Origin of the sequence: Shinella agrisoli (assembly GCF_046557955.1) — a bacterium.
GTDB lineage: Bacteria > Pseudomonadota > Alphaproteobacteria > Rhizobiales > Rhizobiaceae > Shinella.
Map to the genome: position 1 here is coordinate 1 of NZ_JBJIEP010000026.1, position 80,980 is coordinate 80,980.

General features: G+C 64.8%; 80 protein-coding genes and 2 pseudogenes. 33 read left to right on the top strand and 49 right to left on the bottom strand.

The annotated features are described in order from the left end of the window. A partial coding sequence (locus ACIIOY_RS22230; RefSeq protein ID WP_411036854.1) for a beta strand repeat-containing protein occupies positions 1-3,565 on the bottom strand: 3,565 nt, incomplete at its 3' end. Positions 3,566-4,096: 531 nt separating this feature from the next. Between ACIIOY_RS22230 and ACIIOY_RS22235 the strand changes: the two genes are divergently transcribed. Further along, complete coding sequence (locus ACIIOY_RS22235) at positions 4,097-5,491, top strand: tetratricopeptide repeat protein (protein WP_411036855.1); 1,395 nt, start codon at positions 4,097-4,099, stop codon at positions 5,489-5,491. Positions 5,492-5,498: 7 nt separating this feature from the next. Beyond that, positions 5,499-6,938, top strand: coding sequence for a tetratricopeptide repeat protein (locus ACIIOY_RS22240; RefSeq protein ID WP_411036856.1), 1,440 nt, complete (start codon positions 5,499-5,501; stop codon positions 6,936-6,938). A gap of 85 nt (positions 6,939-7,023) precedes the next feature. Here ACIIOY_RS22240 and ACIIOY_RS22245 read toward each other — a convergent pair whose 3' ends face one another. The 7 genes from ACIIOY_RS22245 to ACIIOY_RS22275 form a co-directional block, all read right to left on the bottom strand. Then, the gene (locus tag ACIIOY_RS22245) at positions 7,024-7,161 is read right to left on the bottom strand and encodes a hypothetical protein (RefSeq protein ID WP_411036857.1); all 138 of its coding nucleotides are present in this window, start codon (positions 7,159-7,161) and stop codon (positions 7,024-7,026) included. 93 nt (positions 7,162-7,254) lie between these two features. Beyond that, positions 7,255-7,929 carry a 4-carboxy-4-hydroxy-2-oxoadipate aldolase/oxaloacetate decarboxylase gene (locus tag ACIIOY_RS22250; protein ID WP_411036858.1) on the bottom strand — a complete coding sequence of 225 codons (675 nt, stop codon included), beginning with the start codon at positions 7,927-7,929 and terminating at the stop codon, positions 7,255-7,257. 92 nt (positions 7,930-8,021) lie between these two features. Then, on the bottom strand, positions 8,022-8,858 hold the full coding sequence (locus tag ACIIOY_RS22255) for an ABC transporter substrate-binding protein (RefSeq protein ID WP_411036859.1): 837 nt from the start codon (positions 8,856-8,858) through the stop codon (positions 8,022-8,024). A 22-nt stretch (positions 8,859-8,880) separates the two neighbouring features. Next, positions 8,881-9,648 (bottom strand): amino acid ABC transporter ATP-binding protein, encoded by a 768-nt coding sequence (locus ACIIOY_RS22260; RefSeq protein ID WP_411036860.1) that lies wholly within the window; start codon positions 9,646-9,648, stop codon positions 8,881-8,883. Then, on the bottom strand, positions 9,645-10,406 hold the full coding sequence (locus ACIIOY_RS22265; RefSeq protein ID WP_411036861.1) for an amino acid ABC transporter permease: 762 nt from the start codon (positions 10,404-10,406) through the stop codon (positions 9,645-9,647). Before ACIIOY_RS22265 ends, ACIIOY_RS22260 begins: the two co-directional genes overlap by 4 nt. Further along, complete coding sequence (locus ACIIOY_RS22270; protein WP_411036862.1) at positions 10,403-11,110, bottom strand: amino acid ABC transporter permease; 708 nt, start codon at positions 11,108-11,110, stop codon at positions 10,403-10,405. Before ACIIOY_RS22270 ends, ACIIOY_RS22265 begins: the two co-directional genes overlap by 4 nt. After that, positions 11,107-11,859, bottom strand: coding sequence for an SDR family oxidoreductase (locus ACIIOY_RS22275; protein ID WP_411036863.1), 753 nt, complete (start codon positions 11,857-11,859; stop codon positions 11,107-11,109). Before ACIIOY_RS22275 ends, ACIIOY_RS22270 begins: the two co-directional genes overlap by 4 nt. Positions 11,860-12,009: 150 nt before the next feature. On the opposite strand from ACIIOY_RS22275, the gene nac reads away from it, so the two are divergent. Beyond that, entirely contained in the window at positions 12,010-12,915 is a 906-nt protein-coding gene (gene nac, locus ACIIOY_RS22280; protein ID WP_411036864.1) for a nitrogen assimilation transcriptional regulator NAC, read from the top strand. Here nac and ACIIOY_RS22285 read toward each other — a convergent pair. The 17 genes from ACIIOY_RS22285 to ACIIOY_RS22365 form a co-directional block, all read right to left on the bottom strand. After that, positions 12,912-14,114: a pyridoxal phosphate-dependent aminotransferase gene (locus ACIIOY_RS22285; protein ID WP_411036865.1), complete on the bottom strand. Its 1,203-nt coding sequence runs from the start codon at positions 14,112-14,114 to the stop codon at positions 12,912-12,914. The two genes, nac and ACIIOY_RS22285, sit on opposite strands and share 4 nt — an antisense overlap. Before the next feature lie 32 nt (positions 14,115-14,146). After that, positions 14,147-14,914, bottom strand: a complete 768-nt coding sequence (locus ACIIOY_RS22290) for a LamB/YcsF family protein (RefSeq protein WP_411036866.1) — start codon at positions 14,912-14,914, stop codon at positions 14,147-14,149. Between the two features lie 9 nt (positions 14,915-14,923). Continuing rightward, the gene (locus tag ACIIOY_RS22295) at positions 14,924-15,916 is read right to left on the bottom strand and encodes a 5-oxoprolinase subunit C family protein (RefSeq protein WP_411036867.1); all 993 of its coding nucleotides are present in this window, start codon (positions 15,914-15,916) and stop codon (positions 14,924-14,926) included. Beyond that, complete coding sequence (gene pxpB, locus ACIIOY_RS22300) at positions 15,913-16,611, bottom strand: 5-oxoprolinase subunit PxpB (RefSeq protein WP_411036868.1); 699 nt, start codon at positions 16,609-16,611, stop codon at positions 15,913-15,915. The genes ACIIOY_RS22295 and pxpB overlap by 4 nt, the downstream gene beginning before the upstream one ends. After that, complete coding sequence (locus tag ACIIOY_RS22305; protein WP_411036869.1) at positions 16,608-17,063, bottom strand: hypothetical protein; 456 nt, start codon at positions 17,061-17,063, stop codon at positions 16,608-16,610. Before ACIIOY_RS22305 ends, pxpB begins: the two co-directional genes overlap by 4 nt. Further along, complete coding sequence (locus ACIIOY_RS22310; RefSeq protein WP_411036870.1) at positions 17,050-18,417, bottom strand: acetyl-CoA carboxylase biotin carboxylase subunit; 1,368 nt, start codon at positions 18,415-18,417, stop codon at positions 17,050-17,052. Before ACIIOY_RS22310 ends, ACIIOY_RS22305 begins: the two co-directional genes overlap by 14 nt. Beyond that, positions 18,417-18,848 carry an acetyl-CoA carboxylase biotin carboxyl carrier protein gene (locus tag ACIIOY_RS22315; RefSeq protein ID WP_411036871.1) on the bottom strand — a complete coding sequence of 144 codons (432 nt, stop codon included), beginning with the start codon at positions 18,846-18,848 and terminating at the stop codon, positions 18,417-18,419. Before ACIIOY_RS22315 ends, ACIIOY_RS22310 begins: the two co-directional genes overlap by 1 nt. Positions 18,849-19,281: 433 nt before the next feature. Further along, complete coding sequence (locus ACIIOY_RS22320) at positions 19,282-19,920, bottom strand: TetR/AcrR family transcriptional regulator (protein WP_411036872.1); 639 nt, start codon at positions 19,918-19,920, stop codon at positions 19,282-19,284. Between the two features lie 67 nt (positions 19,921-19,987). After that, positions 19,988-20,554: an isochorismatase family protein gene (locus ACIIOY_RS22325; protein WP_411036873.1), complete on the bottom strand. Its 567-nt coding sequence runs from the start codon at positions 20,552-20,554 to the stop codon at positions 19,988-19,990. Positions 20,555-20,613: 59 nt separating this feature from the next. Further along, positions 20,614-21,657 carry a 2,5-dihydroxypyridine 5,6-dioxygenase NicX family protein gene (locus ACIIOY_RS22330; RefSeq protein WP_411036874.1) on the bottom strand — a complete coding sequence of 348 codons (1,044 nt, stop codon included), beginning with the start codon at positions 21,655-21,657 and terminating at the stop codon, positions 20,614-20,616. 28 nt (positions 21,658-21,685) lie between these two features. Further along, a complete protein-coding gene (locus ACIIOY_RS22335) occupies positions 21,686-22,489 on the bottom strand; it encodes an alpha/beta fold hydrolase (RefSeq protein WP_411036875.1) in 804 nt (267 codons plus the stop codon). Between the two features lie 11 nt (positions 22,490-22,500). Beyond that, positions 22,501-23,253, bottom strand: coding sequence for a maleate cis-trans isomerase family protein (locus tag ACIIOY_RS22340; RefSeq protein WP_411036876.1), 753 nt, complete (start codon positions 23,251-23,253; stop codon positions 22,501-22,503). 12 nt (positions 23,254-23,265) lie between these two features. Further along, positions 23,266-24,465 (bottom strand): FAD-dependent monooxygenase, encoded by a 1,200-nt coding sequence (locus ACIIOY_RS22345; protein ID WP_411036877.1) that lies wholly within the window; start codon positions 24,463-24,465, stop codon positions 23,266-23,268. 68 nt (positions 24,466-24,533) lie between these two features. Next, complete coding sequence (locus ACIIOY_RS22350) at positions 24,534-25,349, bottom strand: ABC transporter permease (protein ID WP_411036878.1); 816 nt, start codon at positions 25,347-25,349, stop codon at positions 24,534-24,536. Further along, complete coding sequence (locus ACIIOY_RS22355; protein WP_411036879.1) at positions 25,349-26,167, bottom strand: ABC transporter ATP-binding protein; 819 nt, start codon at positions 26,165-26,167, stop codon at positions 25,349-25,351. The genes ACIIOY_RS22350 and ACIIOY_RS22355 overlap by 1 nt, the downstream gene beginning before the upstream one ends. An 11-nt stretch (positions 26,168-26,178) precedes the next feature. After that, complete coding sequence (locus ACIIOY_RS22360; RefSeq protein ID WP_411036880.1) at positions 26,179-26,931, bottom strand: ABC transporter permease; 753 nt, start codon at positions 26,929-26,931, stop codon at positions 26,179-26,181. A 75-nt stretch (positions 26,932-27,006) separates the two neighbouring features. Continuing rightward, positions 27,007-28,011, bottom strand: a complete 1,005-nt coding sequence (locus tag ACIIOY_RS22365) for an ABC transporter substrate-binding protein (RefSeq protein WP_411036881.1) — start codon at positions 28,009-28,011, stop codon at positions 27,007-27,009. Positions 28,012-28,295: 284 nt separating this feature from the next. Here ACIIOY_RS22365 and ACIIOY_RS22370 point away from each other — a divergent pair, with 284 nt between their 5' ends. The 6 genes from ACIIOY_RS22370 (at position 28,296) to dhaL (ending at position 35,705) form a co-directional block, all read left to right on the top strand. Further along, entirely contained in the window at positions 28,296-28,865 is a 570-nt protein-coding gene (locus tag ACIIOY_RS22370; protein WP_411036882.1) for a TetR/AcrR family transcriptional regulator, read from the top strand. 191 nt (positions 28,866-29,056) lie between these two features. Beyond that, on the top strand, positions 29,057-30,016 hold the full coding sequence (gene rlmN, locus ACIIOY_RS22375) for a 23S rRNA (adenine(2503)-C(2))-methyltransferase RlmN (protein ID WP_411036883.1): 960 nt from the start codon (positions 29,057-29,059) through the stop codon (positions 30,014-30,016). A gap of 416 nt (positions 30,017-30,432) precedes the next feature. After that, the gene (locus ACIIOY_RS22380; RefSeq protein ID WP_411036884.1) at positions 30,433-31,377 is read left to right on the top strand and encodes a substrate-binding domain-containing protein; all 945 of its coding nucleotides are present in this window, start codon (positions 30,433-30,435) and stop codon (positions 31,375-31,377) included. Between the two features lie 77 nt (positions 31,378-31,454). Then, on the top strand, positions 31,455-32,954 hold the full coding sequence (locus tag ACIIOY_RS22385) for a sugar ABC transporter ATP-binding protein (protein ID WP_411036885.1): 1,500 nt from the start codon (positions 31,455-31,457) through the stop codon (positions 32,952-32,954). Continuing rightward, positions 32,944-33,906, top strand: a complete 963-nt coding sequence (locus ACIIOY_RS22390) for an ABC transporter permease (protein ID WP_411036886.1) — start codon at positions 32,944-32,946, stop codon at positions 33,904-33,906. Before ACIIOY_RS22385 ends, ACIIOY_RS22390 begins: the two co-directional genes overlap by 11 nt. 35 nt (positions 33,907-33,941) lie before the next feature. Then, on the top strand, positions 33,942-35,705 hold the full coding sequence (gene dhaL, locus ACIIOY_RS22395) for a dihydroxyacetone kinase subunit DhaL (RefSeq protein ID WP_411036887.1): 1,764 nt from the start codon (positions 33,942-33,944) through the stop codon (positions 35,703-35,705). An 8-nt stretch (positions 35,706-35,713) separates the two neighbouring features. On the opposite strand, the gene ACIIOY_RS22400 is transcribed toward dhaL, so the two are convergent. The 5 genes from ACIIOY_RS22400 to ACIIOY_RS22420 all read right to left on the bottom strand — a co-directional run bounded on the left by ACIIOY_RS22400 (position 35,714) and on the right by ACIIOY_RS22420 (position 38,706). Further along, positions 35,714-36,670, bottom strand: coding sequence for a sugar-binding transcriptional regulator (locus ACIIOY_RS22400; protein WP_411036888.1), 957 nt, complete (start codon positions 36,668-36,670; stop codon positions 35,714-35,716). Between the two features lie 286 nt (positions 36,671-36,956). Continuing rightward, the gene (locus ACIIOY_RS22405) at positions 36,957-37,106 is read right to left on the bottom strand and encodes a hypothetical protein (RefSeq protein ID WP_411036889.1); all 150 of its coding nucleotides are present in this window, start codon (positions 37,104-37,106) and stop codon (positions 36,957-36,959) included. Positions 37,107-37,195: 89 nt separating this feature from the next. Next, on the bottom strand, positions 37,196-38,032 hold the full coding sequence (locus tag ACIIOY_RS22410; RefSeq protein ID WP_411036890.1) for a helix-turn-helix transcriptional regulator: 837 nt from the start codon (positions 38,030-38,032) through the stop codon (positions 37,196-37,198). Between the two features lie 39 nt (positions 38,033-38,071). Then, complete coding sequence (locus ACIIOY_RS22415) at positions 38,072-38,299, bottom strand: YjiS-like domain-containing protein (protein ID WP_411036891.1); 228 nt, start codon at positions 38,297-38,299, stop codon at positions 38,072-38,074. 191 nt (positions 38,300-38,490) lie between these two features. Then, a complete protein-coding gene (locus tag ACIIOY_RS22420) occupies positions 38,491-38,706 on the bottom strand; it encodes a LysR substrate-binding domain-containing protein (RefSeq protein WP_411036892.1) in 216 nt (71 codons plus the stop codon). On the opposite strand from ACIIOY_RS22420, the gene ACIIOY_RS22425 reads away from it, so the two are divergent. Continuing rightward, positions 38,675-39,163 (top strand): SDR family NAD(P)-dependent oxidoreductase, encoded by a 489-nt coding sequence (locus ACIIOY_RS22425; RefSeq protein ID WP_411036893.1) that lies wholly within the window; start codon positions 38,675-38,677, stop codon positions 39,161-39,163. The two genes, ACIIOY_RS22420 and ACIIOY_RS22425, sit on opposite strands and share 32 nt — an antisense overlap. 300 nt (positions 39,164-39,463) lie before the next feature. On the opposite strand, the gene ACIIOY_RS22430 is transcribed toward ACIIOY_RS22425, so the two are convergent. Next, on the bottom strand, positions 39,464-39,904 hold the full coding sequence (locus ACIIOY_RS22430; protein WP_411036894.1) for a MarR family winged helix-turn-helix transcriptional regulator: 441 nt from the start codon (positions 39,902-39,904) through the stop codon (positions 39,464-39,466). Between the two features lie 200 nt (positions 39,905-40,104). On the opposite strand from ACIIOY_RS22430, the gene ACIIOY_RS22435 reads away from it, so the two are divergent. The 7 genes from ACIIOY_RS22435 (at position 40,105) to ACIIOY_RS22465 (ending at position 45,786) form a co-directional block, all read left to right on the top strand. Beyond that, entirely contained in the window at positions 40,105-41,193 is a 1,089-nt protein-coding gene (locus ACIIOY_RS22435) for an alkene reductase (RefSeq protein WP_411036895.1), read from the top strand. Then, positions 41,190-42,056, top strand: coding sequence for an NAD(P)H-binding protein (locus ACIIOY_RS22440; RefSeq protein ID WP_411036896.1), 867 nt, complete (start codon positions 41,190-41,192; stop codon positions 42,054-42,056). The genes ACIIOY_RS22435 and ACIIOY_RS22440 overlap by 4 nt, the downstream gene beginning before the upstream one ends. A gap of 327 nt (positions 42,057-42,383) precedes the next feature. Then, complete coding sequence (locus ACIIOY_RS22445; RefSeq protein ID WP_411036897.1) at positions 42,384-42,821, top strand: PPC domain-containing DNA-binding protein; 438 nt, start codon at positions 42,384-42,386, stop codon at positions 42,819-42,821. Between the two features lie 64 nt (positions 42,822-42,885). After that, complete coding sequence (locus ACIIOY_RS22450) at positions 42,886-43,482, top strand: hypothetical protein (RefSeq protein ID WP_411036898.1); 597 nt, start codon at positions 42,886-42,888, stop codon at positions 43,480-43,482. After that, on the top strand, positions 43,482-44,246 hold the full coding sequence (locus ACIIOY_RS22455; protein ID WP_411036899.1) for an energy-coupling factor transporter transmembrane component T family protein: 765 nt from the start codon (positions 43,482-43,484) through the stop codon (positions 44,244-44,246). The genes ACIIOY_RS22450 and ACIIOY_RS22455 overlap by 1 nt, the downstream gene beginning before the upstream one ends. Before the next feature lie 41 nt (positions 44,247-44,287). Then, on the top strand, positions 44,288-45,052 hold the full coding sequence (locus ACIIOY_RS22460; protein ID WP_411036900.1) for an energy-coupling factor ABC transporter ATP-binding protein: 765 nt from the start codon (positions 44,288-44,290) through the stop codon (positions 45,050-45,052). After that, complete coding sequence (locus ACIIOY_RS22465) at positions 45,046-45,786, top strand: energy-coupling factor ABC transporter ATP-binding protein (RefSeq protein ID WP_411036901.1); 741 nt, start codon at positions 45,046-45,048, stop codon at positions 45,784-45,786. The genes ACIIOY_RS22460 and ACIIOY_RS22465 overlap by 7 nt, the downstream gene beginning before the upstream one ends. 230 nt (positions 45,787-46,016) lie before the next feature. On the opposite strand, the gene ACIIOY_RS22470 is transcribed toward ACIIOY_RS22465, so the two are convergent. From ACIIOY_RS22470 to ACIIOY_RS22495, 6 genes are read right to left on the bottom strand one after another with little or no spacing between them, the layout of a single operon-like run. Continuing rightward, on the bottom strand, positions 46,017-47,018 hold the full coding sequence (locus ACIIOY_RS22470; RefSeq protein ID WP_411036902.1) for an aldo/keto reductase: 1,002 nt from the start codon (positions 47,016-47,018) through the stop codon (positions 46,017-46,019). After that, positions 47,015-48,004: an NAD(P)-dependent oxidoreductase gene (locus ACIIOY_RS22475; RefSeq protein ID WP_411036903.1), complete on the bottom strand. Its 990-nt coding sequence runs from the start codon at positions 48,002-48,004 to the stop codon at positions 47,015-47,017. The genes ACIIOY_RS22470 and ACIIOY_RS22475 overlap by 4 nt, the downstream gene beginning before the upstream one ends. Before the next feature lie 24 nt (positions 48,005-48,028). Continuing rightward, entirely contained in the window at positions 48,029-49,255 is a 1,227-nt protein-coding gene (locus tag ACIIOY_RS22480; RefSeq protein WP_411036904.1) for an ABC transporter substrate-binding protein, read from the bottom strand. A 31-nt stretch (positions 49,256-49,286) separates the two neighbouring features. Then, positions 49,287-50,141 carry an ABC transporter ATP-binding protein gene (locus tag ACIIOY_RS22485; RefSeq protein WP_411036905.1) on the bottom strand — a complete coding sequence of 285 codons (855 nt, stop codon included), beginning with the start codon at positions 50,139-50,141 and terminating at the stop codon, positions 49,287-49,289. Further along, positions 50,126-50,899 carry an ABC transporter permease gene (locus ACIIOY_RS22490; protein ID WP_411036906.1) on the bottom strand — a complete coding sequence of 258 codons (774 nt, stop codon included), beginning with the start codon at positions 50,897-50,899 and terminating at the stop codon, positions 50,126-50,128. Before ACIIOY_RS22490 ends, ACIIOY_RS22485 begins: the two co-directional genes overlap by 16 nt. Next, positions 50,896-51,666 (bottom strand): ABC transporter permease, encoded by a 771-nt coding sequence (locus tag ACIIOY_RS22495; RefSeq protein WP_411036932.1) that lies wholly within the window; start codon positions 51,664-51,666, stop codon positions 50,896-50,898. The genes ACIIOY_RS22490 and ACIIOY_RS22495 overlap by 4 nt, the downstream gene beginning before the upstream one ends. A 283-nt stretch (positions 51,667-51,949) precedes the next feature. Between ACIIOY_RS22495 and ACIIOY_RS22500 the strand changes: the two genes are divergently transcribed. From ACIIOY_RS22500 to ACIIOY_RS22520, 5 genes are read left to right on the top strand one after another with little or no spacing between them, the layout of a single operon-like run. Beyond that, positions 51,950-52,993 (top strand): LacI family DNA-binding transcriptional regulator, encoded by a 1,044-nt coding sequence (locus ACIIOY_RS22500; protein ID WP_411036907.1) that lies wholly within the window; start codon positions 51,950-51,952, stop codon positions 52,991-52,993. Then, the gene (locus ACIIOY_RS22505) at positions 52,990-54,129 is read left to right on the top strand and encodes a mandelate racemase/muconate lactonizing enzyme family protein (RefSeq protein ID WP_411036908.1); all 1,140 of its coding nucleotides are present in this window, start codon (positions 52,990-52,992) and stop codon (positions 54,127-54,129) included. Before ACIIOY_RS22500 ends, ACIIOY_RS22505 begins: the two co-directional genes overlap by 4 nt. Next, the gene (locus ACIIOY_RS22510; RefSeq protein ID WP_411036909.1) at positions 54,122-55,033 is read left to right on the top strand and encodes an SMP-30/gluconolactonase/LRE family protein; all 912 of its coding nucleotides are present in this window, start codon (positions 54,122-54,124) and stop codon (positions 55,031-55,033) included. The genes ACIIOY_RS22505 and ACIIOY_RS22510 overlap by 8 nt, the downstream gene beginning before the upstream one ends. Beyond that, on the top strand, positions 55,030-56,199 hold the full coding sequence (locus ACIIOY_RS22515) for a UxaA family hydrolase (protein WP_411036910.1): 1,170 nt from the start codon (positions 55,030-55,032) through the stop codon (positions 56,197-56,199). Before ACIIOY_RS22510 ends, ACIIOY_RS22515 begins: the two co-directional genes overlap by 4 nt. Continuing rightward, positions 56,199-56,486 carry a UxaA family hydrolase gene (locus tag ACIIOY_RS22520; RefSeq protein ID WP_411036911.1) on the top strand — a complete coding sequence of 96 codons (288 nt, stop codon included), beginning with the start codon at positions 56,199-56,201 and terminating at the stop codon, positions 56,484-56,486. Before ACIIOY_RS22515 ends, ACIIOY_RS22520 begins: the two co-directional genes overlap by 1 nt. Before the next feature lie 41 nt (positions 56,487-56,527). On the opposite strand, the gene ACIIOY_RS22525 is transcribed toward ACIIOY_RS22520, so the two are convergent. Further along, positions 56,528-57,577: a LysR family transcriptional regulator gene (locus ACIIOY_RS22525; RefSeq protein WP_411036912.1), complete on the bottom strand. Its 1,050-nt coding sequence runs from the start codon at positions 57,575-57,577 to the stop codon at positions 56,528-56,530. 409 nt (positions 57,578-57,986) lie between these two features. Here ACIIOY_RS22525 and ACIIOY_RS22530 point away from each other — a divergent pair, with 409 nt between their 5' ends. The 10 genes and pseudogenes from ACIIOY_RS22530 to ACIIOY_RS22575 all read left to right on the top strand — a co-directional run bounded on the left by ACIIOY_RS22530 (position 57,987) and on the right by ACIIOY_RS22575 (position 67,891). Next, the gene (locus ACIIOY_RS22530; protein WP_411036913.1) at positions 57,987-59,039 is read left to right on the top strand and encodes a sugar ABC transporter substrate-binding protein; all 1,053 of its coding nucleotides are present in this window, start codon (positions 57,987-57,989) and stop codon (positions 59,037-59,039) included. Positions 59,040-59,101: 62 nt separating this feature from the next. Further along, positions 59,102-60,664: a sugar ABC transporter ATP-binding protein gene (locus tag ACIIOY_RS22535; RefSeq protein WP_411036914.1), complete on the top strand. Its 1,563-nt coding sequence runs from the start codon at positions 59,102-59,104 to the stop codon at positions 60,662-60,664. Next, positions 60,661-61,629: an ABC transporter permease gene (locus ACIIOY_RS22540; RefSeq protein WP_411036915.1), complete on the top strand. Its 969-nt coding sequence runs from the start codon at positions 60,661-60,663 to the stop codon at positions 61,627-61,629. The genes ACIIOY_RS22535 and ACIIOY_RS22540 overlap by 4 nt, the downstream gene beginning before the upstream one ends. 27 nt (positions 61,630-61,656) lie before the next feature. After that, positions 61,657-63,015: an LLM class flavin-dependent oxidoreductase gene (locus tag ACIIOY_RS22545; RefSeq protein ID WP_411036916.1), complete on the top strand. Its 1,359-nt coding sequence runs from the start codon at positions 61,657-61,659 to the stop codon at positions 63,013-63,015. Between the two features lie 5 nt (positions 63,016-63,020). Beyond that, positions 63,021-63,899, top strand: a complete 879-nt coding sequence (locus ACIIOY_RS22550; protein ID WP_411036917.1) for a sulfurtransferase — start codon at positions 63,021-63,023, stop codon at positions 63,897-63,899. Positions 63,900-63,995: 96 nt separating this feature from the next. Further along, positions 63,996-64,739 carry an HAD family hydrolase gene (locus ACIIOY_RS22555; protein ID WP_411036933.1) on the top strand — a complete coding sequence of 248 codons (744 nt, stop codon included), beginning with the start codon at positions 63,996-63,998 and terminating at the stop codon, positions 64,737-64,739. Between the two features lie 13 nt (positions 64,740-64,752). Next, complete coding sequence (thiM, locus tag ACIIOY_RS22560) at positions 64,753-65,529, top strand: hydroxyethylthiazole kinase (RefSeq protein ID WP_411036918.1); 777 nt, start codon at positions 64,753-64,755, stop codon at positions 65,527-65,529. A 75-nt stretch (positions 65,530-65,604) separates the two neighbouring features. Next, a pseudogene (locus ACIIOY_RS22565) lies at positions 65,605-66,065 on the top strand (integrase core domain-containing protein); the annotation flags it as partial. Between the two features lie 222 nt (positions 66,066-66,287). Next, the gene (locus tag ACIIOY_RS22570; RefSeq protein ID WP_411036919.1) at positions 66,288-66,728 is read left to right on the top strand and encodes a PACE efflux transporter; all 441 of its coding nucleotides are present in this window, start codon (positions 66,288-66,290) and stop codon (positions 66,726-66,728) included. Further along, positions 66,725-67,891, top strand: a complete 1,167-nt coding sequence (locus ACIIOY_RS22575; protein ID WP_411036920.1) for an MFS transporter — start codon at positions 66,725-66,727, stop codon at positions 67,889-67,891. The genes ACIIOY_RS22570 and ACIIOY_RS22575 overlap by 4 nt, the downstream gene beginning before the upstream one ends. 20 nt (positions 67,892-67,911) lie before the next feature. Here ACIIOY_RS22575 and ACIIOY_RS22580 read toward each other — a convergent pair whose 3' ends face one another. The 9 genes from ACIIOY_RS22580 to ACIIOY_RS22620 all read right to left on the bottom strand — a co-directional run bounded on the left by ACIIOY_RS22580 (position 67,912) and on the right by ACIIOY_RS22620 (position 77,124). After that, positions 67,912-68,733 (bottom strand): SDR family NAD(P)-dependent oxidoreductase, encoded by an 822-nt coding sequence (locus ACIIOY_RS22580; RefSeq protein ID WP_411036921.1) that lies wholly within the window; start codon positions 68,731-68,733, stop codon positions 67,912-67,914. 108 nt (positions 68,734-68,841) lie between these two features. After that, the gene (locus ACIIOY_RS22585; protein WP_411036922.1) at positions 68,842-70,332 is read right to left on the bottom strand and encodes an aldehyde dehydrogenase family protein; all 1,491 of its coding nucleotides are present in this window, start codon (positions 70,330-70,332) and stop codon (positions 68,842-68,844) included. A gap of 24 nt (positions 70,333-70,356) precedes the next feature. Then, entirely contained in the window at positions 70,357-71,073 is a 717-nt protein-coding gene (locus ACIIOY_RS22590) for an SDR family oxidoreductase (protein WP_411036923.1), read from the bottom strand. Positions 71,074-71,080: 7 nt separating this feature from the next. Further along, positions 71,081-71,923 (bottom strand): ABC transporter permease, encoded by an 843-nt coding sequence (locus ACIIOY_RS22595; RefSeq protein ID WP_411036924.1) that lies wholly within the window; start codon positions 71,921-71,923, stop codon positions 71,081-71,083. Beyond that, positions 71,916-72,761: an ABC transporter permease gene (locus ACIIOY_RS22600; protein WP_411036925.1), complete on the bottom strand. Its 846-nt coding sequence runs from the start codon at positions 72,759-72,761 to the stop codon at positions 71,916-71,918. Before ACIIOY_RS22600 ends, ACIIOY_RS22595 begins: the two co-directional genes overlap by 8 nt. Positions 72,762-72,794: 33 nt before the next feature. Beyond that, positions 72,795-73,874: a quaternary amine ABC transporter ATP-binding protein gene (locus ACIIOY_RS22605; RefSeq protein WP_411036926.1), complete on the bottom strand. Its 1,080-nt coding sequence runs from the start codon at positions 73,872-73,874 to the stop codon at positions 72,795-72,797. A gap of 78 nt (positions 73,875-73,952) precedes the next feature. Then, positions 73,953-74,804: a glycine betaine ABC transporter substrate-binding protein gene (locus ACIIOY_RS22610; protein WP_411036927.1), complete on the bottom strand. Its 852-nt coding sequence runs from the start codon at positions 74,802-74,804 to the stop codon at positions 73,953-73,955. A 73-nt stretch (positions 74,805-74,877) separates the two neighbouring features. Then, positions 74,878-75,750 carry a dihydrodipicolinate synthase family protein gene (locus ACIIOY_RS22615; RefSeq protein ID WP_411036928.1) on the bottom strand — a complete coding sequence of 291 codons (873 nt, stop codon included), beginning with the start codon at positions 75,748-75,750 and terminating at the stop codon, positions 74,878-74,880. A gap of 21 nt (positions 75,751-75,771) precedes the next feature. Beyond that, entirely contained in the window at positions 75,772-77,124 is a 1,353-nt protein-coding gene (locus tag ACIIOY_RS22620) for an NAD(P)/FAD-dependent oxidoreductase (protein WP_411036929.1), read from the bottom strand. A gap of 130 nt (positions 77,125-77,254) precedes the next feature. Here ACIIOY_RS22620 and ACIIOY_RS22625 point away from each other — a divergent pair, with 130 nt between their 5' ends. Next, positions 77,255-78,157, top strand: coding sequence for a LysR substrate-binding domain-containing protein (locus tag ACIIOY_RS22625; RefSeq protein WP_411036930.1), 903 nt, complete (start codon positions 77,255-77,257; stop codon positions 78,155-78,157). A 210-nt stretch (positions 78,158-78,367) separates the two neighbouring features. On the opposite strand, the gene ACIIOY_RS22630 is transcribed toward ACIIOY_RS22625, so the two are convergent. Further along, complete coding sequence (locus ACIIOY_RS22630; RefSeq protein ID WP_411036931.1) at positions 78,368-80,815, bottom strand: GcvT family protein; 2,448 nt, start codon at positions 80,813-80,815, stop codon at positions 78,368-78,370. A 60-nt stretch (positions 80,816-80,875) separates the two neighbouring features. Beyond that, a pseudogene (locus ACIIOY_RS22635) lies at positions 80,876-80,980 on the bottom strand (electron transfer flavoprotein subunit alpha/FixB family protein); the annotation flags it as partial.

An 80,980-nucleotide genomic window follows, 5' to 3' on the forward strand; every position in this document is an offset into this window, starting at 1 on the left:
CGCCGGCCGCATTGCCGGAGCCGACGTCGATCACGCCCTCGTAGCCGCCGGCAAGGCCGGCGCTCCACCAGTCGAGCCGGGCGGCGTTGGCGTCCCCGTCGACCTGGCCGAAGCCGCCGAGCGGGGCTAACCATGCGCCGCGAACGCGGGCATCGGCATAGCCGGACGCATCGTCGATGGCGGCGAGGCCTGCATTGCCGGCCGACATCGCCGGGCCATAGCCGAGCGGCGCGGTGAAGACCTGCGCGCCGGCATTGCCCGAGCCGACGCCTGCCACGCCCTGGTGGCGCAGCGTCCGGTTGAACAGGGCGAACGTCTCGTCGATCACATGCCGGCCGGACGCCTGGACCTCGCCGGAAACCTGGTCGAACGCCCGGCGGGCATCGTCCGCGTTCAATCCCGCAACGGCGTTGAACACGGTCAGCGCGTCGCCGGTCTGTTCGAAGTCATTGAGCGCTCGCGCGGCCTGGGCCTGGTTGTATGTCTCCGCGACCGCGGCAAAGTCGGTCGTCATCGCGATGGTGAGCTCCACATTGTCGGCGTTGTGCGTCAGCGTCGGCGTCAGGAAGGCCGAATGGGTGAGCATCGTCGCCCCGTCGAATGTGCCGGATAGGCCGTTGGGGGTCGTCGTGAGGATCGTATAGGTCTGGCGATCCACATAAGAGGTGTGCGGATCGATGGCCGCCACCGTGACATTGCCGTTCAGGCTCGCCGTTGTCGCGGCCAGCGCGTCATTGGTGCCGTCCGCCGCGATCCGCACCGCGAAGGCGGAATCCGCGTCGAAGGCGACATTGCCCTGTACGGCGAGTGTCCCAAGGGCATCGGCGCCTGGCGCCAGCGTGCCGCCGGTGAGCGACACGTCGCCGGTGACGGTGCCGAGGCCGGACAGGACGCCTTCGGCATCGACGCTCAACAGGGAGGTGCCGAACGATCCGCCGGCGCCGATGCGCAGGTTGCCGGCCGTCACGATGGCGCGCCCGGTCAGGCTGCTGCTGTCACCGGTCAGCGTCGTCATGCCCGTCCCGACGAAGGCGGTCGAACCCGTGCCCGAGAGGACCCCGGCATAGGTGAAATCGTCGGAGCGGTTGAAGACGAGAAAAGCGTTGTCGTTGTGGATATTGCCGGCCACCGATCCGCCCGCGCCCCCATCGCCCAGATACAGATTGCCCTGGTCGATGGTGGTGAGGCCGGTATATGTGTTCTCGCCGGTCAGGGTCAGGATGCCGGCGCCGGTCTTGGTCAGCCCGCCGCTTCCTTCCATCACACCGCTGAAGGTGGTGCTGGTATTGTCTCCGCCTGCGGTCAGTGCCGCCGAGCCGAGCAGTACGCTGCCTTCGCCCGCCAGCGAGCCGACCGTCTGGTCGTAGCCGGCGAGGTCCAGTACCGCCCCGGCCGCGACGACATGCGCGCTGCCGGCGGAGAAAGTGTTCGCCGCCCCGGCGCGCAGGACGCCGCCGTCGATTGCAGTCGCTCCGGCATAGGTATTCGCCCCGGAGAGGATCAGCGTGCCGCCTTCCGTCTTGCTTATGCCGCCAGCGCCGGTGATCGCCGCTGCGATAGTGGCCGTTTCACCGGCGAGAACGCGCAACTCGCTTCCGCCCGCGACCGTTTGCAAAGCCCCGGGGCCAGCAAGAACATAGCCGTCGCTCACGAACTGAAGCCCGCGGAAGCTCTGCGTGCCCTCGATCGCGACCGTTCCGCCGGGGCCCTGGAAGACGCCGTGGTTGCCGGCCCAGGCGACGTCGACGGAGCCGCCGCTGTTGCGCCAGTCGGTGCCAGCCGCGTCCCAGGTCGGGCTGCTGTCCTGCCAGTATTGCAAGCTGGGATCGCCGATCACCGGGTCGGTGCCGCCGCCGGCGATCACCAGATCGACATTGCCGGCGCCCGCCATCACCGTGTAGGTGCCGGCCACGGGCCCGGGCGCCACCACGTCGAGCGTGTTGTCGGCCAGGCTTCCGGCATAGGTCATCAGCCGGTAGTGGCCGATCCCCGCGCCGCCGGCGTCGGTTAGGTGCAGCTGCCCGTCCAGCGTCAGGTTGCCGCCGACGGCGACACGGTCGCTGGAGCCGCCGGCGGGATCGACGGCGCCGCCCGGCGTACCGATCTCGTAGCGCAGCTGCGAGGCCTGGTTGAGCGTCAGATCGCCCGCCACCGTCAGCGTGCCGATGGAGCTCCCCGGCGCGAGGATGCCGTCATCGGCGACAACCACGCTCCCGACCTCGCCGCTGCCGCCGAGCGTGCCGCCGGCGTTCACCGTGACGGCCGAGCCGGCGATCGCACCGTCGACCAGCAGCGTGCCGCCATCGATCGTGACGGGGCCGGCAAAGCCGGTGCCGGCGCCGGTCAGCGTCCAGGTCGATCCGTCGCGCTTGTCCAGCGCCGCAAAGCCGGTAAATTGCCCTCCCAGCGCCGCAAGGTCGAAGCTGGCGTTTCCGACCCCGCCAAGGGTGAGCATGGCGGCACCGTTGCCCTCGACGCCGCCCGTGATCGCATAGCCCGGCCTCAATTCGAGGCGGCCGCCGGAGCCGGTCAGCCGCACGGCCCGCCCCTGCCCCGCCCGGAGCGCGCCGGCCACTATGGCCGTGGCATCGTCTCCCGAAAGATATATCGCCGACGCGGTCGTGTGATCGTGCGTGACGATCTCGCCGGTTCCCAGGACCGTTACCACAGCCCTGTCCCCGCCGATCGAGATGCCGGTGTGGGAGGGAGAGGCCAAACCGCTATATTGCAGGTCGATGCGGCCGGAAACGTCGACGACCGCGTCGCTGGCATCGACATCTCCCGCGATCCCGCGCGCCGCCTGGCCGGTGGTGACAAGGTCTCCCGCAATATCGATGTGCGTTCCGGCACCAGAGAAGCTGATCCCCGTGCCATAAAGGGATTGCGCCGTTATCCCTGCGTCCTGTTCCACGACGATGCGCGCGTCGGCGCCCTGGCTCAGGATCCCGAAAGTATAGGAGCCCGTCGAGCTAATGGCCCCGCCGGACCGAAGACGGATGGTGTTGCCGTCACCAAGGCTGATCATGGCCGGGCGGCGCCCTCCGGAGCTCTGGACCCGGCCGGAAATATCCAGCACGTTCCCGCCGTCGCCAATCACGATGCCGCCGACGGGATTGGCTACGAGATCGGCAAAGTCGTAGTTGAAGCTCGTGCTGATCGTGGCAGGGGCGGTGATGGTCAGCCTGTTTCCGCCGGAAAGATGAAGCGCTGCCCGGTTGGGAATATCGGGCACATTGGCGATCGTGAGCGGAGCCTCCGCGTCGAGCGTGATCGAGGAACCGACAGCCACCGGGCCGGAACTGAGCGTGATCGTCGCGCCTGCCGGCAGGATGCTGCGCACCGTGTCGATCGCCGGATTGCCGTTGGCCGTTTCCACGGCGCTGCGCAGGGTGCCCGGCCCGGAGTCCGACGCGCTCGTGACATCCACCGATTGAGCCCAGGCGGGCGCCACGCCCACGCCGGCCAGCAGCGCCAGCCCGGAAACGCCGGCCGCAAGCCGCGAGCGCCGATGCACCGCGCTGGCCGACGATTGCCTGCAGCCTCCATCATTCTTGATAGATGCCATCGTGTTCATCCCCCTATCTGCTGCCCGCCCCGCCATCCTTGCCGGTGCTGAATGACAATGTTCCAACTCTTAGAATTTCTCCGCTCACCAAAAGGAAATCTACTGAGATACACTCAATTATTTCTTAAAATAGTGATTGATTTCATACTTTACTCCATACACTACATGAAGTTATATTTATTATTCTAGAAATAAGCACTCATCCTCCTGTAAATAGACTCGCATAAGGACAAGTATCTATGTCTCGTGATTTTACCGATCGTCGCCCAATGCGGGAATATGGATAAGTTTAGGCATATGCGCGCAAGTTCGCTCATCCTGCAGAAAACCATACGGCACCCGCCATTCGCGGCGATTTCATCACGCTGCGCGAATCGCGGAAACGATTCGGCAGGCGCATGCCGGGCGAATGGCTCTGGAAATCGCCGCGAGATTGCTTTTAAGTATAGTCAAGGTTTTCCATGGGTTTCGGGATGGTGAGGCCGAAGGGACGGGAAGCCATTTCGTTCGGGATAGGGATACGGGCGGGCGGTGGGCGACAGACCGGCCAATAGGGGATCGGGGACGTTGCTGAGAGGCTGGCGTGAGATCGCCGGTTATTTCGGGCGCGACGTGTCCACCGTGCGCCGCTGGGCTGCCGACCGGTCGCTGCCCGTCTATCGCGTGGGTCGGCGAGACGGGCGAGGCGGTTCGGTGCATGCCTTCGCCGACGAGTTGGAGGCATGGCTGCGCTCCGACAAGGGCCGGACGGTACTGGCGGAGCAGGAGGCACCGGCCGCCGCGCCGCGCGAGGCAACCGGGCATCCCGCCCCGAGAACCCCATCGCGGCGCGGCGTCCTGCTCGGCGCTCTGTCCCTCGCTGGCGCGGCGGCCCTGGGCGGCGTCTTTTGGTGGACCAATGGCCGGGGCGCCGCTCCGAACGGCCTTGCCGCCGGCCGCGACATACCCGCCGAGGCGCGCGACCTCTATCTGCGCGGCACCTACCTGTGGAACGGGCGGACGCCCGAAGGCATCACCGGCGCGATCGAGGCGCTGACGCGGGCGCTCGACATCTATTCCGACTATGCCGAGGCTCATGCCAGCCTCGCCATGACCTACAACCTGGCGCGGCAATATAGCGGAATGTCGGGGTGGGACGCCTATCCGCTTGCCGAGAAGCACGCGCGCCGTGCGGTCGAACTTGCGCCCGACTATGCCTTCGGCCACAGCGTGCTGGCGTTCGTGGAGTTCTTCTGGCTCTGGCAGGTGCGCGCCGGCCTCGAGCGTTTCGAGACGGCCCGGCGGCTCGATCCGAAGGACGCCAACAATCTGATGTGGCATGCCAGCGCGTTGATCCATATCCTGCGCTATGAGGACGCCCTGACGGTCCTCGCGCGGGCGCGGGAACTGGACCCCGGCAACGCCACGGTTCACAATTTCCGGGCCTTGTCGCTCCATGCGCTCGGACGGCGCGAGGAAGGGCTCGCCTTGCTGGACGAACTGATCCGCAACGATCCCGGCCATCCTTGGCACTACAACACGCTGGCGCTCTGCCGGCTGGCGGAAATGGACTATGCCGGCTTCCTCGAAAACTTCGCCAAGGTGGGCGACAGGATCAGCGTGTCCCGCCACCGGGCGATAGCCGAAGCCGGTCTCGCCGCCCTGCGCCGGAATGGCACGCGGGCCATGTCCGAGGCCATGGCGGCGATCGACCGGGACTATTTCGAGCGAGGCGAGGCGCTGGCCTGGGACGTGGCCATGGACTACGCTATGGTCGGCAACTGGCAGGATGCCATTCCGCTGCTGCGCACCAGCCTGGAGCGCCATGAGGAGCGTTTGATCGGCGTCAAGATGAATCCGGCCTTCTGGCCGATCCGCGAGCGGCCAGAGTATCGGCAGTTGCTGGCCGATATCGGCCTGCCGACAGAATGGCCGGCGGGCCTGTGAGGCGGCGATGAGCGGGGCGAAGCACCGGGCAGACGGGATCGGACGCATCGGCGGCGGCGTCGAGGCACCATTGAAGGGCTGGCGCGAGATCGCAGAATTTCTCGGCCGCGACCAGAGCACGGTGCGCCGCTGGGCGGAATCGCGGCGGCTTCCGGTGTTCCGTGCCAGCGAGGGCGGACGCGGCGTGCCGGTGCATGCCTATGGCAGCGAGCTTCAGGCATGGCTGCGCGACGAAGCCCGCCGCGGCGGCATGGACGGGCATCTGCCGGCAACGGACAAAGCCAGGGAAGCAGGCGAAGAGACCGCCCCGGCCGTGGAATTGCCGCGCAACGAAACCGTGACCCCGCGCCGTCTCGCGCTTGTCGTCGGGGTCTGTCTCGGCGTCGGCTTCTGTCTCGGCACGATCGCGTCCCTGGGGGGCGTGCTTCTGGCCTCGTACGGTCGTCCCGCAGCCCGCCTTGCCGTCGCCGGAGCCGCCGTCCCCGAAGCTGCCCGCGAGCTCTACCTGCGCGGATCGTTCCTGTGGCACCGCCGCACGGCGGGCAGCATCGCGGAGGCGATCGGCGTGCTCGACCGGGCCGTGACGATCCATCCGGACTATGCCGAAGCCCACGCCGCGTTGGCGACGAGCTATATTCTGGCCGAGCGCTACCAGGTCCGGTCGGGGTGGGAGGCGTTTCCGAAGGCAGAGCGCGCCGCGCGCCGGGCGATCGCGCTGAACCCTGACCTCGACCTTGCGCAGAGTGCCCTCGCCTATCTCGAGTTCCGCTGGCACTGGGACGCCGATGCCGGCTTTGCACGCTTCGAGCGAACGCTGAGCCGGCATCCTAAATCCGCCGATACCCTGTTCTGGTATGCCAACGTGCTGATGTTGGCTGGCCGGGCGGAGGAGGCGCTGCCGCTTGTCATCGAGGCGGAGGAGATCGACCCCGACAGCAGCGCCATTCGCACTCTTCACGCGCACATCCTGTTCCTGTTGGGCCGCACGGAGGAAAGCAGGGGACTTCTGGAGGAGATCGTGGCGCGCGATCCCGGCTACCCATGGCCGCGCTACACCCTCTGTTTCATCCGCCTCGCGGCCGAGGACTATTCGGCCTATCTCGATACCTACATCGCTTTCGGCGATGCCCTCGGCGTTGCGCGTTACCGCGAGGCGGCAGATGCGGGCCGGACCGCACTTGCCGGGGGTGGGGCGCGCGCGATGGCGGAGGCCATGGCCGCCGTCGAGACCCTGTACTACGAACGCGGTGAAGCGCTTGCATGGGACGTGGCTCGGCACTTCGCCATCGCCGGCCGCGCCGACGAGGCGCTGTCCTGGCTGCGCATCGCCGCCAATCGCCGTGAAGCCCGGCTGATGGACATTCAGGCCGATCCTGCGTTCAGACCAATGCGCGACGACGCGCGCTTCCGCGACTTTCTCGCCAACCTCGGCTTCCCGGAAAGTTAGAGCATTTGCTGCCTGGCGGCGAGCAAGGCGAAGCCGATGCCGGCGTCCAGCAGCGAGGCCGGCCCATGAATTTTACGGCTTCTGTTTACTGAATGCTGCCCAGAGTGACGATCTGGTCGACAACCACCTCCAGCGACGCATTGATGTCGTTTGTGATTGAACGTTCGTCTGCCGTTGGCGGTTCGAGGGCGTCGAACTGGCTGTCGATGAGGCTAGCGGGCATGAAGTGGCCGCGCGTCCAGACGCTCCTCGTCCCACGCTGGGCAAGAGCCGACCTGCAATAGCTCGATCCTGCTCATGATATTACCTTTGCCGCTCACGTCTCGACGATCAGACCTTTGGCCTTGAGCACCGCTTCCAGCTTGCTGACCTCGACGACGGACTTGCCGGCCTTGTAGGCGGCGATATATCCGGCCTCGGCGTCTTCACGGGCCTGCGACAGCCTTGCAACCTCGAGCGCCTCCTCGCGCCGCACGACGACAAGGCCATCGGCGTCACCGACGACGATGTCGCCGGGATGGACGAGCTCGCCGCCGATGACGATCGGATCGTTGGTGGAGGTCAGGGTTTCCTTGACGGTGCCCTTGATGCAGACGCTGAGCGAGAAGACCGGGAAGCCGAGTTCGCGCAGCTGCAGCGAGTCGCGCACGCCGCTGTCCGTCACCAGGCCGCCGATGCCCTTGGCAAGGCAGGCATTGGCGAGCACGTCGCCGAAGGAACCCGCCTCCTCGTATTCGCCGCCCGAGACGACGATGATGTCACCGGGCTCGGCGTAATTGATCGCGAGCTGCAACATGATGTTGTCGCGCGGAGCGCAGCGCACGGTGAAGGCGGGGCCGCACAGCTTCATACGGTAGTCGACCGGCTTGATGCGCGAGGAGAGCGCGCCTCTGCGACCCTGTGCCTCGTGAATGGTCGCCGGCGAGAATTTGGCCAGGGCCTCCACTTCGGCGAAACTCGGGCGAACAGGCATTTTCTTTATGTGCGTCATGATTTTTCCCACGGGTAATCATCGCGGCGGGCGCAACGCCCGCCGCCGACTGTCCAAGTCATGTTGGCAAGGGGTCGCTCGCGCGCGATCCCTTACGGGATCTGGTCGAACTTCAGCTCGGAGAGCGGCACGACCTTGTCGGTGCGGGTCATCTTGTATTCGGTGTCCGGGCCGAGCCACTTGTCCCAGATCTGGTTGAGCTCGCCGCTTTCATCCAGCTTGCGCAGCACCTCGTTGATCTTGGCCGTCAGCGCCGGCTGGTCCTTCTGCATGCCGATACCGATCGGCTGGAACAGCATGGGCTCCTCGATCATGCGCATCTCGCGGCCCTTGGTCTTGGATTCGTTGACCAGCTTGGTCGTCGTCATGGTGTTGGCGACCATGCCGCGCGCCTTGCCCTGCTGGGCGGCGAGATAGGCGGAAGCCGTGTCCTGGAAGGTCAGAGGCTCGGACTTGTTGAGCTTGATCGACATTTCCGAGGTCGAGCCCTTGGTGGAGGCGATGCGCTGGCCGACATAATCGGCCTTCGACTTGCCGGGATCGTCGGCCGGCACGATCAGCATTTCCTTGGCGAGATAGTAGGGATCGCTGAACTGGATCTGCTCGGCGCGGCTCTTTGTATAGGCGAGGTTGGCGACGGTGATGTCGACGCGTCCGAGCTTGACCTCCGGCACGCGGGCTTCCACCGAGACCGGCTTGATCTCGGCCTTCACGCCGAGTTCACGGGCGATGGCGCCGCAAAGATCGACGTCGAAGCCGACCATTTCGCGGGTCTGCGTGTCCGGCGCGGCGAAGGGCGGTACATCGGCGAAGGTCGCGCAGCGCAGCGTCTTGTTGGCGATGATGTCGTCGAGCTGGTCGGCCTTGGCGGGGCCGGCGAGCGCGGCGGCCGCGACGGTCGCCGTAAGGATAAGATGATGGCACTTCATGCTGTTCTCCTCTTGCTTGGTATTAGTGGCGCAGGTCCGCAAGGAACCGTTGCGCGCGCGGATGCTTCGGGTTCTTGAAGAATTCGTCGGGGGTCGCGGTCTCGATGATCTCGCCGCCGTCGATGAACCAGATGCGATCGGCCACATCGCGGGCGAAGCCCATTTCATGCGTCACGCACATCATGGTCATGCCCTCGGCCGCCAGCGACTTCATGACGCTCAGAACTTCGCCGACCATTTCCGGGTCCAGCGCGCTGGTCGGCTCATCGAAGAGCATGACGGGCGGCTCCATGGCGAGCGCCCGGGCGATGGCGACGCGCTGCTGCTGGCCGCCGGAAAGCTGCGCCGGATAGGAATTGGCCTTTTCGCGCAGGCCCACCCGGTCGAGCAGCTTCAGCGCCTTCTCGTGCGCCTCGGCCGCCGGCACGCCCTTCACGCGCATGGGGGACATGGCGACATTGTCGACCGCGGAGAGATGCGGGAAAAGATTGAAGCTCTGGAAGACGAAGCCGATGCGGCTGCGCAGGCGGTTGAGGTCGCGGCCGCTCATCGGGGCGTGGATGTCCTGCCCTTCGAAGAAGATCGAGCCGCTGTTGATCTCCTCGAGCCGATTCACGGTGCGGATCAGCGTCGACTTGCCGGAGCCGGAGGGTCCGCAGATGACGACCACCTCGCCACGGGCGACGGTCGCATCGATCCCTTTCAGCACGTCGAAGTCGCCATAGCTCTTCCGAACCTCGGCAAGCCGGATCGTCTGGTCGTTCCCGGTATTGGATACTGAAGCGATCATGGCTGCTCCGTCACTTTGGGGGTCAGGGGAAGAGCGATCCCGCCGCGGGGCACGGGGCCGAGCCCCGCCCGCCGGCGGGTGATGCGCCGCTCGACGACATTGGTGAGCCAGGTGAGCGACCAGCAGATCATGTAGTAGGTGAGCGCCAGGATCAGGAACACCTGGAAGGGCTGCGTGAGGAGCTGGTTGTTGACCTGGCTGGCGGCGAAGGTGAGATCCGGCACGTTGATGACATAACCGAGCGTCGTGTCCTTGATGGTTGCCACGAAGGTCGACAGCATGCTCGGGATCATGTTGTAGAGCGCCTGCGGCAGGATGACGTAACGCATGGCGCTGAACCAGCCGTGGCCGAGGGCGCGCGCCGCATCCATCTGCCCCTGCCCGAGCGCCACGATGCCGGCGCGGATGATCTCGCTGAGGAACGCCCCCTGGTAGACGACGAGGGTGGCGAGCATGGTGAGGAAGCTCGGCACGTCCGCACCGGTGAGCAGCGGCACGAGGAAATAGCTCCAGAGCACCAGCATCAGGAGCGGCACGCCGCGTGTCACATAGACCAGCACCGTCACCGGCCAGCGCAGCACCCGGTATTTCGAAAGGCGCGCGAAGGCGAGCAGGATGGCGAAGGGAAAGGCGATGACGATGCTGAGCGCCGAGAGGATCAGCGTATTGGCAAGGCCGCCGAGGGGTCCGTTCGGATACTGGCCGATGAGCAGCAGCAGCCAGTATTCGTCGATGATGGCAATGATGTCGTGGATCATCGGCTCGCTCCGTTCACCGGATCCGCGCGCCAGGTGAGATATGCCCCGGCTCCCATGATGATGAGCGAGAAGAAGAGGTAGAGGACCGTTCCGATCAGGTAGATCTCGAAGGTGCGGAAGGAGAGGTTCTCGATCTCCTTGACGGCGTGGCTGAGCTCCGGCGCACCGATGACGATGGCAAGACTCGAATTCTTGAAGAGCGAGACGCTGTGGTTGACGAGGGCCGGCAGCGCATTGCGCACGCCCTGCGGGATCAGAACGTAGCGCATGGCCGAGATGTAGCCGTGGCCGAGCGCCCGCGCCGCCTCCATCTGGCCCGCATTGATCGAGCGCAGCCCCGAGCGCAGGTCCTCGCTGAAATAGGCCGCCTGGCAAAGCCCGAGGCCGACGATGGCGAAGATCATTTCCGCCGAATGGGCCGAAAGCCAATCGGAAAGGGCCGTGGGCAGGATCGTGTAGATGCCGAAATACCAGAGCATCAGCTGCACGAGGGTCGGCACGTTGCGGTGATAGGACACGTAGCCCGCCACCACCGCATTGCCGATGCGGCCCGGCGAAAAGCGGGTGGCGAGCAGCGCCACCGCAAGGCTCATCGCGAGCAGCCACGAGCAGATCGCGATGATGAAGGTCATCTCGATGCCGTGGGCCAGCATGGCCATGTATTCGGGATCGCCGAGGATGGCGGTGAGGTCGAAGCCTTTCACGGCTGCCGCTCCTGCGGACGGGCCGTCTGCAGGCCACCCATCACCTGGAGCGTCGGCGTGATTTCCATATGGCCGATATTGACCGCGACGGGCGCAGCGATGGCGAAGGCGACGGCGTCGGCGATGTCGGAAGCCTGCGGCAGCTCGAAGCCGTCGATGAAGCGCTCGCGGATCGACGGGTCGTCGCCGTGCACATGGTTAAAGATGTCGGTCGCCACGCGGCCGGGGCAGATTTCCGTCACCCGCACGCGCTTGCCGAAGGTGTCGATGCGCAGCTGGTTGGACAGCATGGCGACGCCGGCCTTGGTGGCGTGATAGGTGGAGTTGCCGCCGAAATTGTAGTTGCCGGCGATCGAGGTGATGTTGACGACATGGCCGCGGTCGCGCGCCGCCATGCCGGGAACGATCAGCCGGCAGAGATGGAGGACCGCGCGCAGGTTGACGTCGACGAGCAGGTCGATGTCGCCATCCTCCGCCTCCAGGAATTTCTTCGGCCGGTCGACGCCGGCATTGTTGACGAGGATGTCGAATTCGACCTCGCCGGCGAGCCTCGCAAGCGCGGCACGGTCCTTGACGTCGATGGCGTGGGGAACGCAGCCCGTGCGCGCGGCAAGCGCCTGGAGGGCATCCGCGCTGCGCGCGACGGCGTGCACCTCCAGCCCCTCGCGGCGAAGCCGTTCGACGACCGCAGCACCGATCCCGGAGGAGGCGCCGGTTACCAGCGCGGTTCTGTAATCGGAAAAGGACATTGTTGTTCCCCTGTTGTTGAAAGAGAGAGTAGCGAAGCTTTTCCGCTCTGAATAAGACCGTTTGAATCTGGATGGATAAGGAAGCCTTATGGGCTTGCCGCCGCCCCTTGGGCCTGTAACATTCCACACCGTTCAGGACAGGTTCGGCATATGGATATCAGGCGCCTCAAATCCTTCATCGTCATCGTCGATACGGGCAGCATCACCCGCGCCGCCGACGTGCTGCACATCGCCCAGCCGGCGCTCAGCCAGCAGCTCGCCGCGCTGGAGGACCATTTTCGGCAAAAACTCCTGATCCGCAGCCAGCAGGGCGTCTCCATGACGGAGGCGGGCAAGGCGGTCTACCGCCACGCCCAGATCATCCTGCGCCAGATGGACCAGGCGCAGGCCGACGTGAAGGCGGCAGGCTCCACGCTGGTCGGGCGCGTCTCGGTCGGCCTCGTACCTTTTTCGAGTGCGGCGACGCTTTCCGTCGACCTCCTCACCGAAACGCGCAAGCGCCACCCCGGCATCCTCCTGCATCTCACCGAAAGCGTCGGCCAGACCTATAGCCAGATGATCATGAACGGCCGGCTGGAAATGGCGCTCATCCACGGCACCGGCCCCATCAAGGGCGTGCGCTTCGAGCCGGTTTTCGTGGAGGAGTTCCACCTCGTCGCCCACCGGGACCTCGGCATCGAGCCGGGCGAGGCGCCTCTGCCGGTCAGCACGCTGAACGACCTGCCGCTCCTCCTGCCGCCGCCCTACAATTTCGTGCGCCGCGCCATCGACCTCGCCTTCACCCGCGGCCGCCTGTCGCTGAACGTGGTGGCGGAGGTGGAGATCGTGCGCACGCTGGGCCGCGCCGTCAGCCGCGGCGTCGGCGCGACGATCATGCCGCGCGCCATCGCCGAGCGCATCGTCGCCGAAAGCTCCGAGCCGATCGTCTCGCGCGTGGTGACGCCGCGGATCGAGGAGACGCTGTCGCTGTGCGTCTCCGACCAGAGCGAGCTGTCGGAGCCGGCATTGGCGGTGCGGTCGATCCTGATGGAGCTGACCGCACGGCTCAAAGGTTAGCGCAACCCCACGCAGAATTCGGCGATGCGCCCGCACGCCTCGTCCAGTTGCTCCATGCTCGTGGCATAGGAGATGCGGAAGAAAGGGCTCATGCCATAGGCCGCGCCCTGCACGGTCGTGACGTGGTGCTCGTCGAGCAGCGCGAGTACGAAATCCGTGTCGGTCTCGATCTTCCGCCCGCCCGTGCTGGTCCGGCCGATGAGGCTGGCGATGTTCGGGAAGACATAGAAGGCACCTTCCGGCTTGTGGCAGCGGATGCCCTCGATCTCGCCGAGCCTTTCCAGGACGAAATCGCGCCGCCTCTTGTAGATCGCCGCACGCTCCTTCAGGAGATCCTGCGGCCCGTCCAGCACGGCGGCGACGGCGGCCTGGGTGATGGTCGAGGTGCCGCCGCTGTTCTGGCCGTTGACATTGCTGATCGCCTTGATGAGGTCCTTCGGCCCGCCGCAGAAGCCGAGGCGCCAGCCGGTCATCGCATAGGCCTTGGAGGCGCCGTTGACCGTCAGCACGCGATCCTTCAGACGCGGCTCCACCTCGGCAATGGTGCAGAACTCGAAACCGTCATAGATCAGGTGCTCGTACATGTCGTCGGTCATGATCCAGACATGCGGATGCTTCAGCATCACCTCGGCGATGGCTTTCATTTCTGCGCGCGAGCAGGCGGCGCCTGTCGGATTGTTCGGGAAGTTCAGGAACAGCCATTTCGTCCGCGGAGTGATCGCAGCATCGAGGTCCTCGGCACTGAGCTTGAAGCCGTTCTGCTGCGGGCAATCGACCGGCACCGGCACGCCGCCGGAAAATTTCACGATATCCGCATAGCTGATCCAAGATGGTGACGGGATGACCACCTCGTCGCCCGGATTGCAGGTGGCCATGACGGCGTTGAAGATGATCTGCTTGCCGCCGCCGGCAACGACGATCTCCGAGGGATCGTAGTCGAGATTGTTGTCGCGTTTGAATTTCCGGGAGATCGCCTGGCGCAGCGCCGGCGTGCCGTCGAGCGGGGGATATTTCGTGTCGCCGGCAAGGGCGGCTGCATGGGCGGCCTCGATCGCATTGGCGGGCGTCGCGAAATCCGGTTCGCCGGAGGAGAGGCTGATGACCTTGACGCCCTTGGCCGAAAGGTCGCGGGCACGCTGGGTCATGGCAGCGGAAGCGGAGACGGAAACGTTCTTCAGGCGGTCGGCGATGGCGGGCATGGCGGTTGCTTTCGATGGAGCGGAGAGGAAGTTCATCGCAGGAGTTTCGAGACAGGCGTGACAGTGCCGCCGGCCGCCTCGATCTCGCTGCGCACGGTGCGGGCAAGATCGAGCGAGCCGGGCGTATCGCTGTGGACGAGAATGGAGCGCGCCCGCATGGGAATGACGGTCCCGTCGATGGCCGTGACGGTCGCGTCGAGAAGGAATTGCCGCACGCGGGCGCGGACCGAAGCCTCGTCCTTGACCAGCGCGCCGGGCTTTCCGCGCGGCACGAGCGCGCCTCTGGCGTCATAGGCGCGGTCGGCGAGGAAGAGCGTCAGCGTCTTCAGCCCGGCCTCATTGGCCGCGCGCTCGATGACGCTGTCCGCCGTACCGAAGACGACGAGGCGGGGATCTACCGTGCGGATCGCCTGCATCATGGCGGCGGCGAGCGCCGGATCCCGGTTGACCATGTTGCCCATGGCCGCATGGAAGCTGACATGGGAGACCGCGACACCCTCGGCCTTGGCGATCGCCGTCAGCGCGCCGAGCTGGTAGAGCATCTGCTGGCGCAGTTCATCCGGCCCGAAGGGCAGTTCGCGGCGTCCGAAACCCTGCCGGTCCGGTAGGCCGGGATGCGCACCGACATCGACGCCTCTCTCCCGCGCCAGGCGCACCATGCGCGCCATCGTGTCGGGATCGCCGGCATGGAAGCCGCAGGCGATGTTGGCGGAGGTGACGAGATCCATCATCGCTTCGTCGTCGCAGAGCCTGTAGGGGCCGAAACCCTCGCCCATGTCGGAATTGAGATCCACCTGCATGCAATCCTCCTATGCCATGGCGGCAAGCGCCTGGCTCACCAGCCGCGCGGTCCTGTGGACATCCGCGATATAGGCGGCGAGCGCCGCCTCCACGGCCTTGGCCTGCGCATGCGTCGCCGGCACGAAACGCAGCAGCGAGCCGATGCGCGCCTGCCCGAGCCGCCAGAGATCGGCCTCGATGACGCCGGCGATCTTGGGATAGCCGCCCGCCGTATTGGCATCGCTCATCTGGACGATGGGCTCGCCGGCCGGCGGTACCTGGACGACTCCCGGCACGACGCCGTGCGAGCGCATCTCCACGACCTCGGTCGGATGGATCGGGTCGCCGCTCAGCCGGTAGCCGGTTCGGTCGCTGCGCGCGGAGATCTTCCATGGCTGGTTCCAGAAGCGTTCCGCATCCGCACCGAAGAGATCGTGTTCGCCAGCCGGCAGTGCGCGGATAACCAACGCACCGCCCTCGGCGACGGGGAAGGCATCCTTCATCGCCATTGCCGGCGGCACCACGCCGAAACCACCCTTCGGCAGGAAACCGCCACCAGCCATGCCCGTCGCGATGCGGTCGCCCACCGCGAGCATCCGACCCTGAACCCCGCCGAAGCCGCCGCGCAGCGACGTGCTGCGCGAGCCCATGACCGGAGCCACATCCGCCCCGCCGGCAAGGCAGAGATAGGCTCGCGCATCCTTCAGCGGCGGGGAAAGTTCCAGCACCTGTCCCGGCCCCGCCTCGGCCGTCCACCAGGGCGGCACCGGCATGCCGTCAAGCGTTGCCCGGCAATCCGCACCCGTTACGGCAAAGGCGCCGCTCTGCGAAAAGCGCACCCGGAAGGGAAAGGTCTGTACCTCGATGCCGGCCGCATCAGGCGCATTGCCGAGGAGCACGTTGCCGGTCCTGAGCGCCAGCGGATCCATTGCACCGCAGGCCGTGACACCGATGTTGCGGTAGCCGGGCCGGCCGAGGTCCTGGACCGTGTTCAACGGTCCCGTTGCGACGATCTCGATCACAGTTCGATCCTTTCGGGACGGAAGCGCACGGTATCGCCGGGGGCCATGACGGCAGGGACGGCAGCCATGGGGTCGAACATCTGGAGTTCGGCAAAGCCGATGGAGTTCCAGCCATTCGGCCCGGTCAGCACGGCGACCCCCGTCTGCATGCCGCCGATGGTCACGCAGCCGCGCGCCATGTGGAGCGAGGGCACGGTCTTGCGCGGCATGTGGATGCGCGGATCGAGCCCGTGCAGGTAGCCAAAGCCCGGCGCGCTGCCGAGCGCGAAGACCCGGTAGGTGCCCTCGTGGTGGATGCGCACCACCTCCCGGTCGGAGAGGCCGGAGAGGTCACAGAGCGCCGGCAGGTCGGTCGCGTGCTCTCCGCCATAGGTGACGGCGATCTCGATCTCGCGGCCCGCGAGATCGACGCCCCGCGCGCGCCGCCACTCCTCCTGCAACAGACGAACGACCGTCTCCGGCGCGTCCGGGATCTCCCTTAGGATGACCAGCAGGTTCGTCATGCCCGGCACGATCTCGGCGATTTCCGGACGGGCTTCGAGCGCATGGGACAACGCCCAGATACGCCGCTGGTTCGGCAGGTCGAAGGCGCCGGGCGCCTCGACCAGGAAGGCGCGCACCCCTATGAAGGAGATTTTTGCGTATTCGTCCGTGTCCGGCACGATGGAGACAGGCGCCGCGTGCAGAAACGTCATCGGGCAGGCTCCATCGTCAGGACGGCATCGCCGTAGCCGATCAGTTCGCCGGCACGAGCATGGATTTTGGCAACGATCCCCGCCTCGGGCGCGATCACCGGCAGCAGCATCGGCCCGATCTCGACGAAGCCGGCGAGAGAGCCGGCTTCGAGCATTCCGCCCTCACCGGCAAGCGGCACCGCCTCGGGCGCGCAAGGATGCCTATCGCGAAAGAGGCCCGCCATCGGCGCCTTGACGGCGCGGCCTCCGGGCGCCTCGGACACGGCTTCGGCAGCCCGCACGGAGCGCATGCCGGCAGAAAGAGCGATCTTCAGCGCGCCGCCATCCGGCGTGGTGATCTCCAGCGCGCTTGCGCCGGAACTTTCGAGCCAGCCGGTCAGGGTGGAGACGAGGGCGGGATCGGAAAGATCGCCGATCGTGTTCCTGCCCGTCGAGCGGTCACGCCTCGCCACGGGGTTCCTCCCTCAGCCGCTTTTCAAGATGATGGATATCGACGCAGCCGCGCACGAAATCGGGATCGGAGAAGATCCGCCCGTGCAGCGGAAGATTGGTGGCGATTCCCTCGATGCGGGTCTCGGACAGGGCGACCTGCATGCGGCGGATCGCAGCCGCGCGGGTCGGCGCATGGACGATCAACTTGGCGATCAGGGAATCGTAGTAGGGAGAGACACGGTATCCTGCCGAGACATGCGTATCGACGCGAATGCCAGGGCCATTCGGGAAGCGCAGCGCGGTTATGCGCCCCGGCGAGGCGACGAAGGTGGCGGGATCCTCGGCATTGATGCGGCACTCGAAAGCATGGCCCCGCGCTTCGCCGGTAAAATGCGCGGCGTCCATCATCTCGCCCTGCGCGACGCGCAACTGTTCATGCACGAGATCCACGCCAGCCGTCACTTCGGTGACGGGATGTTCGACCTGCAGGCGGGTGTTCATCTCGATGAAATAGAATTCGCCGTTCTCGTAGAGGAATTCAAAAGTGCCGACGCCGCGATAGCCGATCTGGCGGCAGGCCTCTGCGCAACGCGCACCGATCCGCTCAGCCAGTTCCGGCGCGATGCCCGGTGCGGGCGCCTCCTCCACAACCTTCTGATGCCGGCGCTGGACGGAGCAGTCGCGATGCCCGACCCAGACGGCATTGCCGTGGTTGTCGCACAGGACCTGGAATTCGACGTGGCGCGGATGCTCCAGGAATTTCTCCATGTAGAGCTCCGGCTTGCCAAAGGCGCGGCGCGCCTCCTCGCGGGTGATGGCGATGGCATCGGCCACCTCGCCGCCTTCGCGCACGACGCGCATGCCGCGCCCGCCTCCGCCGCCGGCCGCCTTGACGATGACCGGATAGCCGATCTCCTCGGCAATCACCCGCACCGCCTCGGCATCCTCCGGCAGCGGCTCGCCCGGCCCCGGCACGCACGGCACGCCCGCCGCCATCATCGCCCGCTTGGCGGCGATCTTGTCGCCCATCGTGCGGATCGCAGAAGCCGGCGGGCCAACGAAGGTAAGCCCCGCCTTTTCCACCGCCTCCGCGAAATCGGCATTTTCCGACAGGAATCCGTAGCCGGGATGGACCGCCTCGGCACCTGTCACCCGGGCGGCAAGCAGAATGGCTGCCTGGTTGAGATAGCTGCGTCCCGGCGCCGATGGCCCGATGGCAAGCGGCCCGCCCTCCCCGGGCGCAGGCCGGCCCACCGTGTCCGCCTCCGAGGCGATGAGGACCGGCCGCAGCCCGAGCTCCAGGCAGGCGCGCTCGATGCGCACGGCGATCTCGCCGCGATTGGCGATGAGGACGGAGGTGAAAGGCATGCCCATCAGACGATCTCCACGAGCGGATCGCCGAAGCCGACATCCTGCCCGTCCTCGAAGAAGATGCGCTTGACGGTCCCGCCGAACGGCGCGCTGACCGTGGTGAAGACCTTCATAGCCTCGACAATGCAGAGCGCCTGGCCGATCTCGACCGGATCGCCGACGGCGATCAGCGGCGCGGCGCCGGGGCTTGCGGACCGGTGAAGGACGCCGGCGATGGCCGAACGCACGAGCCGGTCATCCGCCTGCTCGTTTTTTTCACCCGGAGCCACCGTGGCAGAGGCTTGCGGCCCGCCCGATGCTGGCTCGTCTCCGGAAGCGGCCGGCTGCAAGGGATTGCGAATGACGACGGTCGTGCCCGCCTCACTGACCGTCAGTTCCGAGACACGCGAGCGACCGACGAAATCGAGAAGCGACTTGATCTTTTCCAGATCCATAGTTTTCCCCAAGGGCACGGCAGAACCGGCATGTGGCGCAGCGGCCAACCCTCCGGTCCGATTGGGAAAACCTTACACAGCATTGCGATTGATGGGGGCAGACAAACTTTCAATACCGATGCCGCCGATCATGTCGCATCACGCCCGACATGACTCCAGGTCCAAATGCAGCCAGCGACATTGGCAGAGGATCAATCTGACCCATCTCAACCTGCCGCATAGCCGATACGCCAGCCGGTCATCGCATAGGCCTGGCGGACGGCGCATCAAGCTTCGAGATCAACAGGCAGCTATTGGACCGAACAAGCGCCCGAGCAACAGGCTTCGTTCAACTCACCATCGGCAAGAAACGACACATATTGTTTTTGCGCCTTGGCGTTTCAGCCTGAGGAGCGGCGAATCGCTTCCAAACGGAGAACAATACTCATCGCTCCTACAGGAAATACTTATAGGCATTTTCCTCAAGTTCCTTCAAAATCTGGAGCGTTCCGTCTTTTTGACCGAGTCCCGGAAGGAGGATATCAAGCCTGTGGCGGGCTGAGATTGCATAGTTGGTCGCCCCCACGACGCAGGCGATCCGGGCAAAGCAGGCTTCTTCCGTCAGCTCCGGCCTCGCCATTCGAATGGCCTTCGCGTAGGCGCGCGTGGATTCATCATAAGCCTTGTGACGCAGGCGGTAGGAGAGCTCTGTCGGTTCGCTCTCGACCCGCCATTGGAAGCGCAGGAACGCCTCCCCCTCCTCGGTAACGACGAGCTCCTGCAATGGCGCGACGAAGCTCGCCAGAAGCTCCGGCAGCCCGCCGCCTGCGGCCGTCACAGCGGCAAGCCGCTCAAGGCGCATCGCACCAATCTTGCCGGCCGTTTGGAGATATATCTCCTCGTGCAGTCTCTCTTTGCTACCGAAATAGTAAGTGAGCAGAGCATTCGATACGCCCACCTTTTCGCTGATCATCTTGAAACTGGTGCCCGCATAGCCGTGCTCGGCAAAGAGATCGCGGGCCACCCTCAGGATCGTTTCGCGCGCGTCGCTCTGCCCTTCCGGCCGTCCCGGAAGCTTTCTCGGTTTTCGCACGCAGTTCCTCTCCAGGTCTGGACTGAACGAAGGCGCGCGGCCGCGCCCCAATCAGATCAATCCTGTACTAAATATTATCGAGGCGGTCCAACATACCTTCGATGTCTGCCGAATGAACCACATTGCCATATTTCTGGCCGATGTCGAAAAGGTTTGCTTCATGCGGCCCGAGCGCCCGGTCGCCCACGCAATCCCTCGGCACGACCGGCAGGATGCCGCCCTGCATGGCATCGAGAACGCTCGCCCGGATGCAGCCGGACGTCACGCAGCCGCAGACGACGAGGCTGCGGATACCGCGCATGGCAAGCCAGCCCATCAGCCCTGTGGAGGCAAAGCCTGAAGGTTGCTGCTTGCGCACGACCAATTCGCCGGCAAGCGGCGCGAGTTCCGGGACGATGGCGCTTGCCGGATTGGTTTCGGTCAGCGCCAGAAGGCTCGGCACCTTCTGCGAAAAGAGGGTCGCGTCCGACCCGTCTTCCGCAAAGACGATGCGAGTATGGGCGATCGGCAAGCCTCGCGCCCTGAAGAGCGCGAGAACCGGAACGGTAGCCTTGATCGCCTCCGCAATGTTGCCGCCGCCGAAAGCATTCGGGTCCGCGAAACCGTTGACGAAATCAACGATGAGAAGGGCCACAGGACCCTTCTCATCGGCAACGGCACCGAAGCCTTGCTTCGAATAGACCTCGAGTTCGCTCACGAGAGCTTGTGCAAGACGACCTTGCCCTCTTCCACCACGGTGCGGTCACCGACCTTCACCGTGCAATTGCGCATCGGGATGTCGATATGGCAGGCGCTGGTGCGCGATCCGCCGGCCTCGTTGTTCGGCCCCGTCGAGAACAGGAAGTTACCGGCGAAGGCGCGGGCATCCATGCCGATCGTCTGTTCTCGGTCGTAGAATCCGAGCGTCGACCAGTGGGCCTTCGTTTGCGTGCCCCAGCCGATATGGGAGATGGCATAGACCTCCGGATCGTCGAAGCTCTCCATATACTCCTTGAGGAGCGCCGCATCCACGCCGCCGGCGATTTCCGTGATGAAGCCGTTCTTGACGGTCAGGCGGATCGGGCCGTTCACGTAGCATTTCTGAGGCAGCAGGATGTCGCCGGTGTCGATGACGATCGTGCCGTTGCTTGAGCCCTCATTAGCGAAGGTCGCGCAGAAGCCCGAGGGCCAGTGGTCCCAGCGGCCGGGCTCGTCGACGAAGCCCCACTCCTTGGTGACCGGGAAATCGCCGATGCCGAAGGTCACGTCCGTGCCGGCCTTCGACGTGACGCGCATCGTCTTGGCCGACGTCAGAATCGCGGTGGCGTTCTCGACCAGCTCCTTGTCGGAGGCCTGCGGCAGCATGCGCAGCAGGATTTCCGGCGGCTCGACGGCAAGGAGGATCTTCGTGCCGCTCTCGAGGATTTCCACCTGCTCGTTGGAGAAGAGCAGCGTCATCAGGTCGAGCACCATGTCGGAGGATTTCAGCATGGCGAGCGCAGGAGCATTGCCGGTGAGCGGCGTATCGCCGAGATAGGCGAGCAGGTCGCGCGAGAGCGCCTTCTCGCCATTCTTCGGCAGCATGTCGAGCCGGTTGACGACGGCGCCCATCTTCTCGGTGGCGACGAGCGCCGTGCGCAGCGTCTGTTCGTGGGTCATCGGGCCGGTGAGGATCGTCACGCTCTGTCCGGCTTCGAGTTTGGAAAGGCCGAGAACGTGTTCCCAGGCGGCTACCATCTGTGCGTCACTTACGGGCATCTCATGTCTCCTTGGCGGTTGAAAAGGGTCAGGCGCGCGCGAAGAATTCGCGACACAGGCGGAAGAAGATTTCGGGCGTATCCCACGGGATCATGTGCCCGGCTTCGGGGATCCGGTGGATCTCGAGCTTCGGAGCAAGCGCGGCGATTTCGGCCTGCTCCTCGGGGGTGATGAGCGGGCTCTGGCCACCGATCATCAGATGCGTCGGAACCTCGAGCTTCGGCAGCTCGCTGTGAATATCGTCCTCCAGCACGTCGATGCGAAAGTCGATGATCGCGCGCGGGTCACAGGTATGAATCCACTCGACGCGCAGCGCCAACTGGTCGTCGCGCCAGCGCGGGAAATACGGTCGCATGTCTTCGACCGTCATGTCGCCGCGCGCACCTGCGGAAATCTGGTCGGTGAACCATTCATGCGTCGCGCCATGGCCACGCTGGCCGGGGCCGGTGATCGGGGGATCGATGATCATCAGCTTTTTCGGCGTCGCGCCGTAGCGGGTGACGGCGACGGGGGCGATGCGTCCGCCCATCGAATGGCCGAGGAGATGGTAGTTCTCAAGGCCCATGACAGCAGCGAAGGCGGCCGCGTCGGCGGCCATGGCATTGATCGAATAGTCGAGCGCCGGGCCGGCCTCGGAAAGGCCCCGACCGCGCATATCGAGCACGTAGACGTCGAAATCCTTGCCGAGTTCGTCGGCAAACTCCGCCCAGGTGATGGCGGGACTGGTGATGCCGGGCAGCACCAGCATCTGCGGTCCCTTCCCGCCGAAATGCAGGTAGTGCTGGCGGATATCGTTGGCGCGCACCAAGCCGCCGGAGATGAAGGTGGTCATCTGGTCTCTCCTCAGTATTTGCCGCTCAGGAGGGCGCCGGCGCCCGGCACCTCGGTGGGCAGATCGAGCGCCTTCAGCATCGCAAAGGTAGTGGCGATGGAAGCCGTAAGCACGGGCTTACCGGTTAGCTTTTCGACGGCCGGGACCGCATCGAGCGAGGGCATCTGCACGCAGGCCGACAGCACGATCGCGTCCACATCGCCGTAGTCCATGCCGGCGACGATGCCAGGAAGCCCAGACGGATCGAGCCGGCCGACGGCGAGATTGTCGGCCACTTCGAGTGCCCGATGATCGACGACGGTGATTCCTTCGTTCTCGATATAGTCGACTACGAGTTGCGTCAGCGGCTTCATGTAGGGGGCGACGAGCGCGATTTTCTTCGCGCCAAGGACATGGAGCGCATCGACCAGAGCGCCGGCGCTGGTGACGACGGGAGCGGCCGCACCGTTCGCCGCCGTGACACCCGCCAGCCGCTCCTGCGACACGCGATGATAGCCGTGCCCCATGCTCATGATGGCAACGAGGCAGGCATAGCCGAGCACATCCACCTCGGCATCCGAGAGTTCGAGCGCGCAGCGATCGCTGTCGCCGTCCATTCTGGAGAGCTCTTCCTTGCTCACCTTCTTCATGCGCATGCGCGCGGAGTGGAACGTGAACTTTTCCCCGCCGAACGCGGCGCGGCGATTCAGCATGGCGGGGATCTCCGTCTCCATCGTCGTGTTCGACGAGGGCACGATCTGACCGATGCGATAGGTTTTCGTCATGGATTGCTCCTCCTAGCGTGCGGAGACGGCCTGCGTGCCGTCATATTCATAGACCCAGTCGGCCCTCATGCCGGTGGTGCGCGGGGCGACGATCGAGCGGATCCGGTATTCGAGATCGCGCTTCATCTGGGCGATGGCGGATGGCAGGTGGTAGGTCTCGCCGCGCTTGCGGGATTCGAGCTGCACGCGGCTGGTGCGGGGACGCCGCAGCGCGTCATAGGTGGCGATCGCCGCCTTGATATCGCTGCCTGCGGCCTGCAAGGCCTCGGCCAGAACATAGCCGTCCTCGATCGCCATCGCGGCCCCCTGCGAGAGGAAGGGCAGCATGGGGTGGGCGGCATCGCCGAGCAGCGTCACCCGCCCGCCGTCCCAGGAGGGCATCGGATTTCGGTCGAACAGACCCCAGCGGTAGACGTCGGTCACCTTGGAGAAGAGCTTCTTCAAATCCGCATGCCAGTCCTGATAGGTGGCAAGCATCTCGTCACGTGACGCCCGGACGTTCCAGCCTTCGGAGACCCATTGCGGCGCCTCCTGCACGGCGACGATGTTCACCATGGTCCCGCCGCGCACATAATAGGTCACGACGTGGCCGTTCGGGCCCATCCAGAGCGAATTGTAGGGCTCGACATAGGGCATGGGCTCGCCGACCGGCACAAGCGCCCGGTAGCACATATGCCCTGTCCAGCGCGGCTCCTCGCAGCCGAAGATCCTGTCACGAACGACGGAGCGCACTCCATCCGCCCCGATCACGAGATCTGCCGGCTTGGTGCGTCCATCCGCGAAGGTCAGCGTGACACCCGACGCATCCTGGGTGCAATCCGTGAGTTCCGCTCCGAAGGTGACGGAGGAGGCCGGCAATTCGCGGACGAAAAGATCGAGCAGGTCGGCGCGGTGGATCTGCAGGTAGGGCGCGCCATAGTACTCGATGAAACCCTTGTCGAAGGGGAGCAGGAAATTCTCCCGGCCCGACTTCCAGTGCCGGCCACGCGAGCCCTTCGGCTGGAATGCCACCTTGGTCAGCCGGTCGTAGAGGCCGAGCGCACGGATTATCTTGACGGCATTCGGCGTCATCTGCACGCCCGCACCGATCTCGCCGAAGGCTTGGGCACGTTCGTAGATGTGGGGATCGAAACCCCGCTTTCTCAAGCTGACGGCAAGCGCAGCGCCACCAATACCGCCACCGACGATGGCAATCTTCAATTTCTCAGTCATGATCTTTCCTTGGATATCTCGGGCGGGTCAGGTGCTCGGCGGCACCCGACCCAGGACTCGAAGACGCGTCATGTTCGCCACCGCGACAGCCGTCTTTCGAGTGGTGCGAAAGTCACTTTCTCCACCAGCTGCATGAGGATGCAGAAGATGATCGCGCAGGCGATCGCGTCTCTCATGCGCAGGATATGGAAGTAGTGGTAGATGCGCGCACCGACGCCATCCGGCTGCGTCAGCGCCTCCACGAAGATCACGATCTTCCAGGAAAGCGCGAAGGAGAAGCGGGCGGCCGTGAGGAGCGCCGGAACCAGTTGCGGTACCATCACCTCGCGGAAATGGCGGGCGGGCGGGATGTGGTAGATCTTCGCCATCTCGTCGAGCGACCGGTCGCGGGCCTGCGTGGAGGTGCGGACCGTATTGACGACGAAGGGGATGACCGCAAGCACGAGAGCGATGTAACCGGCAAGTTCGCCCGTCCCGACCGCAAGGCTCGCGAAGATGATGTAGACGGGATCGGGAACGGCGAGCGCCAGCGCGATCAGCGGAGCGAAAAAGGCTTCCGCCTTGCGGTTGAGGCCGATGGCGATGCCGACCGCCGTACCAATGAGCGTCGCCGTCACGAAGGCGAGGAGCAACCGCTTCCAGGTGAGCAGCATGTCGATATAGAACTGCTCGCGGGAGAGCGCACCGACCATTGATTTCCAGGTGTCCTGAATGGAGGGTACCCAAGGCCGGTTGTAGGCGGCGATGACCTGCCAGACGACGAGGAGGACGGCGATGGCGATGATCGTGCCGATCAGTCTCGTCCGGCGCTGGACCGTGTTATGGTGGCGAAGTTGGTCGGCATCGAGCGTCGCCGTACCAAATGCGCTGGAGGTGATGGCCATCACGCCCCCCTCCCCGCATCGCCGGCAAGCCCCCACGGCGTCAGGACCTTTTCGATGAGCTCGGCCTCGATCTCGCCGATCTTCGGGTCCTCGTAACGTCGCGGCCTTGCGAGCGGCACCTGGTAATCCATGAAGACCGAGGACGGGCCGCGGCTCAAGACGATGATGCGGTCGGCGAGATAGACGGCTTCCCGCAGCGAGTGTGTGACGAAGACGATGGTCTGCCCGGTCTCGGCCCAGATATTGGAGAGCTCATGGCGCAGCGTGCGCGCCGTCACCTCGTCGAGGGTCGCGAGCGGCTCGTCCATCAGCACGTAGGCCGGCTGCACGAGGAGCGCACGGGCAATCGAGACACGCTGGCGCTGGCCGCCGGAAAGCTGCATCGGCCAGGAATCCTTGAAGCGGGAAATCTGAAGAATCCCCAGCATCCGGTCGATATCGGCGTTCCAGCGCTCGTGCGGGATGTCCGTGGAGGCGAGAACAAGTTCCAGATTCTGCCGCACCGTTCGCCAGGGCAGCAATCGATGCGCCTGGAAGACATAACCGAGCCGCGGATCGACATGGTCGGCACCATAGAGCGTCTTGCCCTCGACAGCGACCGAGCCGACGGTCGGCGGCAACAACCCGGAAATCGCGTTCAGCATGGTGGACTTGCCGCAGCCGGACGGTCCGACGATCGCGACGAACTCGCCGCGCTTGACCTCAAACGTATGATCGCGGATCGCCTCCTGCTCCCCGTAGCGCACGCCCATCTTCTCGACGGACAGAACGACGTCGCCGACGACGGAGACTCTTATGGGTTCGGGTCGATAGTTCATTCGAGTCTCCATCAGTTGTCGCCGCGCCAGCGAAAGGAGCGGCGCTCTGCCGGACGCAGCAGGCCATACTCCGCGATGATCACCACGGCCATGAACACGAGAAGCCAGAGATGGATCTGCGTGATCAGGAAGTAGTTCCAGGCGTTGGAGAACTGGACGCCGAAGCCGAGCTTGGCCGCGCCGAAGATCTCGACGGCGACGATGACTTTCCAGGCAAGGGCGTGAATGTTCCGGATGGCCGCGAACATGTACGGCATGACGAAGGGAAGAAGCACGTGACGGGCATGGCGGACAGCACCGAAGCGATAAATCCGCGCCATGCCGTCGAGTTCCTTGTCCGCACTCTTGAGCCCGTTCAACAGGCCCACGGTGAGATAGGGAAACGTAATGAACGCAACGACGATGACATTGCCATATTCCGCCCCGCGAAAGAGCGACAGCGCGACGATGGCGGCGATCGCCGACGGAGTTCTGAGCCCGATCGTCACATAGGTGTCGAGTATATGCGTCCAGAGCAGGCTGCGATGCATGGCAAGCGCCGCAAGGGTGCCGAGCAGAAGGCCCGCGAGAAGCCCGCCATAGACGCGCGCCATCGTCGTTCCGACATGGATCCAGGTCGCGGGATCTGCGAGGAAGGCTGGAAGCGCTGCGAAAACCACCAGCGGATCGCCGATAAAAGTCGTATGGCGCGCGGCCAGGAACCACAGCGGAACGAGAAGACAGACGGCGGTCAGCGACCAGCCGATATTCGGATATTTGGACATGGTCTTTCCAAAGAAAAAGGCAGGTCGATGATGCGGGGTCAGGCGGGCGGGGCACAAGGCCCGCCCGGGATGGCCTTACGGCTTGGGCCCGATCAGCTCTTCCAGCGTCACTAGCGTTTTTTCCGGAACCTCGTCGAGGACGACACCCTCGTCGGCTACCGTCTGGAGATAAGCATTGGCCTTGACCAGGATTTCCGGCGTCCATTCGGACGTGAAATAATCGTAGGTCTTCGCGTTGGCTGCGAGCTGGTCGAGCACTTCCGGCGAACTGACGCCGAGGCGCTTGGCGATGTAGGGTTCCTTCAGGATGGCGTAATCTGACTTGCGGATCATATCGATCGATTCCTCGATCGCGGCCCGGAAACCATAGGCCAGCTTCGGGTTTTCCGTCAGCCACTTGCTCGATGAGGCGAAGATCCCGATCCACGGCGAAAAGCCGTCGCCGGTCGCTTTGTACCCTTCCGTGCCTTGCAGGATGAAGTGGCCCTTCGTCGCAACCATGCCGGCGGAGATGTGCGGCTCGAAATTGAGCATAGCCTCGATGCTGCCCGCTTCCAGCATGGGAACGAGCGCGGCAGGGCCAGCCTGCTGGAGATCGAACTCCTTGGTCAGATCGAAGCCGTCCGTCTTCTGCACCAGTTGGCGCAGATAGGTGGTTGTGCCGGATTCCATACCGAAATGCCCGACGCGCTTGCCCTTCAGGTCGGCGACGGTCTTTGCCTCGCTCTTGCCCGAGGCAACGATCCCCAGATAGAGATTGCCATAGGGCAGGAAGCCGTGAATGTCGAAGCCTTCGGCACGGGCCGTCGCGGCGCCAACGGCGTCTTCGTCATTGGAGATGTCATACTCCCCCATCAGGAAGGCCTGGAAGCCGCCGCCCATGGCGAGGAAGTCGACATTGGCCTTGAAGCCATGCTTCTCGTCGAGCTTGTTTTCCAGCATCACCATGAGCGGAACGCCGCCCACGGAGCCTTCGACGGCGTGAATCTTGACGGTGGGCAGACCCTGCGCCGATACGAGGTTGGCACAGGCAAGCATCGCGCCAGCCGCAACGGCTGTCGCCAGAATGGATTTGAACATCTTTGTTCCCCTTTGTTTTATGCGAAGCTCGTGCGATCGAGCTTACTATATAACCATACAATTAATTTTTGGGCTGTCAACTTGACTTTGATCAGGTGGCGTCGATCACGATGCGTTCTGGCCTGGAGCCACCGCCGGCCGGCGCCGCGAAGATGCGGTCGAATACGCCAAGGCGGCTCCAGCGGATGAGGCGTTATAGAGCGTCTTGTGCGGCCCTATTCCTTTGGCGGCTGGATGACAGCTATTGTAGGGCCTTCGTTGAAGCGATCAGTAGAAAAGAAAATATGCCGAGACCGAAACTTCATAGCGACGAGTTCATTCTGGATACCGCACTAAGCATCCTTCTTCGGAAAGGTCCGTCGGCCTTTACCCTTTCCGATGTTGCGGAGGCGGTCGGCATCTCGCGGGCTGCACTGATCCAGCGGTTCAAGGACAAGGCGACGCTGCACCAGAAGGTCATGGAGCGCAGCACGCAGGAGGTACGCGACTATTTCGCGAGCGCGAGCCCCAAAAAGGGCCTCGATCCGCTGTGGGCAATGCTCAAGGACCTCATCGCCGGTATGGGTAGCGGTGCCGGAACGGAAGGCTATCTCCTTTTATTGTGGGGTGACGTTCAGGAGCCCTCGCTTCGCGCACTTGCGGCAGAGCGGAACAGGCTGGTCCTGAAAGCTATCGAGGCGCGACTGCCCGCCGGGCCGCATCCGCCCGAGCAAACGGCCGGCCTGATTCAGACCGTCATCCAGGGGGCCTGCATGCAGTGGCTTGTTGAGCCGGAAGGCACGCTGGCGGCCTTCATGACCGGGCGGACCCGTATGCTTTTATCCATTCTCTATCCCGACCATGTGTTTAGGTAACACCATATGGAGGGTTGTTTATAACAGTCGTGTCGGTTATTTATAAGCGATGAGCCGCGATACCATCGGGCCCGCAGACCGGAACGACGATCATGCCTATATGAGAACCAAGCCCTTTAGAGGTCGACCGGCAAAAAACACCGCCCGCGCCAACCCTGGCGTTAAACCTAACGGCGGCTGAATTCGATGCGTTGAACGCTGGCAGCGAGTCGCACGTCGCATATCGCGATTTGTTCTGCCCCCACACGGACCTGCCGCTCGCCTTGCGCAAGTGGTCCGAAGCCCGGGGCGTCCAGTTGCGGAGCCTCCGGAAAATTACGCATGAGCACGGCAGCCGGTCGCAGAAAGTGCTTTTCGGCGTGCATGATGGCTATGCGGTTGAAAGCGTCCTGATCCGCCGCCATGACGGACACACCGCCTGTATTTCGTCACAGGTCGGATGTGCCTTCGCCTGCCAGTTCTGCGCGTCCGGCCAAGCGGGCCTCAAGCGTAACCTTTTGGCGGGCGAGATCGTCGAACAGGTCGTTCAGCTCGGACCGAAGGTCAACCGGATCGTTTTCATGGGCATCGGAGAGCCTTTGAACAACTACGAGCAGGTAATGAGGGCAATCCGTATCCTGCGCGACCGGCGGGGGATGAATTTCCCAACCACGGGGATCACGCTTTCGACCATCGGCATACCGAAAGCCCTAGCGCGATTGCGCGAAGAGCATCTGGCGATCAACCTGACCGTATCGCTGCACGCGACAACACAGGACGTTCGCAACCGTCTCATTCCCGGATCGCGCAAGCACGACATCAACGAAGTCATTGCCCGCGCGTCGTCATGGGCGGAACGGCATAACCGCATCGTTACCTTCGTCTATCTGGTCCTTCCCGGCATCAACGACACGCTTGCTGATGCGAAACGGCTTGCAAGGCTTATGTCCGACCGAAAGGCGCGCGTGAACCTCATGCGCTGGAATCCCGTTGAGGGTATAGCGCTTGATCGAACAAGTGACCGCAGCCTTGGGCTTTTTCGTGAGGTACTGGATCGCGCCGGCGTGCCCGTCGCGGTGCGGGATACACAGGGACGGGATGTTTCGGCGGCATGTGGTCAGCTCTGGTTGCGCGACCTGCGCGGCATCCGGGCCAGGAAAAAGGCCGCATAGCAGGAGCGTGGGACGCGGCGTCAAGAGATCATGCGAACGATGCCTTCCTGCCAAGTGAAACTCCGCTCGGATCGTGCATTCCTCTCACGTTCCTGATCCAGACGCTTTCGTGGTCAGCGGACCGCCAAACATATGTTGTTGGCGCCGATGCGCCCGTGGACTTGCTGTATCTCGCATTCGTCGACGCCATAATCCGTGCCCTTGCGCATCGGTGCCGGCTTGGCTCGCTTTGACCTCACAGGCCGGTGAACGGTGAGATGACGGCAGGCCGCAAACACCAAATCAAAATTACTATTGTAAAAAATAATATACATATGTAATCGTAGGCTCGCGGGCCTCGACAATCGGTCGATGCTCGCGCCAAGCCTTTTCATCATTCAGGCGGGAGGAGTCCGTCTGTTCCAAGGGAGGTCACCATGAAGAAACTTTCCGTGCTGCTGGCGTGCGCCGCGCTTGCTCTGCCGTTTTCGGTTTCGGCCCAGGACGCAATCGGAACCACCAAGAAGGACAGCTACCGCTTCGTCATCGTGCCGAAGGTCGTGCATCCGTGGTTCGACAAGGTGAACGAAGGCGCGCAGGCCGCCGCGGCGGCTATCAAGGCGCAGACCGGCTCCAGCGTCGAGGTCATCTATTCGGCGCCGCAGTCCGCCGATGTCGTCCAGCAGAACCAGATCATCGACAGCGCGCTTGCGACCCAGCCCGACGGCCTTGCGCTGGACCTGCTCGATCCCTCGGGCAACCGCGCCTCGCTCGAGGAAGCGCAGAACCAGAAGATCCCGCTCGTGATCTTCGATTCCGTTCCGCCGGAAGGCATGGCGATCCCCTATATCGGCTCGGATTTCTGCGAGCAGGCAAAGATCGCGGCGCGCCGTCTCGTCGAGGTTCTCGGCGGTGAGGGGGAAGTCGCCATCATGCAGGGCGTACCGACCGCGCCGAACCATTCGATCCGCGCCGAGTGCCATCGCCAGGTCTTCGCCGAGCATCCGGGCATCAAGGTCGTTGCCGAAGGCATCGACAACGACAGCATCGAGACGGCGCAGCAGCAGGCGGCCGCCATCATGCAGGCGAACCCCAACCTCAAGGGCTGGGTCGCGTCCGACGCCGCCGGCCCGATCGGCATCGGTCAGGCGATCGTCGAAGCCGGCAAACAGGGCAAGGTCACGCTCGTCGGCCTCGACAACCTGCCGGAAATGCTCGACATGATCCGCGACGGCGTCGCCGACAGCTCCTCGGCCTCGCAGCCGGAACTGCAGGGCTACTGGTCGGTCATGCTGCTGTGGGCGCAGGCGACAGGCGCCAAGGTGCCGGGCTACCTCGACACCGGCAACGCCTTCCTCACCAAGGAAAACGTGGACGGCTGATCCGGCACGACCGGATTGTCGCAAGGCGCGGGGATCTTTCCCGCGCCTCTTCATCCCACTGTGACGCGAGGTGCCCTATGGCCTATCTCGAAACCCACGGCCTTGGCCGGGATTTTCCCGGCGTGACCGCCCTCGACAAGGTCGACCTGTCGATCGAACTCGGCCGCACGCACATTCTCGCCGGCGAGAACGGTGCCGGCAAATCCACCCTCGTCAAGATCCTCACCGGCACCGACCGGGCCTCACGCGGCACGGTGCTGATCGATGGCCGGGATCCGGCGGAAGACACGAGCCTCTACAAGAACGTCGCCTATGTTCCGCAGGAGCTCAATCTCTTCCCGCAGATGAGCGTTGCCGAGAACCTCTTCATGCCCTTCAGCCGGACGGGGCATGGTGGTCTTCTCGTCGATCGCGGCGCCCTCGTCGAGGAAGCGAGAAGTTATCTCGATCGCTTCGGCATCGAGGCCGATCCGCGCGAGCTGGTGGCCAATATCTCGGTTTCCGACCAGCAGCTGCTTCAGATCGCCCGCGCCTGCACCAACGCCAGCATGAAGGTCCTCATCCTCGACGAGCCGACGTCGTCGCTGACGCGCGTCGAGGTGGACCGCGTCTTCAAGGTCATCCGCGGCCTGCTCGACCGCGACCACGCCATCGTCTTCATCAGCCACAAGATGGACGAGGTCTTCGCCATCGGCGACGACTACACGGTGCTGCGCAACGGCGAGAAGGTCGAGAGCGGCCGGATTGCGGACATCACCGAGGCCGACCTGATCCGCGCCATGTCCGGCCGCGATGTCGCCTTCGACGAGCATTTCCGCCCGAAGGGGCCCGTTACCGACACCATCATGGAGGTGCGCGGCCTTTCCGGCCCCCGCTTCCAGGATGTCAGCTTCGAGCTGCGCCGCGGCGAGATCCTCGGCTTTGCCGGGCTCGTCGGCGCCGGCCGCTCGGAGGTCATGCAGACGATCTTCGGCTTCCTGAAGGCCAAGGCCGGGACGGTGACGGTCGACGGCAGGCCCTGGACGCTCAACGACACCTCCGCCTCGGTCGACGGCGGCATGCTGTATCTTTCCGAGGAGCGCAAGCACCACGGCATCTTCCCGCTCCTGTCCTTGCGCGAGAATATCGGCATCTCCATCCTCTCGCTGACGAAGGGATCCTTCGGCATCAGCAGCGGGCGCGAGCGCGAGGCGGTGCAGAAGATCATCGACGACTACGGCATCCGCACGTCGGGCATGAGCAAGCGCATCTCGCAGCTTTCCGGCGGCAACCAGCAGAAGGCCATCATCGGCCGGGCGATGGCGACACGGCCGCGCGTGCTGATCTTCGACGAGCCCACCAAGGGCATCGACATCCGCACCAAGACCGAGATCTACAGGATCATGAAGGGCCTTGCCGAGGAAGGCGTCGGCGTCATCCTCGTTTCCTCGGAGCTCGACGAGCTGAAGAAATGCGCAAGCCGCATCGTCACGATGCACCACGGCCGCATCACCGGCGCGTTCGATACCGCCGAAACCAGCAATGAAACACTCGTAGGTGCCATCTTCGGCACGGAGGCGAAAGCCGATGCAAAGTAAACCCCTCGCGCTCCTGACACGTAGCCCGCTTGCCGGCGTTTTCGTCGCCCTCGCCGTCATCTTCGTGCTGTCGGCGCTGATCTCTCCCTATTTCCTCACACCTTACAACCTTTCGGTCATCGCGCGCGGGCTTGCCTTCGTCGGCCTCATCACCATCGCGCAGTCCATGCTGATGGTGCTCGGCGAACTCGACCTGTCCCTCGGCGTCATCGGCGGTCTCTGCGGCGTCATCTCCGGTATCCTGATGGTCCGGCTCGGCGTGGAGCCCTATTCGGCCATGCTGCTCGCCATCCTGCTCGGCGCCTGCCTCGGCTTCCTGAACGGCCTGCTGGTGACAGTGCTGAGGCTCCATTCGCTGGTGCTGACCATCGGCACGGCCGGCATCTTCGGCGGCGCCAACCTCGTGCTGACGCGCGGCGTCGCCATCACCGGCATCCCGCGTGACGTGCAGTATCTCGGCCGCGGGGATTTCCTCGGCATGCCGGTGCCCTTCGTCATCATGCTGGTCGCGCTCGCCATCGCCACCTTCGTCATGCTCAAGACGCCCTTTGGCCGCTACATGTACGCAATCGGCAACAACCAGGCCGGCGCCCGCATGCTCGGCATCAAGGTCGACAAGATCCGCCTCCTCGTTTTCGTCGCCGCCGGCGCGATTGCCGCGCTCGCCGGTGTCCTGATGGTCGCCCGTCTCGGCACCGCCCAGCCCTCGATCGGCGAGACCTGGGTGCTGGCGCCCATCGCCGCCTCGGTCATCGGCGGTGTCGCCACGACCGGCGGCATCGGCAGCCCCATCGGCGCGATCTTCGGGGCTGGCATCATCGCCATCATAGAAAACATCATCGTGCTCTTCGGCGTCTCGCCCTACTGGCAGGGCATCGTCTCGGGCGCGATCGTCGTGCTCGCCATCTCCTTCGACGCCATTTCCCGCCGTTATCTGCGCCGCGACGCCTGACAGCCGGCCGCATCGATCTGACGAAAGACAAGAGAATGAACCAGGAAGTCAAAACCAAGAAGCTGATCAACACGCCGGAAAACATTATCTCGGAGATGATCGAGGGCATGGTGGGCGCCCATCCCGACATGCTGCGCGTGGAAGGGGAAACCGGACGGGCGGTCGTCGCCGTGGACGGCCCGCGCGACGGCAAGGTCGGCATCGTCGTCGGCGGCGGTTCGGGCCATGAGCCGGCCTTTGCCGGCTATGTCGGCCGCGGCCTTGCCGATGCCGCGGCCGTCGGCAATGTCTTTGCCTCTCCCTCGCCGGCGCATATCGTCGAGGCCGCCCGCGCCGCCGATGGCGGCGTCGGCGTGCTGATGCTCTATGGCAATTATACCGGTGACGTGCTGAACTTCACCATGGCGGCCGAGGAGCTGGAGCAGGCGGGCATTCCCGTGCGCCACGTCGCCGTTGCCGATGACGTTGCCTCGGCGCCGATCGAGCGCAAGTCCGAGCGCCGCGGCATTGCCGGCGACTTCTTCGTCTTCAAGGTCGCCGGCGCCGCCGCCGATCTCGGCGAGCCGCTCGCCCGGGTCGAGGCGCTTGCCCTGGCCGCAAACGACGCGACCCGCTCCATCGGCGTCGCGCTCAGCCCGTGCTCGCTGCCGCAGACCGGCAAGCCGAACTTCACCATCGGCGACGAGGACATGGAAATCGGAATGGGCCTGCACGGCGAGCCCGGCATCCGCCGCCAGAAGCTCGCCCCCGCGGACGCGGTGACCGACGAACTGATGGACGCCATCCTCGCGGAGCTCGACCTCAGGGCGGGTTCCCGGGTCGCCGTCCTCGTCAACGGCCTCGGCGCCACCTCGCAGATCGAGCTCTATGTCATCTTCCGGCGCGTCAAGCAGCGGCTGGATGCGCTCGGCATCGACATCCACGCCTCCTGGGTCGGCGAATATGCGACCTCCCTGGAAATGGCCGGCGCCTCGGTAACGCTGATGAAGCTCGACGACACGCTGCAGGCTTTGCTGGACCACCCCTGCCGCACGCCGGCCCTCGTCGTCGGCGCCTTCGAGAGGACCGACGCTTCCACGCGCAGCCGCAAGGCTGTCAAGGCCGCTGAAAGCACGGCGGCCGCACCGGAAAAGCCGCGCGAACTCCTCACCGAAGGCGATGTGACGCCGGCGATCTTCAAGGCGATGATGCATACCGTGGGCGAGCAGATCATCGCTGAGAAGAACTGGCTTTCCGAGCTCGACGGCGTGATCGGCGACGGTGACCACGGCGTGACGATGGAAATCGGCTGGAAGGCCGTCCAGCACGCGCTGGAAGACACGCAGGACGACGAGACGATCGAAGGGATCTGCAAGCGCATGGCGAAGGCGTTCCTCGATGCGGTCGGCGCTTCTTCGGGACCGCTCTATGCCACGGCCTTCCTGCGCGCCGGCACGGCCGTCAGCCATCGGCTCAATCTCGACGGCGCCGGCATGGCCGAATGGCTGAGCGCCGCCTGCCAGGGCATTCGCGATCGCGGCCGGGCGGAGCCGGGCGACAAGACGATGATCGACGCATGGGTGCCGGCGGTCGAGGCGGCTCAGAAGAGCGCCAGGAACGGCGATTCGGTCATCGAGGTACTGGTTGCCGCCCGCGACGGCGGCGAGAAGGGCATGAAGGCGACGGCAGCGCTGGAATCGCGCCGCGGCCGCTCCGCCAAGCTCGGCGAGCGCTCCGTCGGCCATATCGACCCCGGCGCGGCCTCAACCTTCGTCACGCTGCGCGCGATGGCGGCAGCCCTGCAGAAAGCGCTTGGCTGATAGAGGCCTCAGCGCGGGCCTTGCAGCAGGGCCCGCGCCACGCCTTCATTGGTGACGAGCCGGTTGACATAGCCGGCGCGCAGGATCGCCCGGATGATCGGGATCTTGCGGATGCCGCCGGAAACGAGCACTGAAATCGGCTTGAGCTTCAGCTTGTCCGGCGGAAGCGCGATGATCGAATCGTTGAGGAAATGATCGATCGTCTGGCCGCGGGCATCCAGGAACCATCCCATGAACTCGCCGACCGCGCCGCGCTTCAGCACCGTGTCGAGATTGTCCTTCACCACGCGGATCTGCGTCAGCGAGGTATCCTGGGCAAGCGCCCCGCAGGAGACGATGCCGATATCGGCGATCTCCGTGCGCGCCAGCACGTCCGTCAGCTCGTCGTTGAGCAGCAGCGCGTTGCGGCTTTCCGGATTGGCGCAGTAGATCGGCGCCGTCAGATAGTGACATTCCACGCCGAGCGCCCGGGCGAAGGCCGTGGCGACTTCGAACGTGTTGGTGGCAGAACCGCTGGTGACGCCGCCGGTCAGGCCCACGACCCAGCTTTGCGACCGCGGCCGCGCCCGCAGGCTGCGCACGGCAAAGCTCAGGGTGCGCCCCGAGCCGATGCCGACCCCCATGTCGCGCCCCTCGATCAGGTTGCTCGCCAGTGTCCCGGCCGCCTCGCCGATCACCCGCTTCTGTTCGAGATAGTCGTCGAGGTCCGGCACCACAACAGCCTCGACGAGGCCGTAGCGGGCGGAGACCTTTTCCGCAAGCTCGATGCAGTCGGTCAGCGGCAGGCTGACATTGACCTGAACACTGCCGGAGTCGCGCACCTGGCCGATGATCTTGTTGACCTTCAGTCGCGTGATGTTCATGCGCTGGGCGATTTCCTGCTGGGTCTGGCCGCCGATGAAATAGAGCCATGCCACGCGGGCGCGCTCCAGCTCCTCGTCGAAAACACCCCAATCGTCACTCATATGGCGCTCGTCCCTCGTGTATCGGCTTCGATACGTCAAGTCATGCGGGATGGGCAACCTTCCAGCAAGCCAAAGCGCGCTTTTAGTCCAACAGGTCGCGATGAGTATTTAACGACTTAGGATCTTGCCGCTATTTCATGATGGCCATGAAAATTATCCCTGTCGCAGTCGCGGTGAACTGCCGATCTGACTCCACCGCTACAGCGGCAAGACCGCTCGCCGCTGTGCGCTTGATTGCAAGCTGTGGTGGGGTCGCATTACAGCTTCCGATTGCCGCATGCCTCGATCAGCTGTCGGAATTTGAGGCGGCCTCCGCTTCCTTCAGCGCCTCGGCGCATTCCTCGCAGCATACCTCGACGGTCTTGCCGCCGAGTTTGACGCTGATGGCGTCATGGCCGAGCTCGCAGTCGCAGGCAGCGCATGTGGTCTTCTTCATCGGATGATCCTCCAATTGGCACATCCCCTTCGGGACACGGTCATATGAGCACCCGGGGCATCGGAAGCGCTGTCGGATTCTTTAGCGATTCAACGGGGTCGAAGCCTGACGGCGCGCTGGAAATCTCCAGGCGTCTGCCCATAAGCCTGACGGAATGAGGCCGTGAAGTGGCTGTGACTCGAGAAGCCGAGATCCAGCCCCAGTGCAGTCAGGTCGTCGTACTTGCCGAGAAGATCGAGCGCCCGGGCCAGCCGCAGTCGCAGTTGGTAGCGATAAAGCGGTATAGCCTCGACCTGCTGGAACACCTGCGTCAGATAGACGGGCGAGACGCCGACCTCGGTGGCGATTTCCGCAAGCGTCCAGCGCCGGCTCAGATCGGATGAGAGCACCAGCTTCGCCCGGTCGACGAGTTTCTGCCGGCCGGTCGTGGCTGCCGCCACATGCGACGTTCTTTCGCCGAGCGAGCGACGCACGAGCGTCAATGCCAGCGTTTCCGCCTCCAAGGTCTCGGCCGCCTTCTGGCGCAATCCGTGGCGAAGAAGGGCGACGAGCGCCTGCGCGCGAGGATCGACGCGGCGGCGCTGGCGACGGAAGCCAAAGAGTTCGCCGGTCTGGATCTGGTCGCGAGGTGCGAGCTCGGCAAGCAGGGCGTCGTCGACGGAAAGATCAATGCAGGCATCACCCCCGTCGACGGGATGGCTGATCTGATAGCCTTGGCCGGCGTTGAAGAACAGCATTTGGTTGGCTTCGGCCACCGTGTCGTTGCGTCCGACATGCCGCACGAAGACGCCACGATAGGGATAAACGAGGCTGGTCTTGTGGGCACATTCCTCGCCGCTCCGATGGCGGCATGCTCCATTGCAGACAATGTCGCGGATTGTGACGGTGTCCGTCTTCAAAAGCAGCGCTGTCGAGAATTGCGACATCGTCGTTCCCGGAAGATCCTTAATTCCCATGGTTATAGTTCAGTCCCGGCGGTATGTATGCACGTCGCTTCTGGTCTGATGGCGCGACAGGCCAATATCTTTGAGTTGGGCATCCGAAAGTTCGGACACGGAATTTAGGTCCCGCCGCTGCCTGTGCTTATGCCTCATCCAGCGGTAGAAATGAACAAGCAACCCCGCGATACGTGATTGCGCGCTCCTCGGTACCGCACCACTGCGGCCGTGGCGCGGAATGATTGAACCCTGCATGGCATCTCTCCGCCGTTGGTTTCGATGGAGACAATTGATCACCGGGTCAAATTATTGGCTGTCAGTTTATTTAGCGATCAGCGGCGGGATTAACCGCCTTCGAGAATAAAGGGGCGGTCGCGCGCGCCCTTCAGCCATGCCGTCGCCCGAGCGTGAGTGCCACCATCTTCAACGAACCTTCGTCTTTGAGCTCAAGCCAACTTCGCGAAGCGGGCGGCGAGAAAGTCGATGAACAGTCTCACTCTCATGGGAACCTGCCGACCGAAGGCGTGGAGTGCATGAACGGGGAGGCTCGGGAGGGGAAGATCGGACAGGATCGCTACCAGCTGACCGGCGGCAAGTTCCTCGGCGACTGCTATGCGAAGGAGATGAACGATGCCGGCGCCTTTTAGTGCCGCGAGCTTCAAGGCACCGCCATCATTGGTGTCGAGCGGCTTTCGCGATCAGTTCGACACCAACGTTCTCGGTGTGCTGCTCACGACCCGGGAAGCCCTTGGCCGCTTTGGGCCGAGAGGCGGCAGCGTAATCAACATCAGCACCACCTCCAGCATCAATCCATCGCCGAATTCCACGATTTACGCAGCGAGCAAGGCCGCAGTGGATACGATCACGCTGGCACTTGCTCAGGAATTGGGACCACGCGGCATCCGCGTTAACGCAATCGCGCCGGGCGGTACCGAGACCGAGGGCACGCGCGCCAACGGCGTCGTCGGCAGCGACGTGGAAAAGCAGATCGTCGCCGCAACGCCGCTGCGGCGCTTTGGCCAACCCGATGACATTGCACGCGTCGCCGTCTTCCTATCTTCGGACCAATCGGCATGGGTGACGGGCGCGCGCATCACAGTCTCCGGCGGCTTCCGGTAGGTGTATTCGCCTCGCATCGCTGATCCAGACGTTCGCCGTCACCGAATACACGGGTGCCTCAGCCACTTCCGCGCTAGTCACCCCGCTTTTCGCCGCTACCGGAGACCGCCGGAGACTAGGGTGCCGAACACTGCCCCGCCCAATCCCATACCAAGCGCGGCGGCAATGCCGTTTCGCCGGGAGGTCGTCATGGCGATTTCGAAACGACAACGAAGCTCGGCCCCGGGCCTATCGCTCCGATCGGAAGCACGCCGAGAATGCCGAGGAAGCGATCGATGGGCGCGCGGTCAACGGTCCGCATCATTCATCCACCGCTGGCTGGCCGAGTACCTTGCGAAGCAGTCTCGCGAGTTGGTCCTGCTCATCGGCGGTAAGCTTGGCCGATGCATTCCTGGCGAACTCGAAGGATTGCTCGAACGCGGCATTGAGCGCATCGCCGGCGGGCGTGCGCGTGAGCTGGCGAGATCGCCGGTCCTTGGGGCTGGCGTGCCGTTTTATCAGCTTGCGAGCCTCTAGCCGCCTGACGATCTGGGTGATGTTGGACGCATCGCAGCCAAGTTCGTCGGCAAGGTCTCGCATTCCTCGTGGCCTGCTGATCCTACCAAGGACGCACGCCTGCGCCACCGTCATGTCATGTTGCGCCGCCGCGATCTCGTAGGCGCGGTCATAGGCGTCGACAAAGTCGAACATCGCGCGCTCGGCATCGGAGGACGGAGTAACGGGACCGGATGGGATAGCCATGGCGTCATTCTATCCATAGTTACTTGATTCACTCAAGATAGGTATTGGCCAGGACAGACTCGGGGACAGCTTGTCCTTCTTGACGCGGCGGGCAGCGCGGACGAGCGGCGCAACGCCGCTTCGCACAAGGTACTTGATTCAATCAAGCAGTTGTGCCAGCGTAATGCTTGATCCACTCAAGCATTATGGAGACCCATTGCATGAGCACCCTGTTCGATCCCATCGCCCTCGGAAACCTGCAACTGCCGAACCGCCTGTTCATGGCGCCCATGACCCGGAGCCGGGCATCTGCCGAAGGGGTCGTATCGGCGCTCACGGCCGAGTATTACGCGCAGCGGGCCGGCGCGGGCCTCATCATCAGCGAGAGCATCCAGCCAAGCGTCATCGGGCAGGGATACATCAACACGCCGGGCCTTCATTCGGCCGACCAGATCGAGGCATGGCGGGTCGTCACCGACGCGGTTCATGCCAGGGGCGGCCGCATCTTCGCGCAACTGACGCATACCGGCCGCATCGGACATCCCAGCCTTTATCCGGATAAGGCTCTGCCGCTCGCGCCGTCGGCGATCGCGTCCGGCGAGAAGCTGTTTACCGGCGAAGGGCTGCTCGATCATCCCGTGCCGCGCGAGATGAATGCCGACGACATCCGGACGACGATCGGCGATTTCGCCGCTGCGGCGCGCAACGCCATCGAGGCGGGCTTCGACGGCGTGGAACTCCACGGCGCGAACGGCTATCTCATCCATCAGTTCCTCGCCGACAACACCAACACCCGCACCGACGACTATGGCGGGTCGATAGAGAACCGCATCCGCTTCGCTATCGAGGTGGCCGCCGCGGTTGCGAGCGCCATCGGCGCGGAGCGCACCGGCATTCGGCTTTCGCCGGCAAGCCCCTTCAACAACATCGTCGAGAGCGATCCTGCGCCGGTCTACCTCGCCTTGCTGGAAAGCCTCGCCAGGCAGAAGCTCGCCTATGTGCATCTGGTCGAGGTCGGCGACCGGGAACTGACGAGGAAGCAGCGCGCCGGCTGGCCCGGCACGTTCATCCTCAACCCGCATCCGGCGCCCGACGCTTTTCCCGCGACGCCCGAGACGGCCGCAGAGGCACTGGAGTCCGGGGTTGCCGATGCCGTCGCCCTTGCCACGGCATGGCTTGCAAATCCCGACCTCGACGCCCGTATCCGCGCAGGCGGGCCGTTCAACACGCCCGATCCGGCGACGTTCTACGGCGGCGACCACACCGGTTACACGGATTATCCTGCGCTCAGCCAGAGGGAAGTCGCATGACCCGCACCGTTCTGATCACAGGCGCTCGCGGCAAGACCGGCCGTGAGGTGGCGCGGCAACTGGCCACCGAGCCTGATGTCGAGGTCAGGGCAGGGTCATCCCGGCCCGAAAACACTGGGTCGGGGGGCGCCGCCGTTCGATCGGTCAGGTTCGATTGGCAGGACGCAGAGACCTGGCGCGACGCGATCGCGGGCATCGATGCGGTCTATCTCATGCGGCCCGACCTTCCGGAGGCCCCGCAAATGGTTGCCGAACTGGTCGAGTTCACCCCGGACAGCCATGTGGTGCTCGTGTCGGAACAGGGTGCGGAGAAGCTTGGAGACGACCACTGGGTCCGGCGCGTCGAGAATGCGGTCACCGGGAAAGCCGGGTCATGGACAATTCTGCGGCCATCCTGGTTCCAACAGAATTTCATCGACCCCCGGTTCTATCGGGATGCCATCCGGCGCGATCGAACCCTGAGCATGCCCTCGGGCGGCGCGCCGATCGCCTGGGTGGATACGCGGGATATTGCGGGAGTCGCGGTACGGGCGCTCCTCGACCCGGACACCCACCGCGGCCGGCACTACACCATCACCGGCCCCGAAGGCGTAACGATCCCGGAGGTCGCGGAACTGCTGTCAGCCGCATTGGAGGCGACGGTAACTGCCGTCGAGCAACCGCTCGCCGATGCCCTTTATGGTCTGGACCCGTGGATAGCCGGCGTTCTCGATGACCTGTACAGGCGGGTGAAGGTGGGTGATTTCGGCGGGCTCTCCCGGACCGTCGAAACGATTGCCGGCCGCAAGCCGACCTCGCTGAAAGAGTTCATCCGAGAACATCGATCCGAATGGCTGCAGCACGGCTCGAAGGCGGCGAGGTAGATCATGCGTACAATCGTTGTCGATGCGAGGCGGGGAAACAAGGTGAACGTCGCCATCCTCGGCCGTCCGCATGAAGCCACGATTCTCGAACACGCATCCTTTGATCCGGAAAGGCTGAGGCTCTCCTGAGCGCCTGGCGCGGTGACCAGCGTCCAATTTTGCCCCCCACCTGTTTCGTCTGACCATCCGTCTTTTGCTGGCAGATGTGCCGTGGCGCTGAACGTCCTTCCTTCTTCGGTACGATAAATAGTAAATATTTTCTATAAATTTAATCAAATTTTGCGATGCTGGAACGACATCGAAACGCATGTCGAGCATGGAACGATAATGAGCGAATATAATAATGCCCTTTCAAGCACCGCCCGCTTCTACGCCCTCAGGCTGAAGCCAGGCCAGGACGTCGTCGAGGAACTGCGGGCGTTCGTCAACGCGAACAATCTGAAGGCGGTCTCGATCGTTTCGGTTGTCGGAAGCCTGACCAAGGCTCTGCTGCGTTACGCCAACACGGGCGTATGGAGCGAGGTCAGCGGCCATTTCGAAATCGTTTCCCTCGTCGGGACGATCGACGAGAAGGGCGAGCATCTGCACATATCGCTGTCCGACCGCACGGGAAAGACGATCGGTGCGCATTTCGGCCCAGGATCGTCCGTTTACACCACGGCCGAAATCACGCTTGCGGAATTTTCCGACCTCTCCTTCCGAAGGGAACTGTGCCCCCAATCGGGCTGGGAAGAGCTGGTCGTGGAAGGCCGGAGAAAAGGCTGACAGCCTGGGGTTCAACCGCGCAGCCGCGGCCGTCGCCTGCGGAGCGCCATCATCGGGGGATACGATGACCACTGAAGCAAAGAGCAAATATCTGGATACGAAAGTGCTGGCGCTGATCGCCGTGGCGATCGTCGTCAACATCGTCGGCGGGCAGGTGAACGATCTGTTGCGCCTGCCGATCTTCCTGGATTCGATCGGCACGATCCTTGTGGCGGTTCTCGCCGGGCCGGTGGCCGGGGGCGTGACAGGTGTCCTCACCAATCTCATCATCGGCCTGCTATTCGCGCCAGTGGCGGCCGCTTTCGCACCGGTGGCGCTCGTCATCGGTGTCGTCGCGGGCCTCCTTGCGCGCGCCGGCTGGTTCAAGACCGTCTGGCAGGCAGCGCTTTCCGGCGTCGTCATCGCAGCCGCACTGACGATCGTCGCCGTGCCGATTCGCATCTACCTGTTCGGCGGCGTCACGGGTTCCGGTGCCGATTTCTTTGTCGCCTATCTTTCCAGCGTCGGCCAAACCCTTTTCAGCTCCGTGGCGCTCACGGTGTTTGGATCGAACGTCGCTGACAAGGTCTTGTCCGCGCTGCTGGTCTGGGGATTGGTGCGCCAGTTGCCCGAACGCCTGACGGCGGGCTACGACTATCTGCACTACAGCCGCGCGACCTGATGCAGGCTTTTTCCTTTCATAGCCCGGGGAAGAGCCGTCTTCACCGGGCCCATCCGATCACCAAGCTGCTACTGGTCGCCTTCTGCATCACGACGTCGTTCGTGACGCCCTGGCCTTTTCTCTGGCCCCTGACCCTTGCCCTTCTCGCCGCGGGCGCCGTTTCAGGCATCGGCCGCCTCGTCGCCGGCCGGTATATCGTCCTCTCCCTGCCCTTCACCTTCGCGGTCTTCGCCTTTCACGGGCTGATCATGCCGCGCCCGGATTTCCGTCCGCTCGTCAGTTGGCTTGCCTACAGTCCCGCCGGGATCGAGCATGCCGCCATCATCGGCGGGCGGATCTCCGTGATGCTGGCGGCCTCCATGCTCTTCGTGGCGACGACCCATCCTGCGGCGCTGCTGCGGGCTTTCGATGCCGCCCGCTGGCCGCCAGCCCTCTCCTTCCTGCTGGCCAGCCCCCTGCTGCTGCTCGACCAGTTCGCGGCACGCACACGGGCGATCCGCGAAGCCCAGCAAGCACGCGGGCTCGAGATCGGCGGTTCGCTCGTCGCACGCATCCGCGCGTTGCACATCCTGCTCGTTCCCCTGCTGACCCTGGCACTCAGCGACGCGCAGGAAAGGGCGCATGTTCTCACGGCAAGGGGCTTTCGGGCCCTGCCCTACCGCACTGTCATCCACCCGCCTGACGACAGCGCCCCGGAGCGGTTGCTCCGCATCGCCCTCACAGGCGCGATGATCCTCGAAATCGTCTATGTGATCCTGCGATGATCGACGTTCGGAACCTTCACTTCGCGCACGGCGAAAGAACCGTGCTGAAGAACCTCTCGCTCATTGTCCGGACAGGTGAGCGCATCGCCATTCTGGGGGCAAACGGATCGGGTAAGTCGACCCTCGGCCAATTGCTCGCCGGATGGTTGACACCGAACGGCGGATCGGTGCTCTGGCACGACCGCCCGTGGCGCGACCATTCGATTCTCGAGCGAACTGCCACCGTCCAGCTCATCGGCCAGATACCCGCCCAGCATCTTTCCGGGCGCGCCTTCACGGTCCAGGAGGAGATCGCCTTCGGCCCGGAAAACCTCGGCCTGCCCGCAGCCGAGATCATCGCGCGGCGGGACCGCGTGCTCGCTGCGTGCCGGCTCGAGGCGCTGGCGGAGCGCGATCCGTTCACGTTGTCGGGCGGCGAGCAGCAGCGGCTGGTGATCGCCGCATGCCTCGCCCTCGAGCCGTCCCTGCTCATCCTGGACGAGCCCTTCACCAATCTCGACCCCGAGGCGCGCGCGCATCTCGCCGGCATTCTTCCCGAGCTCGGGGAGACCACAACCCTCATCCTGCTCGACACGAATCCCGACAACGCGCTCGCAAGCGCCGATAGGATCCTCCTGCTGCGGGACGGACAGATCGCGCTCGACGGCGATCCACGCACCGTGCTTCTGGATCCTGCCTGCGCCGACGTCCTCGGCCTTCCGGCGATCGCACGCGCCTTCCAGCGGCTGAGCAGACGCGCGCTGGCGGACCTGCCGCTGACGTTGCCGGAAGCCGCGGTCCTGCTGAAGGACGCCGAACCATGCTGAGGCTCGAAGGCCTTTCCTTTGCCTATCCGGCGCAGGCCCCGCTCTTTGCGAGGCTGAACGCCCATGTCGGGCCCGGCCAGGTTCTGGCAGTCGTCGGACGCAACGGTGCGGGCAAGAGCACGCTGCTGCGGCTCCTGAACGGCCTGCTGCGCCCGGACGCGGGGCAGATACGGATTCGCGGCCGCTCGACGTCCGGCCTCAAGGTCCATGAGATCGCACGCGATGTCGGCACGTTGTTCCAGACACCGGAACAGCAGCTTTTCGCCACCCGCGTCTACGAAGAAGTGGCCTTCGGCCCAAGGCAGCTGGGGCTTGCAAACGCCGAGGTGGAGGACCGCGTCGATCTCGCCCTGCGCCGGACGTTCCTCCACCATCAGGCGCAGCGGCATCCGCTCGATCTGTCGATGGCCGAACGGCGCTTTACCGCACTTGCCTCCATTCTTGCCATGCACCCCGCCGTCCTCCTGCTGGACGAGCCGCAACGCGGCCTCGATCGCCTGTGGACCGAACGCCTGGAGGCGATCATCGCCGGCGAGAGGAAGGCTGGAAAGGCCATCGTGCTCATCTGCCACGACATGGATTTCGTCGATCGCAATGCGCAAATGGTTCTTGCCCTCGGCACTGGCGAGGCATCCGCTTGGAGCACGGAGACATTCTTTGGCGATCTGGAACTGCTGCGCCGCGCACGTGTCGACACGCCCAGCCGACTACTGCTTTCACGCTTGGAATATTAAGTAGACTTGTCCGTTACGCACATCGGCATCCTTAGTGTGCTGGCGGGCAGTCTCTGCCAGCAGGGATGCGCCGGACGGTTGCTCGGCCCTGAGAAACCCCGATGATCGCGCAGCGTCGTGCCTTCATAATCCTTCCTGAAAGGGCCTCGACGCTGGAACTCCGGCAGAGCTTCTCCACGACACTGCGCCGGCGACGCATCGCCACTCCGGGCATCCTGAGCGAATCTCCTTCAGGCCGCATCGGCACGGATAAGGCCTTCGTCCTTCAGCGCGCGCCAGAATTCGGCAGGTACCGGCCGAAAGAGATGGCTGATATTCGCCTGCACCTCCTCCGAATTCGAGCAACCGAGCGCCACGGAGGCCACGGCCGGGTGCCTCAGGGGGAACTGGATCGCAGCCGCCGCAATCGGCACTTCGAAGCTCCGGCAGACGCCCTCTATCCTGCGCGTCCGCGACAGGATTTCTTCCGAAGCCTCGCCATAGAAGTACTTGGCGTTCTTCCTCGCTCCCGTTGCCAGGATGCCGGAATTGAAGGGGGCTGCGGCGACGATCGAAATGTCGCGTTTTTCGCAGAGCGGCAGGAGATCGTCGAGCGGGCTCTGTTCCAGCAGCGTGTAGCGGCCTGCCAGCATGAAGCAGTCGAAGTCTCCGGCATCGGCAAAGCGCATAAGGATGCTGCTGTCGTTCACCCCTACGCCGACAGCCCTGACAAGACCCGCGCGGCGCAATTCGTCCAGAGCCCGGTAGCCGCCGGCCATCACCTCTGCGAACCGCTCATCAACCGCGTCGCCATGCCATCGCCGGTTGACGTCGTGGATATAGACGATGTCGATCCTGTCGAGCCCCAGGCGCTGGTGACTGTCCTCGAGCGAGCGCATCACGCCATCGTAGCTGTAGTCGTAGGCAATATCGAACGGAAGCGCACCCTCGTACATGCCGCGCGTCGTGACACCATCCCGCGCCGGTTTCAGCAGCCTGCCGACCTTCGTCGAAAGAAGATAGTCCCCGCCACGCCGACGCAGGGCATCGCCAAGCCTGCGTTCGGCAAGGCCATGGCCGTAGAAAGGCGCCACGTCGAAATAGCGAACGCCGCCGTCATAGGCCGTATCGATCGTCGTCCGGGCGACCTCGTCGGGGACGGATCGGTAGAGCCCGCCGAGAGGTGCGGCTCCCAGACCGAGCACGCAGATGTCGAGCCCGGTTCGCCCGAGCTTGCGGCGCGGCAGGGTCATGACGCCGCTCCGGGCCTTACGCCGGCCGAGCGGACGACGACGCCGGCCTGCTCCTCGCGAAGCTTGAGCACCGCCGTGACATCGAGACCGGACAAGCCGGCCTCGCCCGCATCCAGAAGCGTCTGCCGGGTCGCGGCGCCGACCGGCGTGCGGACGCCGAGCGATTCGGCGAAGGTGACGGCCAGCCGCTGGTCCTTTTCGGCGAGGCGGACCATGAAACCCGGCGTGAAGTCGTCGGCGAGCCCCTTCTTCGGCAAGGCGATGCCGAGCTGGTTGTTCCAGGCCATCGTCGTCTGCATGATGCTGCGCATCAGCTCGAAGGTGAGGCCCGCTTTCACGCCGAGCACCAGCGCCTCGGAGGTCGCGGCGAGTATCGAGGCGGCGAGAAAATTGTTGGTCAGCTTCATGGCGCTGCCCGTGCCGAGCGGCCCGCAATGGAAGAAGTCCTTGCCCATGCAATCCAGTGCGGGGCGCACGCGGGCGACGACCGTCGGATCGCCGCCCACCATCAGCGTCAGCGTTCCAGCGACCGCATGGTCCGCCGTCTTCCCCACGGGGCTGTCGATCATGTCGACGCCGCGTTCGGCGAGCGCATTGCCGACACGGCGAGTCACTTCAGGCGAAATCGTGCTCATGTCGACAAGCACGGCGCCGGGCTTCAGGACATCTGCAATGCCGCTGTCTCCGAGGATCGCGGCTTCGACATCCGGCCCGTCCGGCAGCATCGTAATGACGATATCGGCACCGTCGGCCGCTTCCCGCGCACTTGTCGCCGCAAGACCGCCGGCCGCCACATGCGCGGCCACGGCCGCAGGATCGAGATCGAAGCCACGCACGGTGAAGCCGCCGCGCAGCAGATTGGCCGCCATGGGGCGGCCCATGGTACCGAGGCCGATAAAGCCTATCGTCGTCATGGTGTGGGTTCCTGATTCTGTTTTTCTTCTGGTTATCCATCCTGCGCGAACCGGGCGGTTCGCGCAGGGCATTCGCTCAGGGTCGCAAGAAGCCGCTCAGTTCGACGGCCATTTCTCCTGCTCCCATGTCGGCAGGCCGCGGAGGTCGGAGGCATCGCTGGCGACAAACACCGCTTCCGCCGGCGTGCTGCCGGCCCGCTCGTAGGCTTCGCGCAGAAGAGGCGCCACCTTGGAGACGTTCTGCGTCACCTGCTCCCAGGTCAGCGCCTCCGGGATCAGCCCGCCTTCGACCATGAACTTCGACGTCTCCACGATCGCCCCGACATCACCGCGGGTCGGCCAGACCCAGCCGCGCGCGAAGAGGACCTCGTCGCCGACGACCTTCGCGCCCGATTCTTCATCCAGCTCCCAGTATTTGGAGACGCTCTCGGCTATCTTCGCCGGCCCGAGCTTGTTCAGGGCCTCGACCGCCTCCTGCTGCGCAGCCGCGAAGGCGACCACGAGCTTCGGGTGCTCGTCGATCAGCCTGTTCTGGCCGACCCAGAACGAGCGGTGCAGATAGTAACCATCGGGATAGAAGGCAGACTTCTTGACCGACTCCAGAAGGATGCCGGCGCCCTCGCCGGCCGGCCCCTTGTAGTGTCCCTCGGTGTAGCCGAAGGAATTGACGATACCCACCGTGCCCGCCTGCTTCTGCGCCTTCAGGAAAGCCGGATGGATGACAACCGCTGCATCGAGGCCGTCCGGAATGGTCGCGGCCTGCGCCTGCGTCGGCGTATTGACGAGCTTGATGTCGTGGGCACGCGGATCTCCGGAGCCGAGCTCATGCAGGAGAATCTGCGACAGCGCGTTGTAGGGATCGCCGCCGAGCAGCACGCCGATCGTCTTGCCCTTCAGGTCCTCGACATTGCGGATCGGCGAGTCCGCCCGGGTGGCAATGACGAAACGCAGCCGGCCCTCCCCGACGTTCAGGACCGACCAGGGCTGGCCTGCCGCAATGCCGCGGATGATCGGCGTGTTGCCCCACATGCCGAAATGCAAGTCGCCGGCGACGAAGGCCTCCACCTGCGGCAGCGCCGACGGATAGTCGCGCCAGTCGGCCGTCATCGCATAGCCGAGGTCTGCGGCATGCTTCTCGAAGAGTTTGTTGTCGATCGCATATTGCGTCACCGGCGCGTTGCCGGCAGCCCAGGGCTGGCGGCCGATGGAAACGGTGACGGGGGTCTGTGCCCTGAGGATCGCCGGCGCGGCCAGCAAGGCGAGACCTGTCGCGGAGGATGCCTGCAGGAACCTGCGGCGTGAAAACTGGCTTGAACTCGTCATGTCATGCGTCCTTTCGTGAGGGGTTGCGGGGTCATTGTCCTGCGGCGGCTTCCAGCGTCGCCGCATAGGCGGCGGCCCGGACGAGGCTCCAGATATCGTCGGCAAGCTGCTGGAATCGCGGCAGCTTGCGCACCTGCTGGGTCCGGGGACGCGGCAGGTCGATGTCGAGGATGGTGCGGATGGTGCCTGGGTGGTTGTCGAGCACGACGACGCGATCTGCGAGGAACACGGCCTCGTCGATGCCGTGCGTGATGAAGACGACGGTCCGCCGCTCCCCGCGCGGCAGATTTTCACCCCAGATGCGCAACAGTTCTTCCTGAAGCACGAGGCGCGTCTGCGCGTCGAGCGCGGCAAAGGGCTCGTCCATGAGCAGCACGGCCGGCTCGTTGGCAAGCGCCCGCGCGAACGCGCAACGCTGGCGCATGCCGCCGGAAAGCTCGTGCGGATACTTGTTCTCGGCACCCGCGAGGCCGACGAGACGGATGTAGTGGTCGACGATCCGGTTGCGCTCCGTCGCCGGCAAGGCGGACTCGGTCCTGTAGCGCGGGCCGAACTCGATGTTTTCCCGCACGGTCTTCCAGGGAAAAAGCGCATAGTCCTGGAACACCACGCCGCGATCCCGTCCCGGCCCTGCGACCGGACGGCCGTCGATCTCGATCAGGCCGCCGGAAGGGTCAGTAAGTCCCGCGATCATGTTCATGATCGTGCTCTTGCCGCTGCCGGACGGCCCGACGATGCAGAGGAACTCGCCCGGCCGGACATCGAGGGAGATATCGCTGACAGCGAGGCTCGGCGCCCCGCCCCGTGACGGTACATAGGTCTTGCTGACGTCGCGCAGCCGGATTTTCGGCGCCTCGCCGGTCTCCCCTCTCAGCGTGCTTTCCATGGCATTATCCTCTGCTGGACGGACCGCACGCCGCCATCGATGAGCAGGGCCACGAGCCCCACGCTCATCATGCAGACGACGATACGGTCGAGATCAATGCTGTAAGCGTAGAAGACGAACATCGCCTGGCCGATGCCGCCCGACGTCCCCCCGCCCGACTTGGCGCCGACGGCGAGTTCGGCGGCGATGATCGACGTCCAGGCGACGCCGAGCGCCAGCCGCGCGCCGACGAAAACATGCGACAGCGCGCCGGGCAGGACGACCGTGCGCAGGATCGTCAGCTTGCCGACGCCGAGCGAACGCGCGGCCCGCACGAGACCGGGATCGACGCCGGCGACGCCATGCACCGTATTGACGAGCATGGGGAAGAAGGCGGCATAGCCGACAAGAAAGGCGGCGGCACCGGTTCCCGTGCCGAACCACAGAATTGCAAGCGGCAGCAGCGCCATCGGCGCAATGGGACGGAAGCTCTCCACGAGCGGGTCGAGACTACGGCCGACGGCACGATAGCTTGCCATCAGGGTGCCGATGACGAGGGCGAGCGTCGCCGAGACAGCGAAGCCTACGGAAACACGGCCGAGGCTTTGCAGGAGGGCCGTCGGCAAATCACCCGTCGCCGACATGTCCCAAGCGGCGCGAAGCACGTTCAGGGGCGTCGGCATGCGGCTTCCAGGGGAGGCCGCAAGGCCGAGAACCTGCCACGCAAGCAGCAGCAGAAGCGGCAGCGCAAGGGACAGCGCGAGACGTCGGGCGATCATCGGCCCGCCTCCGGCATCGCCCAAGGCGTGAGCACCGACTGCAACAGCCGCAGCAAGGCATCCATCACGTAGCCGAGACAGCCGATCACCACGACGAAGGCCATGACCTTCGGCGTCATCAGAAGGGAACGGTACCACTCGATGGAATAGCCAAGGCCCGACGGCGCGCCGATCAGCTCCGCCGCGATCATCGCCATCCAGCCGGCCCCCATGGCCAGGCGCGCGCCGACGAGAATGCTCGGCAAGGCCGCGGGCAGGATCACATGGACGAGGACGATATGCCGTCCGACACCCATGACCCGCGCGGCGGCGACGATATTGGGCGCCACCGTGCGCACGCCGGCGATCGTATTGAGCAGAAGAGGAAAGAAGGCGCCATAGAACATGATTGCCGTCGGCAGGGTTTCGCCGATCCCGAAAATGAACAGGCCGAGCGGTATCCAGGCGATGCCGGAAATGGGACGGAGCATCTCGACGACCGGATCGACCAAGGCGAAGACGGTGCGGTTGAGGCCCATCAGGAAACCGAGTGGAATGGCAACGGCACCTGCGAGGGCGAAGCTTGCCAGCAGCCGCCTCGTCGAAACGAGAGCGCTTTCCTGGACTTCGCCGCGCGCAAGAAGATCCAATAGATTCGCCCCGACGTTCAACGGGGACGGCAGGAGGACCGGATTGGCGATCGCAACGGAACCCGCATGCCACAGAAGCCCGAAGACCGTCATCGTGACGATGTAGTGGAATGTCTTTTCGAACAGCGCGGAATGCATCGACAACCCAGACTCCAAACCCAATCTTCGGATCCGGGGCGCTCTGCGGTGCAAAACCGTGGAAATTACGCCGAATTGCCCCTATGAAACCGGTACCATCGTAGGTTCGCAGGCCGATTTGCAGAAGGGAGAAAATCCATTCATTCTAGGTTTTAGATAGAATTTATTTCTGTGGCACACATTACCGCCAGGCATGGTGTGCCTTCCGCAAACCCGTCGAGTACAGGATTGTGCGGCGGATGCGATCAAAGGGGAACGACCGGGAACGGAAGCCAGAAATACCATGAGTAACCGCAAAACACGACGAATCGGCATCCGTGATGTGGCACGGCTCGCAGGTGTCGCGCCCACGACCGTGTCGCGCGCATTGACGCTGCCCTCGATTGTTTCAGAGGAAACACGCCTGAAGATCGCCGAGGCCATCGCCAGCACCGGCTACATTCCGAACCGCGTGGCCGCCAACCTCTCGTCGAACCAGACGAAGACGATCGGCGCGGTCATTCCGACGCTCCGCAACTCGATCGCCGCGGATTTCACGGAGGGCATGGCCGAGGTGCTGCGCCGCGCGGGCTTTCAGCTTCTTCTGGGCAGCAGCGAATTCTCGCCGGAAGAGGAAGAGGCCATCGTCGTGGAGTTCATCGCCCGCCGGGTGGACGGCATCTACCTGACCGGCTCGATGCATACGGCAAGAACGCGGGAGCTCCTGCGGAGCAACCGCATCCCGACGGTGGAGATCGCCACCCTGCCGGACGATCCGATCGACATGGCCTCCGGCTTCTCGAATTTCGAGGCCGGCTACCGGATGACGCGGATGCTGGCCGAAGAGGGCTACAGAAGGGTCGCCCTGCTCACCACCTTCACCCGCGACAACGAACGCCAGTCCGAGCGGCTCGCGGGCTACCGGGTAGCCGTCGCGGAGTTCGGGCTCGATCCGGACCCCCGTCTGTTCGCGGAAGTCGAGATGAGCCTGAAGAGCGGCGGCGAGGCGCTCGCCCACCTTCTGGATGTGCGGCCGGATATCGATGCGATCTTCTGCACCGGCGACATCGTCGCCGCCGGTGTCTTGTTCGAATGCCAGCGGCGCGGCATCGACGTGCCGCGGCAGATCGCCATCGCCGGTTTCGAAGGACTGGACATTTCGGAGAACGTCGTGCCGCCGCTGACGACAGTGCGCATTCCGCGCAAGCAGATCGGCATGAAGGCGGCGGAGATGCTGCTCGACCGTATCGCCGGAAAGCCCCCTTCTCAGCCGAAGATGGACCTCGGCTTCGAGATCGTCAGGCGAGCATCGACGATACGGATGGCCGGAGCCGCCGAGGACCCATGACACAGGACATTTCCATTGCCGCCCTTTCCCTCCGCCTCGTCCGCGTGACGCCCCGGAGCATCTGGACCTTCATCGAGGCGACAAGCCGCGACGGCTGGACGGGGATCGGCGAGGCCACCCTTATCGGCCGGGAGACGCATCTCGTCGAAAGCGCCGGGCGGCTTTTGCCGCACGCCGCGTCCCGTCCGCCGGCCAAACCAGCCGGTCAGGCGGATGCTGCAATCCTTTCCGCGCTCGATCAGGCGCTTCACGACATCGACGCGAAAAGAAAGGGCCTGTCCGTCGCTGCAAGCATCGGGGACGTACGCCACGCCGCAATTCCGCTATATGCCAACATCAACCGCCGGACACATGAACGCACGCCGGAAGCCTTTGCCGAAAGCGCCCGCCGTGCGCTTCATGCCGGCTACGCCGCCGTGAAGCTGGCGCCGTTCGACGAGGTACGCCCGGATGCACCGGTTTCCGCCCTGGATGCGGGTCTCGCCCGCATCGACGCGGTGCGGCGCGTGCTGTCATCGGACCATTACCTCATGGTGGACTGCCATGAGCGGTTCACCCCGTATGTCGCTCGTGACGCCGTTTTGGAACTCGCCGGCCTCGCCGTCGCGTGGATCGAAAGCCCGATCGCCGAGACGGAGGACAATATCGGGAACATCAGGGACCTGCGGCACCTCGCCAACGAGCGCGGCGCGCGCCTTGCGGGTCTGGAAAACGCCTTCCGGCCGGGCGATTTCCGCCGTTTCGCGGATGCCGGAGCGTATGACGTGCTCATGCCGGACGTCAAATATATCGGCGGCATTTCCGGCCTCGTCGAAACGGGGAGGCTTCTATCGGAATGCGGCGTCGCCGTCTCGCCGCACAATCCGAACGGCCCGGTCTCCCATGCCGCCTCGCTCCACGCGGCAGCGCTTTTCCCGACGGTGGACAGCCTGGAGATGCAGTTCGACGAGACGGCACATTTCGACGGGCTCGTCTCGGCCGCGCTCCCTCCGGTAGTCGACGGGTTCAGCGCCATCCCGCCCGGACCGGGACTGGGCGTAACATTCAATACGGACCTGCTCGAAGACCTCACCATCTTCCACGCCGAATGGCAGGACGGGGCCATGACCGGAAGACGCGGGAATATCGATGGCTGACGTCCACATCCACGCCATCGACCGGCAGGTGCACGACATCCTCGGCGAGTCGCCCGTCTGGTCGGACGGCGAGCAGGCGCTCTACTGGGTGGATATACGGGCTCCGGCATTGCACCGCCTCGATGGAAGAAGCGGCGAAGCCCGATCCTTCGCCATGCCCGCGCTCGTCGGCGCCGTCCTGCTGGATGCACAGCCGGGCTTCGTGATTGTCGGCCTTCCCGATGGTCTCTACCGTTTCGGGCTTGCGACAGCCAGCCTCACCCTGCTCCTGCCGCTCGATCGGGCGAGCCCCGACATCCGCGTCAACGACAGCCGTACCCATGCCGGCGGCGGAATTGTCTATTCGACCATGTGGGACCACGGCGCACGCCGCGCGGGCGGCATCTTCCTTGCACGTACGGACCGGACCGGCTCGCTTACCAGCACGCCGCTCGCCACCGACATGACCGTGCCGAACGCGATCTGCTTCTCACCGGATGGCGGCACCCTCTATTTCGCCGATTCCGCCGAGGGCACGATCCATGCCGCGCGGTTCACCGGCAACCACATCGAAGCGCAGGCGACCTACGCACCGGCCAATGCCGCGCCGGGCAAGCCGGACGGCGCGACGGTGGATAGCGAGGGCTTTCTCTGGAACGCGCGCTACGGCGGCGGCTGCCTCGCCCGCTTCGCCCCGGATGGACGTCTCGATCGGGTGATCAGCCTCCCGGTCTCGCAGCCGACGTCCTGCGCCTTCGGCGGCCCCGGCCTGCGCACACTCTTCGTGACGACCGCAAGCCAAAAGCTCAGCGACAGGCAGCGGGCAGCCGAACCGCTGGCCGGCTGCCTGCTGGCGCTCGATGTCGGCGTCAGCGGCCTTCCGGAACCTTCCGTCCCGTACGTCCAGGAGAGAGCCCGACCATGAGCGAAAATCGCACCTTTCTCGGCTACAGGCGTCCGGCCGGGCGGGCGGGCATACGCAACCATCTGCTCGTCCTCGGCATAAACGGGCTCGTCGCCCCGGCGGCTCGGCGCATCGCCGCACTCCTGCCCGGCGCCAAACTCGTCACCACGCCCTATGGACGCGGCCAGCTCGGCCCCGACAAGGACATACACACCGCCCAGCTCGTCGGGCTCGGCGCCAATCCCAACGTGGGTGCGGTCGTCGTCGTCGGCGCCGACAGGCCCGCGGCGGAGGCCATCGCGCATGGCATCGCCGAACGCATCGCAAAGCCCATCGACGTGTGGACGCTGGACGACACCGGAGAAGATGCGCTCGACCTCGTGTCGCGCGCCGTTCGGAGCGGCGGACGTCTGACGCGGGATCTTTCGCGGCTCCGGCGCGAGCCGGTTCCGCTTTCGGAGCTTTTCGTCGGGATCGAATGCGGCCATTCCGACGCGACGTCCGGCATTGCCGGCAATCCGCTGGCCGGCCGGATCGCCGACCGGCTGGTGTATGCCGGCGGCACGGTGGTCGTCGGCGAAACGCTCGAATGGCTGGGCGCCGAGCATGTGCTGGCGCGGCGGGCTGGAACCGAAGCGGTCGCGGATGCGATCCGGGCTGCCGTGAAACGCCGGGAGGCCGATGTCGCCGCCCTCGGCATCGATCTCATCGGCAACAATCCGGGCGAAGAGAATATCCGCGGAGGACTGTCCTCGATCGAAGAGAAATCGCTCGGTGCCATAGCCAAGGCGGGATCGCGGCCGATCCGGGCCCTCCTCGCCCATGCCGAGCCGCCGGCTGCGCCCGGCCTCTACGTCATGGACGGCAACGGCTTCTCGCCGGAATCGATGACCGGCTTCGCCGCAGCCGGCGCTCAGGCCATGCTCTTCGTGACAGGCCCCGGCAACAGCTTCTGCAACCTCATCGCCCCGACAGTGAAGATCAGCGCCAATCCGCGCGCGGCTGCCAGACTCTCCGAGCAGATCGACCATGATGCAAGCGCACTCTTCGGGGGAGCCGGCGAATTCGAAAACCATGCCGACCGGTTGCTCGAGACCCTGATCGACGTCGCCTCCGGCACCCTTTCATGGGGCGAGATATTCGCAGAGGGCGAGGAGGCCTTCGCCCGCACCGGAGGATCGCACTGATGGCTATGAAGAAAACCCACGCGACGGCGCTACGCCTCGATGCCCGTGACAACGTCGCCACGGCGCTGGAGGACATATCCCGGCAGGCTATCGTCGAAACAGGCGGCGAGCCGATCACGCTCGCCATACGGGAGTCGATCCCGATGGGGCACAAACTCGCCCTCCGCGACATCCCGGCCGGCGCCGCCATCATCAAATATGGCGAGACCATCGGACGTGCGACGACGGCAATTGCAGCCGGCGCGCACGTGCATGTCCACAACCTGGCGAGCAATCGCGCTCGGTGAACGCAGCCGCTGAAGCTTACCGCGAACCGCCTGCGATGACTCTAGCTTTCAGGGACCGGCTTGTGGCAGGTTTCGGCAACCGTTTCAATGAAGTCGCGGGCGGCCGAATGGACCTCGTTGCGACGCCAGAACATTCCAACCTGCCATCGCATTCCGGAATGCTTGATCGTCTGCATGCCGACCGTGGCCGGATTGGCGACATTCCTCAGGCCGGACTCGTGCATCACGGCGACGCCCACTCCTTCCGCCACGAGCCGGAGCTGCACGAGGCTTTCGTTGACGTGGTGCGTGAGGCGGGGCGTGATGCCCATCGACCCCAGCAACCTGTCCACATAGCTCTCCAGGCCGGGAGCGATGCTTCGCTCCAGCCTTATGAACGGCAGGTCCCGAACCGCGGGACTTCGGATGCCCGTGACGAGATGGCCCAGCACCTTCGGATAGATGAAGATCAGCCGGTCCTCGGCGATCAGATGCGCTTCGAGATCGTGGGAGCCGGGCCAGCGCGCGAAAGCCACGTCCAGTTGTCTGGCGCGTACCATCTGCATCTGCAACTCCGACGTCAGGACATGAATGCCGAGATGCACGTCGGGATGATCGCATCGATACGCCGAAATCGCCTTCGTCATGATATCGATGGCCGAAGGCGTGCAGCCGATCGACAAGCGCCTTGCCTCTCCGCGGGCAATGCGCACGCCGCTCTTCCAAACCCTGCTCATGTCGTGGATCGCGGGGGCGATCTCGCCCAGGAAACGCTCCCCGAACGCGGTAAGCACCGTCCCCTGTCGCGAGCGCGAAAACAGCCGTTCACCCAGGACGTCTTCGAGCCTCTGGATCTGCTTGGTCAGGGTCGGCTGGGATATCCCGAGTTGCGCCGCCGCCCTGCCATAGCTGCATAATTCGCCGAGCTTGACGAACGAACGCAGCATGTCGAGGCTCATCGGCGACGAACCGGCGGCAGAAGCCTCCCCTTCATCAAACTTGGAGAGCCAGGTATGGGCATCGGGGCGGGCGAGCCATTCCTGTCCCAACGGAGAAGCATGCTGGACCGCGGCAACCTTGTTTGCTTGGTCCAGTTGAACCGGCAGCAGCACACTGCCTCTGGGTGCGCTCAATCCGAAGCTGGGAGGAAGTTCCGACACGCGCGAACCCAAAAAATCTAGTAATTCTATGCTTATAGTAATAAAAAAATTTTGCAGCAGAGAACGGAAAACCCTCTCAATTCTCCCACGGGAATGAGAACAGAATTCTAAATTTTCTCCGATTCAGGAGTGGCTGCCTCCTTTTGGCGCCCGAAACCGGCCGCCGTCATTCGAAAAGTTATCAGCCAGGCAAAGTCATTTCGATAGGCGGTGTTCTTCGAACGGCCGCATAGTGAGACCCACGTTTTGGCCGGCGGCGCGCGCAGATCGGCGCCGCCATTGGATCAGGAGCAGGGTCATGCATTTTGGTGGGAATAAGAGGTCGCGCCTGCGGAGCGCGTTTTGCGCGGTCACGGCGCTCATGGCGCTGCCCGTTGCCGCCTGGTCGCAGGATCTCCCGGCCGCCGCCGAGATCGTGGAGGCCTTCGCCTTTGCCGACGTAAAGTGGGCCGGGCCGGAAACGCCGGTGAAGGCCGAGCCCGGCAAGACGCTGGTGATCGTCGCGCTGACGATGAACTCCGTCTCCAACCAGCGGGTGGCGGCCGGCATCCAGGAGGCCGCGGCCAAGCTCGGCTGGCAGACGACGCTCGTCAACTCCGAGGGGAACATCGACAAGTTCGCCGCCGGCATCGATACCGCCGTGACGACCGGAGCGGACGGGATCGCCCTCATGGGAACCCTCTACGTGCCCCAGGCGCTCGAACGGGCGCGCGAGGCCGCAATCCCGATCGTGGGGTCGATCGACACGACGGAAAACCCGTTCTTCGCACAGGGCTACTACGCCCATATGGTGGCGGAACGCGGGGTCGAGATCGGTGCCGCCGCAGCCGCCCAGCTCGTCGTCGATCTCGGCGCCGAAACGCCGGTCGCCCTTTTTGCCGCGGCGCCCGGCGACCCCTTGGGAGACCTTCTGGTCCAGGGCGCCAAGCAGGTGCTGGAAGGGGCAGGAAACCCGATCCTGGCCGAACTGTCCCTGGAGTTCCCGGAGCTCGGGACGGGCACCATCGGGCAGAAGGCCGTCGCCGCCGTGCAGGCCAATCCGCAGATCGGGGCGTTCTGGGTCTCCTGGGATGCGCCGGCCTCGGAAATCGTCACCGCCTTCCGCAATGCCGGCATCGACCTTCCCGTCTATTCGACCTACGGCGATCCGCAGAACATCGATTTCATCCGCAACGGCCAGCTTCAGAAGGCCGACGTCCTGATCCCGCTCGAATGGGCCGGCTATGCGGTGGTTGACAATTTCGTGCGTATCTTCGCCGGCCAGCCATTGGCGGCCGATGCGCCGGACGGCGTGCCGATCAAGCTTCTCAATACCCAAAATCTCGATGCCGTGCTGCCGGAGGGAAGCACGGAATGGGACGGCGGCTTCGACTTCCGAACCCGCTATGAAACCCTCTGGGGGCTCGGCAGTTGATCGAGCGCGCAAGCCAAGCCCCTGCCGCGGGAGCCGGCTCTCCGGTTCCTGTCCGGCAAGGCATGGATCTGGCGGGCGTCGTGATGCGGTTCGGCGCGTCGCACGCGTTGGACGATGCCAGCCTGTCGGTGCCTGCCGGGCGCGTCACCGCGCTCGTGGGAGAGAACGGCTCCGGCAAGTCCACCCTCGTCAAGGTCCTGGCCGGCATCAACGCCCCGGCTGCGGGCAAGCTGACGCTTTTCGGCAGGCAAGTCGCCCTGCCGCTTGACCCCGAGCGCGCATATGCCGCCGGCATCCGCATCCTTCATCAGGACCTGGGTCTTATCCATGACGCGACCGTCGCCGAGAACATCGTGCTCGGCGTCGGTTACGGCGTGGGGATGTTCGGCCGGATTTCGGCCCGGCACCTGCGGCTCGCCGCCGGCGAGGCCCTGGCCGCCATCGGCGCCGACGTCGATCCCGACAGCCTCGTCGGCGAACTGTCCCTGCGGGATCGCACTTTCGTGGCGCTTGCCCGTCTCCTCGCGTCGGACCGGGGCGGACCGGACACCAATCGCCTGCTCATCCTGGACGAGCCGACGGCCGCCCTCGGCCCCGAGGACGCGGCGGCCGTCCACAAGGTGATCAGAAACGCGGCGGCGGCAGGCTCGGCGGTGCTTCTGATCTCCCATCATCTCGGCGAGGTGATCGCGCTTTCCGACGAGGTGGCGGTCCTGCGCCGCGGCCGGTCGATCGCCCAGGACGCGGCCACGGACCATACCGCAGCAAGTCTTGCGGCCCTGATGCTCGGCCGGGCCCACGCGCCGGTGCCTGGCCGCACGCCGCGCAGAAGGGACGGTGCAGAGAGGCTTGGCGAGGTTCTTGCCCTCGACGCCCTGGCGGGCGGCAAGCTCCGGTCGACGGACCTGTCGCTGCGTGCCGGCGAGGTGCTGGGGGTGAGCGGCGAGCGGTCGTCCGGCCCCGGTGACCTGGCGGCCATCCTGTCCGGCCGCCTGAAGCCCGAGGCGGGCCGCCTGCGGCTGGATGGCCGTGTCCTGCCTCACACGCGGCTTGCCGGAGCCGGAGTCGCGTTCGTGCCCGAGGACCGGCAGCGGCTCGGCATCCTGCCCGACTTCTCGATCGGCGAGAACGTGGCGCTGAGCAATCTGCGGCGGCGGCAGGCCCCGCGCTTCCTGCCCTTCCTGTCGCGCCATGCGAACCGGATCGCCGCCGAATGGATCTCCCGTCTCGACGTGAGGCCTGCGGACCCCTCGGCCATCGTCGGGCGCCTGTCCGGAGGCAATCAACAGAAGGTCGCGCTCGCACGTGCCCTGGAGCTTGCCCCCCGCGTGCTGGTGCTGGACGAACCGACCCAGGGCATCGATGTCGGGGCGCAGGCGATCATCCGCGCCGAGGTCGTCGCCTTCGCGCGCGCCGGCGGGGCGGTGCTGCTGATATCGACCAACCACGAGGAGCTGCTGGCGCTCTGCGATCGCATCCTGATCTTCGAACACGGACGGATCGTCAGGCATTTGGCGGGCGCGGAGTTCGACCGTGCCGCCCTCATCGACGTCGGCAGGCCCGCCGCCGAAGCCGCCGCGTCTTCGTCGCCCCGTCATTTCCAACAGGTCGAAACATGCCAATGATCTCCGGACACGCCGCCGCCCGCGAGCGGGCCATCAACGATCTTGCGATCCGGCTGTCCCTGGTCGTCGTCCTCGTGCTGCTGGTCGCCTTGTTTTCCATCCTGCGGCCGGAGCATTTCCCGACACTGCGCAATTTCGCGGCGATCATCACCCAGCAGGGGATACTCGTCCTCGCCGCGATCGCGGTGACCGTCACCCTGACCGTGAACGAATACGATCTCTCGGTGGGCGGGGTCATCGGCATCGTGGCGGTCTCGGCCGCATGGATGTTCGGCGAGGGCTATTCCGCGGCGGCGGTCATTCCCTTCGCGATCGGGCTTGCCCTGCTCGTCGGGGCGCTGAACGCCGTTCTCGTGGTGGGTGCCGGCATCACGTCCTTCATTGCCACCCTCGCCGTTTCGATGCTGCTTTCGGGCTTCGCCCTGATGCTGACCGGCGGTGCGCAGCTCTACCGCGGCATTCCGGTCTGGCTCAATGCGATCACCGGAACCAGGCTGCTGGGCGTTCCGTCGCTCGCCTATATCCTCCTCGGCGTCACCGCCGCGGCGTTCTATCTCATCGAGATGACGCCGGCCGGCCGCTATCTGCGGGCCACCGGCAGCGGCCGCGCCGCCGCCGAGCTGAACGGCCTGCGCACCCGGCGCCACGTCGTGGCGGCGTTCCTGGCGGGGTCGCTCGTCTCCGGACTCGCCGGGATCCTCTTCGTGGCCAACAACGGCGCCGTGGCCGCGGCGGCAGGGCAGAACTACACCCTGCCCGCCTATGCCGCCGCCTTCCTGGGCGCGACCGCCATCCGCCCGGTGCGCTTCAACGTGTTCGGTTCGGTGGTCGCCGTGCTCCTGCTGTCGGTCGGAACCTCGGGCCTCACCATGATCGGCGCGCCCATATGGGTGCCCGCCGTCTTCAACGCCTGCGCGCTTCTCTTCGCGCTCGTCTTCTCGCGGTGGCTACGAAGCCGCACCTAACCTCCGTTTCGCCGAAAAGGCCGTTCCATGACAAGACAGATCCAGCTTGCCGCCTTCATGAACGCCGGTCCGATGGGGACCACCGGGTGGCGGCATCCCGATGCCGATCCGGGTTTCCTGAAGGCCTCCTACTACCGCAAGGCCGCGCGCATCCTCGAAGAGGCCTGCTTCGACCTCGCCTTCATTCCCGATGCGCTTTCCGTGCCGCGCTCGCTGGGGAACTCCTACCGTCCGGCGGTCGAATGGGGTTCGGGAACGCCCCGGCTCGATCCCCTCGTCGCGCTCGGCGTCATGGCGGGCGTGACCGAGCATCTCGGCCTCGCGGCGACGATTTCGACGGGCTACAACGAGCCCTTCAACGTCGCCCGCGCGCTTGCGACCTTCGACCATCTGACGGATGGCCGCGCGGGGTGGAACATCGTCACCTCCTTCCAGGACGCCGAGGCGCAGAACTACGGCCAGCCGAGACTGCCCCCGCGCGACGACCGCTATGCCCGGGCAGAGGAGGTCGTCGAGGCGGCGACAAGGCTCTGGGACAGTTGGGAGGACGACACGCTGATCCAGGACAAGGAGAGCGGGCATTTCGGCCATCCCGAAAAGGTCCATTCCGTCGATTTCGAAGGAAAATACGTCCGCACGCAAGGGCCGCTTTCCGTGCCGCGCCCGCCGCAGGGCTACCCGCTGCTGATCCAGGCCGGCGCGTCGCCCCGCGGACGCGACTTCGCGGCCCGCTGGGCGGACGTGATCTTTTCGAGCAACGAGTCGCTCGACTCCGCTGTTGCGTTCTATTCGGACATCAAGTCGCGCGCGGCCGCCTTCGGCCGCGATCCCGACCAGGTGAAGATCCTTTGCGCCGCGACGGTGGTGGTCGGGGAAACAGACGAGGCGGCGCAGGCCAAGCACGCGGCCTTCGCCGAGCTGGTCCATCCGCTTGCCGGGCTGTCGCGGCTCGCCTATCACGTGAATGTCGACCTGACGAAATACGACCTCGACGGCCCTCTGCCCTCCCTCGAGGAGGTGGGCGTGCAGGGACACTACGAGGAGGTCGTCGAATTCGCCCGGCGCACCAACAAGACCGTGCGCGAAATCGGCCGCTGGTACGGCGCGCGGACCGAGGGCGACATGGTCGGCTCGCCCGGGACCATCGCTGACAACATGGAACTGTGGGTGGAGCGCGGCGCGGCGGACGGCTTCATGGTCCAGGCCACCCACCTGCCCGGAGCCTTCGAGGAATTTGCCGCGCTCGTCGTGCCGGAGCTCCAGCGCCGGGGACTGCACAAGACCTCCTATTCCGGCAGCACGGCGCGCGAGAATCTCGGCCTGAAGCGGCCGGAACGGGGCGAATGGAAAAACCGTGCGCTTCCGCGCAACGGCGGCGAGGCGTGAGGCGGATGGGGAACACGATCCTGCCCGAACATCCCTTGGTCGATGCGGGATGGCTCCGTCGCCATCGGGACGACGTGATCCTGCTCGACGCCTCGGTCGAACGCCGCGAGGGGCCGGAGGGTACGACGCTGTTCGGGCGCGGGCACGGGATTTTCGCGAAGGCCCATATTCCGGGCGCCCGTTTCGCCGATCTGTTCGACGGTTTTTCCGATCCGGAGGCTCCCTTCGCCTTTACCGTTCCGCGGCCGGAGCAGATCGAGGCCGCCGCGCGGGCGGCCGGCATCGACAATGACAGCGATGTCGTCGTCTATGACCAGCTCGGCGACGCATGGGCCGCCCGCATATGGTTCGTGCTGCGCGCATACGGGTTCGAAAGGGTGCGGGTGCTCGGCGGCGGTCTTGCGGCCTGGCAGGCCGCGGGCGGAGAGGTGGAGACGGGTGCCGCCGCACCGGTCTCCGCAGGCAGTTTCCGAGCCGCACCGAGACGGGACTGGTTCGTCGACACGGCGACCGTCCGCCGGATCGCCGAGGCACCACCCGATCCGCAGCGTCCGCTCATCAGCGGCCTGCGCGAAGCCTCGTTCAGAAAAGCCCACATTCCCGGAAGCCTGTCGTTGCCCTATCCCGACCTGCGCGACGCGGCAGGGACGATCCATCCCGACCGCGTGCGGACCCTGCTCGGCGATCTCGGCGTGCCGACGACGAGCCGGCCGGTGCTCTACTGCGGCGGCGGCATCAATGCGGCCGGCCTGGCGCTCGCGCTGACGGCGGCCGGCATGTCCGGGCTGAAGATCTACGACGATTCGATGAACGGCTGGCTTTCGGAACCCGGCCTGCCGGTTTCCGAAGGGGAAGGCCACAGGTTTCCGCATGACAAGACATGACAGACCAGGCCCCGTCCCGGACCGCTCCCTTCCCCTGCGCCGCAGCGGGGCTGCTCGCCAGACGGTCGGGGAGGCCCGCCCATGAACAGGACATTGGTGATCTTCGACATCGACGGCACGCTGGTCGATACGGCCGGCCTGCACAACAGGCTGATCGGGGACGTCCTCGCCCGCGACGGGCTCGACCTCGCATTCAAGCCCGCTGCAGCCTATGCGCACTACACAGACTATTGCGTCCTCGACGACCTGTACCGGCACAACCACGGCCGCCCGGTAAGCGCGAGTGACCTCTCCCGCTACGACGCGCTTTATGCCGAAGCCCTCGAGGCGTGGCTTCCCGGAAACCCGCTGCGGGAGATAGCCGGTGCCAGGACCTTGCTGAAAGATCTGGCCGCGCGCGACGACGTGATCGTCGCCTTCGCCACGGGATCCCTGCGCGCAATGGCCAGGATCAAGCTCGCCTTCCTGGAGGTCGACGCCGATCGGGCCGTGCTCGCCACGGGAAGCGAGCATCTGACGCGCGAGGCGATCGTGCACGATGCGGCGATGCAGGCGGAGGCCCGGTTCGGCGAGGCCTGCAGGGTGGTCATCCTGGGCGACGGCCCCTGGGACCAGCGCACGGCGCAGAACCTCGCGCTTGCCTTCGTCGCGATCGAAAGCGGAACGCACCGTTTCGGCAAGGGGCCGGTGGCCGTGCAGTCCGACTATATCGGTTTCGGCGCGGAAACACTGATCGGGCATGCAAGCCCGATAGACGGCTTCCGCCGGCGGGCGGCGGCGTTGCGGAACCCAAACCGGCATATTGAAACGGAAGACAGCCTTCCGGGCCGCTTCCCCTGAAACAGGAGACATCATGAAGGAACTGAGCTGGAGCGACCCCGAAATCCGCCGGGAGCTGGCAAATCTCAAGGCGGCGAAGCCGTTCGTCTACGGATTGACGAACTATGTGGCCGCCAATCTTTCCGCGAATGTCCTGCTCGCCGTGGGCGCGGGACCGGCGATAGGATCCGCCCTCGACTGGCCGAGCGTCTTCGGCGCGCATGCGGGCGCCGTCTGGATCAACGCCGCAAGCCTGCTTGCAGACACCCCCGAAAGCCTTCGAACCGCCGCACGCGCGGCGCACGAGCATGGCGTGCCGTGGGTGCTCGACCCCGTTGCCGTGGGGGCCGGCGCGCCCGAATACGATGCGGCGATCAAGGGGCTTCTCGAGTTCCGCCCGGCCGCGATCCGCGGGAATGCATCCGAACTGGTGGCGCTTGCCGGCGGGGCCGGCGGCGGTCAGGGCGTTGAGACGACCCTGACATCCGAAGCCGCCCTGCCCTTCCTGCAATCGCTGGCGTCGGAACTCGGGACCATCGCCGCCGTCAGCGGTCCGGTGGACTATGTCACGGACGGCAGGGAAACCGTCAGCGTCAGCGGCGGCGATGTACGGCTGACACAGGTGACAGGTGCCGGCTGCAGCCTTGGTGCTTTGACGGCCGGCCTTCTCGCCAAAGCGACCGACCCCCTTCATGCCGTCGTTGCGGCTCACGCCGCTTACAGCGCTGCCGCCGAGCGGGCTTCACGCGCCCGCGGCACGGCGAGCTTCGCCATCGCGTTCCTCGATGAGCTTTCATTGCTGGAGGTGTGACATCACGCGCTCGTCGACCGAGATCTGGAGCCCAAGTAACCGATCATGGAAACGACCCATTCCAACCATGTGTGAGCCATGGACTTCGTTCACGACCAATTGGCCACTAGGCGCAAAATCCGGGTGTTGACAGTGGTCGATACCTTCTCGCGCTTTTCGCCCGCGGTTGATGCACGCTTACCGGGACGAGGATGTAGTTCAGACACTTGAACGGGTGTGCCGGCAGGTCGGTTATCCGGCATCGATCCGCGTCGACAATGGCAGCGAATTCATCTCCCCGTGACCTTGATCTATGGGCCACCACAAGAGCGTGGTGCTCGATTTCTCACGTCCTGGCAATCTCCACCCACAACAGCTACATCGAGAGCTTCAACGGCAAGTTTCGCGCCGAATGCCTGAACGCTCATTGGTTCATGAGCCTTGACGATGCACGGGCGCAGATGGAGGATTGGCGTAGAGACTATAACGAGTTCCGGCCACACAATGCGATCGGCAACAAAGTGCCGATTTCGCTCATGAACGGCTCATCGGCATAGTTGCCGAGCTGTGCCTCAACTCCGGAAAATTCCAGCCCTCCGCTGGCCCAAAATCGGGGAGCGCCTCATCCCCACAGAAGCCATATGGCTAACTGGTCGCAAAAACGGGATCATTGCGTTCATTAATTCCACGTTATACTTTCACTGCGGAAAGCGAGGACGACCTCCCCCGTCTGTACGGGAAAGCCAGTCCGGGACGGCCCGGGCAGTCAGGAGGTCAAGGTGCGTTCCCTGGGCGATCGTGCTCGTCACGCCATCAGCTTCGAAATTCTCGGCCTCGCCCTCGTGACGCCCCTTGGAGCGTGGGCGTTCGACATGCCGATGCATGACATCGGGATCGTCAGCATCGTCAGTGCCACGATCGCGACCGCCTGGAACTTCGCCTACAATTACCTGTTCGATCTGGTCTTGCAGCGGGCCGCCGGCACGACCGAAAAAAGCAGCCTCGTGCGCATCTGTCATGCAATTCTGTTCGAAGTCGGCCTCCTTGCGGTACTCATGCCCTTCATCGCCTGGTATCTCGCCATCTCGCTTTGGCAGGCGCTGGTGATGGACCTCTCCTTCGCGCTTTTCTACATGGTGTACGCATTCATCTTCAACTGGGCCTATGACCGCTTGTTTCCGCTGCCGGAGTGGAAGGTCGAAACACGGGAAATCCGATGACCGGCCGCAACGGCGCCGTACCTGCCGGCAGGCCGGCCGAAAGATGGTCCCTGCTTCGCTGGTTCATCTCCTACGGCACGTTGACCGTGCCCCAGGCGGCAGGCCCCGTCGCATTCTCGCTGGTGGCCCTGAGCCTGACGGGCGACACCGGCGGCGGAGCCGCCATGATCCTCGCAATGACGATTGCCCAGGTCGTCGGCGCGGTTCCGCTGACGCGGCTTGGCAGGAATTTTCCCTCCGCGACAGCATTGAAGCTGTTGCTCACCGTTCGTACGCTCGCCCTTGCTTCGATCGTCGTGTGCATAGCCTATGCGGCGCCGTTCCTGTGGCTCATCCTGCTGGCGGCGGTCGCGGGCTCGGTCAACGGAGCGGCATACGGATACCTGAGGTCCATTCTGAACCATTTCACGCCTGCCGCCCGGCTGCCGCGCGCGCTTGGCATCGCGGCGACGCTCAACGAGGTGACATTCGTGCTTGCGCCGGTCGCCGCATCGGGCCTGGGCACAATCTCCCCCATCCTCGCCGTCCTGGCTCTGACGGTTCTCGGCGCCATGCCGGCCCTGCTGATTCCCCATACGGGTTCGATCCGATCGGAGGAGGCCCGTCAAGCCGGCGGATCCGTCCTCAGCCCGACGATCCTGCTGTGGCTCTTCTGCGCCGGAGCAGGCGGCGCCGCGGTCGCGGCCATCGAGATCGGTGCCGTCGCCCTGGCGCTGAGCTTCGGTTACGCGCCTGGATGGGCGATACTGTTCACGGTTCCCCTATGCCTGGCTTCCGTAGCCGGCGGCGCCTGGATAAGCGTGCGAAACCGGATGGCGACGCGGACGGTCGTCCTGATCCAGCTCTCCACGATGACACTGGGCTGCGCGCTTGCCGCGCTTGGCCAGTCCCTCGCGGCGACCATCGCCGGGGCGGTGTTGATCGGCTCCGTCCTGGCTCCGCTGGCCACCTATTACTCGCTCGTCCTCGACATGGTCGCCCCTCCGCAAAGACGGCCGGAAGTGTTCGCATTGCTGCGCACGGCAAACGCGATAGGCGTCATCTTCACCAGTGCGGTCCTGACGATAGTGTCGCTGTCCATGGCCTTGATCGTCGTCACCGGCTTGATGGCCGCGGTAACAGCAATGGTTGCAGCGGCCTCGGCCGAGTCCCGCACGCCTTGAGGGCACACGGGCCCGCTTCGTTATTCGAAATCAGTGCTGACGGTCCATCGCTCCCACGCGGCCATTTCCTCAAGCACGGCATCGATCTTGCTCCGGCTACGCTTCAGCGCGTCCGAACCGAGAAGAAGGTGTACCGGCGGATCATCAGCCCTCGCCACGTCCAGAATGACGCGGGCCGCCCGATCGGGATCGCCGAGCTGATGCCGGTTGACCTCCTCGAGCGCCGATATGGTCTTGCCTACGGACTCGCCGTAGGCGGCGCTTTCGCCCCGGCTCATCCGGATCGAGCCTGCGGCCAGGAAATCCGTCCGGAACTGGCCGGGAGCGACCGCCGTGACCTTGATGCCCAAGGGGGCGACCTCGGGCGCCAATGAGGCGGAGAACCCCTCGAGCGCATGCTTTGCCGCCGAATAAAGCGCGGCGCCGACGCTCGGGGCACGGCCGGCGATCGAGGTGATGTTGATGATATGGCCGCTGCGCTGGGACCGGAGGTAGGGCAGAGCAGCCCGCACGATCCGGACGGGGGCGAACACATCCACGGCGAAGAGATTCGTCAGTTCTTCGTCCGTGGACCCTTCAACCGCACCGAGGAGACCGTAGCCTGCATTGTTGACGATGACGTCGATCTTTCCCGCCAGCTCGAACGCGTCGCGAACGACTGTCGCGATGCTAAGGGGATCGGACATATCGGCCTTGACGATATGGAGCTGCCCGCCGTCGCCCGTCAGCGGCGGCGGTTCGCCGCGCACCGTGCCGATGACCCTGTCCCCCTCGGCGAGCGCGGCCTTCGCGATCGCGAGACCCAGCCCGCGGGAAACTCCCGTGATGAACCATGTCTTCATGGTGAGCGTCCTCTTTTCCGACGAGGCGAATTTGAAGGGGTATCGAACATCCCCCGCGATGATTTGCGGAATCGATACTGGCGACGGCGGCCGAGCACTTCCACGGATCTATGCCGAAGCGCCCTCCTTGAGGTACCAGCCCCAGGGCTGATCCGTGGCGTACCTGGTGATCTGCTTCGTCTCCAGGTAGTTTTCGAGGCCCCAGCGGCCGAGCTCGCGGCCGATACCGGACTGCTTGTAGCCACCCCACGGCGCCTCGGTGAATGTCGGCTGCGAGCAATTGATCCAGACAATGCCGGCACGAAGCGAGCGCGCGACGCGTTCCGTGCGTGCGTCGTCCCTGGACATCACAGCGGCTGCCAGGCCGAAGCGCGAGTCGTTGGCATGGCCAACCGCCTCCTCCTCGGTCGAGAAGGGGCGGATGCAGACGACGGGGCCGAAAATCTCCTCGGTCCAGGCGGCGCTGTCGAGCGGCACGTCCGTCAGGATGGCCGGCTGGAGGAAATAGCCCTTGCCGAGACCGTCGGGGCGCTCGCCGCCATAGGCGACAGTGGCCCCGGCCTCACGCGCTGCGGCGATGGCGCGGCGAACCTGGCCATATTGGCGCTCGGAGACGAGCGGGCCGAGAAGCGTTCCCGCATCGAAGCCGTTGCCGATCGCGATCTTCCCCGTCTCTTCAATGAGGCGTGCCATCAGCCGCGCATAGATCCCTTCCTGGACCAGCACCCGCGACGTGGCGGAGCAGACCTGCCCCTGGTTCCAGAAGATGCCGAACATGATCCATTCGACGGCCTGTTCGATGTCGGCGTCGTCGAAGACGATGAAGGGCGATTTGCCGCCCAGTTCAAGGCTGACGCGCTTGATGTCCTTCGCGGCGGCGGCCATCACCTTCGAGCCGGTCGGAACCGAACCGGTGAAGGCGAGCTTGTCGACGCCGGGGTGGTCGGCGAGCGGCTGTCCCGCTTCCGCGCCCAGTCCGGTCACGATGTTGAGGACACCGGGCGGCAGACCGGCTTCATCGGCGATTGCGGCGAGTTCCAGTGCCGTCAGCGGCGTCAGCTCCGACGGTTTGAGGACCATGGTGCAGCCGGCGGCGAGCGCGGGCGCAACCTTCCAGGCCGCCATCAGCAGCGGATAGTTCCAGGGAATGATGGCCCCGGCCACGCCGACCGGCTCCTTCACGACCTTGGACGAGAACCGCTCGTCGGGAAGCGCGATCGTCTCCTCGAAGCCATTATCCATCTGCTCGGCGAGGCCGGCATAGAAATCGAAGCAGCCGGCGGCATCGCCGATGTCCCACTCGGCTTCCGGCAAAGGCTTGCCATTGTCGAGCACTTCGAGCTTGGACAGCTCGGCCTGCCGCGTCCGGATACCCTCGGCGATGGCGCGCAGGTATTTCGCCCTCTCCGCGCCGGAGAGCCGCGGCCACTCGCCGGCGTCGAACGCCCGCCGTGCGGCTTTAACCGCCGCGTCGACATCCTCGGCCGTTGCCGCGGCAACCGTATGAAACACCTCTTCGGTGGCCGGATTGACGACGTCGAAGGTGCCGCCCTTCAGCGGACGAACCCATTTGCCGTCGATGTAAAGCTCGCTGCGCATGTCCGTGCCCTTTCCAATTCCGTCCTACATGTGGCGCGTGAGGCCGCCGTCGACGCGCAGGTTCTGCCCGGTGATGTAGCCGGCGTCGTCCGACAGCAGGAAAGCCGCCGTCTTCGCGATCTCGGCGACCGAGCCGATCCGCCGCAACGGGATCGACGCGGCGAAGGCGGCATCGTGGTTCATGCTGTCGATGTAGCCCGGGAGGATGGAGTTCATGCGGATGTTCTTCGGGCCGTAGAGATCGGAATACATCTTCGTATAGGCCGCGACCGCCGCCCGGTAGGCGCAGGAGATCGGATAGTTCGCATCGGGCTCGAAGGTCGCCAGCGTCGTGATGTTGAGGAACGCGCCGCCGCCCTGGCGGAGCATCGTCGGCGTCGCCAGCTTCGCCATGCGCTGGACCGACAAGAGGACGGACTCGTTGCCGGCCTTCCAGAGCTCGTCGTCGATGTCGAGCAGATTGCCGGTCGGCGGGTGCCCTGTATTGTTGACCACCGCGTCGATGCGGCCGAAGGTGTCGAGCGCCTTGCCGACAAGTGTCTGAAGATCAGCAAGGCTTGCGGTCGTGCCGGCAATCCCTACGCCGCCAAGTTCCTCCGCCAGTTCCACGGCGGAGCCGGACGGCGACAGCAAGGCGAGCCTGTAGCCGCGCCCGTGGAGTTCGCGGGCGATCGCCGCGCCCATGCCGCGGCCGGCTCCGGTGATGACGGCCACCGGCCTGTCGATTTGCGTTTCTGCCATCGTTCCCTCAATTCCTGCTGAGATAGACGTCCGGGATCGCGCCCCGGAAGACGCGGTCCATGATGATGGCGAGCATGACGATGGCGAGGCTTGCGCGCACGCCGAGGCCGAATTCCATGCGGGTCAGGCCGCGCGTCACCTCCGCGCCCAGTCCGCCCGCCCCGACGAGGCCGGCGAGCACGACCATCGCAAGGGACAGCAGGATGCACTGGTTCACGCCGACGAGGAGCGTGGGCAGCGCGGACGGCAGCTCGATCTTCCGGAGGATCTCGCCTTTCCGGGCACCGATCGCCGCGCCGAGCTCGAGGCGCTCCTGCGGTATCTGCGCCATGGCAAGCACGGTCAGGCGCACCATCGGGGCGATGCCGTAGACGATGGTCGAAATCAGCGCCGGAACGGTTCCGAGGCCGAAGAGGATGACCGCCGGCACGAGATAGACCCACGGCGGCAGGGTCTGCATGATGTCGAGGAACGGCCGCGCAGCCGCTTCGGCCCTGGCGCTTCTCGACAGGAGGATGCCGATCGGAATGCCGGCGGCGATCGAGAACAGGACCGCCAGGACGACGAGTGCGATCGTCTGGACCGTTGCGTCCCACATGCCGAGCACCATGCAGAGCATGAGCCCTGCGAGCGTCAGCAGACCCTTCTGCCATCCGGACAGGAGCAGCGCGACGACCGCCAGGATGACCGCGACGACCGGCGGCGGGGCGAGCGACAGGACGGTGACGATGCCGTTCACCCAGAAATCGAAGAAGGCGGCGATGGCCGAGAAGACGCCGTGATAGTGGACGTTGAGCCACGACAGCGCCGGGCCGGCGAATGCGCCGGGAGAAAGCCGGATGTCATCCATGCGCGCCTCCCGATCTGAAGGTTGCGAGACGCTGGGAGAAGCGATCGAGGACGATGCTGAGCACGACGATCGCGATCCCCGCGTTGATGGATTGGTCGATCTGCAAGGTGCGGACCGCGTCGTAGACCGTCTGGCCGAGGCCGTCCGAGCCGACGATCCCCGCGATCACCACCATGCCGAAGCCAAGCATGAGGCTCTGGTTGACGCCGGCGAGGATGGAGGGAAAGGCAAAGGGGATGCGGATCTTGAAGAGAGCTTGCAGCGGCTTCATGCCGACCGCGTGGCCGAGCTCGCGGAACTGGACGGGAGTCATCCTGATGCCGTGCGCCGTCAGGCGCATCGCCGGCGGGATCGCCACCAGGCTCGTCGCGCACATCGCGGTGGCGGGGCCGTATCCGAGCAACGCGATGCCGGGAAGGAGGTAGATGTAGGCCGGCATCGTCTGGATGAAGTCGAGGACGACGTCGCTCACCCGGTTCAGGCCTGCCGACAAACCGACGAGGATGCCGGCCGGGATCGCGATGAGGAGCGCCATAAGGGTCGAGCTCAGGACCAGGGTCAATGTGGTCATCGTGTCCGCCCACAATCCCATTGCCTGGCACAGCCAGAGGCCTGCAGCGGCCGCGACCGCGAAGACCCGGCCGACGAAAAGCCAGCCGGCGACCAGGACGAGCAGGATGAACGCCCAATAGGGAACCACGGCGAGCATCGCATCGATGCCCTCGAAGATCCCGTCGAGGATCAGCCGAAAGAAATCGAACAGCGCCGTGGCATTGTCGTTCACCCACATGAGGCCGTCGTCGACGACGACGTCAAAGGGTTCTGTTATCTCGAACATCTCTTCCTCCGCGGATAAACGCCTGGGGACCATTCAGCGAATGTCGATGCCTCTTACGGCCTTCAACAGGTCCTCGCGGCTGACGGCTCCGACCAGCCGCGCGCCGTCCATGATGGCGAGCCGATCCGCCTTGCGCGCAAGCGCCAGGTCGATCATCGTCTGCAGGTCGTCATCGACGTTTGCCTGCGACGCGGATGTGACGGATTTCACGGCATCGGGCGAGGTATCCATCACCGAGTGGGCCTTGACCAGGCGCAGACGCGAGATGCCCTCGACGAAGTCGGCGACATAGTCGTCGGCCGGATTGAGCACGATCTCTTCCGGCGTGCCGATCTGGACGATGCGGCCCTCCTTCATGATGGCGATCCGGTCGCCGATCCGGATGGCCTCCTCCAGGTCGTGCGTGATGAAGATCGAGGTCTTGTTGAGCCGCGTCGAAAGCTGCCGGAATTCGATCTGCAACTGCTTGCGGATCAGCGGGTCGAGCGCGCTGAACGGCTCGTCCATCAGCAGGATTTCCGGGTTTGCCGCCAAGGCGCGGGCGATGCCGACACGCTGCTGCATGCCGCCGGAGAGCTCGCCGGGATAGCGGTCCGCCCAGTTGTCGAGGCCGACGGTCTCAAGCGCGGCACGGCAGGTCTCCAGCCTCCTGGCCTTGTCGATCCGCTGCACCTCAAGCGGCAACGAGACATTTTGCAGGACCGTTCGATAGGGCAGCAGCGCGACGTGCTGGAACACCATCCCGATATGCCTGGCCCGAAGGTCGCGAAGGTCGGCGCTGCCCAGCTTACAGACATCCTTGCCGCGCACGATGACCTCGCCGACGCTCGGCTCGATCAGGCGGTTGAAATGCCGGATCAGCGTCGACTTCCCGCTGCCGGAAAGGCCCATGATGCAGAATGTCTCGCCTTCGAAGACCTCGAAGGAGGCATTCGCGACCGCGACGACACAGCCGAACTCCTTGAGGATCTGCTCCTTGTCGTGCGTCCCGCTCTTGGCGGCGGCGACAGCGGCAGCGCCGTTCTCCCCGAAGAATTTCCAGACGGAGCGGCACTCGATGACTTTTGCGCGCTGGGCGGTACGGGTGTCTTTTTCGAGATTGATCACGTTCATGACCCCTCCCCGGTCTTGTGAGTGAAGCGAGGCGGCGCCGGACGGTTTAACTCCAGGCGCCGCCACATGAACGCGTCGTTACTTGGACGACATCTCGGACCACTTGTCGACCAGCGCGGCGTTCTTCTGCCACCAGTCGTCGACGGCCTGCTCGACCGTCTTGCCGTCATTCATCGCGCCGTTGATCGCGGTCACGTCTTCGATCGGCACATATACGCTTGCCAGCGCCTCACGGACATGTGCGTCCTCTGCGGAGAAACCCTTCCTGGCGATCCAGTAGTAGGTCTGCGGCGGTGCGAAGATGCCCTTCGGATCCTTGAGGAACTTCACGTCGAACTTCTGCACCATCCACGACGGGTCCCACAGCATCGTCACGATGGGTTCCTTGCGTTCGAGGGAGGACTGAAGCTGCGCCACCATCGCCGCCGTGCTGCCGTCGATGACCTGGTACTTCAGATCGTAATCCTTGACCGCGGCGGCAACGTCGCGCATGAGGCCCGAACCGGGCTCGATCCCGACGATCTTGCCGCCGACCTGGTCCGTGATCGTGTTGAGCTGGTCGACGGAGTCGATCTGCACATAGGAGGGAACGACGAGGCCCTGATAGAGGCCGTGCGAAACGACCGAGACCTTCTCGAGCCGGTTCTTGTTCTTCGCCCAGTAGTCGGAGGTCACGTAGTTGATCTGGGACGTGAGGATATCGACATCCCCTTTCGAAAGCGCGCCGAAGGCGATGCCCCATTCCGAAAACTTGGTGAGCTCGACCTTGTAACCCTCCTTCTCAAGGAATTTCTGGGTGATCAGCGAGATGGGGAGCAAATCCTCCCATCCGAGGCTGCCCATCTTGATCACCTTTTCCTGGGCCTGCACCGATACGGCGCTCATCACCGCGAAAGCGGCAGCGGTAAACAACTTTACAAGCTTTTTCATCTTCGTTCCCTTTCTGATTTTGACGTTATTTCCTGACGGCACGCTATCGGATTTCGTCCCCTCCCCTGATCGCCTAGACGTTGAGCGCTTCGAGCGCGCGCTGCAGTTCCCTGTCCTCTTCGGCATTCAGCTTCTGCAGCGGCCTGCGGACGTTGCCGGTCCCGTAGCCGCGAAGCTCGGAGGCGCGCAGAACGGATGGCGTGTATTTCGTGCGCCAGATGAACAGCAGCGACGGCAGCATGCGCTGCCACAGCTCAAGCGCTTCGGCATAGCGCTTGCCGGCGACGAGATCGTAGAGCTTGACCGCCTCGTGCGGCATGTAGTTGGCACCGCCCCAGATCACGCCCCTGGTTCCGGCCATCAGCGCGTAGACGGTGGTCGTATCCGCCCCATTGAGGACGCCCGAGGTCACCTGGAGATATTCCTGGTGGGTCGTCAGGTCGCCGGCGCTGTCCTTGATGTAGTTGAAGTTCTTCAGTTCGACGAGGCGCTTCAAGAGGTCGGCCGAGACGGAAATCCCGGTCGCCTGCGGGATGTTGTAGCCGATGATGTCGATGCCGATAGCCGCATCGATTTCCTTGTAGAACTCGAACAGGCCGTCATCGTCCGACGGACCTTCGAAGTATGGCGGGAGGATCATCAGCGCATCGGCGCCGATCGATTCAGCGTGCTTCGACCGGCGGATGACCTCGTCCATGTTCAGGGCGGAGGTCTGGCAGATGACCTTGCACCGGCCACCGATGCGCTTGGCGCCGGTTTCGTAGAGGTTGTTGCACTCTTCTTCTGTGAGATAGGGATGCTGGCCCGTGCCGGCGCCCAGCACGAGACCGTGCACGCCGGCATCGACATATTTGTCGATCAGCTCCTCGAACACGCCGATGTTGATGCTGCCGTCGTCATCGAACGGAGTCTGCATCGCGAGGTTGATGCCCTTGAGGTCTGCCATGAACAATTCCTTTCAGATCAATCAGACTTCCTGGCCGGCCTGCCGGAACCGGCGGCCGGTGACGAAGCGCACGCCAAGCGACGTGATGAGTTTCGGATAGGCTCGGCTCGGCGGCGTCTTCCGCTTGAGGATCTCGATGACGGGCGAGGTCATTCCGGCCGCGAGCTCGGCGACCGCCTTGCCGAAGGCCGTGCCGCGGGATACGCCGGTCCCGTTGCAGAAGGCCGCGCCGTAGACATTGTCGGCGAGCTTGCCGAACACCATGCCGCCGTTCTGCGCGAGCGTCAGCAGGCCGCCCCAGCTCGCCTCGAAGCCGATCGACGACAGCTCGGGCCAGCGGCGGTCGAACGCGACCTGCTGATGCCGGCGCGTCTCCATGACCTCGTCATGCGTCATCTTGAAATTGTCGGCGTAGGAATAGACGTTCCGCAGGAACAGGCGGTTGTCGACTGTTCTTCGCACGGTGGTGCCGAAGCTGTCCGCCGGGATGAGGCCGTAGGCCGGCCGGTCGCCCGCCTTGGCCAGTTCCGCCTCCGTCAGCGGACGGGTCATGCTGGCGAAGGTGTACACGGGAATGGCGCTGTTCGGGTAGAAGCCGAACTTCGTCAGGTATCCGGCGGCGCAGATGATCACCTTCTTGGGACGGATCGTGCCGGTCGCCGTCTCGAATACGTGCCGCGGCGAACCGTAGGTGACGCCGGTGACAGGAGTGTTCTCATGGACGGTCACATTCTTCGGCAGCAGCCGCGTCATATTCTTCAGGTACTTGGCAGGCTGGATGAGGATCGTTCCGGGATGGTGAAGGGCGCGGATATAATGCTTGCTGCCCGTGATCGCCTGTATCTCCTCGCGCTCGACCCATCGGTATTTCTGGCCCATGCGGTCGAGGGCCTTCGAGAAATTGACGAGGTCCGCGACACCGTGATCGGTCGCGGCGCTGTGGTATTTGCCCTGCGGGTCCCAATCGCATTCGACGCCGAGCTCCTCGACGGCCGAGCGGAGATAGGCGTTGCCTTCGAGATTTGCCGCAAGTTCGTCCAGGTTTCCCTGCACGTCCTCGACGAAATCGTGCTTGCGGGGATTGTGCGCGAGATCGATCGCAAAGCCCATGCAGCGGCCGGCCGCGTTGTTTCCGATCCTGCCCGCATCGACCAGGGTGACCGATGCGTCGGGCTGCACCTCCGCAAAGCGCCGGGCTGCGTGCAGGCCCATCCAGCCGCCGCCGATCACGAGGCAGTCGCAGTCGACGTCGCCGCGGTGCGGCACCAGCGGAAGCTCCGGCCCGGACGTCAGATACCATCCCGAGGGGGTCGCCTCGATATGCGGCGGCTGCACGGAAATATGGCGGCTGGACTGCGAAATAGCTGAACCCATGACTATTCTCTTTGGAACGCGGGATCCAATCCCGCTGGCCCGGCGGCCGGCTTTACTGTTCCAGAGAGCGTAGACGCCATTTTCCCGCCGCTGTAGACGAAAAAGAAGACGCCTGATATAAATTCAGCTCATGTCAAAGCTTCGCTACATGCTGCCCTCGACGCAGTCGCTCTTCGTCTTCGAAGCGGCCGCCAGGAACCTCAACTTCAAGCTTGCGGCTGCGGAATTGAACGTGACGCAGCCGAGCATTTCCCACGCGATCAAGGCGCTCGAACGGCATTGCAACGTGGATCTTTTTGTCCGGGACAACCGGGGCGTACAGCTCACGGAGGCAGGACGTCTCCTGTACGACAGCGTCCGTTCGGGATTTCAGCGCATCGAGCATAGCCTGAAGACCATCACCGCCAGGGACACCCAGTATATTACCGTGGCGGCATCCACGTCCCTCGCTGCGCACTGGCTCGTGCCGAAGCTGCCGATCTTCCAGCAGCGCCATCCCGGCATCAAGATCAAGATCGTCACCACCGATCGCGACGTCGAACCCGACCATCAGGTGGACATGACGATCTGGCTGCGGCCGCGGAATTTCGAGCGGCCGAACAGCTGGTACATGTGCGAGGAGGTCATCTACCCGGTCTGCACACCTTCTTATCTGGCAAGCGCGCCGCCGCTGAAATCCGTCGAGGATCTGGCGCGCCACCAGCTCATCCACTCCTCCGACCCGCATCGCAAACGGATGGGGTGGAGCGAGTGGCTCGGCATCTTTGGCGTCGCGTCCGCCGAGGCCGAGCCTGACCTGGTGTTCAACGACTACCAGCTCGCCATCCAGGCGGCTCTCGCCGGCGAGGGCGTGGTTCTCGGCTGGGCGATCACGACGCATCTGCTTCGCCGCAACAGGCTTCTCGTGCGGCCGCTCATGGAAGAGCTGACGACGGAAAACGCCTTCTTCGTGATCGCAAACGAGCGCAGTTCAAAAACTGAGGAGATGAAGTTGCTCGTGGATTGGGTGGTGGAGGAGGCCCGGGCCTCCTGACCGTCGCGGACAGCCGCAACCGGTTCTTCGCGCAGGACGATGAAACGGGTGATGAAACGGAAGCAAGCGCAGCATGCTGCGCCCGCTCGCCCTGGTATGTGGCTGCGTAATGTCAGGGACATCGGTTTGCGCGCTACGAGCAGCCGAGGCGGGCATGCCATACACCGCGCGTGAGCGGACCGCCTCGCCCCGGCCGGCGAGCGCCAGCACTCACATTTTCGTTCGCTCCGCCTTGGGATCGTACATCGGGCGCAGCGACGCGTCGGCCGCATAGCGCCTGCCCGCAATTTCGATTTCGTAGGTCGACGCGAGCACATCCGCCTCGGACTCGCCCTCGCACGGCACATACCCCATTCCGATCGCGCCGCCGAGATGATGGCCATAGTTCCCGGATGTGATGATGGAAACAATCCTCCCATCCCGGACGAGCGCCTCGTTGTGGAAGAGAAGGGGTTCCGGGTCGCGCAGCCGGAACTGGACCATCCGCCGCTTCAGCCCTTCGGCCTTCACCTTCAGGACTGCATCGCGGCCGATGAACTCGCCTTTGCCGGTCTTGACCGCAAAGCCGAGGCCCGCCTCCAGAACGTGGTCCTCGTCGGTGATGTCGTGGCCGAAATGGCGGAAAGCCTTTTCGATGCGGCAGGAATCGAGCGTGTGCAGCCCGCACAGCTTCAGGCCGAGATCACGCCCGGCCTCTTCGATCGCCTCGAAGACATGGGCGGCCTGGTCGGTGGACACGTAAAGCTCCCATCCCAGCTCGCCGACATAGGTGACGCGGTGCGCGCGGGCGAGCCCCATGCCGATCTCGACCTCCTGTGCCGTGCCGAAGGGAAAAGCCTCGTTGGAGAAATCGTTCGGGCTGATGCGCGTGATGAGATCGCGCGACTTCGGCCCCATCAGGACAAGCACGGCCTCCGCCGCCGTGACATCGGTGATGACCACGAACTCTTCCGGGCGCAACTGCTTGCGCAGCCAGGCTAGATCGCGCTGGAGCGTCGCCCCCGGCACGACCGCGAAGAAGGTCGTCGAGGAGAGCCGGGTAACGGTGAGGTCGCTCTCGATGCCGCCGCGCTCGTTGAGCATCTGCGTGTAGACGATCCTGCCGGGCGCGACGTCCATCTGGTTGGCGCAGAGCCTTTGCAGGAAGGCGAGCGCATCGCGACCCTCGACCCGGATCTTGCCGAAGGAGGTCATGTCGAAGAGGCCGACGCCGTTCCTGACGGCCAGATGCTCCTCGCGCTGGTTCTCGAACCAGTTCTGCCGCTTCCACGAATAGCGGTATTCCCGCTCCTCCCCTTCCCTCGCGAACCAGTTGGCGCGCTCCCAGCCGGCGACCTCGCCGAAGACCGCGCCGCGGGCCTTCAGGTGCTCGTGCAGCGGCGAGCGGCGCACGCCGCGGGCCGTCGCCATCTGGCGGTAGGGGAAGTGGTCGGCATAGAGCAGGCCGAGCGTTTCGGAGACGCGGTCCTTCAGATAGGCGCGGTTCTTCTGGAACGGCTGGGCGCGGCGGATATCGACCTCCCAGAGATCGAAGGGCGGCTCGCCGTCATTCATCCACTGGGCGAGCGCCATGCCCGCCCCGCCGGAGGAGACGATGCCGATGGAATTGTAGCCGGCGGCGACCCAGTAGCCGCGCAGTTCCGGGGCCTCGCCGAGATAGTAGCGGTCGTCGGGTGTGAAGCTTTCCGGACCGTTGAAGAAGGTGTGGATGCCGGCCGTCTCCAGCATCGGCATGCGGTTCACGGCCTTTTCGAGGATGGGCTCGAAATGCTCGAAATCTTCCGGCAACTGGTCGAAGCAGAAGTCCTCGCTGATGCCCTCCATGCCCCAGGGCTTGGCCTTCGGCTCGAAGGCCCCGAGGAGCATCTTGCCGGCATCCTCCTTGTAGTAGGCGCACTCGTCGGGAACACGCAGGACCGGCAGGCGGGTCAGCCCCTCGATCGCTTCCGTCACGATGTAGAAATGCTCGCAGGCATGCAGCGGCAGGGTGACGCCGGAGCGGGCGGCGAGATCGCGTCCCCACATGCCGCCGCAATTGACGACGAGATCGGTCTCGATCGTCCCCTCTTCCTCGCCGCGCGCCCAGGATACGCCGGTGACGCGGCCGTCGCGATCATGGACGGCCGTGACCTTGACGTTCTCGATGATCTTCGCCCCGCGCTGGCGGGCGCCCTTGGCGAGCGCCATGGCGATGTTGGCCGGGTCGCACTGGCCGTCGAGCGGCAGATGCACGGCGCCGAGCACGTCGGAAACGTTGAGATGCGGATAGAGGTTCTTCACCTCCTGCGGCGAAATCTCGTGCACATCCACGTCGAACGCACGCGCAAGGCTCGCCTGGCGGTAGATTTCCTCCTTGCGCTCCTCGGTGAGCGCCACCGTGATGGAACCGTTCTGGCGCATGCCGGTGGCGATCCCTGTCTCGGCCTCCAGCTTGACATAGAGGTCGGCGGAATATTTCGCGAGGCGCGTCATGTTCTGCGAGGCACGCAGCTGGCCGATGAGGCCGGCGGCGTGCCAGGTGGTGCCTGACGTGAGCTGCTTGCGCTCGAGCAGCACGACATCCGTCCAGCCGAGCTTGGCGAGGTGGTAGGCGACGGAGCAACCCGAAATACCGCCTCCGATGATGACGACGCGCGCTTTTTGAGGGATGTTGCTCATGAAGGTCTTTCCATTGTTGCAGCCACGCGGGCAAATGGCGCTTTCCAACGCCTGAATGCGCTAGAGCCGGCTGGCGAGCTCGGGCAGAGCGTCGAAGAGGTCTGCGACGAGGCCGTAGTCTGCGACCTGGAAGATCGGCGCCTCCTCGTCCTTGTTGATGGCGAC

What these genes read in the sequence shown, in the direction of transcription:
- ACIIOY_RS22240 (WP_411036856.1), top strand. Translation starts at nt 5,499, where the DNA reads ATGAGCGGGGCGAAGCACCGGGCAGACGGGATCGGACGCATCGGCGGC.
- ACIIOY_RS22245 (WP_411036857.1), bottom strand. Translation starts at nt 7,161, where the DNA reads ATGCCCGCTAGCCTCATCGACAGCCAGTTCGACGCCCTCGAACCGCCA.
- ACIIOY_RS22250 (WP_411036858.1), bottom strand. Translation starts at nt 7,929, where the DNA reads ATGACGCACATAAAGAAAATGCCTGTTCGCCCGAGTTTCGCCGAAGTG.
- ACIIOY_RS22255 (WP_411036859.1), bottom strand. Translation starts at nt 8,858, where the DNA reads ATGAAGTGCCATCATCTTATCCTTACGGCGACCGTCGCGGCCGCCGCG.
- ACIIOY_RS22260 (WP_411036860.1), bottom strand. Translation starts at nt 9,648, where the DNA reads ATGATCGCTTCAGTATCCAATACCGGGAACGACCAGACGATCCGGCTT.
- ACIIOY_RS22265 (WP_411036861.1), bottom strand. Translation starts at nt 10,406, where the DNA reads ATGATCCACGACATCATTGCCATCATCGACGAATACTGGCTGCTGCTG.
- ACIIOY_RS22275 (WP_411036863.1), bottom strand. Translation starts at nt 11,859, where the DNA reads ATGTCCTTTTCCGATTACAGAACCGCGCTGGTAACCGGCGCCTCCTCC.
- nac (WP_411036864.1), top strand. Translation starts at nt 12,010, where the DNA reads ATGGATATCAGGCGCCTCAAATCCTTCATCGTCATCGTCGATACGGGC.
- ACIIOY_RS22285 (WP_411036865.1), bottom strand. Translation starts at nt 14,114, where the DNA reads ATGCCCGCCATCGCCGACCGCCTGAAGAACGTTTCCGTCTCCGCTTCC.
- ACIIOY_RS22290 (WP_411036866.1), bottom strand. Translation starts at nt 14,914, where the DNA reads ATGCAGGTGGATCTCAATTCCGACATGGGCGAGGGTTTCGGCCCCTAC.
- pxpB (WP_411036868.1), bottom strand. Translation starts at nt 16,611, where the DNA reads ATGACGTTTCTGCACGCGGCGCCTGTCTCCATCGTGCCGGACACGGAC.
- ACIIOY_RS22310 (WP_411036870.1), bottom strand. Translation starts at nt 18,417, where the DNA reads ATGGGCATGCCTTTCACCTCCGTCCTCATCGCCAATCGCGGCGAGATC.
- ACIIOY_RS22315 (WP_411036871.1), bottom strand. Translation starts at nt 18,848, where the DNA reads ATGGATCTGGAAAAGATCAAGTCGCTTCTCGATTTCGTCGGTCGCTCG.
- ACIIOY_RS22330 (WP_411036874.1), bottom strand. Translation starts at nt 21,657, where the DNA reads ATGCCCGTAAGTGACGCACAGATGGTAGCCGCCTGGGAACACGTTCTC.
- ACIIOY_RS22335 (WP_411036875.1), bottom strand. Translation starts at nt 22,489, where the DNA reads ATGACCACCTTCATCTCCGGCGGCTTGGTGCGCGCCAACGATATCCGC.
- ACIIOY_RS22340 (WP_411036876.1), bottom strand. Translation starts at nt 23,253, where the DNA reads ATGACGAAAACCTATCGCATCGGTCAGATCGTGCCCTCGTCGAACACG.
- ACIIOY_RS22345 (WP_411036877.1), bottom strand. Translation starts at nt 24,465, where the DNA reads ATGACTGAGAAATTGAAGATTGCCATCGTCGGTGGCGGTATTGGTGGC.
- ACIIOY_RS22350 (WP_411036878.1), bottom strand. Translation starts at nt 25,349, where the DNA reads ATGGCCATCACCTCCAGCGCATTTGGTACGGCGACGCTCGATGCCGAC.
- ACIIOY_RS22355 (WP_411036879.1), bottom strand. Translation starts at nt 26,167, where the DNA reads ATGAACTATCGACCCGAACCCATAAGAGTCTCCGTCGTCGGCGACGTC.
- ACIIOY_RS22360 (WP_411036880.1), bottom strand. Translation starts at nt 26,931, where the DNA reads ATGTCCAAATATCCGAATATCGGCTGGTCGCTGACCGCCGTCTGTCTT.
- ACIIOY_RS22365 (WP_411036881.1), bottom strand. Translation starts at nt 28,011, where the DNA reads ATGTTCAAATCCATTCTGGCGACAGCCGTTGCGGCTGGCGCGATGCTT.
- ACIIOY_RS22370 (WP_411036882.1), top strand. Translation starts at nt 28,296, where the DNA reads ATGCCGAGACCGAAACTTCATAGCGACGAGTTCATTCTGGATACCGCA.
- ACIIOY_RS22380 (WP_411036884.1), top strand. Translation starts at nt 30,433, where the DNA reads ATGAAGAAACTTTCCGTGCTGCTGGCGTGCGCCGCGCTTGCTCTGCCG.
- ACIIOY_RS22385 (WP_411036885.1), top strand. Translation starts at nt 31,455, where the DNA reads ATGGCCTATCTCGAAACCCACGGCCTTGGCCGGGATTTTCCCGGCGTG.
- ACIIOY_RS22390 (WP_411036886.1), top strand. Translation starts at nt 32,944, where the DNA reads ATGCAAAGTAAACCCCTCGCGCTCCTGACACGTAGCCCGCTTGCCGGC.
- dhaL (WP_411036887.1), top strand. Translation starts at nt 33,942, where the DNA reads ATGAACCAGGAAGTCAAAACCAAGAAGCTGATCAACACGCCGGAAAAC.
- ACIIOY_RS22400 (WP_411036888.1), bottom strand. Translation starts at nt 36,670, where the DNA reads ATGAGTGACGATTGGGGTGTTTTCGACGAGGAGCTGGAGCGCGCCCGC.
- ACIIOY_RS22405 (WP_411036889.1), bottom strand. Translation starts at nt 37,106, where the DNA reads ATGAAGAAGACCACATGCGCTGCCTGCGACTGCGAGCTCGGCCATGAC.
- ACIIOY_RS22410 (WP_411036890.1), bottom strand. Translation starts at nt 38,032, where the DNA reads ATGTCGCAATTCTCGACAGCGCTGCTTTTGAAGACGGACACCGTCACA.
- ACIIOY_RS22415 (WP_411036891.1), bottom strand. Translation starts at nt 38,299, where the DNA reads ATGCAGGGTTCAATCATTCCGCGCCACGGCCGCAGTGGTGCGGTACCG.
- ACIIOY_RS22425 (WP_411036893.1), top strand. Translation starts at nt 38,675, where the DNA reads ATGCCGGCGCCTTTTAGTGCCGCGAGCTTCAAGGCACCGCCATCATTG.
- ACIIOY_RS22430 (WP_411036894.1), bottom strand. Translation starts at nt 39,904, where the DNA reads ATGGCTATCCCATCCGGTCCCGTTACTCCGTCCTCCGATGCCGAGCGC.
- ACIIOY_RS22435 (WP_411036895.1), top strand. Translation starts at nt 40,105, where the DNA reads ATGAGCACCCTGTTCGATCCCATCGCCCTCGGAAACCTGCAACTGCCG.
- ACIIOY_RS22440 (WP_411036896.1), top strand. Translation starts at nt 41,190, where the DNA reads ATGACCCGCACCGTTCTGATCACAGGCGCTCGCGGCAAGACCGGCCGT.
- ACIIOY_RS22445 (WP_411036897.1), top strand. Translation starts at nt 42,384, where the DNA reads ATGAGCGAATATAATAATGCCCTTTCAAGCACCGCCCGCTTCTACGCC.
- ACIIOY_RS22450 (WP_411036898.1), top strand. Translation starts at nt 42,886, where the DNA reads ATGACCACTGAAGCAAAGAGCAAATATCTGGATACGAAAGTGCTGGCG.
- ACIIOY_RS22455 (WP_411036899.1), top strand. Translation starts at nt 43,482, where the DNA reads ATGCAGGCTTTTTCCTTTCATAGCCCGGGGAAGAGCCGTCTTCACCGG.
- ACIIOY_RS22465 (WP_411036901.1), top strand. Translation starts at nt 45,046, where the DNA reads ATGCTGAGGCTCGAAGGCCTTTCCTTTGCCTATCCGGCGCAGGCCCCG.
- ACIIOY_RS22470 (WP_411036902.1), bottom strand. Translation starts at nt 47,018, where the DNA reads ATGACCCTGCCGCGCCGCAAGCTCGGGCGAACCGGGCTCGACATCTGC.
- ACIIOY_RS22475 (WP_411036903.1), bottom strand. Translation starts at nt 48,004, where the DNA reads ATGCCCTGCGCGAACCGCCCGGTTCGCGCAGGATGGATAACCAGAAGA.
- ACIIOY_RS22480 (WP_411036904.1), bottom strand. Translation starts at nt 49,255, where the DNA reads ATGACGAGTTCAAGCCAGTTTTCACGCCGCAGGTTCCTGCAGGCATCC.
- ACIIOY_RS22485 (WP_411036905.1), bottom strand. Translation starts at nt 50,141, where the DNA reads ATGGAAAGCACGCTGAGAGGGGAGACCGGCGAGGCGCCGAAAATCCGG.
- ACIIOY_RS22490 (WP_411036906.1), bottom strand. Translation starts at nt 50,899, where the DNA reads ATGATCGCCCGACGTCTCGCGCTGTCCCTTGCGCTGCCGCTTCTGCTG.
- ACIIOY_RS22495 (WP_411036932.1), bottom strand. Translation starts at nt 51,666, where the DNA reads ATGCATTCCGCGCTGTTCGAAAAGACATTCCACTACATCGTCACGATG.
- ACIIOY_RS22500 (WP_411036907.1), top strand. Translation starts at nt 51,950, where the DNA reads ATGAGTAACCGCAAAACACGACGAATCGGCATCCGTGATGTGGCACGG.
- ACIIOY_RS22505 (WP_411036908.1), top strand. Translation starts at nt 52,990, where the DNA reads ATGACACAGGACATTTCCATTGCCGCCCTTTCCCTCCGCCTCGTCCGC.
- ACIIOY_RS22510 (WP_411036909.1), top strand. Translation starts at nt 54,122, where the DNA reads ATGGCTGACGTCCACATCCACGCCATCGACCGGCAGGTGCACGACATC.
- ACIIOY_RS22515 (WP_411036910.1), top strand. Translation starts at nt 55,030, where the DNA reads ATGAGCGAAAATCGCACCTTTCTCGGCTACAGGCGTCCGGCCGGGCGG.
- ACIIOY_RS22520 (WP_411036911.1), top strand. Translation starts at nt 56,199, where the DNA reads ATGGCTATGAAGAAAACCCACGCGACGGCGCTACGCCTCGATGCCCGT.
- ACIIOY_RS22530 (WP_411036913.1), top strand. Translation starts at nt 57,987, where the DNA reads ATGGCGCTGCCCGTTGCCGCCTGGTCGCAGGATCTCCCGGCCGCCGCC.
- ACIIOY_RS22535 (WP_411036914.1), top strand. Translation starts at nt 59,102, where the DNA reads ATGGATCTGGCGGGCGTCGTGATGCGGTTCGGCGCGTCGCACGCGTTG.
- ACIIOY_RS22540 (WP_411036915.1), top strand. Translation starts at nt 60,661, where the DNA reads ATGATCTCCGGACACGCCGCCGCCCGCGAGCGGGCCATCAACGATCTT.
- ACIIOY_RS22545 (WP_411036916.1), top strand. Translation starts at nt 61,657, where the DNA reads ATGACAAGACAGATCCAGCTTGCCGCCTTCATGAACGCCGGTCCGATG.
- ACIIOY_RS22550 (WP_411036917.1), top strand. Translation starts at nt 63,021, where the DNA reads ATGGGGAACACGATCCTGCCCGAACATCCCTTGGTCGATGCGGGATGG.
- thiM (WP_411036918.1), top strand. Translation starts at nt 64,753, where the DNA reads ATGAAGGAACTGAGCTGGAGCGACCCCGAAATCCGCCGGGAGCTGGCA.
- ACIIOY_RS22575 (WP_411036920.1), top strand. Translation starts at nt 66,725, where the DNA reads ATGACCGGCCGCAACGGCGCCGTACCTGCCGGCAGGCCGGCCGAAAGA.
- ACIIOY_RS22580 (WP_411036921.1), bottom strand. Translation starts at nt 68,733, where the DNA reads ATGAAGACATGGTTCATCACGGGAGTTTCCCGCGGGCTGGGTCTCGCG.
- ACIIOY_RS22585 (WP_411036922.1), bottom strand. Translation starts at nt 70,332, where the DNA reads ATGCGCAGCGAGCTTTACATCGACGGCAAATGGGTTCGTCCGCTGAAG.
- ACIIOY_RS22590 (WP_411036923.1), bottom strand. Translation starts at nt 71,073, where the DNA reads ATGGCAGAAACGCAAATCGACAGGCCGGTGGCCGTCATCACCGGAGCC.
- ACIIOY_RS22595 (WP_411036924.1), bottom strand. Translation starts at nt 71,923, where the DNA reads ATGGATGACATCCGGCTTTCTCCCGGCGCATTCGCCGGCCCGGCGCTG.
- ACIIOY_RS22600 (WP_411036925.1), bottom strand. Translation starts at nt 72,761, where the DNA reads ATGTTCGAGATAACAGAACCCTTTGACGTCGTCGTCGACGACGGCCTC.
- ACIIOY_RS22605 (WP_411036926.1), bottom strand. Translation starts at nt 73,874, where the DNA reads ATGAACGTGATCAATCTCGAAAAAGACACCCGTACCGCCCAGCGCGCA.
- ACIIOY_RS22610 (WP_411036927.1), bottom strand. Translation starts at nt 74,804, where the DNA reads ATGAAAAAGCTTGTAAAGTTGTTTACCGCTGCCGCTTTCGCGGTGATG.
- ACIIOY_RS22615 (WP_411036928.1), bottom strand. Translation starts at nt 75,750, where the DNA reads ATGGCAGACCTCAAGGGCATCAACCTCGCGATGCAGACTCCGTTCGAT.
- ACIIOY_RS22620 (WP_411036929.1), bottom strand. Translation starts at nt 77,124, where the DNA reads ATGGGTTCAGCTATTTCGCAGTCCAGCCGCCATATTTCCGTGCAGCCG.
- ACIIOY_RS22625 (WP_411036930.1), top strand. Translation starts at nt 77,255, where the DNA reads ATGTCAAAGCTTCGCTACATGCTGCCCTCGACGCAGTCGCTCTTCGTC.
- ACIIOY_RS22630 (WP_411036931.1), bottom strand. Translation starts at nt 80,815, where the DNA reads ATGAGCAACATCCCTCAAAAAGCGCGCGTCGTCATCATCGGAGGCGGT.